Origin of the sequence: Sphingomonas sp. AP4-R1 (assembly GCF_013113735.1) — a bacterium.
Lineage (GTDB): Bacteria > Pseudomonadota > Alphaproteobacteria > Sphingomonadales > Sphingomonadaceae > Sphingomonas_I.
The window spans coordinates 3248724-3360735 of record NZ_CP053346.1; the positions used below are offsets into that span (position 1 = coordinate 3248724).

The window sequence follows — 112012 nt, forward strand, 5'->3', positions numbered from 1 at the left end:
CCTGAATGGCGATGCCGCGAGCAAGGCGCCCTTCAACTTCCTGACCGACGATCTCTATGGCGAGATCAATGCGGGCCATTTCCCCGTCTGGGACCTGATGGTCCAGACGATGACGGCGGAGGAACTGGGCCAGCTCAATTACAATCCGTTCGACGACACCAAGGAGTGGCTCGGCGTCCCCTTCCGCAAGATCGGCGAGATGACGCTCAACAAGGTGCCCGAGAATTTTTTCCGCTGGACCGAGCAGTCGGCCTTCGCGCCCGCCAATCTGGTGCCGGGCATCGAGGCGTCGCCGGATCGGATGCTGCAGGGGCGGCTCTTCTCCTATTCGGACACGCAGCGCTATCGCGTGGGCGCGAACGTGATGGACTTGCCGGTCAATCGGCCGCGCGTGGCGGTGGTGAACAATTATCAGGATGGCCAGCTGGATGCGGCCACGGGGCAGGTCGAGGTCAATTACTTCCCGTCGGTGACGACGAAGAAGGCGATCGATCCCAGCTTCGCGCCGACGCCCTACAAGATCGATGCGATCGTGCAGACCGCGCCCATCTCGAAGACCGAGCCGTTCGATCAGGCGGGCGCCTTCTATCGGTCGCTGAAGCCGGCGGACAAGGCCGACCTGATCAAGAATCTGGCAGGCGATCTGGGTGACGTCACCTCGCTGCGGACCCGCACGATCATGGTCAGCTATTTCGCGCAGGCCGATCAGGATCTCGGCAGCCGTCTGGCCAAGGCCGTGAACGTGCCGATGGCCGACGTGACCAAGGCGATCGACGACTACAAGGCGTCGGCCGACGCCCGGTATGCGGGCAAGTGATGCTCGGGCTGGTGATCGGGGCGGCGCTTGCCGGCGCGGCCCCGGCTCCCGCGACGGCGCTGCCGCCGCCCGAGCGCCGGCAGGAGCTGCTGTTCGAGGCGGCGAAGCTGGGCCGCACCGATCTGATCCCCCTGCTGGTCCAGAACGGCGCCGATGTGAACGCTTATGAGGCGCGCGGTTTCACCCCGCTGATTCTCGCCGCCTATAATGGGCAGGCGGCGGCGGTGGAGGCGCTGATCGCGGCGGGCGCGGATCCCTGCAAGCCCGACGCGAACCAGGGCAATACCGCGCAGATGGGCGTGGCCTTCAAGGGCGACGACGCCATCGCCGCCCGCCTTCTCAAGGCCAGCTGCGACGTCAACGTTCGCAACAAGGCCGGGCAGACCGCCCTCATGATGGCCGCCCTGTTCGGACGGACGCGGCAGATCGACATGCTGGTGAAGGCGGGCGCGGATCCTGCGATCGCCGATGCCTCCGGGCGCACCGCGTCGTCGGTGGCGGCCTCGCAGGGCAATACCGAGCTGGCGAGCCGCCTGAGCGCCGCACCAAGATAGGCGCGGGACAGTGGAGCACGACGCGTCCCCCCTGCGCGTCGGCCCCCGCACTCCACCCCCGCGCCGGGCCCTGCTCCCGCCTCAGGCGGTGAGCGGGGCCAACCTGCGGCGCCGGCGCAGCGCCGTGCCCGTCGCCAGAAAGCCCGTGATCATCATCGCCCACGTCGCCGGTTCGGGAGCGTCGCTCGTGCGCGTCGGACCATATGTGTAGGTGAGCGTGCCATCGAAGCTCGAATCGGCGCTGCCGAAAGCGTAGATATTGGCATAGGTTCGCGCCTGGATCGGATCGGTGCTCGTGAACAGGGCCAGTATTTCCGGATCCTCGATATGGCGCACGAACGTATCGACATAGGTCAGGCTGCAGAATGTGCCGCAGGGCATGGACGCCGTGCCCGAAACATCGATCGTGAAGTTGGCCGGGGTGGACATGTTCTGACGGTCGAACGCGAAGGTGATGTAGCCGGCGATATTGGGATGATCGGGTGACGCCCGAAACGACGCATGGACGTTAAAGACCAGATCGATCGAGAGCAGATCGTTGCCGCTGAAATGGTCGATCGGCTGGCCTGATTGCGACGACGAGACATGAACATCCTGTACGATCGTCGCGGCCAAGGCGGGACGGGCGCAGACCTGCGCGATCAGCAGGATCCCCGCCAATCGGATCAAACGGCTGACCATGCGGTGAAACGGTCGTGGCGAGCGGTTCATCCGCGATCCGCCTGTGCCGAAATGATCGCGATTGGACGCTCGTGCCATCAACTCTGCTCCCCGATTGGGCGTGGAGTATGGCGTCGCCGTCCACGCTGCGCGGGTATGTTCATGCCAACAGAGCAACCTGTTCGCTTGGCTGACAGCGCGATCGGCCGGGACGACAGCGCAAAGTGTCTCTTATCGGCGATTTCAGGAACGGATTGGCAAGGATGCGCGCGCCGGTTACGCTTCGTCGCAGGGCAGTTTGCGTGAGTCAGGTCGCGTATGAGCCAGCCGCCGTCCGACATCGTTCACCTGTCGCTGGATGGCGAGGATCCCCGCCATCAGACGGCGTTGCTCGGCGACGTGATGGGGCGCCAGCTGGCGGGCGGGGCCGTCACGGTCCATGCCGACCACCGGCCGAGCGCCGACTGGAAGGTGGCGATGCTGGCGCCGGGCGTGGCGCTGGCGCGGGGCCGCCAGGGGCATATCACCGCGACGCGGGACGCCGCGTATCTGGCCGATGGCGACGCCGATTTCTCGATCTTCTGGGTTCACAGGGGCGCGGTGCCGTTCGAGCAGAATGATCGCCGCGTCCGGCTGGGGCCGAGCGAGGCACTGCTGGTCGCGCACGGCCGGCCGGTTTCCAGCAGTTGGGGCGAGAGCGAGTTTTCGGTGTTGCGCCTGCCGCGTGACGCCTTGCCGGGATCGGGCCGTTACGATCGGGCGGGCGGGCTCACCATATCGCTCGATACGATGGCGGGGCGGCTGCTGACCTCCTATGCCGAGACGGTCTGGACGATGCTGCAGGCGGCGCCGGTGCCCGCCTTCGTCGAGCGGCATCTGGCCGAGCTGGCCGGCGCCGCGATCGAGGAATCGGCCGGGCGTGATGCGGGTCCGCCGGGCGAGGGGCTGCGGGCGGCGCGGCTGGCGCGGATGCGCGAGATCGTCCGGCAGCATGCGGGCAATGCCGCGCTCGGCATGGCGGAGGTGGCCCGGCAGATCGGCCTGTCCGAGCGCGCCGGCTATCAGCTGTTCGAAGACGGGCAGGAGAGTTTCAGCGAACTGCTCTACGCGACGCGCCTCGATCGCGCGCGGGAGCTGCTGGCGGATGGCTATGCGGGGCGGATCCTCGATCTGGCGCTGGAGGTCGGCTTTTCGGACCTGTCCCATTTCAATCGCCGCTTTCGCCGGCGTTTCGGTTTCACGCCGTCCGATGCGCGGCATCCTCGGGCGTCATAGCCCGAACGGCCACACCTCCTGCACCGTCTTACCCAGTATCTGGGCGCGATCCTCGGGCGGGAGCCAGTCGAGATGGTCGCGATAGAGCGCGACGATGTCGGCATAGCCGCGATAGGGCAGGGAGACGGGCCAGTCCGTCCCCCACATCAACCTCTTCGGGCCGAAGGCGGCGACGAGGCGCTTCAACGGGTCGGTCATGTCGGCATAAGGATAAGGCGCGCGCGACAGCGACCAGAGGTGCGAGATCTTCACGAAGACGCGCGGATAGCGCGCGAGCGCCAGCAGCAGGCGCAGATCGTCCGGACGATCAGGGCGGATGTCGGCCATATGATCGATCACCACCGTGAGATCGGGATTGGCCTCGATCAGCGAGTGAAGCTGGGGCAGGCGCGGTGCTTCGGTCAGCACCGTCATCGGCACCTTCAGCTCCGCGCAGCGACGCCACAGGGGCGGCATCAGCGGGCCCGTTATCCAGTCATAAGCGGGCGCCGCATAAGGGCTGATGCGGACGCCGTGAAAGCCCTGCTCGGTGACGAGGCGGGAGAGCGTGTCGGGCGCGGTCGGATCCTCCGGGTTCACGCGGCAGACGCCGAGGAATTTGCCCGGATGGCGCTTCAGCGCATCGGCCAGATAGCCATTGTCCCACTGATAATGAATCACCTGGATCAGCACGATGCGGGCGACATGGTTCGCGACCATCAGCTCCAGCAGCGTCTCGGCACTGGCGTCTTCGGCGGGGACCTTGCGCCCGGCCGCGAAGGGGAAGCGCGGATCGTGCTTCCAGACATGGACGTGAGAGTCGATCAGGAGAGGCGCGCAGGGCCGGGCGACAGCGGGCAGGGCGGTCAAGGCGAACGGGACCGCTGCCGCCTTCAGAAGATCGCGTCGATCGAGAGACACGTTCGCTCGCTCCCCAAACGAAAAGGGCGCCCCGTTGCCGAGGCGCCCATCGTGATCGTCGGATCTGCCGTCGCTCAGCGCGCGCCGGCCGGGGCCGCGCCGGTCTTGGGCGGCGGCGCGACCGTGATCAGGATGTCCTCGCCCGAACGGCCGGGGAAGCCCGTGAACATCGCGTCGATCAGGTTCGGCACCACGACCGGCAGGCTGTCCGTCGTCGAGCGCGCGCGGGCGCGACCCTCGAACAGCACCTTGCCGTCCTCGGCGCGGTTGATCCGCATCACGAGGTGGCTGACATAATAAGTGTAGCTGTTGACCTCGGGATAGCCGAACGGCGAACCCCAGAAGGGATCGCCCCAGCCATAGCCCCAGCCGCGGCCATAGAAACCACGACCGCCGAAGCCGCCATAGCCCCATCCACCGAAGCCGCCATAGCCACCGAAGCCGCCATAGCCGAGGCCCGGCGTGGTCACGACCTTCTCATGGCCATTGTCGATGCCGTAATCGAGATTGACGATCATGGTCGGCTTGCCGCTCTCGACCTGATGATAGCCCTGCTGGATCAGGCGCCCGGCGACGAGCTGCGCATAATGGCTGAATTCCAGGCCGCCCTGCATCTGCGGATCGGCCGCCTGGACCAGGAAGGTCTGGCCTTCCGGCGCAGGCATCATCTGGAAGCGCGAGACATCCGCGCGGAACGGCGTGGCGCAGCCGCCGAGCGCCAGAAGCGCGACCGGAGCGGCAAGGGCGAGAAGCGAACGGCGGATCGACATGGAAGTATCCTGACTTGGTCGGCGGGGCGTGAGCCCAACCGGCTGAACCGAGTTTGAACGTTTTACGAACATCGGAGTTGCTCCGTTCGTCGCCCGCCCCATCACAGGCGAAACGATATCCGGTGCCGGGCGGCAGGGAAATGCCAATGCGATGAACCGCTGCGGCCCCTGAAACGGGACAGGAGAAGAGGATGCCACGCTTCGCTCGCACCATGTTCGTGATCGCGTCGCTCTCGCCCGGCATTCCGGCCGTGGCGCAGGATGTGGCGGAGAGGACGCCGTGGGGCGTCGAATCCCGATTCCCGATCGAGCAGCGCGCGTTCGCGTTCCGCAATGATGGAGCAGAGCTCCGAGGCACGCTCTTCCTGCCACGCGGCGGTCGCAATCTGCCGGTCGTGATCGCCTTTCACGGGGCGGCCGCCCCGTCCGCAGATCATCCGCTCTACGGGCATCTCAAGGCGATGCTGCCGCCGCTGGGCGTGGCCGTGCTCGTCTTCGATCGCCGGGGCACGGGGCGTTCGACCGGGGACGATGCGCGCAAGAGCGATTTCGATCTGCTCGCCTCGGACGGTGTCGCCGCGTTCCGCGCGCTGGCGGCCGATCCGCGCTTCGATCCCCGGAGGATCGGCTTCTGGGGCCTGAGCCAGGGAGGCTGGCTGACCCTTCTGGCCGCGGCGAAGGAGCCGCGCGCGGCCTTCGCCGTCGCGGTGTCGGCGCCGATGGCGGGCGCCGACGTGCAGATGAACTATGCGGTCGGGAACGTGATGCGGATCAAGGGTTATCCGCAGGCGGAGATCGACCGGGCTCTCGCGGCGCGGCGCGGCGTCGATCGCTATGTGCGGGGGCAGGCGGATCGCGCATCTGCCGAGCGCCTGTATCGCGATGCCGAGAAGCAGCCCTGGTGGCGTGACAGCTACCTTGCCGGAAATCTCGACGATCCGACCTGGAAGGGACAGATGGCGGCCGATCCGCTCCGCGCGCTCGACGGATCGCGCATGCCGACTTTGATGGTCTTCGGGCAGGCCGATCCCTGGGTGCCGGTCGCGCCCGCACTGGCGGCGCTCGACGCGACGGCGGCGAAGCATCCCAACGTCACGCTCCGCGTGATCGACGGCGCGGATCATTCGATGATGCTGGGCGTGAGCCCGCAGGGGCAGATCGATCCGGCGAACTTCGGCAAGCTCGCGCCCGATGCACCCGCTTATTTCGGGCTGCTGGCGAGTTGGCTTACCGAACGCGGGATCGTGGCGGCGAAGCGCTGAGGGGAGGTCCGGCTCCGCAGGCGCTCTAGAGACCCATCGCCTCGTACGTTGCAGCCAGAGTGGGGGCCGCCAGCGCGCGCGCCTTCTCGGCGCCCTTGGCGAGCAGCCGATCCAGTTCGGCGGGATCGCCCTGCAATTCCTTCAGGCGCGCGGCGATCGGGGAGAGCTTAGCCACCGCCAGATCGGCCAGTGCCGGCTTGAAGCTGCCGAAGCCCTGTCCGCCGAACTGCGCCAGCACGCTCGCGACGTCCGTGCCCGCCAGCGCCGCATAGATATCGACGAGGTTCTTGGCCTCGGCGCGGCCTTCGAGGCCGGTCGCCTCGGACGGAAGCGGCTCGGGATCGGTCTTCGCCTTGCGCAGCTTGGCGGCGATCGTGTCGGCATCGTCGGTCAGGTTGATGCGCGCCATGTCGGACGGATCGGACTTGGACATCTTCGCGCTGCCGTCGCGCAGGCTCATGATCCGCGCCGCGTCGGGCGGGATCATCGGCTCGGGCAGGGTGAACAGCTCCACGCCATAATCGGTGTTGAACTTGGTCGCGATGTCGCGCGCCAGCTCCAGATGCTGCTTCTGGTCCTGGCCGACCGGCACGTGCGTCGCCTGATACAGCAGCACGTCCGCCGCCTGCAGCACCGGATAGGTATAGAGCGCGACGCTGGCGCCCTCGCGATTCTTGCCGGATTTGTCCTTGAACTGCGTCATCCGGTTCAGCCAGCCGACGCGCGCGGTGGCGTTCAGCAGCCATTGCAGCTGGGCATGTTCGGTCACGGCCCGCTGGCGGAACAGGATCGATCGGTCGGGATCGATGCCGCAGGCGATCAAGGCGGCCGCCATCTCGCGGATGCCCTGCGCGAAGGCCTTGGGCTCCTGATACTCGCTGATCGCGTGGAGATCGGCGAGGAAGAACAGGCATTCGCCGCCTTCCGCCTCCAGCCGATCCTGCATCACCACCCAGTTGCGGATGGCGCCGAGATAATTGCCGAGGTGGAGGTTGCCCGTAGGCTGGATGCCGGAGACTGTGCGCATGGTGGCGCGGCTGTCCACCAGCCGCCCGGTCCGGTCAAGCGTCCGACGAAATGTTTCGGGTTTAACCTTCCCTAAGGGATGTTCGCTTACGCCCGTTCATCTAGCCCATACACCTTGCGACAGGCGAATGATGAGCGGTCTTAAAAGCGCGATGTTGAATTACGAGGAGGTCGGCGAGCCGCACGAACGCCGCCGCGCCGCGCGCCACACGACCGTTTTCCAGGTCGCCAAGCTCTGCACCGCCCGCTCCGAGGAATTGTGCATCCTGCGCGATATTTCGGATACCGGCCTGCGCGCCGAAATCTATTGTCATGTCGAACCCGGCGAACCCGTCGTGCTGGAGATGCGGACGGGGCATCGCCTGAACGGCACCGTCGTCTGGAATCGCGAGCCTTCGATCGGCGTGCAGTTCGATGCGCCGATCTCGGTGCCCGAGGTTCTCGCCCATTGCTCGTTCGACGACCGGATCGGGCGGATGCGTCCGCCGCGTATCGACGTCACGATGCCGGGGCTGGTCCTGTCCGGGCGCCAGCTGATCGACGTGGAGATCTGCAACATCTCCCAGGCCGGCATGAAGATCACGACGGCCGAGCCGCTTCTGGCGGGATCGGACGTGACGGTGAGGCTCGCGGGGATCGGCCAGCGCGGCGCCAAGGTGCGCTGGTTCCGGGAGGGGCAGGCGGGCCTCCAGCTCTTGCAGGCGCTGACCTATGCCGAATTCGCCGCGTGGCGCGTGGAATGCCTCGCGGAAGCCGCGCGCGGCTGAACCGCCTTTATTTCCGGCGGCGCAGCAGCTGGGCCCTGAGCTCGGCCGGGCGGAAGGCGCCGAGCGCGATCGCGGCGCCGAAATAGACGATCCCGGCCGCCGCCATCAGTCCGCCGAGCCAGAGCGCGCGTTCCACCAGCGGGCCGGTCATGTGCGGCGTCGTCCAGTCGGACACCGCCACCAGCATCGCCGCCATCGCCACGGTCGCCAGCGTGAGCCGGATCAGCGCGCGCTTCAGCCGCTCGTCGATGCGGAAATGGCCGCGCCGGTGCAGCGTGGCATACAGCAGGCCCGCATTCACCCAGGCCGAAATGGCCGTGGAAAGCGCGAGGCCGACATGCTGGAGCGGCCAGATCAGGATCAGATTGCCGATCAGATTGGCGAGCATCGCCACCAGCGCGATCCGGACCGGAGTCCTCGTGTCGGTGCGCGCGTGGAAGCCCGGCACCAGCACCTTGATCAGGATGTAGGCGGGCAGCCCCAGCGAGAAGGCCGCGAGGGCATTGGCGCTGGCGAGCGTGTCGCCCGCGGTGAAGGCGCCGTGCTGGAGCAGGGCCTGGATGATCGGAAAGGCCGCCACCATCAGCGCCGCCGTCGCGGGCAGGGTGAGAACCAGCGAGAGTTCGATCGCCCGATTCTGGGTCGTATTGGCGCCACCTGCGTCACCGCCGGCGATCTGGCGCGAGAGGCCCGGCAGCATCGCCGTGCCCACGCCGATGCCGATCAGGCCGAGCGGCAGCTGGTTCAGGCGATCGGCGTAATAGAGATAGGAAACCGCGCCCTGCGGCAAGAAGCGCGCGGCCAGGCTCGTCGAGATCAGCAGGTTGAACTGGACCGCGCCCGCGCCGAGCGCGGCGGGCCAGATGATGTGGAGCAGCTGACGCACCTTCGGATTGATGCGCGGGCGGCGCAGGCGGAGCGAGGTGCCCGCCCGTGCGCAGGCCCACATCAGCCACGCGAGCTGCGCCACGCCCGAGACGGTGACCGAGATCGCCTGGGTATAGGCCGTCTCCAGCGGTGTCGCGCCCCGGAAGAAGACGAGACCCACGATCATGCAGATGTTCAGCAGGATCGGCGCTGCGGCATTCACCCAGAAGCGGTCGACCGAATTGAGGATGCCGCCCAGCAGCGAGACGAGGCTGATCAGCGCCAGATAGGGGAAGGTGATGCGCGTGAGCGAAACCGCCAGCGCGAACTTGTCCGGCCCGCCATCGGGGAAGCCCCCCGTCATCGCCCACACGATCGGCGCGGTCGCGGCCATCATCAGGATCGTGAAGACCAGCAGGATCGGGAACAGGATCGCCAGCACTTGCTCGGCGAAATCCAGCGCGGCGGGCAGCCCGCCATCCTCGCGCCCCACTTCGCGATTGAACATCGGCACGAAGGCCGAAGCGAAGGCGCCTTCCGCGAACAAGGCGCGGAACAGATTGGGCAGGCGCCACGCGATCAGGAACGCGTCGTTGGCGAAGCCCGCGCCCACGAACTGCGCCATCAGCATGTCGCGCACGAAGCCCGCGATGCGGCTGATGAGCGTGAGGCCGCCGATCGTGGCGGTGTTGCGGACGAGGCTCATGGGTGCGGCTTACCGAAAACGGGAGCGGCGTTCACCGCTCCGTTCGTCCTGAGCCTGTCGAAGGACGGGCTATCAGCGCTGCGCCCAGCCGCCCGCGCTTCGACTTCGCTCAGCACGAACGGGTGGGACAGGCAATTCACTTGGGCCCGAGACTTGGGGGCAGGGGGTCAGGCTTCGCCGGCCGGCTCCGCGCCGGCGAGCGCGGCGGCCTGTGCGGTCTGCTGCTGATACAGCGCGCCGAAATCGATGGGATCCAGCAGCAGCGGCGGGAAATTGCCGTCGCGGATCGTCTCGGCGACGATGCGGCGCGCGAACGGGAAGAGCAGGCGCGGCGCCTCGGCATAGAGGAACGGGTGCAGCATCTCTTCCGGCACGTTCTGCGCCGCGAACAGGCCGGCATAGACCAGCTCCAGCGCGAAGGCGGTGTTGCCGCCCGAAACCGCGCGAACCTCGATCTTCATCGAGACTTCGTGCACGTTCTCGGCGGGAGAGACGGTGCCGATGTTGAACTGCACGTCGATCTGCGGCTGCTCCTGCCACTGATAGACGGCCGGCGCGTTCGGATTCTCGAAAGAGAGATCCTTCACATATTGCGTGATAAGGCCGAGCTGCGGGCCGGCGTCGACGCCGTTCGCCTGCGGATCCACGTTGAAGCCGGTCTGCGCGAAATCTTCGGCCATCGCCACTTGCTTTCCTGTTCTGAAATGTCGGAAGGCGTCGTCTTCGAACGACGCGGCCGGGCGCTAGCAGCCCAGACGGAACAGGGCAATCTGGAACCGGCCGGGTGGTGTCATCGTATAGATGGCAGGAAATTTGAATATGACGCGACGTCGGCCTATGTTGGGTAACAGGCGTCGCGATTTCGGTGCTGGCAGGAGGCTGGGTGACCACGGTAATCGTTCTTGCAATGGTATTTGTTTTCGTCGCCCTGCGCCTCTGGAGCGTGCTGGGGCGGCGGACGGGCCATGAGCAGACCCTCACCAAGCCGCTGGAGCGCGTTCCCGCAGCGCGCCCGAGCGTGCCCCTCCCGCTGCCGGGCAAGGATCAGACGGTGGTGGCCGGACAGGAACTGTCCAGCGCGCCCGCCGCGAATGCGGGGCTGCGCGCCATCGCGTCCGCCGATCCGAAGTTCGATGTCGTCCACTTCGTGGATGGCGCGAAGGGCGCCTATCGCATGATCCTCGAAGCCTTCTGGCGCGGGGACGAGGAAGAGCTGCGCCAGCTGGTCGATGGCGAGGTGGCGGATGCGTTCACCTCCGCGATCGTCGAGCGCAAGGCGGCCGGCCATGTGCTGGATAACCGGCTCGTCACGATCGAGAACGCCCAGATCGAGGATGCGACCGTCGATGGGCAGACCGCCCATATCCGGATGCGGTTCGATGCCGATATCGCCGCCGTCACGCGCGATGCCGACGGTCATGTGATCGCCGGCTCGCTGACCGATGCCGTGCCGACGCACGATGTTTGGACGTTCAGCCGGGCGCTGCGCTCGCCCGATCCGAACTGGACGCTGACCGAGACCGACGAAGCCATCTGAGTCGCGGCCGACACCGCGTGCTCAGCATGAATTTCCGCAAGGTCGCCGCGCTGGCGATGCTGCTGGCGCTTGCCGCCTGCGCAGGATCGCCCAAGCCACGGCGGCCGGTCGCGCCCCCGGCGCGTCCGTCTCATCCCACCCGCCCGGCGACGCCGCCGGCCCGTCCGCAGCCGGCCGGCCCCCAGACGGCGGCCGAACTGGGCGTCGAGCGTGGCCCCGCCGTCGATACGCTCGGCCTCACGCCCGAAAATGCCCGCAGGGCGATGGCGGCGTTCCGCACGTCCTGCCCCGTGCTGGTGCGCCGCACCGACGGGAGCGGACTGACGCTGCCGCAGGACTGGCGCGACGCGTGCGACGACGCGATGGGACGGCTCGACGTGGATGGCCCGGCCTTCTTCGCGCAATGGTTCGAAACGGCGATCGTGGGCGACGGCAAGGCCTTCGCCACCGGCTATTACGAACCCGAGATCGCAGGTTCGCGCACGCACATTCCCGGTTACGACACGCCCGTCTATCGCCGCCCGCCCGATCTGGTGGATGTCGATCCGGGCACGGCCGGCACGGTGACGTCGGGCAAGAAGCAGCGCGGCCGCATCGTCGACGGCCGCTTTCAGCTCTATCATGATCGTGCCGCGATCGAGGGTGGCGCGCTCGCCGATCAGGGGCTGGAGATCGCCTGGGCGCGCGATCCGATCGAATTCTTCTTCCTGCAGATCCAGGGCTCCGGCCGCCTGATCCAGCCCGACGGCACGGTGATGCGGATCGGCTATGACGGGCAGAATGGCCGCGAATATGTCGGCATCGGCAAGGTGATGCGGGATCGCGGGCTGATCGGGCCGGGCACCGATTATGCCACATCGATGCAGGGCATGATGGGCTGGCTGCGCGGCCATCCCGGCGATGCGGACGATATCCTCAATACGAACAAGAGCTTCGTTTTCTTCAAGGAACTGATCGGGGCGGGGCCGCTCGGTGCGCTGGGCGTGCCGGTGACGGGCCGGGGCAGCGTGGCGGCCGATCCGAAGTTCATCCCGCTCGGCGCGCCGATCCTGCTCTCGCTCGACCGGCCCGAGGCGAGCGGTCTGTGGGTGGCGCAGGATACGGGCGGCGCGATCAAGGGCGCCAATCGGGTCGATACCTTCTGGGGCGCGGGCGTCGCGGCGCGGACGACGGCGGGCGGCATGTCCGGCCGGGGCAAGGCGTGGCTGCTGCTGCCGAAGGGCGCGATCACGCGGATGGCATTGCGCAAGGATGGCGTGCGGGGCGGCAGTGCGCGATCGCAGGCTGACCGCTGAGGAGCGCACCTTATGGTCGCGCGTGGCGGCGACCGTGCGCCCGCTCGGCAAGCGGGTGCGCCTTGAGGTAGATGCGCCGCTCCTGGCCGAGGAAATCGAGATCATCCGCGCCGCGCCCGCCCCGCGCGCATCCGCCCCGCACCCGGCGCAGCCCACCGCGCGGGCCGTGCCGGGCGAAACGCTCGACGGTGGCTGGGACAAGAGGCTCGCGCGCGGGCTGGTCGCGCCGGATCGCTCGATCGACCTGCACGGCCACAATCTGGCGGGCGCGCATGCGGCGCTGGATCAGGCGCTCGCCCGTGCGATCGCGGACGGCGCGCGCCTGCTGCTGATCGTCACCGGGCGCCCGCCCCGACGCGGCGATATCGAGCCCAAGCGCGGCCTGATCCGGGCGAGCATCGGCGATTGGCTCGCGCTCTCGCCGCATGCCGGGCGCATCGCGGCCGTCCGAAACGCCCATCCGCGCCACGGCGGGGCGGGGGCGCTCTACGTGGTGCTGCGGCGGAAAAGGTAGCGGAGCGTCGTCCGGTACGACTTCAGTTCGCCAGTGCCCGCCGGATGATCGTCGCGTAGATGTCCGCCAGCATATGCAGATCGGGAATGGCGACCGCCTCGTCCAATTTGTGCATCGTCGCGTTGAGCAGGCCGAATTCCACCGTCGGCGCGATCGTCGAGAGGAAGCGCGCGTCGGAGGTGCCCCCGCTGGTCGACAGCTCGGGCGCGAGGCCGGTCGCATCGCTGATCGCGTCGGCCACCAGCGTGGAGAGCGGGCCGGGCGCCGTCAGGAAGGCTTCGCCCGAGATGCGCGCGGTCAGCGTCGCTTCCGGCGCATGGCCGGCGACGATCTCGCGCACCTGCTCGATCAGATCCCCGCCGCGATACGTATCGTTGAAGCGGATGTTGAGTCGCGCGCGGGCATGGCCGGGGATCACGTTGGCCGCCGGATTGTCGGCCGCGATCTCGGTGATCTCCAGATTGGACGGCTGGAACCAGTCGGTGCCGGGATCGAGCGGCATGGCGGACAAAGCCGTCAGGACCGAGGCGAGGGCCGGGATCGGATTGCTGGCGAGGTGGGGGTAGGCGACATGGCCCTGCACGCCCGGCACCTCGATCCACATGTTCACCGAACCGCGCCGGCCGATCTTGATCGTGTCGCCCAGCCGCGCCGACGAGGTCGGTTCGCCGACCAGGATCATGTCCGGGCGGATGTCCTTTTCGGCCATCCATGCCATCAGCGCCTTGGTGCCGTAGGTGGCGGGGCCTTCCTCGTCGCCGGTGATGATCAGGCTGAGCGTGCCGTCGTCCGGCTGCCCGCGCGAGGCGGCGGCCACGAACGCGCCGATCGCGCCCTTCATGTCGACCGCGCCGCGCCCGTAGAGCAATTCGCCGCGCACCGTGGGGGTGAAGGCGTCGCTCTCCCAGCCTTCGCCCGGCGGCACCACATCCGTATGTCCGGCGAAGGCGAAGTGCCGCCCGCCGTTCCCGCGCGTGGCGAAGAGATTGGCGATCGGCCCGTCCGGCGCCTCGCCATGATGGAAACGATGCACCTCGAAGCCGATGCTCGTTAGCGCGTCCGCCAGCACGGCCTGCGTCCCGCCATCGGCGGGCGTCACGCTGTTGCAGGCGAGAAGCTGCGTGGTGAAGTCGAGGGGATCGATTTCGGGCATCAGGCGACCGGCTGCTCGAACCGCTCGATCACCCAGGGTTCGTCCTGCGCGGCGGCCAGCCAGTCCGCCATGAACGGGTGGGTCAGCACGGCCGTGCCATAGACGGCGGCGAAGCGGGGGATGGGGAGCGAATAGGTGATGAAGCGGGTGATGACCGGCGCGAACATGATGTCCGCCGCCGAGAATTGACCGAACAGAAAGGGGCCGCCCGCGCCCCAGCGCGAGCGCGCCTCGGCCCAGAGCGATACCACGCGCTCGATGTCGGCGGCGGCTTCGGGGCTGACGGGCGCCGCCGGAAAGGAACGGCGCACGTTCATGCTGTAATTGCGGCGCAGCGCCACGAAGCTGCTGTGCATCTCCGCCGCCATCGATCGCGCGCAGGCGCGGGGGGCGTCGTCCTTGGGCCAGAAAACGTCGCGGCCCACCTTGTCGGCGAGATAGTCGATGATGGCGAGGCTGTCCCACACCACCGCCTCGCCATCCCACAGGATCGGCACCTTGCCCGAGGAGGGGGCGAATTCGGCGCCCTCGCGGCGCTTGTCCCATTCGTCGTCGTAGAGCGGGACGACGATCTCCTCGAACGGCAGGCCCGATTGACGGACCGCGAGCCAGCCGCGCAGCGACCAGCTGGAATAAGCCTTGTTGCCGATGATGAGCTTGAGCATGGCCCGGCCTTTAGCGGGGCTTGGGGCGTTTAGTCGAGCCGGAGCGCAGCCGCGTCGACCGCGAGATCCGGGTTGCTCAACGGCGATGCTTGTCACCGCCCAGCAACGACGCCGTCGGCAGCAGCAGGATGATCGTGACGATCGCGGCGGTGAAGGGCTCGCGGATCGAGGCCAGCGCCAGCGCGAACACCAGCGCCACGATCGTGACGATCAATCCGCCCGTCATCAGCACGGCGGAGCGATCGGAGGCGCGCTTCGGGGCGGATTCGCGGTGGGAGGGCGACGTGGCCGGGGCAGGGGAATCGGCGCGGCCATCCTTCGGCGCCGCCGGCTTCATGCGGAAGTCGATATAGCTCATCGTGCCCCCCCCTCCGGCCGGAAGCCCGGCCGAATCCCGCACGGCCACAACGGGCCGTCCGCTCAATTTACGAGCGAAACGATGTCAATGTTGCGTCGGCGCGAAGAATTTTTGTGCGATGCAGCGCGAGCTGCTCTGCCCGTTTGCTCCGAGCGGCGATCGAGCCTGCCGAGATCGCAATCGAGAAGGCTGCGGCGGCGCAAGAGAAGGGGTTCTCGACAGGCTCGAACCGAACGGAGCGAGGGAGGTACTCAGGCCTTCATCGCGTCCAGAATCGCGGCGCGCAGCTCGGGAATGCCCCCGCCCTTTTCGCTAGAGGTGGTGAGGATCTCGGGATGCGCGGCGGCATGCTTGCGCGCCTCGGCCACCGTTGCAGCGGCGACGGTGGCCAGTTCGCTCGCCTTCACCTTGTCCGACTTGGTCAGGACGAGGCGATAGGAGACGGCGGCCTTGTCCAGCATCTCCATCATCTCGAGATCGACCTTCTTCAGGCCGTGGCGGCTGTCGACCAGCACCAGCGCACGCTTCAGCGTCGGCCGCCCGCGCAGGAAATCGTTCACCAGATAGCGCCATTTGCGGACGATGTCCTTGGGCGCCTCGGCGAAGCCATAGCCGGGCATGTCGACGAGGCGCATCACCGGGGGCTCGCCCACCTCGAAGAAGTTCAGCTCCTGCGTGCGGCCGGGCGTGTTCGAGGTGCGGGCGAGGCCGTTGCGATTCGTCAGCGCGTTCAGCAGCGAGGATTTGCCCACGTTGGAGCGGCCGGCGAAGGCCACCTCCGGCAGATCGGCTTCCGGCAGATGCTGGAGGCCCGGCGCGGACTTCAGGAACGAGATCGGGCCGGCGAACAGCTTGCGCGCCGTCTCGATCCGCTCCGCTTCGTCGATTTCGGGCAGGTCCCCGGTCACTTGCTGTTCGCCGGGGTCGCCAGACTGTCCCTCAGGCCGGGTGTACGCCGGTTGAGATATTGCTGTTGCGCGAGGCTGAGCAGATTGTTCGCGACATAATAAAGCTGCAGGCCGGCCGCGAGCGGCGCGAAGAACAGCATCATCATCCACGGCATGATCTGCATCACCTGCTGCTGCGCGGGATCGCCCGCCGGCGGGTTCATGCGGAACTGCAGCCACATCGTGACGCCCAGCAGGATCGCCAGCACGCCCAGGTGGAGGAAGCCCGGCGGATCGAACGGCAGATAGCCGAACAGGTTCACCGGCGTCAGCGGATCGGGCGCGGACAGATCGCGGATCCAGAGCGCGAACGGCTGGTGACGCATCTCGATCGAGAGCATCAGCACCTTATAGAGCGCGATGAAGATCGGCATCTGGATGAAGATGGGCAGGCAGCCGGCGAGCGGATTCACCTTCTCGGCCTGATACAGCTTCAGCATCTCCTGCTGCAGCGTCTGCTTGTCGTCCTTGTGACGCTCCTGCAGCGCCTTCATCTTCGGCTGCACCTTCCGCATCGAGGCCATCGACGCGAACTGGCGCTGGGCGACCGGGAATAGCAGCGCGCGAACGCAGCAGGTGAGCAGGATGATCGCGACGCCGAAATTGCCGACATGCGTGAACAGCCAGTCGAGCAGGTAGAAGATCGGCTTCTCGAACCAGACGAACCAGCCCCAGTCCACCGCGCGATCGAACTTGGCGACGCCCTGCGCCTGATAGGCATCCAGCACCGACACTTCCTTGGCGCCGGCGAAGAAGCGCTGCTCGCTGGTGGCGGAGGCGTTCGGCGCGACGGTCTGCGCGGGGGAGGCGACGTCGGCCTGGTAACGGCCGCCGTCACCGGCGCGGAAACCGGCATCGGCCGCGACATTCTGCGCGGGCACGAGCGCCGTCTGCCAATATTTGTCGCCGAAGCCGATCCAGCCGCCGGTGGTCTGGAAGCGCTGACCGGCGGCGCCGGCCTTGTCCAGATCCTTGAAGCTCACCGAATAATCGGTCGCGTTGTTGAACGTGCCGATCGGGCCGGTGTGCATCGTCCAGCTGGACGGATCCTTCGACACGCCGACGCGGCTGACGAGGCCGTAGGGGCGCAACGTCACCGGCTTGGGCGCGACATTCTCCACGCGCTGCGTGGCCGTGAACATGTAATTGGCGTCGATCGCGAAGCGGATCGCGAAGCGCTGGCCCTGGCCATTGTCCCACGTGAGCGTGACGGGCTTTTCGGGCGTCAGCGTCGTGCCGTCCGCCTTCCACACCGCATCGCCATTGGGCAGCGTCACATTGTCGCCGCTCCAGCCGAAGCTGGCGAAATAGGCGTCGGGCGTGCCGCCGGGCGAAAGCAGGCGGACGGGCGGGCTGTTCTTTGCGATCGTCTCGCGATGATCGAGCAGCACCAGATCGTCGATCCGGGCACCCTTGAGGTTGATCGAGCCCTCGACGCGCGGCGTCCTGATCGCCACGCGCGGCGTCTCGCGCATCACCACGGCGCGATCGCGCACGGCATTGCCGCTGTCGGGCATCGCCTCGGGCTTGGGCAGCGGCACCACCTTGCCGTCGACGATCTTGGTCGCCGGCGGATTCGAGGGCGGCAGGAAGCGTTCCGCTAGGAACGACCAGCCGATGAGGATGATCGCCGACAGGGCGATCGCCACGATCAGGTTGCGCTGATTTTGCACGTTTTTCTCAAGAACCTCGGATCAGGGGACCGGATCATGTCCGCAGCCGCCCCAGGGGTGGCAACGGCTCAAGCGTTTCACCGCCAGCCAGGTGCCGGCGAGCGCCCCATAGCGCGTCCAGGCCTCGATCGCATAGGCCGAGCATGACGGCGAATAACGACAGGTCGGCGGCAACAGGCGGGACGGGCCGATCTGCCAGAAGCGGGCGACCCAGATCAGCGGCCGCGCGATCATGACGCGATGTCGCGCCGAACCCGGCCGAGCGCCTTGCTGAGGTCGCGGACAAGATCGGCATGGTCGCGCGTCAGCGCGGCGGAGCGGCCGATCAGGATATGATCCGCACCGGCCACGCCCTCGCCCGGATACAGCGTGCGAGCGAGCGCACGAAAACGCCGCTTGATCCGGTTGCGGACCACGGCGTTGCCGATCTTCTTGGTGACGGTGAATCCCATGCCCAGCGCCGTATCGCCATCGCCACGCGGGCGGACGAGCAGGACGAAGGCAGGCATCGCGACGCGCTTCCCGCTGTTGGCGGCAAGGAATTCGGATCTGCGCCGAAGGCCCCTCAAGGGTGCCTCCGGCAGCGATTCGGGCGTGATGCTCAGGCGGAGAGCTTGGAGCGGCCGCGCGCGCGGCGGGCGGCCAGCACCTTGCGGCCGCCGGGCGTGGCGCTGCGGCTACGGAAACCGTGGCGACGCTTACGCACCAGGTTGCTCGGCTGGAAGGTCCGCTTCATCTCAATCAATCCCTCTGGCGTCGTGGCGCCGGAACAACCGGCCACCCGCAATGCAAAAGGCCGCCGGAACGAGCGGCGGCCGTAGGGCGCTGCCACTATGGGCAAGAGGGTGGAAAGTCAATCCGTTCCCAGCGCGCGCGCCTTGGCGATCCGCTGGCGGCGGAGCGCGCTCTGCCGGCGCATCGCCTGATCGCACATATGGCCCGCCTTCGGCCAGCGCCGCTTGAGCATCGCATAGCGTTTGCGGACCCAGGCCGAATTGCGGAGCAGGAGGACGAGGCCCGGGGCGAACAGGAAGATGCCGCCGGGCCCCGGCAGCACGCCGACAACCGGCGACAGCACGACCAGGAACCAGCCGAGGGCAAGCAGACAAAGCCGCATATGTTCGGACTTTGCTTTCATCGACCAGCGATATGGGGGCTGTGCCATGTCCTCTGCAAGTCGCGGGGAGGGCGGAAGGTTCCGTCGGCATGCGTTCCTCCGTTGTTCCGCCTTCAAAAGGCGCTATCACCGGCACGGGGCGGGGGGAGAAACGATCTTGGTCGCGCATGTGGCGACGGTGGCGTTCCTGGGGCTGGAAGCGCGCGCGGTCGAGGTGCAGGTGCAGGTGGCGCCGGGCGTGCCCGCCTTCGTCGTCGTGGGGCTTCCCGACAAGGCGGTGGGCGAAAGCCGCGAGCGCGTGCGCGCCGCGCTGCAGGCGATCGGCCTTGCGCTGCCGCCCAAGCGCATCACCGTGAATCTCTCGCCGGCCGATCTGCCCAAGGAGGGATCGCATTATGATCTGCCGATCGCGCTGGGGCTGCTCGGGGCGATGGGCGTGGTCGATGCGGAGACGCTCGCTGCCTATCTCGTCGTGGGCGAATTGGGGCTGGACGGGCGAATCGCCGCCTCGCCCGGCGTGCTGCTCGCCGCGATCCACGCGTCGGAGCGCTCCTTGGGGCTGATCTGCCCCGCTGCGCAGGGGCCGGAGGCCGCGTGGGCGGGATCGGTCGAAGTGGTCGCCGCGCCGGACGTGATGGCGTTGCTCGATCATCTGCGCGGCGTCGGCGCGCTCGCGGCGCCCAGGCCGGGGCCTGCCGAGGATGCGGCGTCCGGTCCCGATCTCCGTCAGGTGAAGGGGCAGGAGACGGCCAAGCGCGCGCTGGAGATCGCGGCGGCCGGCGCGCACAATCTGCTGTTCGTCGGGCCGCCGGGGGCGGGCAAGTCGTTGATGGCGGCCTGCCTGCCCGGCATCCTCCCGCCGCTCACGCCGGCCGAGGCGCTGGAAGTGTCGATGGTGGCGAGCGTCGCGGGCACGCTGGAGGGCGGCCGTCTGTCGCGCACGCGGCCCTTCCGCAGCCCGCATCATTCCGCCTCGATGGCCGCTCTGGTGGGCGGCGGGCTCAAGGTGAAGCCGGGCGAGGTGAGTCTCGCGCATCTGGGCGTGCTGTTCCTCGACGAACTGCCCGAATTCCAGCGCGTCGCGCTCGATTCGCTGCGCCAGCCACTGGAAAGCGGCCGCGTTTCGGTGGCGCGCGCGAACAATCACGTGAATTTTCCGGCGCGCGTGCAGCTGGTGGCGGCGATGAACCCCTGCCGCTGCGGCCATCTCGGCGATCCCGCGCAGGCCTGCTCGCGCGCGCCACGCTGCGCGGCCGATTATCAGGCGAAGGTGTCGGGGCCTCTGCTCGACCGGATCGATCTTCATGTCGAGGTGGCGGGCGTGAGCGCCGCCGATCTCGTGCTGCCGCCACCCGCAGAGGGATCGGCCGAAGTGCGCGCCCGCGTCGCGGCCGCCCGCGCGATCCAGACCGAGCGCTTCGCCGGCGAATCCGCGCACACCAACGCCGAGGCGGAAGGCCCGCTGCTCGATCGCATCGCAACGCCCGAAGAACCCGGCCGTAAACTTCTCGCCCAGGCGGCCGAGGCGATGCGGCTGTCGGCGCGCGGCTATCATCGCGTGCTCCGCGTCGCGCGCACCATTGCGGACCTCTCGGGCAGCGAGGGCGTTGGGCGCGTTCATATTGCCGAAGCGCTGAGCTATCGTCGCCAGCCGCCCCGTGCCTAAGGAAGAAGCCCCGTGAACGACCTGATCACTCCATTGCGCCGCTATGCCGATTTCCGCGGCCGATCCGATCGCGCCGAATTCTGGAGCTTCATGCTGTTTCTGGCGATCGGCTGGCTGGTCTTCGCCACGATCGATCAGATGCTGGGCTTCGGCCATCTCGATCGCAGCTGGCAGACCTACAATTGGGGCATGGCCGGCATGGCCGACTGGAATGGCGGATTCCTCTCGGTGATGTTCTGGCTGGGGATGCTGATCCCCACGATCGCGGTCGCGGTGCGGCGTCTGCACGACGCCAATCATGGCGGCGGCTGGCTGCTGCTGTTCTTCGTGCCGGTGATCGGCTGGCTGGTGCTGCTGATCTTCTACACGCAGGCGACCTGGCCCGTCGTGAACCAGTGGGGACCGCCCCGGACGCTTTGATGCAGTTGCGGAGCCGCTTTCGCTCGGCTAACCGCTCGTTTGCGTGCCCCTGTGGTGGAATTGGTAGACGCGTCCGACTCAAAATCGGATTCCGCAAGGAGTGCTGGTTCGAGCCCGGCCAGGGGCACCAATTCTAGACTTTGAATGAGCCTGTTACGTGTTGGGTCCGGAAGCGCAGCGGCTTCCCTCTCGGATGGCCAGGCTCTCATCCGGCGCAGGATCGATGAGCGGAACGACCGAGCCCGAGGCTCCCCCGAAACTTCCGGTGCCGGACGAGGTGGCCGATGCGATCCGCACCCTCATCCGCTGGTCCGGGGACGATCCCGAGCGCGAGGGCCTGCTCGATACGCCGGCCCGCGTGGCGCGCGCCTGGAAGGAATATTGCCAGGGCTATCTGGTCGATCCGGCCACGCATCTCCACCGCACCTTCGAGGAGGTGGGCGGCTATGACGAGATCGTGCTGCTGAAGCAGATCCCGTTCCAGTCGCATTGCGAGCATCACATGGCGCCGATCGTCGGCACCGCGTCGATCGCCTATCTGCCGACCGAGCGCGTCGTGGGCATCTCCAAGCTCGCCCGTGTGCTGCATGGCTTCGCCCAGCGCCTGCAGGTGCAGGAACGGCTGACCGCGCAGGTGGCCGACTGCATCTGGGAGCATCTCCACCCGCTCGGCGTGGCGGTGGTGATCGAGGCGCAGCATGGCTGCATGACCGGACGGGGCGTGCGCGTCCACGGCGTGGGCATGACGACCAGCCGCATGATGGGCGTCTTCAAGGATGACGAGAGAAGCCGCCGCGAAGTGCTTGCCCTGATGGGATATTGATCGGAAGGACGATCAGCTGGCTCCGATCGGACCAGTGCCCACCCGGAACCGCACCTCGCGCTCCTTGAAGTCCACCGCCACCCGCTCGAAGCCGCGCAACACGTCCATTCCCACCAGGATGGCCGGCTTGTCGTCGATGCCGAACAAAGCGAAGGTCCGCACGTCGGCATAGGCGATCGGCATGTCGCCGATCAGCAGACCGCCCAGGCGGATGCGCGGGATGCTGGAGGCCTCGGCCGGAAGCTCGGCGCCCGTGACGCCCACGATCGTCGTCATCCGTCCCGGACCGCCGATATGGCGCTTGGCCATGATCCGCTGGAGCGCGAGATTGCCGATCGTGTTCTCGGCGCCCGTATCGATGATCGCGTGGACCTTGATGCCGGCCACGCGCGCGTCCGTCAGGATCAGCTGGCCGAAGCGGCTGCGGCCGGTGACGACGATCACGCCATCCTCGCCCTCCATCGCCTCGCGCGCTGAGTTGGCGATGGTGATGCGGTTGTGGCGGAAGTCCATCAGCACGCGCTGGTCCTTCAGCGCATCGATGCCGAGGAAGCCGATCGAGCCCAGCGACCGTTCGGGCAGGACCGGGGCGGCGATGCCCTTGCGCTCGCGCTGGCCGATCCGGATCGAATCGAGCATCACGGTGGAGACGGGGAGCGGCCCGGCGATTCCATAGACCGTCACGGTCTTGCCCGTCGGCAGGGCCAGCCGCGTGGCGAGGCGATCGGAAACGACGCTGCGGTCCGCGCCGGTATCGATCGTGAAGCTGAACGGGCCGGTGCCGTTGACGTGGGTGGCGACCGTCATGCGATCGCCGCGATCCACGGAGGTGGCGAGCGTCTCTTCAGGCTCGGGCCCGCTGCCGAGGATGAAGGAGGGCATGACCGGCGTGATCACCGAGGCAAACCCCGCCAGCAGAAAGCCTAGCGCGTGCATGCCCATGACCGACCTCCCGGCCCGCTATGCTGCGGACACGGGCGGAGAGTGCGCCCGATCCGGGCCTTTCGCAAGGGGCGCGGGGTGGAGGAGCGGGCTGGTTCGGCGATGCGCCGAAAGGCGCATACCCAAAGCGCGCCTCAGTCCACCCAATCGAGCCCGATATCCTGATAGAGCGTGCGATCCTCCTCCCAGCGCGGATTGACCTTCACGTGCAGGAAAAGGTGGACCGGCTTGCCGAGGATCGAGGACAGTTCGGTGCGCGCGCGCTGGCCGATTTCCTTCAGGCGTGCGCCCTTGGCGCCCAGCACGATCGCCTTCTGCGTCTCGCGCGCGACGAGGATCTGCTGGTGGATCGCGACGGAGCCGTCCTTGCGATCCTCATATTTCTCGGTCTCGATCGCGCTGGCATAAGGCAGCTCGGCGTGGAGCTGGAGATAGAGCTGCTCGCGCGTCACTTCCGCCGCCAGCATCCGGTCGGTGGCGTCCGACACCTGATCCTCGGGGAAATGCCACGGGCCCTCGGGCATCCGCTTGGCGAGTTCGGCCTTCAGCTCGGGAATGCCGTCGCCGGTCATCGCCGAGACGAAATAGATCGCTTGCGGGTTAAGCATGGCCTGCAGCTCCGAGGCGAGCGTAAGGAGCGGTCCCTTGTCGGCCACGTCCACCTTGTTGAGGATCACGATCTTGGGCTCGGAATGCGCCGCGATCTGATCGACGAGCGTGCGGGCCTTGCTGTTGAACTTGGCCTTGGCGTCGATCACCAGCGCGATCAGGTCCGCGCCCTCGGTGCCGCCCCACGCGGCCGACACCATCGCGCGATCCAGCCGGCGCTGCGGATCGAAGATGCCGGGCGTGTCGACGAGCAATATCTGCGTCTCGCCCTCGATGGCGAGGCCCATCAGGCGCGCGCGCGTCGTCTGCGCCTTGGGGCTGACGATCGCGACCTTCTGGCCGACCAGCGCATTCACGAGCGTGGACTTGCCCGCATTCGGCGCACCCAGCACCGCGACGAGACCGCATTTCTGGCTCATCCGAGCATCCCCAATAATGTCTGGGCGGCTGCCGTCTCCGCCTCCTGTTTCGATGTTCCCTCGGCAGTGGCGCTGCCGCCGCCGCGTCCCGCGACCGTGACGGTCACGGTGAAGCTGGGCGCGTGATGCGGGCCGGAGCGGCCCTCGATCGTGTAGACGGGCGGCTTGCAGCGATGCGCCGCCGCCCATTCCTGCAGTTCGGACTTGGGATGCTTGGGCGCGCGCGCGACCGTCTCGACGCGCTCTTCCCAAACGCGGTGGACGAAGCGCTCCGCCACGGCGAGGCCGCCATCCAGATAGAGCGCGCCGATCAGCGCCTCCACCACATCGCCCACCACATTGTCGCTGCCCTGCGCGCCGTCGTCGCGCGCCTGCTTGCCGAGGATCAGCATGGCGGGCACGCCGATCTCGCGACCGATCGCGGCGCAGGTCTCGCCGCTGACGATCGCGTTGAAGCGCATCGAGAGATTGCCCTCGGGCTCGTTCGGATAGCGGCGATAGAGCCAGGCGGCGGCGATCAGCCCGAGGACGCGATCGCCGAGAAATTCGAGCCGCTCGTAATGATCCTGCGCGTGGCTGCCGTGGGTGAGCGCGCGGCGGAAGAGGGCGAGGTCGCCCGGCGTGTGATCCAGGCGCTCAGCGATCCAGGCGGCGAGGGGGTCCGTCATCGCCCGTGGGTGGGGGCGGGGAGGGAGACTGTCAAGGCGCCGGGGCGCGGCGGAGACGGGGTTTCGGGCGCGGGCGCGACACCCGCCGGACCCGCCGGTTCAGCGCTAGGGATCGAAAAAGAACCGATGTTCGCGGATTTTCCCGTCGGCGATCCGCGCCACCGGAGAGGTGACGCATCGCCTCTCCGGTTCGGGCCTATCCGTGCGGGGCTCTATCCCGATGGAAGCCTTTTCCGCCGATCAATGCACCGGCATCGGGCGGCTGGCCTGCGCCTTGCCGGTGCGGACGGCGGCGAAGGTGGCGGCGGGGATCGGCGGCGCCTTGTTGCTCCAGCTGGTGCGGACGAAGCTCAGGATCGCGCCCAGTTCGTCGTCCTTCAGCGAATCGCGGAAGGAGGGCATGCCGCCCCGGCCGTTCAGCACGGTCGCCGCGACGAGCTTCGGATCGCCGACCACGAACTTGTTCTTGGCGAGCGCGGGGAAGGCGCCGGGAATGCCCTCGCCGGCGGCCTGATGGCAGGCGGCGCAATTGCCCGCGAACAAGGCCTTGCCGTCGGGTGCGGCGAGCGCGGGGGCGGCGAGGCCACCGGAGAGGGTGGCGGCGAGGAAGGCGATACCGAGCTTCGTCATGATGGATCCTGCTGTTGGCGAACGATCAGGCGGCGGCGGAGGCGCGCTTGTGGAGGGCTTCGATCTGCATCCAGGCGCTCTCGATGCCGCCGGCCTGCCAGCCGCCGATGTAGGAGAGATGCTCGCCGGCGAGATAGACGCGGCCCTGCGGCTGCAGCAGCACGGGATAGTCGCGCGCACGCGCCTCGTCGCTCCACATGCCCCAGCCGCCCAGATTATATTGCACGCGGTGCCATGCGACCGAGAAAGCATTTTCGAAGCTCTCGGCATAGGCGGGAAACACTTTCTGGCCGAAATCCACGGCGAATTTCGCGCGATCGGCCGGTGACAGGGCGCTGACCTTCGCCGCATCCGCCATGAACTGATAATAACCCAGCAGCACGCCCTTCTGGCCGAGCCAGCCGGTGGAGGGCAGCGAGATGGATCCGATCTCGGCCTCGTCAGTGTAAACATGGCCGCCGTAGATCCAGTGATCCTCTTCCCAGAAGCGGCGCTTCATCTGCAGGCCGATCTTGCCGACCGGCGCATAGGCGCAGCCGTCCATCGCCGCCTTGAACGGCGCGGAGAAGCCGGTGTCGATCGACTTCAGCACCGAGAGCGGGATCGTACAGATGCAATAGTCGCCCTTGACGACGCTGCGCTGGCCCGATCCGTCGACCACCGACACCTCGACGCCCTTGGCGTTCTGGCGGATCTTCTCGACCACGGTGGAATAGCGGATCTTGGGGCCGACGCCGCCCTTCGTCACGAAGCCCATCGGCAGCATGTACATGCCGCCCTTGGGCTGAAACATCGTGCGCTGCTGGTCCCAGTCGGAGATGGAGGAGAGGACCTTCCACGCCTGCGAATGGAGCACGTCGCCCAGCCCGAAGATCGGTGCTTCCTCGCCCGGCGTAAGGCCTGCGCCCGGCTTCGTGATCCAGCCGCGCCCCTCGGCGCCCGCATAGGTGCGCGCCTCACCCTTCAGATAGCCTTCGGCCGAGAGATATTCGAGGAACTGCTCGCGATCGGCGGCGTCCATCTGCTTGTCGAGCGCGCCGCCCTGCACCAGCTTGGCGAAGATTTCGGCGGAATGGCCGCGCATGTCGGCCGCCACTTCGCGCTTGCGGACCGGCTTGTTCGCCAGGGGGCCGCTGCCCTTGGTGAAATACATGAAGCCATTGTCATTGTCGTTGTTGAACAGCTCCACCTCGACGCCGAACTCCTTCACGTAATGGAGTGTCGAGCGGTGGTGGAACGGGATCCGCCAAGGGCCGTGATTGATGTAGAAGCCGTCGTCGAACTGGCAGGTCTGGGTCTGGCCGCCCAGTTCGGTCAGCTGGAAGCCCTTGCGCGCCGTCTGCGAGCGGCCACCGGCGAAGGCGCGCGCCTCGATGATCGTCACGTCATAGCCGGCCTTGCCGAGTTCGTAGGCCGAGGTGAGGCCGGCGACGCCCGCGCCCAGGATCACCACCTTCTTGCCGGTGCCGCCGCCCTGCAGCGGGGGCGGAGCGGTGCGGGCCGAGGCTATGCCCATGCCGAACGCATCGAGGCCCATCAGCAGCAGAGACGTGCCGCCGACGGCGCTGAGCCCCTCCAGGAAGGCGCGGCGTGACATGGTCATGAAAGCAATCCTCTCGTCGGGAAGCCGGTTCGGAAAACCGGTGGGCGATGCGTGACGTGTGCCATTGATCGGCGGGCGCATCGCGCTGTCAAGCTGGGGAAAAAAGAAGGGGCGCCGGCGCATGGCCGACGCCCCGTTCCGGCATCAGAAATCGAAGGTTACGCGACCATAATAATAGCCGCCGTTGATGCCGTAGGGCGAATAGGTCAGCGGCTGATTGTAGACGACGCCGCCGCCGGCCGTTTCGCCGAACGCGGCGAGATAGGGCTCGGCTTCCGGATCCTTGTCGAACAGATTGTTCGCGCCCACCGCCAGCGTCAGCTTCGGCGTCAGCTTGTAGCCCACCTCCAGATCGGTGATCCCGGCGGCCTTGATCCGGGTCGGCGTATAGAGGCCGCCGCCATCGTTGTAGATCGCGCTGGTCTTCGAATAATAGGTTTCGCGCGCCGTGACGCTGAACTTGCCGAGGGTCCAGTTCACGCCGCCGATCAGCTTCAGCTTCGGCGTGGCATCGGTCAGATAGCTCTGCTGCGAGATGTCGAACACGGACTGGCCGAGTGCCCCGATCGGCGCCGGATTGGCGCCTTCGCTGCGCAGAGTCGTCTTGTTGTAGGCGCCCGACAGCGTGAAGCTGGCGCGACCGTAAGAGCCGAAGTCCGCATCGTAGCTGGCGACGATGTCCACGCCGCGCGTGCGCGTCGTCGGCCCGTTCACGAAGGCGACGATGCCCGAATTGGCGAAGGTTTCGAGCGTGTAGCCCGATGCCTGCGCCGCGCGGAACACGGCGTCGCCCACCGTCAGGCTGTTGATCTGCGAGCTGCCGACGATGCGGTTCTTCAGGCGGATCTGGAACGCGTCGACCGTGATGGTCAGGCGCGGGACGGGCCGGAAGACGAAGCCGCCGGAGAAGTTGGTCGAGGTTTCCGGCTTCAGATCGGGGATGCCGAGGATCTTCGCCGCGGGCGAATTGGCCGCCAGCTGCACGAAGGAGGAGTTCGGCGAGACGTTGACCTGCGTGTAGTAGGATTCGGCCAGGGTCGGCGCGCGGAAACCGGTGGCTGCCGTACCGCGGATCGCGATCATGTCGTTGAAGTCGTAGCGACCCGTGATCTTCCAGGTCGTCTTGTTGCCGAAGTCCGAATAATCCTCGTAGCGGACGGCCCCGTCCAGCTTCAGGCCTTCGACCGGCGTGAGCGCGAGATCGCCGTAGATCGCCCAGTTATGACGGCGATGGCCGCCGGATGCCGCCGGGCTGTAGCCGGGGAAGGATTGCGCCCCCGTCTTGTAGTAGGAGAAGGGATCGCCCTGCGAGATGGTGTAGCTGTTCAGGCGATATTCGGCGCCGGCCGCCAGCAATGCGATGTCGCCGAAGCTGTGCGTCACGTCGAAATTGGACGTCCATTCGAAATTCTCGAACTTGCCGTCGTAAAAGTCGGTCGGCGTCGAGCCCGTATCGATGAACAGGTCGCGATTGGCTGAATTCAGCGTGTAGACCTTGGCCTGATCGAGGCCGAAGGTGGTGCTGAGATCCCAATTCCAGCCGCCGACGCTGCCCTTGGCGCCGCCGGTCGCCGAATAATCGGTTTCCTTGAACGCTTCCTGCGGGCGGAAGCCGGTGCGCGAGAAGATGTAGCTCGGATTGGCGGCCAGCGTGGCGTTGTAGGTCGCGGCCGATACCGTGCCGGGGTCCACGCCGAGAACGGCGGTGCGGACGAGGCGGTTGGGCAGACGGACATTCTCATAGGCCTTGGCATCGCGATAGCCGACCGTGCCGAAACCGTAGAAGGAAAGATTGTCGGAGGCGTCGAAGCCGGCGTTGAACGATCCGACCGCGAAGTGCGAGCGGGCGTCACCCACGATCGGGTTCACGCGCGGGAAGTTCGGCATCGCCTGATAATCGGCGGCGAGGGCGCCCGTGCCGCCGACCGCGCCGGTCACCGGATCCAGCACGCGAATGTCCTGCTGGCCGCGCTGCGTGTAATTGTGGAAGCGATAGAAAGCGGTGAGGTTCAGATAGCCGCGATCATTGACGATGCCGTAGTTGATCGAGGTCGAGGCGGTCTCGCCGTCACTGTCATAGGTCTGGCCGCCGGTCGCGGAGATCGAGCCGCCTTCCTTCTTTTTCAGGATGATGTTGACCACGCCCGCGATCGCGTCCGAGCCATATTGGGCCGAGGCGCCGTCCGTCAGCACCTCGACATGGTCGATCGAGGCGGGGGTGATGAAATCCAGATCGGGCGCCGCACCGCCCTGGAAGGCGCTCGACAGGACCTGCAGGTTGGCGGTCCCGTGGCGGCGCTTGCCGTTGACGAGCACGAGCGTCTGGTTCGGGTTCAGGCCGCGCAGCGCGGCCGAGAGCGTAAGGTTGGCCGCATCGCCGCCGAAGGCCTGGGCGGTGAAGCTCGGCACGAGCTGGGTCAGCACCTGATTGAGGTTGGGCTGGCCGACATGGGTCATCGCATCGGCGCTGACGAGCTTGATCGGCGCGGCGCTTTCCGCCGCCGTGATGCCGATGGCGCGCGTGCCGGTGACGATAATCGCATCATCGGGCGCACCCTGATCCGGCGCGGGATCGGCGGCGAAGGCCGGCACGGCGCCGGCAAGAGCAATTGCGAGCGCGATCATCGAAGTCGATCGGGAAATAGACATGGAACATCCCCAGCATTGCCAAACCAATGCCGCTCAGCATCCTCCCTCTGTCACAGGCGGGGGCTCGCCCGATCTTGGCCCCTTGTGTCCAGGGCACAGAAAAGCACTCGCTGAATCCTCGATTTTCGAGGTTCAACGCTGAAATCCTGCGCTCGATGTTCCTGCTACGCGTCAAATCGGCCTATGCGGCCTTGGGAGCGCGATGTTTTGCTCCGGGGCTGATGCTTCAGTTTCGTGACGCACTTGGCAAGCGGGCAAGCATCATCAAGTGCCGCTTACTTAAACGTAAGCGGACAATAGTTGCGTTCGAGCAACAGTCAGGAAAGCTCCCGCGCACCTGTCCTGTGCGCGGGAAAACGTCGGTCAGCGGCCGCAGCGGCTCGCTGCGACGGACTTCAGGCACGCCCCATCGACGGGCGGGGCGGGAATGCGCGCGATTGCTGCGAGCGTGGGGGCGATATCGACCGTCTCGGCCGCCGCCGTCGGCTGGGCGCCGCGCACGCCCGGCCACCAGAAAAGGATCGGCACGCGGCGATCATAATCCCACACGCTGCCATGCCCGGCGACCGAATCTCCGAATTTCTTGGGCAGGCCGATGCTCGCTCGCTCCTGGAAAGCGATGAAAATGTCTCCGCTGCGCTCGGCATCGTAGCTTTCGCGATACCGCTGCAGGATCGTGAGCGAGCGAGGCTCGCCGCGCGGCATCGGCACCGCCTCGATCTCGGCGCGCGTATGCACGTCGCTCACTTCCGGGCGGGCCTTCAGCCACGGCACGGCGGCGGCGGTCACCGCGCTGGCGGTCGCGGCATCGAGGCCGGGGCGGAAATACAGCTCGTTCGCATCGGCCCCGATCAGCGGATCCCGATCCAGCGACAGCTTCTGGCGCAGCGCGGCATTCAGGCCGATGACGATGCTCCTGGCGTCGATGCGCTGCGCGGGCGTGCCATTCTCGGTTTCGCGCTCGGCGGCGTCGGTGGCGCCGTGATCGGCGGTCAGCGCCACGACATAGGGCACGTGCAGACTGTCGATCTTCGCCAGCAGGCGGCCGATCGCGGCATCGACGACCTGCTGCTGCACGCACATCTCGGCGCCGCCATTGCCGAAGCGGTGGCCCACATAATCCGTGGCCGAGAAGGACACCCCGAGCAGATCGGTGCCGGCGCCATGGCCCAGCTTCATGCCGTCGATCACCTTGCCGGCGAATTCCTCCACCAGCGGATCGAACAGGGTGCTGTTGCGGAGCTGGAGCTGGAAGGCGGGCGATGCCGGGAAATCCGCACCGTCGGTCACGCCCTGCACGAATTCCGGCGGGATCTGGCCCGATTCCGCGAAGGTGCCGAAGGTATGGGGCTTGGCGAGCGCGGTGCAGGAGGCGGGCGCCGCAGCCGGCCACAGAGCGGGCGGCGACTGCTTCCAGCGGGCCAGCACGTCGGCATTGAAGCTGCTCGACAGATCGGTGACGGCTGGCGTCGACGGGCCCGCGAATGACGAGGTGACGAAGCCGTCCCCGTCATTCCACCAATAAACGGCATCCGCCTTATGGCCCGCCAGCGCGATCGCCGCGCGATCCTTGCCGGAGATGGTGACGACGCGGTTGGCCGGGTTGGCCTCCTTCATCCAGTCGCCGAGCGTGGTCGCCTTGATGTTGAGCGCGCCGCGATCGGTGGCGCCGTCATGTCCGGCGATCGAAACGCAATAGACCGGCTTGCCGGTGGCGCGATCGATCCACTCATTGGCGACGATGCCGGTGCCGGACGGGTGGCGCCCGGTCAGCATCGTGGAGTGGCCGGGGCACGTCTCGGTCGCGGCGTGGCTCTGATAGCCCTGCGCGAAGGCGACGCCGCCATCCAGCCGCTTCAGGCCACCGGTATAGCTGCCCTTATACTTCTCCCACAGTTCGGCCGAGAACTGGTCGACCGCGATCATCACGATCAGCTTCGGTTTCTGCGGCGGCGGGGCGGCAGCGGCGATCGCGGGAGTGACGGCGGAGGCGAGGAGCGCGAGCAGGAATTTGGTCATCGTGCGCCCGTGGCGACGGAAGGTTGCGTTATGATGACTCCTGCGCCGATCCGGTTTCGATCCATCCGGCCAGCGCGTCGTTGGCCCGTGCGACGATGAGCGCCTTGCGCTCATTCTTGCGCGGATTGCCGGCCAGCGGCGGAAAAAGGCCGAAATTGACGTTCATCGGCTGGAACGTCTCCGCCTCCGCGCCACCCGTCACATGGCCCAGCAGCGCGCCCAGAGCGGTTTCGCCCGGCGGCGGGGCAAGCTCCGCACCCGCCAGCTCGGCCGCCGCGAAGCGCCCGGCCAGCAGCCCGATCGCGGCGCTTTCGACATAGCCTTCGCAGCCGGTGATCTGCCCGGCGAAGCGGATGTTCGGCCGTCCGCGCAGGCGCAGCGTGTGGTCCAGCAGCTTGGGGCTCTGGATGAAGGTGTTCCGATGCAGCCCGCCCAGCCGCGCGAACTCGGCATTCTGCAGGCCGGGGATCATCCGGAAGATCCGCACCTGCTCGGCATGTTTGAGCTTGGTCTGGAAGCCTACGATGTTCCAGAGCGTGCTCAGCGCATTGTCCTGCCGCAACTGGACGACGGCATAAGGCCAGCGCCCGGTGCGCGGATCGTCGAGCCCGACCGGCTTCATCGGGCCGTAGCGGAGCGTATCCGTGCCGCGATCGGCCATCACCTCGATCGGCATGCAGCCCTCGAAGTAAGGCGTGTTCTTCTCCCACTCGCGGAACTCGCCTTTCTCACCCGCGAGCAACGCCGCGTGGAAGGCGAGATATTCGTCCTTGTTCATCGGGCAGTTGATGTAATCGTGCCCGTCGCCCTTGTTCCAGCGCGACTGGAACCAGGCCGTCTCCATATCGATGCTCTCGCGATGCACGATCGGCGCGATCGCATCGAAGAAAGCGAGCGCGTCCTCGCCCGTCTCGGCGCGGATCGCCTCGGCCAGAGGGGCTGCGGTGAGCGGGCCGGTGGCGAGGATCGCCGGGCCTTCGGGCAGACTGTCCACCCGCTCGCGCACCAGCTCGATATTCGGATGCGCCTCGATCGCGGCGGTCACGCCTTCCGCGAAGCCGTCCCGATCCACCGCCAGCGCGGAGCCGGCGGGCACCTTGTGCGCGTCCGCCGTCTTCAGGATCAGCGATCCCAGCGCGCGCATCTCGGCATGGAGCAGGCCGACCGCGTTGTTGGCGGCGTCATCGGAGCGGAAACTGTTCGAACAGACGAGTTCGGCGAGCGAATCCGTATGGTGCGCGGGCGTGGCTTCGACGCCCCGCATTTCGGAGAGGCGGACCTTGTATCCGGCTTCGGCCAATTGCCAGGCGGCTTCGGAGCCGGCGAGCCCGCCGCCGACAATATGAATCTGGTGCGTCATGATGGGGGCGCCTAGAACAGGATCGGCGCCAAGCCAAACGAACGGAGCGGACGATGATGCTGACGGGTGGTCTCGCCTTCCTGATTTTCCTCATCGTCTTTCTCGTGCCGACGATGCTCAAGACCTTCGGCGTGAACCAGGAATATGAGCGCGGGGTGCTGTTCCGCCTCGGCCGGCTGGGCGAGCAGAAGGGGCCGGGCTGGTATTGGCTGATCCCGTGGATCGATCGCGTCCAGAAGGTGGATCTCCGCACCGTGACGCGCGCGCTGGACACGCAGGAGACGGTGACGCGCGACGGCGTGCCGGTGCGCGTGAATGCCGTTCTGTGGTTTCGCGCGCAGGATGCGACGCGCGTGATCACCACCGTCGACAATTGGCAGGGCGCGGTGATGCAGGCGGCCGAGACGGCGATGCGCGACGCGATCGGCCAGTCCGATCTCGATCAGCTGCTGAAGGAACGCGCGGTGATCAACGATCGCCTGCAGGAGATGCTGGCGCGCGCCTGCGGCCATTGGGGCGTGATCGTGGATTCGATCGAGATGAAGGATCTCGACATTCCCGAAGCGATGCAGCGGGCCATCGCACGCGAAGCGGAGGCCGTCCGCGAGAAGCGCGCGCGCATCATCAAGGCGGAAGGCGAGCGCGAGGCGGCCCAGACGCTGGCGGACGCCGCCAAGGTGGTGGGCTCGACGCCCGGCGCGCTGGAAATGCGGCGGCTTCAGGCGCTCACCGAGATCGGCGTGGAGCATAACAGCACGATCATCGCGATGATGCCGGTCGAACTGATCGAGGCGGCGAAGAAGATCGCGGAGAAATAGTGCCGGCCGATCGGTTGTCTGAAGATGAAGATCTTTACGATAGGCTATGAGAAGACGACGCAGGCGGAGCTGATCGCCGCGTTGCAGGCGGCCGGGGTGGAGCGCGTGATCGACGTGCGGGTTCTGCCGCTCTCGCGCCGGCCCGGTTTCTCCAAGACGGCGCTGGCGGGGGGACTGGCGGAGGCGGGGATCGGCTATGTCCATCTGCGCGCGCTGGGTACGCCTGCGGATGGGCGGGCGGCGGCGCGCAAAGGGCGCCATGCCGATCTGGAGCGCATCTATGCCGGGCAGCTGCAGCTGCCCGAGGCGATCGCGCAGGCGGCGATCATGCGCGGTCTGGCGGCGGAGAAACCCAGCGCGTTGCTGTGCTACGAGCGGGAGCCGGCGGGCTGCCACCGTTCGCTGCTGCTGGATGCCGTCGCGAGCGACGCGGAGGTGGTGGATTTGTTCGCCTGAGCGGCGCTTGCTGCAACAGGGTGAAATGTGCGCGCAAACCAGCCGATGGAGAGTTCGCAGGCCCGTCGTTACGGGTGCGGATGCGCGATGGGCCGGTCGCGCGTGACGGGTGGCAGCCCGTCGGCGATGGGTGGCTCCCCGGAACCCCGCTCGGCTTTCCCGGCGGAGGTGCCGCGCGTCAAGCCAGCTGGTCGATCAGCATCGAGGTGGGCGAGCTGGTCGAGGCCGTGCTGGTGCCCGTCGCGCCATAGGTCGAGCTGGAGCTGACCGACTTTTCGAGCGTCTGGAGGAAAGAGATCAACTGATCGATCGCCGATTTGGTGGAATCGGTGCTGGCGGTCGCATCCGTTGCGGTCGCATCCGTTGCGGTCGTGCCGGTGCCGTCGTCGATCGGCGGAGGGCCGCCGGCGCCGTGATGGTGCCCCATCTTGCTTGCCGCCTGCGCGAAGACCGATTTCAGCTCGGTCGCCTGATCGCTGGTCAGCTTGCCGTCGCTCACTTCCTGATCGATCAGCCCCTCCACCTTGGTCTTCATTGCGGATGGGCTGGTGCCGGCGGCCGGCGGGCCGCTGGACTTCATCGCGGCATCGATGTCGTCGAGCGCGCTGGAAAGCGCGCTCTGGTCGGTCGACTTCACCGAACCGGCCGACACGGCGGATTGCAGCGCCAGCTTCATCCGGTCGTTCGGCGACATCATCGCGGCCGTGGACATGCTTCCGGAAATGGAACTCATGATCCGTGCTCCTGGGCGGGATTGCCCGCCTCAGGGATGCGCCGAGATGGTTAGCGAGTGGTTAGCCATGTTTCGGCTCGTCGCGTTTCCGGAGGGAAATCGGCTGATGGTCGGGCCCGATCCGCACGACGATGTCGGCTTCGTCCGGCAAGGTCGCGAGCATGTGGCGCGTCAGCCGCTCATAATGATCGACGAAACGGGAGACGTCGGCGGCGTTCATCCCGCGTCCGGTGCGCTCACGCAGCTTCTGCTCCTGCAGTTCGCGCCACTCGCGCACCTGCTCGAAGCCGGGCGGGGCGAGCATGATCAGCAGATCGAGGCGCCCGAACAGCGCCGCATAAGGTCCGGCCAATGCCGTGTTGGAGAAGGTGCGCCAATGGGCATCCGCATCTTCGTTCCGCTCCAGCGCGTTGGCCGGTTCGGCCAGAGATCGGGCATCGACAGGTGAGGCTCCGGTGAACCAGCCTTCGATCAGCACGACATCGACCGGCGCTGTGACGACCGGCCATTCCGCGTGCGGCGCGCGATCGTCATGGCTCTTGTCGAAGCGCGGAATCGGCACCGGCGCATTTCCTGTCATCAGCGCAGAGATCGCGGCATTGCCGAGCCCGACGTCATGCGTGCCCGGCACGCCGCGCGTTGCGAAAAGGGGATGGATCTCGACCGCCAGCCGCTGGCGCTCCGCCTTGGTCAGATACAGATCGTCCAGAGAGATGGTCGCGGCGCTCAGTCCGTGCTCCGCTCGCAGCAGAAGTTCGAGGAACAGGCAGAGCGTCGACTTGCCCGTGCCCTGTGCGCCGTTGATGCCGATCAGGACGCCGCGGCCGAGTGCCTCCCGACGCGCTGCGATGGCCCTGGCGAGCGGCCGCCACCAGAGATTGACGGTCGCGGCATAATCTTCGGGCAGCCGCTCGGCCGCGATCAGCATTTCAACGTCGTCTGTCGTCACTTGAGCCTGCTTTCCCTGTTCCCGGCTTTGCCCTTTGCGCCGGCTCACCCTAGAATGGCAGAATGGCTGACGCATTCCCCATCTTGATGCTGATCGAACGCCCTTCGCAATGGCTGCTCGGCGGACTGGACGACCGCTACGACCTGCGCCACGCGCCGGGGCCGGGCATCACCGTGGCGATCACGGGCGGCGGCGAGGGGATCGACGCGACGACGATCGACGCCTGCCCGGACCTGAAGCTGATCGCGGTGTGCGCGGTGGGCTATGACAAGGTGGATGTGGCGCATGCCCATGCGCGCGGTATCGCCGTGACCAACACGCCGGACGTGCTGACCGACGATGTCGCCGATCTGGCGCTGGCGCTGATGCTGTCCGTGTCGCGCAAGGTGGCGCTGCACGATCATTATGTGCGCGAGGGGCGCTGGGTGCGCGAAGGCACGCCGCCGCTGACGCGCAAGCTGACCGGCCAGAAGATCGGCATCCTCGGCTATGGTCGGATCGGCCATGCGATTGCCGAGCGGGTGAAGCCGATCGCGGGCGAGATCGCTTATTATGCGCGCTCCGAAAAGCCGGACGCGGAATGGCGCTATATCGGCGATCCGGTCGCTCTTGCGGATTGGGCGGACATGCTGGTGGTCGCGGTCGCGGGTGGCAAGGGCACGGCGGGGCTGGTGAGCCGCGAGGTGATCGCGGCGCTCGGCCCCGAAGGCGTGCTGATCAACATCGCGCGCGGATCCGTGGTGGATGAGCCCGCGCTCGTCGATGCGCTCGTCTCCGGCCGGCTCGGCGGGGCGGGGCTCGACGTGTTCGCCGACGAACCGAACGTGCCGGAGGCGCTGCTGGGGCTGGAGAGCGTCGTTTTGCTCCCCCATCAGGGCAGCGCCACGCGCGAGACGCGCGCCGCGATGGCGCAGCTTGTGCTCGACAATGTCGAGGCGTTTGTCGCCGGCAAGCCGTTGCTCACGCCGGTTCCTGCCGCCTGACTTGACGTTTAGATTTGGCGGGCACTTATCCTCCCCCGCCAGGGGGAGGTGTCAGGCGTCAGCCTGACGGAGGGGGAGGAAGCGAGCGGGTCGCTATCCTCCCCCTCCGTCGCCTTCGGCGCCACCTCCCCCTGGCGGGGGAGGAATTGGCGTAGAGGCTCGACGACGATACAGCGGCTCCCGATATTCTCGGGCGAGCGGAGCATCGATGCCGGATCTGGACATGGGCCCGCTGAAGGGGCGCAGGCTCTTCGTCGGCACACCGCTTTATGACGGCAAATGCCATGCCGATTATGCGTTCGCCATCGCCCAGCTGACCGGCCTGTGCACCCGCTTCGGGATCGAGCTGCACTTCCTGTTCGTCACCAACGACGCGCTGATCACCAAGGCGCGCAACATCGCCGCCGATCGCTTCGTGCGGGGCGGGGGCGATCACCTGATCTTCATCGACGGCGATATCGGCTTCGATCCGCGCGACGTGCTGCACCTGATGGCGCTGCAGGTGCGCGAGCCCGATTATGACGTGATCGCCGCACCCTATCCCACCAAGCAACTGGCATGGGGCACGATCCTGAAGGCGGCCAAGACGGGCATGGCCGATGCCGATCCCGATGCCCTTGCGCGGATATCCAGCGCCGTGCTGGCCTATCCGCTGGACGGGCCCCGTTTTCCGCTGAACGAGCCCGTGGAGGTGACGCAGGCGGGCACCGGCTTCATGATGATCCGCGCCGAGACCTTCGCCCGCTATCGCGCCTTTCATCCCGCGCGCAAATTCGGCCCGCTGGACGACGAGGCCACACCCCCGATCCACGCTTATTTCGAGACCGAGATCGATACCAAGCAGGCCAATCTCGCCCGCGAGATCAAGGCCTTCGCCGCACGGAATCCGGACGCCACCGCCGCCGACATCCTCGCTTTCCTCGACAGCGACGAGGCGATGGGCAGCTATGGCGGGCGCCACATCTCCGAGGATTACGCCTTCTGCCGCCGCGTGCGCGAGGCCGGCATGGCCGTGTGGCTCTGCCCGTGGATGGAACTGAGCCACACGGGCAGCCACCGTTTCACCAGCCGGCTGGCCGATCTGGGGCAAATCGGGGCGGCATAGGGAAGGCCGGGCTACTCCTTCGTTTCGTCCGTCACGCCGGGTTTGTCCGGCACCTATCCTGCTGCGCGCGGCTTGGGTCGCTTTTCCCGCCACCGCTGGGTCCCGAAATAGGTTCGGAGTGACGGGTACGTGCTTGAACGAGACGCTTCCCAAGCAGGTTCAGCATGTCGGATGAGTAGCGGATCCGTTTCTCTCTCGCTCTCTCGCTCTCTCGCTCTCTCGCTCAGGCGGCGATGCTGCCTGACGCGAGGCCGCCCGCGCCCGGCGGCAGCATCGATCCCGTTTCGATATAACGCTGGTGCCACGACAGCGCCTCGCCGGGCAGCGAAGGGGCGTGGAGGCCGTAGGAGCCCTTGAGCGCACGCGCATAATAATCGCGCAGCGCATCGCGGTAGATCGGGTGCGCGCAGCGTTCGATGATCAGTTCGGCGCGCTTGCGGGGGGAAAGGCCGCGCAGATCGGCCAGCCCCTGTTCGGTCACCAGCACCGCCACATCCTGCGTGATATGATCGACATGCGCTGCCTGCGGCACGATCGCGGAAATGGCGCCGCCCTTGGCGGTCGAAGGCGTCATGAAGATCGAGACATAGGCGTTGCGCGCGAAATCGCCCGATCCGCCGATGCCGTTCTGGATGCGCGATCCCATCACGCAGGTGGAATTGATGTTGCCGTAGATGTCGGCCTCGATCAGCCCGTTCATCGCGATGCAGCCGAGGCGACGGATCAGCTCGGGATGGTTGCTGATCTCCTGTGGGCGCAGGATCATCCGGTCCCGATAGTGGGCCATCTGCGCATTGATCCGCTCGGCCGCTTCGGGGCTGAGCGAGAATGCGGTGGCGGACGCCATGGTCAGCTTGCCGCTGTCCAGCAGATCCAGCATCCCGTCCTGGATCACCTCGGTATAGGACGTCAGCTTCTCGAACGGTCCGTCGACCAGTCCGGCCAGCACCGCATTGGCGATATTGCCCACGCCCGACTGGAGCGGGAGCAGGGAGGCGGGCATGCGGCCGACCTTCACCTCATGCGCGAGGAACTCCAGCAGATGGCCGGCGATCGCCTTCGCCGAGGCGTCGGGCGGGGAGAAGGGGGCGTTGCGATCGGGCGCGTCCGTCTCGACGATGGCGAGGATCTTGTCGGGATCGCAGCGGAAGCTGTCCTGCCCGATCCGGTCGCTGGGGCGGATCAGCGGGATCGGCACGCGGTGCGGCGGCAGGGCCGTGCCGTAATAGATGTCGTGCATCCCTTCCAAGGCGGGGTTCTGCCAGCGATTGACCTCCAGGATCACGCCCTTGGCGCGATCCAGCCACGTCTTGTTGTTGCCAACCGAGGAGGAGGGGATCAGACTGCCGTCGGCGCGGATGCCGACGATCTCGATCACGGCGATGTCGAGTTCGCCCAGGAAGCCCTGCCACGCCATCGGCGCCACCTGGCTCAGATGCATGTCGAGATAGTCGATCTCGCCCTTGTTGATCCGCTCGCGCGCGATGGGATCGGAATTATAGGGCAGGCGCAGCTCGATGCCGTCCACCTTGGCGAGCGCGCCGTCCAGCTCCGGTCCGGTGGAGGCGCCGGTCCAGATCTTGATCCGCATCGGGCGGCCGGCGTCATGCTCGGCGTTGATGCGGTCGGCCAGCGCCAGCGGCACGGCCTTGGGATAGCCCGAGCCGGTGAACCCGCTCATGCCCACGGTCATGCCGTTCCGGATCAGCGCGGCGGCCTCGGCTGCGGTGGCGATCTTGGCCCGCAAGGCCGGGGCTGCGATTCGATCGGACATGAGCAACGTCTCCTAGTGATCCTCGGCCATGTCTGCCGGAGTGGCGAGCCTTCTCCGCTCGTGCATAATCCCGCACAATAGGGATTATTCGCACCTCAATTGTGCGATAGGCGTGCAGATGAGCGACCTCTACCTCAACCTTCAGACCTTCGCGCGCGTGGCGGAGCGGCTCAGCTTCACCGGCGTGGCGGACGAAACCCATATCAGCCACACGACCGTCGCGCGACGCATCGATCAACTGGAGGAGCATTTCGGCGCGCGGCTGATCAACCGCTCTACGCGCCGCCTTTCGCTGACGCCGGAGGGCGAACGGCTGCTGGAGCATGCGCGGCGCGTGGTGGCGGAGATTACCCATGTCGAGGCGGATCTGGCCGGCATCCGCACGGTGCGCGGCGTGGTCCGCGTCGGCGTGACGACCGCGCTGGGCCTGCATTACGCCGAGCGGCTTCATGTACTCGCCGCGCGGCACCCGGAATTGTGCGTCGAATTCGCGGTGGCGGACTGGCAGGACAGTTTGATCGAGAGCGGCGTGGATCTCGCGTTGCTGGTGGGCGATCCCGCGCCCGAGGCGCTCGGCATGGAGAGGCTGGGGCTCGTGCACCGCAGTCTGGTCGCCTCGCCCGCTTATCTCGCGCGGCGCGGCGTGCCGGCGGCGGTGAGCGATCTGCTGGATCATGCCTGCATCACCTATGGCTACGGCACGATGCCGACCATCTGGGACATAAGCGGCGAAGGCTGGCGCGCGCGCGGCCCCTTCCGCGCGAACAGCAGCGAGGCCGTGTTGCGCGCGGCGCTCAGCGGCCTCGGCATCGCGCTGCTGCCGGATATTCAGGTGGCGGCCGGGATCGCCGCGTCGCAACTCGTGCCCGTGCTGCCCGATGCCGATATCAGTCCGCTGCGCCTCTCGATCGGCCACCGCTTCACCGGCGCGCCGCTGCCGCAGCGCGTGCAGGCGGTGCTGGATTTCCTGATCGGGCAATTCCCGGAGGGGTGAAAGCGGGGGAGGCGGGCGTCGATCGCGGGCCGAACGTTACCTGAAAGTCACGCCCGCGAAGCGGATCGCGGCACGTCACCCACGGGCCATCGATATGCCTCCGTAACGTCATCGTTCCGCAACGGTCGGAGTTCATCGAGCGCCCAGACGCCGCATCGGCGCGAAAAAAGGGCTCCCTCACATGATCAGATCGACCGCGCTGGCGAGTGTCGCATTGGCTGCTTTGGTTTCGTTCGCATCGACCGCGGCGCAGGCCGAAGCCGGCGCGGCTGCGGACGCCGCGGCCCCGGATGCCCCGGCCGCAGACGCAGGTGATGCCGCCGGCCAGGGCGACGAGATCACCGTGCTCGGCTTCGGCCGCGCCCGCCAGGTGCAGGAAGTGACCAAACTCGACATCGAGCGGCTGGTGCCGGGCGCGAGCCCGCTCAAGGCGATCTCCAAGCTGCCGGGCGTCAATTTCCAGGCGGCCGATCCGTTCGGCAATTATGAATGGGCGGTCCGCATCTCGCTGCGCGGCTTCAACCAGAACCAGCTCGGCTTCACGCTGGACGACGTGCCGCTGGGCGACATGAGCTATGGCAACGTCAACGGCCTGCACATCAGCCGCGCGATCATTTCCGAGAATGTCGGCCGTACGGCGGTGTCGCAGGGCGCGGGCGCGCTGGATACGGCCTCGACCAGCAATCTGGGCGGCACGATCCAGTTCTATTCGGATGCCCCCAAGGACAAGACCGACATCTCGGTCGCCGGCACTTATGGCGCGGACGATATGGCGCGCGCCTATGTCCGGCTGGATTCGGGCGACATGACCGGCAATGGGCTGAAGGGCTATCTTAGCTACGCTTTCTATCGCACCGACAAGTGGAAGGGTGCGGGCGCCCAGCGCCAGCATCAGGCCAATGCCAAGCTGGTGCAGGATCTGGGCGATCTCGGCAGCATCTCGGCCTTCCTGAATTTCTCGGATCGCCGCGAGACCGACTATCAGGATCTCAGCCTCGACATCATTGCGCCGCGCGGCCTGCGGAACGACAATTTCACGAAGACGAGCGATTATGCGACGGCTATCGCGCTCGCCAAGGCCTATCAGAACCAGGTCTCGATCGCGGCCGGCACCGGCCGGGTGTGGGCGGGCGCGGCGACGAGCCTGCCGGCCGGCGTGACGATCGACGATCAGTATTTCGACGCGGGCGGCCTGCGTCGCGACTATCTCGGCGGCGTGACGTTCGACGCGCATCTGACGCCCGAATTCACGCTGAAGACGACCGGCTATTATCACACCAACAAGGGCCAGGGATCGTGGATCACGCCCTATTCGCCCACGCCGGCCGGCGCGTTCAACGAGGATGGCAGCGTCATCACGGCGCCCAGCCCGCTCGGCTTCCGCACGACGGAATATTCGATCCATCGCGGCGGCGTGTTGAGCAGCGGCACGTGGGAACATGGGATCAACACGTTCGTGATCGGCGGCTGGTATGAGAGCAACAGCTTCCGCCAGGCGCGTCGTTTCTACGGCATGACGGACAGCGCCCAGCCCAATCGCGACACGCTTTCGTTCCAGAAGAATGCCTATCTCACGCAGTGGGACGGCAAGTACGATACCGAGACGGCGCAGTATAATGTCAGCGACACGATCAAGCTGCTCGACGACACGCTCGTCCTGAACGGCGGCTGGAAGGGCGTCTATGTCGTCAACCGCGCGGACATGACGGTGGCGGGCGGGCTCGCCTCTGGCCGGATCAGCGCCAAGGACATGTTCCAGCCGCAGGCGGGCGTCGTGTATCACGCGACCTCCTCGACCGAGCTGTTCGCGGATTATACCGAGAATATGCGCGCCTTCGTCGGTTCGGCGACGACCGGACCCTTCTCGACGACGCAGGTGGGCTTCAACGCGATCCGCGGCCAGCTGAAGCCGGAGCGCTCCAAGACCTATGAAGGCGGCGTGCGCTTCCGCCATGGTCCGCTGCAGGCGTCGGCCGTCGGCTATTATGTCGATTTCACCAATCGCCTGCTCGCCTTCCAGAACGGCGCCGGCATCATCGGCAATCCGTCGACGCTGAACAATGTGGGCGGCGTCCACACCTATGGCGCGGAAGTCACGGCCAATTATCGCATCCTGCCGCCGCTCTCGCTGTTCGCGAGCTATTCGTACAACAATTCCAAATATGCGGACGACGTCGTCTCGGCCACCGGCGCGGTGCTCGTCGCGACCGACGGCAAGACGGCCGTGGACAGCCCCAAGCACATGCTGAAGGGCGAGGTCGTCTATGACGACGGCCAGATCATGGCGCGGGTCGGCGCGGACTATATGACCAAGCGCTACTTCACCTATCTGAACGACCAGTCGGTGCCCGATCGCGTTCTGGTGGATGCCTCGGTCGGCTACACCTTCCGCGGCACCGGCGCGCTGAACGGCGTCGGCATCAGCGTCAACGTCACGAACCTCACCGACAAGAAGTATGTCTCGACGATCGGCTCGAACGGCTTCACCGCCTCGGGCGATAACCAGACGTTGCTGGCTGGCGCACCCCGCCAGTGGTTCGTGACGCTGAAGAAGGGCTTCTGACGGTTTAGCCGGGGCAAATGTCCGTACCCCGTGAAGGCTGCCGTCGCGGCCTTCACAGGGTACGGCCCCCACTGGCATGCGAAGGTGGGGCGGGCCGTGCCTTGAGAGGGGAGGCGGCAGATCGCTCAAATCCCGCCCAAAATGGCCGCGTATTAACTGTCCGATAACTATACGGCCGTCCGCATCCCCGACATTATGGTTAACGCTTGGAAAAGCGGCCATAGGGGAAATGACGGTGATCAAGTGGTGTGCGCTCGGATTGGGAGCTTTGGCGGCGGGCGTGGCGACGCCGGCTGAGGCTGTACGCGATACGGCTTATTATTCGTCGCTGACCGTGTTCGGTGACAGTCTGGTGGATGCCGGCAATCTGTATTTGTCCAACGGCGGCACGCGGCCCGATCCGGCATTGGGCTATTATCAGAACCGTTTCACCAACGGCTATGACTATACGGATCTGCTCTCGCTCGATCTGTTCGGCACCGCGACCAAGCCGTCGCTGCAGGGCGGCAACAATTTCGCTTATGGCGGCGGGCGCATCGTCGATACGGGCGACGTCATTCCCGACATGGCGAAGCAGATCGACACGTTCGAGGCGACGGGCCGCACGGTCGATCCCAACGGGCTCTACGTCGTCAATTTCGGCGCCAATGACGTGTTCGGCGCGAAGGGCGTGTTCGGTCCGGTCGGCGCGATCGGGGACTATCCCACCGTCAGCGCCTATCTGCAGGCGGCGGCCGAGCAATATGTCGCCGGCGTGCAGCGGCTGAACGATCTCGGCGTCCGCAACATCCTGATGACCGATTTCCCGCTGTTCGGCGATCCGTACACGATCGAGGCCAATAGCTATCTGAACGCGGCGCTCGCCAATCTGTCGCTGGATCCGGACACGACCTTCATGTTCTACAGCCTCAGCGACTTCAATCGCCGCGTGCTGACCAATCCGGCGTCCTTCGGCCTGCCGCAGATGAACACCACCGTCAGCTGCATCCAGGCCAGTGCGCAGGCCACGAACTGCGAAGGCTATTTCTCGTTCGACGGCATCCACCCGATCGCGGCGGTGCAGGCGGCGGGCTATGCCGATATCAACCGGCTGTTCGGCCTGAACGCGGCGCAGGCGGTGCCGGAGCCGATGAGCTGGGTGATGATGGTGGCGGGCTTCGGCGCGATCGGCGCGACGATGCGCTATCGCCGTCGCCGTACGACGATCACCTACGCCTGATCGTCCGGTTCCGGGCTCTCCGGGGCCCGGAACCCGCATCATGAAGGGCAGGGTAGGTCCTGCGGCGACGGGCCTGACCGATCGCCGCATGACCTTGGAAGAAAAGGGGAGCGGGGCGTTACGCCGTCTGTCGGCGCGGCCTCCGCGCGCGGCGCAGCGCCGTGCCGGTCAGTCCCAGGCCCACGATCATCATGCCCCACGTCGCCGGCTCGGGCACGGCTCCGGTCGGATCGGCCTGGACGATCGAGATGTTTCGAAAGCCGATATATTCATTCGCGAAGGTGATCCGGCTGATCTCTGCCGTGTCGTAGCTGAAGCCCATGAAGCCAGGCTGCACCTGATAGCCGTTCCGCTCCATCACGATACGGTCGAGCAGGTTTCCGCTCGCATCGAAGGCGGAAATGATCGCGTCGGACGAGGACGCATATTCGGTCGAACTGATCTCCGCCAGAAAACCGGACAGCGGCGTGGCGAAGGTCAATGTCACCGTGCCACGGCCGACGTTGAGGCCGATCATGGACGTCCCGCTCCAGAGGCTGTCGGGGGCGAAACCATAGTCACCCGTATAGCCGAAGAGCGAATTGCCCGAGGTGGATGTGGCGGTGATACCAGGACCGAACGAGATCGGGCCCTTCATGCCCGTGGGCTCGTCGCCTGCGATTACCGGAATATCGACCGCTACCCCATCGTCCAGCGACGAGATGATCGTAGCCGTCGCAGGTGAAAACGACGTCAGGGCTATGGCGCCTGCGACCCATGCTGCGCGAATCTTCATGATCTTCGATTCCCCACCGAACCTTGGATGGGATGTCGTTAACCAGTTCTGGCGCGTGCGGAAAGCGATGCAGGCCAGGAATTGGCTTGAAAGCTGCATCGATAATCCTGTGCCAAGACGCGCGGCTCGTTCGCGTCGACCTTCAGATCGTTCGTAAAGTCGTTTCATCCGTCGAAGGGGGGGGCGGCGGTATCGAAGGAAAAGTCGGCGCCTGTCGCGATGGCCCACTCCACCACCAACAAAAAGGGGGCCTTTCGGCCCCCTTTCCGTTTCAGCTCTTGAAGCGCTTGGACGATCAATCGTCGTCGCGGTTCAGGAAGGCCGGTGCGAACGGGGCCGGAGCCTCGTCGCCGCCTTCGCTGCGCTCACGGCGCGGGCCGCGATCACCGCCTTCGCGACGGGGGCCGCGGTCACCACCACGGCCGCCACGATCGCCGCCTTCACGGCGACGGTCGCCGCGCGGACGGTCACCGCGGTCGCCACGGTCGCCGCGATCACCACCCTCGCGCGGCTCGCGGGCCGGGCGGGTGTCTTCCAGCTCGGCGCCGGTTTCCTGATCGACGACGCGCATCGACAGACGGACCTTGCCGCGGCCGTCGATCTCGAGGACCTTGACCTTCACGTCCTGGCCTTCGCTCAGGACGTCGGACACCTTGGCGACGCGCTCGTTCTTGATCTCGGAGATGTGAACGAGGCCGTCCTTGCCGGGCATGAACGTGACGAAGGCACCGAAGTCCACCATCGAGGCGACCTTGCCGGTGTAGACCTTGCCGACCTCGGCCTCCATCGTGATGCCCTCGATCCACTTGCGGGCGGCCGCAATCTTCTCGGGGTCGGACGACGAGATCTTGACCGTGCCGTCATCCTCGATGTCGACCTTGGCGCCGGTGGTGGCCACGATCTCGCGGATCACCTTGCCGCCCGTGCCGATCACGTCGCGGATCTTGTCCTTGGGCACCGTCATCGTCTCGATGCGCGGCGCGTGAGCCGACAGTTCGCCCACCGAGGTGAGCGCCTTGGCCATCTCGCCCAGGATGTGCGCGCGGCCTTCCTTGGCCTGCTCGAGAGCGACGCGCATGATCTCTTCGGTGATGCCCGCGACCTTGATGTCCATCTGCATCGTGGTGATGCCTTCGGACGTGCCGGCCACCTTGAAATCCATGTCGCCGAGGTGATCCTCGTCGCCCAGGATGTCGGACAGGATCGCGAAATCCTTGCCTTCCAGGATCAGGCCCATCGCGATGCCCGAAACCGGGCGCTTCAGCGGCACGCCGGCATCCATCATCGACAGCGAGCCGCCGCAGACGGTGGCCATCGAAGAAGAGCCGTTGCTCTCCGTGATGTCCGACAGGACGCGGATCGTGTAGGGGAATTCCTCCGCCGTCGGCAGGACCGGGTGGAGGGCGCGCCACGCCAGCTTGCCGTGGCCGACTTCGCGGCGGCCCGGCGCGCCGAAGCGGCCGACTTCACCGACCGAATAGGGCGGGAAGTTGTAGTGGAGCATGAAGCGCTCGTACGACAGGCCGGAGAGGCCGTCGATCATCTGCTCGGCGTCCTTGGTGCCCAGCGTGGTGGAGCAGATGGACTGCGTCTCGCCGCGCGTGAACAGGGCCGAACCGTGGGCGCGCGGCAGGAAGTGCACCATCGCCTCGATCGGACGGATCTGCGTGGTGGTGCGGCCGTCGATGCGCGAGCCGTTCTTCAGGATGGCGCCGCGGACGATCTCGGCTTCCAGCTTCTTCATCAGCTTGCCGGCGGCCATCTGGTCCTGCGGCGTGGCGTCGGCGAACGCGGCCTTCGCCTTGGCGCGGGCATCGTTCAGCAGGTTCGAGCGCTTGGACTTGTCCGTCACCTTGTAGGCGGCGGTGATGTCCTTGCCGACGAGCTTCTTCAGCTTGTCCTTGGCGGCCGAGAGATCGGCCTGCTCGGCCATTTCCCAGGGCTCCTTCGCGGCCTTCTCGGCCAGATCGATGATGCCGTTGACGGCTTCGCGGCACGCCTTGTGCGCGAACTGGACGGCGCCGAGCATGATCTCTTCCGAAAGCTCCTTGGCTTCGGATTCCACCATCATCACGGCATTGCCGGTGGCGGCGACGACGAGGTCGAGATCGCTCGTCTTGGTGACTTCGGCCGACGGGTTCAGCACATATTCGCCGTCGATATAGCCGACGCGCGCGGCGCCGATCGGGCCCATGAAGGGCACGCCCGAAATGGTGAGCGCGGCGGACGCGGCGACCATCGCGAGGATGTCCGGCTCATTCTCGCCATCATAGCTCAGAACCTGGGCGATGACGTTGATCTCGTTGTAGAAACCCTCGGGGAAGAGGGGGCGGATCGGGCGGTCGATGAGGCGGGAGACGAGCGTCTCCTTCTCGGTCGCGCCGCGCTCGCGCTTGAAGAAGCCGCCGGGGATGCGGCCGGCCGCGCTATACTTTTCCTGATAGTGGACGGTGAGCGGGAAGAAATCCTGCCCTTCCTTGACGGACTTGGCGGCGGTCACCGCGCAGAGCACCACCGTCTCGCCGAGCGTCGCGAGCACCGCGCCGTTGGCCTGGCGGGCAACGCGGCCCGTTTCCAGGGTGAGGGTCTTGCCGCCCCACTGGATTTCCGTCTTCTTGATATCGAACATGTCGTTTCCTTCACTCCGGCACGCCCTATGCGGCCGGGGCCTATGGCGACCCCCCGGGATGTCGGCGGGGTCTGTCGGGCTGCCGGCCCGTGCGGTTCGGGACTATGCTGCCCCTTGGACGTCGGGCCTTATTGCCCTGGTCCCGGTTTTCATGCCCGTCATCCCGGCAAAGGCCGGGATCTGTCGAGGGACGGGCACCCCTGTCTCGCGAAACCCCGGCCTGGCCGGGACGACGCGGATATGAGAAGGGGCGACCTTTCGGCCGCCCCTTGCGTCACTTGCGAAGGCCGAGCTTAGCGATGAGAGCGCTATAGCGGTTGGCGTCCTTCTTCTTCAGGTAATCGAGCAGGCTGCGACGGTTGTTCACCATCATCAGCAGACCGCGACGCGAATGATTGTCCTTCGCGTGGGTCTTGAAATGCTCGGTCAGGTTGGTGATGCGCTCGGTGAGGATCGCGATCTGGACCTCGGGGGATCCGGTATCGCCCTCGACCTGGGCGTTGTCCTTGATGATTTCGGCCTTGCGGGCTGCGGTGATCGTCATGGTCATTCACTCCGACATCAGGTTGAACCCGCGCACCACCTTGATGTCCTGATCCATTTCCACGAGCGCTATGGGCGTAATGCCCTCGACCGCGAGATGGAGACCCGGTGATGCTGCGGTCCCGACGAGCCTGCGTCCCTGACGGAGCGCCACGGCCTGATCGGGGGAGACGGCGAGGACCGGGATGTCGTCCAGTCCGGCCGTCAGCGGCAGGAGCAGCTCCTGCAGCGACGCCCCTCTAGCGGACTCGTCCAATTTGTCCAGCGATATCGCCTGCTGGAGGGTGAAGGGCCCGGCCTTGGTGCGGCGGAGCATCGTGACATGGCCGACCGTGCCCAGCGCCAGCGCGATATCGCGCGCGAGGCTGCGGATATAGGTGCCCTTGGAGACGGAGGCGGAGAGGGTGATGCTGTCCAGTTCCTCCCTGCGCGCAGCGTGGGGAGGGGAGCCATCTGCGATGGGGAGGATCTGAAGCGCGTGGATCGTCACCGCCCGCTTGGCGAGTTCCACCTCCTCGCCCGCCCGCGCCAGCGCATAGGCCCGCTTCCCGTCCACCTTCAGCGCCGAATAAGCGGGGGGCACCTGCTCGATCGGGCCGGTGAAGCGTGGCAGGATCGCCTCGATCTCTGCCAGCGTCGGCCGCACGTCGCTTTCCGCAACGCTCTCGCCCTCGGCATCCAGCGTCGAGGTCTGCGCGCCGAAGCGGATCGTGAAATCATAGACCTTGTCGCTGTCGAGCATCCGCCCGGCGAGCTTGGTCGCCTCGCCGATCGCGATCGGCAGCACGCCGGTCGCCAGCGGATCGAGCGTGCCGCCATGGCCGACGCGCGCCTTGGGATGCCCCGCCACGCGCAGCGCGCGCTTCACGGCGGAGACGCCCTGCGTCGAGCCCAACTCCAGCGGCTTGTCGAGGATCAGCCAGCCGTGGAGCGGTGTCTTGATCGCGCTCACGGGCGCGCCTCGGGCAGAGAGGGAAGGGGTGTCACGGCAGCGAACGGCGGAAGAGAAGAAAGCAAACGCATCATGGCGCGGGCTTATGCGTCAGCCGTGCCCGTCACTCCAGTGGCCTGCCATTCGCGCTTCAGGATCGAGAAGACGCACGTGTCGCGCACATAGCCCGTCCAGGTCGCGCGTTCCTCGCGCAGCACGCCTTCCAGCACGCCGCCGATCTTGGCGATGGCCGCGCAGGACCGCTCATTGCGCGTGTCGGCGCGCAGCTCCACCCGGCGGATCCCGCAGGCGAAGGCATGATCGATCATCAGCCGCTTGAGTCGCCCGTTGAAGCCGGTGCCGCGCGCGGAGGGGCGCAGATAGGTGTTGCCGATCTCCACCGTCTGGTTGGCGAGCATCGTCAGGATATAGCCGCTCATGCCGACCAGCCGATCGCCGTCATGCACCGCGAAGATGATCCGGTCGGTCCGCGCCAGCAGGATATCGAACGCCGCGTCGAACGCGTCCGGCCCGAAATTGACCGGATAGATGGCCCAGATGTCCGGATCCTCGGCGCAGGCCGCGCCCAGCGCGGCGCGATGCGCCTCCGAGAGGCGGATGAGGCGGAGCGAGCCCTCGGACGGAGGACTCTCCAGCACCGCGCTCAATACATCCAGCTCCCCCACTGCGCCGTGACCTTCCAGTCGCCGGTCGGCGTGGGCTGAAGCGCGTAGAGCGTGCCCCAGTGATAGACGCGCACCGCGACGAACGCGATGTCGTTGCTCCGCTTCACGCCGGACAGCACGAACTGCGCGGTGCAGCCGACCGAGGCGTCCTTGCCCGGCCACCAGCGCGCATGGACGTTGCGCGGGATCCAGCTGTCCTTGACCAGCGCGACATGCGTGGCGACGGCGGCTTCGGACAGAGCGAAGGCCTGACCATCGATCACCGAGCGCTGGTCGCGCGGCAGCATGTCGCGGCGCACGGGCGGCTCGGGAATGTCGGCGCGGCGCTCGGCGGCCACGTCGTCGCGCAGCTCCTTCTGCGTCGGCATGGCGGGCGGGCGGAACGGCGTCGGCGGATACCATTCGAGCGCATAATAGCGCTCCAGCCGCCCACGCCGGGCGACACGATACTGGACGAGCGGGCTACCGTAGGTGATCCGCTCCACGCAGAGCGGCTTGCCGTCGGACGCCAGGAGGCTCAGAACGGAGCGGACGATCTTGCCGTCCGTATCCAGTTCGCCCGATTTGGCGCCTCCGCACGCCGTCAGCGCGAAGGCGAGCGACAGGATCCCGGCCCGTTTCGAGGCGTTTGCGAAATGCGAGAAGCGCATTTCGAGGCGGTGCCGCGATGCGCCGTCAGGCGCACTCTCAAACGTCTTCTTCATCCAGGTCCCGCCTCACCGTCGGAGAGTTAAGCAGCGCATCGATCCGTGCGCCTTCGTCAAAGCTTTCGTCGAGTTCGAAGCGGAGTTTCGCCGCATATTTGAGGTTCACGGCCTTGGCGATCTCGCTCTGGAGATAGGCCGTGTTGGTGCGAAGCGCCTTGAGCACGATCTCCTCCTCGCGGCCGAGCATCGGCTTCACGAAGACCATCGCATGGCGCAGATCGGGGGACATCCGCACTTCGGTGACGGAAACGGGGTGCTTGGCGAGCACGTCATCATGCACGTCGCCGCGCATCAGAATATCGGCCAGCTTGTGGCGCACCTGCTCGCCCACGCGCAGCAGGCGCACGGAGCGACCTTCGGTGGTCTGGTTCGTACGCATCCCACCCTCCCTAGAGGCCGCCGCTTCCCTTGGCGAGAGGGCGTTATCGCCATTTGCAATGCGATACGAAAGGGGAAGGTGCGCGGTTCCGCGACAATCCCGGCCAGTGCCCATTTCGCCGCACGGGATCGGTTTCGCCAGGAACAAGCCCACCCCTCAAAGGGTTCTTAACCATGCGACACCGGCCAGACGAGACCGGCGCTTCGTGGAGAGAATTTCCAGGAGGATAGAATGGGTTACGAGCGTAACGATCGCCGCTACGGCGGCGGCTATGGTGATGACCGCAATCGCGATTTCGGCAGCGATTCCGGCCGCTCCTACGGCTCTTCCTACGGTCGCGGCGGCGCGCCCCGCAGCGACTATAACGATTATCGCGGCAACCGTTTCGGTGACCGAAGCGATTATGGGCGGAGCGATTATGGTCGCGAGCCGCGCGGCTATGATTATCAGGACCGTGGATTCTTCGATCGCGCCGGCGACGAGGTCCGTTCGTGGTTCGGCGATGAAGAGGCTGAGCGCCGCCGCCGCGCCGACGAGCGCCTCGATGCGCGCTATGAGGGCCGCGCCGATCCGCGCTACCGCGATGGCGGCCGCTTCGCGCCTTACGGTTCCGGCTATGCCGGCCCGACCTTCGGCTCCGGTTACGGCCCCGATGTCGGCGGCGGTTACAGCCCCAGCGACTATGGCGCGGGACGCGGCGCCGGTGCGACCGGCAATTGGGGCCTCGGCGCGGGCAATGATCGCAACGATTGGGCGCGCGATCCCGGCTATCATTCGTGGCGCGAGCGCCAGATCGGCGAGTTCGATCAGGATTATGCCGAATATCGGCTCGAGCATCAGCAGAAGTTCGACAATGAATTTCACAGCTGGCGCCAGACCCGTCAGGGCCAGCGCGGCCTGCTCGCCCAGGTGCAGGAGCATCAGGAGGTGGTCGGCTCGGACGGCCAGCATGTCGGCACCGTCGATCATGTCCGTGGCGATCGCATCAAGCTGACCAAAAGCGATCAGGATGCGCGCGGCCATCACCACTCGATCCCGTCTTCGTGGCTCGTGTCGGTCGATGACAAGATCACGATCAGCAAGACGGCCGATCAGGCGAAGGCGCACTGGCGTGACGAGGATCGCAACAGCGGCGATCTGTTCGGGCGCGACGACGATCGCAGCACCCGGCTCAACCGGAGCTTTTCGGGCACTTACTGAGGCCCGGTGATCCGGCAGGAGAGGAGGGGCCCGGCCGTTTGGCCGGGCCCCTTTTTCATGTCCCGTTCACGGATCCGGCGGGAAAGCTGGAATTTCAGCGGACGAGGAAAAGGATGCTGGATTCCGCGACGTCGTAAATTATCGTGTCCGGGATTTATTCCAGAATTGAAAAATAGCGCGCGATTTCGCAGTCCATGGAAGGTTCAGGCCCCGTTCGTGTGTGCGGGGTGACAGGGAGGAAGAATATGGTCGTCATGAAGGCCGTCAGGTTCGCTTTGATCGCAACGGGGGCGCTGGCCTCTTTCTCCGTCGCCGCCGCGCCGGCCGACGTCATCACGGCCCGCCAGCAGGGCTACAAGCAGATCGGCCGCGCCTTCAAGGCGATCGGGGACAGCCTGAAGGCCACGCCGGACGTGGCCCTGATCCGCACCAACGCCGCCGTGATCGCGCAGCAGGCGCCCAAGATCACGAGCTGGTTTCCCGCCGGCACCGGCAAGGAAGCGGGCGTGAAGACCGGCGCCCTCCCGGCCATCTGGTCGCAGCGCGCCGAATTCGATGCCGATGCCAAGAAGTTCGCCGATGCCGCCAAAGCGTTCAACGGCGTCGCCGCCAAGGGCAATGTCGACGAGATCAAGACGGCCGCAGGCGCGCTCGGCCAGACCTGCAAGGGCTGCCACACCACCTTCCGCGAGCGCGATTCGTGAGCCTCATCCCTGAGGCGGGCGCCCGCGTCCGCCTTTGGGACTGGCCGGTCCGCATCTGCCACTGGTCGTTCGTGATCCTGCTTCCCGTCCAGTGGTGGACAATGAAGAAGGGCATGATCGACTGGCACATGCGCCTCGGTCTCGTGATGCTGGCGCTGGTGCTGTTCCGCATAGTGTGGGGTTTCATCGGGCCGGAGACGGCGCGCTTCAGCCGCTTCGTGAAGGGGCCGGGGCCGATCCTCGCCTATCTGCGCGGGAAAGCGGAGCCGGTCGTCGGTCACAATCCGGTCGGCGCGCTCAGCGTGATCGCCTTGCTGGGGCTGCTCGCCGCGCAGGTGGGCGTGGGCCTGTTCACACAGGACGTCGATGGCTTCGCCTCGGGCCCGCTCGCCATCTGGATATCCTATGATGCGGCGGACAAGGCGCGCCATTGGCACGGGCTGATCTTCAACCTGCTGCTCGCTTTCGTCGCGCTGCATCTGCTGGCGATCCTGTTCTACACCTTCGTGAAGCGCGACAATCTCGTGCGGCCGATGGTGACCGGCTATCGCCGCTTCGCCGAGGCGGTGACCCCGCCGCGCTTTGCGCCGCTGTGGCGGCTGGCGCTGGCGATCGTTGTTGCGGCGGGCATCGCCTGGTGGGTCAGCAAGGGCGCGCCGATCCCCGGCGTGAAGCCCCCACCGCCCAGCGATCCGTTCGCGCTGGCGCTGCAGGCGTTCCGGCGGGCGTGAGGGAGGTTTGAGCGGATTGCTCTCAACCCGTTCGTGCTGAGCGAAGTCGAAGCACGGGCTACACGCGACACCGTTTGCAGCACGTCCTTCGACTTCGCTCAGCACGAACGGGGAATGCGAGCGGTGTGACGTGGCGTGGAGCTTGACGCGCACGCGCCGTCAGGCCAAAGCGCGCCATCCCTTGGGGAGTAGCCGCCCGACGATACGGGGCGCACGTCAACAGACTTGGGCTCGGAGCGAACCGCTCCTTGAACATGGCGTGCGCGGCAATTGCTTGGCGAGACCATGGATCGGTAGGCGCTCGGGCCGGGCGCAGGCCGGTTCATGCGCGTCTCCGGCCCTTGGGGAAATTCCATGCCAAGCCTGATCCTGCCGCTCGTCCTGCTCATCGGTTCGGCCGTCATCATCTATCTGTCGTGCGAGTTTTTCGTGAACGGCGTCGAGTGGGTCGGCCGCAAGCTCGCGGTCGGCACGCAGGCGACGGGCACGGTGCTGGCGGCGTTCGGCACGGCGCTGCCGGAAAGCGTGGTGACGCTGGTGGCGGTGGCCTTCGGCGCCAGCGCGGCCTCCAAGGAGCTAGGCATTGGCGCGGCGCTCGGTGGCCCGCTCGCGCTCTCCACGATCGCTTATGCGACGGTGGGCGTCGTGCTGCTCGCCACCCGCCAGCGTTTTCCGCACACCGCCGAAGTACGCGCCGATTTCAAGGGTTTGCGCGACGATCAGGCCTGGTTTCTCGTCCTGTTCGCGCTGAAGGTCGCGCTGGGCCTCGTCCTCTTCTCGTTCAAGGCGTGGACCGGCCTGCTCTTCCTCGCCGCCTACGGCGTCTATGTGCTGCGCGAGATGCGCGGCGAGAGCAGCATCGCGGAAGAGGAGGAGATGGAGCCGCTCCGCCTCCAGCCCAAGGCGGCGGAGCCGCGCACGTCGCTGGCGCTTCTCCAGACCGGGCTGGCGCTGGTCGTGATCTTCCTCGCCTCGCGGACCTTCGTGGCGCAACTTGGGGTAATCGGCCCGGCTTTGGGGCTGCATCCGCAGCTGGTCGCGCTGCTGCTCAGCCCGATCGCGACCGAACTGCCCGAGACGATGAACGCGATCATCTGGGTGCGGCAGGGCAAATATCGCCTCGCGCTGGCCAACATCTCCGGCGCGATGATGATCCAGGCGACGATCCCCACCGCCTTCGGCCTGTTCTTCACGCCCTGGCTGCTGGGCCACGAACTGCTGATCTCGGCGGGCGTGACGGCGGCGGCGATCCTGACGATGCTGGTGACCTTCTCGCGCGGCGTGATCTCGCGGCGCCTGCTGGCGGCGATGGGGCTGTTCTACGTGGCCTTCGTGGGGATCCTGGTGGCGGTCACGTTCGCCTAGGTTTCCTCACCCCCGATCCCCGTTCGTCCTGAGCGTAGTCGAAGGACGTGCTTCAAACGGTGTCGCGCGCAGCCCGTGCTTCGACTTCGCTCAGCACGAACGGGTTTGGGAAGGGCGGGGGCGGTTCGCCCGCTCACAGCCGTCATCCCGGATCAAGTCCGGGGTGACGTTTCGATTACCGGTCGATCGAGCCCGTGAACGTATCGCACTGCGCCGGATCGCCCGAATCCAGCCCGCGCTTCAGCCAGGCCATGCGTTCGGCCGAGGTGCCGTGGGTGAAGCTGTCGGGCATCGGCGTGCGGCCGGCCTCGCGCTGGAGCGTATCGTCGCCGATCGCCTGCGCGGCGCGCATCCCTTCCTCCACGTCGCCCGGCTCGATCCGGTCGCGATTGTTCGCGGCCCACACGCCCGCATAGCAATCGGCCTGCAGTTCCATCTTCACCTGCAGCGCGTTGCCGCCCGCCTCGTTCGTCTGCTGCTGCCCGGCACGCACCTTGTCGGCGATGCCGGTGAGGTTCTGGACGTGATGGCCCACTTCGTGGGCGATCACATAGGCTTGGGCGAAATCGCCGCCCGCCTTGAAGCGATTGGCGAGTTCATCGAAAAATTCGGTGTCGAGATACACTTTGCGATCGGTCGGGCAGTAGAAGGGGCCCATCGCCGATTGCGCGGCGCCGCAGCCGGAGACGCCGCTGCGGCTGTAGAAGCTCAGGACCGTCGGCGAATAGCGGGCGCCCTGCGCCTGGAAGAGCTTGGCCCACGTATCCTCGGTGCTGGCCAGCACGCGGCAGGAGAAGCGGTGCGCGGGATCGGCCGCGCAGACCTGGGCCGCGCTCTTCTGCTCGATCCGCGCCTGCTGGGGCGCACCGCCGCCGCCGCCGAGCAGCGACAGCGGGTTCATGCCGAGCAGCATCATGCCGACGACGAGGACGAGGATGCCGCCAATGCCGAAGCGGCTGCCGATCAGCCCGAAGAGCAGGCCAAGGCCGCCACCTCCGCCTCCGCCGAAGCCCAGTCCGCCGCCACCTCCGCCACTCTGCTGCTCGACATTGTCGCTGTCCCGGTAATCGTCGAGCCGCATCGCCACATCCTGACCTGATCGTTACGCCACAAATGCGCCGGTCGGTGTTGCGGTTGCAAGTGTTGCGCTTCTCCCGCCCCTGCGCATCGTCTAAAACCTGAGTCTATGGCCGAAGCAGACCCCGCCGCCCGCTTGCTCCCCCTGCCGGACCAGGTGGCGCTCGTTCTCCAGGGCGGGGGCGCGCTGGGCTCGTTCCAGGTCGGCGTGTTCGAGGCGCTGGAGGAGCGCGGCATCGCGCCCAACTGGCTGGCCGGCATTTCCATCGGTGCGGTCAATGCGGCGCTGATCGCGGGCAATCCGCCGGGCAAGCGCATGGCCGCGCTGGAGGCCTTCTGGGAGGAAACCTCCTCCAGCCTGCCCAGCTTCCCCCTGATGACCGGCGACAACAGCCGCGAATGGCTGCACGAATGGTCCGCCGCCGTCGTCGCCACGACGGGCGTACCCGGCATGTTCGGCCCGCGCTGGCTCTCACCCTTCCTCGCGATGAACGGATCGTGCGAGGCGCTGAGCTTCTATGACACCGCGCCCCTGAAGAACACGTTGGACAAACTGGTCGACTGGGATCTGCTGAACGCGGGGCCGGTGCGGCTGTCGGTGGGGGCGGTCGAGATCGAGAGCGGCAATTTCTGCTTCTTCGACACGACCCGCGAGCGGATCGACGCGCGCCACATCATGGCATCCGGCGCGCTGCCGCCGGGCCTGCCGCCGGTGGAGATCGACGGCAAATATTGGTGGGACGGGGGCCTCGTCTCGAACACTCCGCTCACCCACATCCTGGACAATCAGGAGGAGGACATGCTCGTCTTCCAGGTGGATCTGTTCTCGGCCTCCAATCCGTCGCGCCCGCGCACGATCAGCGATGTCGTCGCCCGCGCGAAGGAGATCCAGTTTTCCAGCCGCACCCGGCAGGTATCGGACATGATTCTGAAGCTGCGCCGCGAGCGTGAGGCGATCCGCAACGTGCTGAAGAAATTGCCGCCCGCGATGAAGGACGATCCCGACGTGGCGAAGCTGGATGCGCTCGCCAACGAGCGCGCGCTGAGCCTCGTCCAGCTCATCTACCGCGCCAATGCGTGGGAAGGCGGTGCGCGCGATTATGAATTCTCCGCGCGCACGATGCGCGAGCATTGGGCGGCCGGCCGCGTCGCCGTGACCGAGACGATGACGAAATCCTCGGTGCTGGCCCGCAACATCCTCGACGGGAAGACGGCGGCCTTCGATCTGGTGCCGCGCTAGGCTGGATAAACTGGCCCCCCACCCGGTACTGTCATCCCGGACTTGATCCGGAATCCCGCTTTCTTCCTTCTCGCCACAAAGAAAAGCGGGCCCCCGGATCAAGTCCGGGGTGACGGTGGAAAAGCTTCTCTCAAATAAATCCGCTTTCCCGCGACGGATCGCGCCGTCCGCCCCGTTCAACGGCCATCGATCACCGCAAAATGGGATGGATCATGAACCCGTTGAACGTGCGTTTTCTCGTGGCCGGCCTGCTCCTGCTGCCCGTGGCCCTGACCGCCCAGACCGCGCCCCTGGCCGCCGGCATGAGTCTCGCCGATTTCCAGTCGGCCGGACGTAGCCGCATGATGGCGCTGGACGTGGATGGCGATGGCAAGATCAGCGCGAAGGAATTCGCCGCGCGGCCGGGGGCCGCGAAGGCGAAGGGGCGCATGGCCAAGTTCGCGGATCGCATGTTCGATCGGCTGGATACCAACAAGGACGGCGCGCTCGACAAGGGCGAGATCGATGCGATGCTCGCGACGCGTTTCCAGCGTATGGATACGGACAAGGACGGCATCCTTTCCGCCGCCGAGCGCGAGGCCGCGCGCGAACGGCTGAGTGGGATGATGGCGCGGCAGTGATGGCGGGCTGGGGTCCCTGTGGACACGATGGCGCTGGAGACGATGACTCTTGGGTGAGATCGAGCGCGCATCCGATCGCGGCGACGATCCCGATGCCGATCTCGTCCGCAGGATCGGGCAGGGGGACGGGCAGGCCGCCGGCACGCTCGTCGCGCGCAAGCTGCCGCGCCTCAAGGCACTGGGCGCGCGCCTGCTCGGCGATCCGCAGGAGGCCGAGGATATCGCGCAGGAGGTGTTCCTGCGCGTCTGGCGCCATGCCGCCGGCTGGACACCCGGTGCCGCGCGCTTCGACACCTGGATGCACCGCGTGGCGCTCAACCTTTGCTACGATCGGCTGCGCCGCCGCCGCGAGGCGCCCCTACCCGAAGGCTGGGACGCGCCCGACGATCGCGCCGGCCCCGATGCGGGGATCGAGACGGCGGGCGAGCAGGATCGGATCGCAGCCGCGCTCGCCGCTCTGCCGGATCGCCAGCGCGAGGCGATCGTGCTGACTTACTATCAGGAGCTGCGCAATGCGGAGGCGGCCGCGCTGATGGGCATTCATGTCGAGGCGCTGGAAAGCCTGCTCTCGCGCGGGCGGCGGGCGCTCAGGGCGCGATTGACCGAAGCCGGGCCGAATGGAGACAGGCGATGAGCGATATGGACCGCACCCGCTTCGAGGCGATCGTGGCCGCCTACGGCGCCGATCCTCGCCGCTGGCCCGAAGTCGAGCGCGCCGCCGCCGAGGCGTTCGGGCGGAGCGATGCCGCGGCCGCGCGCCTGCTGGACGAGGAATGGGCGTTCGATGCGCTCCTGCTGAGCCACATGGTCGCTCCGCCATCCGCCGCGCTGGCCGCGAGCATCGTCGCGCTGCATCCGCGCGCCCGTGTCTGGACCCGCGCGCGGATCGGCTGGTCCGCCTTGCTGCTCGCGCTGACGGGGGCGGCGGGCGTGGCGGCGGGATCGGCCGCCACGGCGGCGGCGCTGACGATCGCGACGCCCGCGATCGACGCGCGCGAGACCGGCACGGCCTTCGGCGATCTGGCAGAGGCGGAGATCGGGCGATGAGCCGCACCGTCAAAATCCTGCTGATCGTCTCGCTGGTGCTGAACATCTTTCTGGTCGGTGCGATAGTGGGCGGTGTGTGGCGCTGGACGCATGGCTATGGCACGCGCCCCGGCTGGCGCGTCCAGGCGGCCGACGCGCTCGAGCCGGGGCAGCGGCGCCAGTTCCGCGCGGCGATGCGCCAGACCGCGCTCGCCTCGCGCGGGCTGGTGATCGAGGGGCGGCAGGCGCGCGCGGAGGCGGCGAAGCTCTATGTGCAGCCGAATTTCGATGGCGCGGCGGTGTCCGCCCAATTGGATCGCGCACGACGGGCCGATGTGGAATTGCGGACACGACTGGAGCGCCGTGTGGTGGATTTCTCGGCGAGCCTCCCGCTGGCGGAGCGCGAAAAGCTGGCCGCCGCGCTGCGGCAGGGGCCGCTGAGGCAGCCACTGGCTCCGAAGAAGAAGTAGCGCGCCACCGCCGTCGGTTCAGGGTGACGATCAGAAAAAGAAAAGGGCCGCGACGGATTGTTCCGCGTCGTGCGTTGAACCCGGTCAGTAGCTTGGAGTGACATCATGGCGCCTTCGCCCTCGCCAGCCTCGATCGCGCTGAACCGCTTCGGCCTCGGCGCCCGGCCCGATGACGTGCCGCCCGGCGATCCGAAGCGCTGGCTGCTCGACCAGTTCGATCGCTACGATCCGCGTCCGCCCGCCTTCGCCGCGCTCCCCGACGGCACGCAGCTGGCGGCGGAGTATTTCGCCGATCAGATGGCGCTGGCCGAAGCGCGCAAGCAGGCGAAGGCGGCCGCGAACGATCCCAAACAGGATGCCGCCACTCTGGCCGCGCGCAAGGACGTGAATGCCGGGGTGCGCGAGGCCTATCGTGCCGCCACCAACGCCCGCATGGCCAGTGCGCTCGCGACCGAGACCCCTTTCGTCGAGCGGCTCGTCCATTTCTGGGCCAACCATTTCGCGCTTTCCGCCGACAAGCCGCAGGTGACGATCTTCGCCGGCGCCTATGAGATGGAGGCGATCCGCCCGCATGTGCTGGGCAGGTTCGAAGATATGCTGCTCGCGGTCGAGCGGCATCCGGCGATGCTCTATTATCTGGATCAATTCCGTTCGGTCGGGCCCGACAGCCGGGCCGGGCTGCGCGCGGCCCAGTTGCGGCCGGATCGTCCGCTCGGCCTGAACGAGAATCTCGCGCGGGAGATCATGGAACTGCACACGCTCGGCGTCCGCACCGGCTATGCCCAGGCCGACGTCACCGAATTCGCGCGCGCGCTCACCGGCTGGTCGATCGGCGGCAAGGGCCCCGGCGCGGGACCCGGCGGCGACAAGGATGATGGCGCGCTCGGCCGCTTCCAGTTCCGTCCCAATATCCACGAGCCCGGCACGCGCACGATCCTCGGCAAAGCCTATTCCGAGGAAGGCGAGGGACAGGCGAAAGCGGTGCTGCATCGGCTCGCCACCTCGCCCGCCACCGCGAAGCACGTCTCCACCAAGCTCGCGCGCCATTTCGTGGCGGACGATCCGCCGCCCGCTCTCGTCGATCGCATGACGGCGGCCTTCCTGAAGCATGACGGCGATCTCACCGCGGTCTATCGCGTGCTGATCGCGGCCCCCGAAAGCTGGGCGGCGGTGCCCACCAAGTTCAAGAGCCCGTGGGAGTGGACTGTCTCGTCGATGCGCGGGCTCGGTCGGCGCGATCTGGGCCAGACCGACATCGCGCCGATGCAGAACCAGCTCGGCCAGCCCGTGTGGCGGCCGGGGTCACCGGCGGGTTATGACGATATCGCCGCCACCTGGGCCTCGCCCGACGCGCTGATGCGCCGCGTCGAACTGGCGCAGCGCTTCGCGTCCACGGCGGGCGACCGGATCGATGCGCGCGCACTGGCCCCGAAGCTGATGCCCGCCGCCGTCTCGCCCGCCACCACCACGGCACTGGCACAGGCCGAGAGCGGCGCGACCGCGCTGGCCCTGCTGCTCGTCAGCCCCGAATTCCAGAGGAGGTGAGCATGAGCGACCACCACCATCTTCCCCGGCGTGATCTCCTGAAGTTCGCGGCGCTCGGCGGCGCGATGCTCGTTGCGCCGCGCATGGCGCTGGCGGCGGTGGAGACGGACAGCCGCTTCGTCTTCATCATCCAGCGCGGCGCCGCCGACGGGCTCAATATCGTGATCCCCTATGCCGATCCCGATTATGCGAAGCTGCGCGGCGCGCTGGCGATCGATCCCGCACGCGCGACCAAGCTGGACGGCCAGTTCGCGCTCCATCCCGCGCTCGTGCAGGCGGCGGCGATGTATGGGCAGAAGCAGGCGATCTTCGTCCACGCCACCGCCTCGCCCTATCGCGATCGTTCGCATTTCGACGGGCAGAATGTGCTCGAGACGGGCGGCACCGCGCCTTATGCGGTCCGCGACGGCTGGCTCAACCGGCTCGTCGGCCTGCTGCCCAAGGCGCGCGACGAGGCGATCGCCTTCGCGCCGACCGTGCCGCCGGCGCTGCGGGGCCCCGCCGAGGTCGCCTCCTACGCCCCATCCGCATTGCCGCAGCCGACCGACGATCTGCTGCTGCGTGTCGGCCGCCTCTATCAGGCCGATCCCCAGCTTCATCCGCTGTGGGAGGCGGCGCGCGAGGCGCGCGGCATGGCGGCGGACGAAAATGCGGGACGCGCGCCCGCTGATCTGGGCAAGCTCGCCGCCTCCTTCCTGTCCCGTCCGGATGGCCCGCGTATCGCCATGCTGGAGACGGGCGGCTGGGATACGCATACCGGACAGGATTTCCGCCTGACCGCGCAATTGAAGGCGCTGGATCAGATGCTGGCGGCCTTGCGCGACGGGCTCGGCGATACGTGGAGCAAGACGGTGGTGGTCGTCGCCACCGAATTCGGCCGCACCGCCGCCGCCAACGGCACAGGCGGCACCGATCACGGCACGGGCTCGGCCGCGATGCTGTTCGGCGGTGGCCTGAAGGGCGGGCGCGTGATCGCGGACTGGCCGGGGCTCGCGCAGGCGCAGCTCTACCAGCAGCGCGACCTGAACGCGACGACGGGGCTGGACAGCGTGATCGCCGGGCTGGCGGCGGAGGCGTTCGGCATCGAGCCGGACCGCGTCCGTCGTACCCTGTTCGCGCAGGCTCCCGCATCACGTCCGCTGGAGGGATTGCTGCAGCGGGCGTGAAGCGACCGCCGCCTTAAAGCGGCCTGACGCGGAACAGCTTGGTGAAGATCGGTTCGTCCCGCTCGTTCTTGGCGAGATTGAAGCGGCCGTCCTGGGTGCCGAGCGCCGGGGCGTCCTCCGCCGCAATCTCCTCGAACTGGTAGATGTCGCTGCGGAACTGCTCCTTCACGCGGGTCACGAAATCTTCCGTCACCCAGATTTCGCCAGGCGTGACGTGCGGTTCCAGCCTCGCCGCCGTCCGCAAGGCCATGCCCGATACGTTGCGGTTCTGATCGCTGCCGTCGATCATCACATAACCGGCTTCCCCGCCGAACCGGAACGTGCCCTTGAATTCAGAATTGGCGATGCGTTCCTCGATCGCGCGCGCGGCCGTGATCACGGATACGGGATTGGTATCGATCAACAGGATGGAATCCCCCTGATGGACATCGGGGTGATCGATGTTGTGAAAATATTCGCGCGCCGAAGCGTCCAGCAATTCCTTGAATTTACGGGATTTCGGCACGTCCTTCATGATCTCCGAATAGCCTTTGAGATCGCCTTTCAGGACGTAGGAGACGGATCGCTCGTCACGCCAGCGCCGGCCCGCGCCGATCACGTTGAGATCGTTGAGCCCGTTGAAATATCGGGTCGAGCGCGTGCCGATCAGATCGTCCAATATGGGGTGGATCAGATAGAGGTCCGCATCCGGCAGGACATGGATCTCGTCCAGCGCGACGCTGCCCAGCGGCAGGAAATCCTGGATCCGCTCGTAGGTCTGCTCGTCGTTCCGGATCACGCCGAGCAATCCGATCTTGTACAGCGCGCAGAAGACATGATCGGTGTGCAGTTCGCCCCGCGCTTCATACTTCTTCTCGTAGAGCTGGGCATATTCGGCGGAAATCCGGGCCAGTTCGGCGGCGGACAGCGTGTTGCTCCGGATGAGTCCGATCAGGATATCCGGATCGAAGCCTGCAAGGTGGGGCTCCATTTCCGCCATGAACCCGCGCGCGATCTCCCGCGACGCGGTTCGCACGGCCTGCCGGAGCGAGCGCGCATTGCGGTCGCGCGGTTCGAGCGCCGATATGTGGCGGCCGACCAGGACGATGTCGCGCGGGCGGCGCAGCGTATGCCGTATCCAGAAATCGAGAAAGTCCTCCTGATCTCCCGTCTTGGGATGGAAGACGCTGATACAATCCTTGCCGAGGAACTTGTCGATCGGCGTCGTCCCGCCGGGCAGGAGATTGGGTTTCTTTTCCGCCAGAATATTCTTCTCGATGATCTGCTTCAGATCATGATCGCTATAGTTCATCTGGAGGGATCGGCTCGTCAGCTGGATCCCGAACGAGCTTTTGGTGATGCTGCGCTGCTTCACCTCGCTCCTGATCGACGCATAGACGCGGATGTGGCTGTTATGTTCGTTGATTTCGCGGGAGGCGAGGGCGATGCCGAGCTGCGCGAGATACCAATATATCTCCTTGGCCTCGCCGTAGAGATTGGTTCCGACATCCATATGCTGGGCCCGCAGCATATCCTCATAATATTCGTCTATATTATCGATGAATATGGAAATATTATGAGATATGTTTCTCATGCTGAGCTTGAGCTTGTCATTGTAGCATGCGACGATTTTTATGTAGTCGGCGTAGGAGGCGGAAAGAAGCGGATCGAATATATCGCAGATGCTGGTCAGCTCCTTCTCCGCGAAGATCCGCTCCAGCACGGGCGGGAGGCCCTCCGGGTGCCATTTTTCGTGTTTGAGGACACCGATCGCGATGGCGATCGTCCACAGGCCTTTCCAATAGGCCGGATTGTCCCGTGTATCCGAATATTCCTTCGATGCGGGCGGACTGGGCGATCCGGCTGGCTTGTCGAGCAGTGATTGTCCGGATGGAAGGATCGTGATCGAAGGATCCGTGATGGAAAGACGTTTCGCCTTGAGAAGCAAGGTTTTCCCGAATCCCTTCGGGGCGACCACGATCATCGTGGTGCTATTGCTCTCCAGAAATGCCTTGATGCTCTTGGTCGGGTGGAGAAGATTGGTTTGGAAAACCGAAATCTGGGACGCCTTCATCTCATTGGCGTCGATCACCCAAGGATCCACCGATGATCTCCCGACTCGCTGAATGCGGGGAAATCTATCGATCTTCCAGGAAAGATCTAGGAAGGGACGGGCGATAAGTGTCCGATGAGGATGGTTATTGCGAGTTGCGGGTTATCTTCCGAAGAAATGCCGATATTCAGCGCGGCATCGATGCGAAGATCGTGCCGATGCCGCGCGCTCGTCAGATCCGTCCGGTCAGAAGAAGTATCAGCAGCACGATGATCAGGATCGTGCCGAGGCCGACCGGGGCAAATCCCCAATTGGCATTGTAGGCGCCTGCACGCGGGAAAGATCCGCCCAACCAGAGGATCAGAAGAATAACGAGAATAAGCGTCAGCATGGCCTCTCCCGAGGGAGATATGGCCAGAATTGGCATCTCCCATTCGTTTATTCATGACGCCCGCGCACGCCGGAAGTTCCGGGTGCGTATGTTTCCATTCCTCGGGTGTGATCGCGGGCATGCGGCCGTGCGACGCGCGCGGGCCTCTGGAGGGGAGGCTTTGGCGCGACTTTCGCGCGGACCGGCCCGGCGCTCCGCCCTTGCCCTCGGACGCATCCCGCCCACATAGGGGCGGTTCATTTCGGTGGTGATGGAGACGATTTTGGCGACCTTGGGCATGAGCGCGGCGGATCGGGCGGAGGTCGAGGCCTTCCAGCGCGACGTGATCGAGCCGTCGATGACGTCGCTCGTCATCCTCGATTTCTGGGCGGAATGGTGCGGCCCCTGCAAGCAGCTCACCCCCACGCTGGAGAAGGTCGCGGCGGCCTATGCGGGCAAGGGCGTGATCCTCGCCAAGGTGAATGTCGACGAGAACAAGTTCATCGCGTCCCAATTCCGCGTAAAGTCGATCCCGACCGTCTATGCGATCTTCCAGGGACAGCCGGTGGCGGACCTGACCAATGCGCGCTCGGAAAGCCAGATCGGCCAGATCCTCGATCAGATCCTTCGCCAGATCCCGGTTCAGGGCGCGGAGGATCAGCTGCACCAGGATGTCGCCCCGCTGATCGCGATGGGCGAGCAGGTGCTGGAGGCGGGCGAGGTGGAGCGCGCCGTCTCGATCTTCACCCAGCTGCTCGACATGGCACCCGAGGATCCCGCCGTCGTGGCGGGCCTCGCGCGTGCGCTGGTCGCGGCGGGCCGTGTCGATGAGGCGACCGCCGCGCTGGATACGTTGCCGGCCGACAAGGCCAAGGATGCGGGCGTTCTCCGCGCCCGCGCCGCGATCGCGCTGGCGGCCGCGACCGGCCCGGTGGGCGAGGTCGAGGCTTTGCGCGCCAAGGTCGCCGCCAATGCCGAGGATCAGGAGGCGCGTTACGAACTGGCTGGGGCGCTGATGGGCGCGGGCGATCGCGATGGCGCGGCGGACCTTCTGCTCGGCTCGATCGAGCTGGATCGCGACTGGAACGAGGCCGCCGCCCGCAAGCGGCTGCTGACGTTGTTCGAGGCGACCGGCCTTGAAGATCCGTGGGTGTCGCAGCAGCGCCGCCGCCTCTCGGCCGTCCTGTTCGGATGACCACGCGCACCGGCACGCGGCTGTCCATCTTCCCGCTGCCGGGCGCGCTGCTGCTGCCGCGCGCCTATCTCCCGCTGCATATCTTCGAGCCGCGCTATCGGGCGATGGTGAGCGATGCGCTCGCGCGCGACCGGCGCATCGCGATGATCCAGCCCTTGCCGATGCAGGCGCCCGATCTGGAGGCGCCCGCTCTGTTCGATGTCGGCTGCGTCGGCCGCATCGCGCAGGTGGAGGCGATGGAGGACGGGCGCTTCAATCTGGTGCTGGAAGGCGTCACCCGCTTTCGCACCGTGCGCGAGATGGACGTCACCACGCCGTTCCGCCAGATCGAGGCGGAGACGTTCACGGGCGATTTCGAGGATCCCGATCCGCTGCCCAGCGTCGTCCGCGCGGATGTGGAGCGCGAGGCACGCCGCTTCGCCGACGCGCATGGCTATGAGATCGAATGGGACGACGTCGGCCGGCTGGACGACGAGGCGCTGGTGAGCGGCATTTCGCAGGTCGCGCCGTTCGATATCGCGGCGAAGCAGGCGTTGCTGGAAGCCCCGACGCTGGCCGATCGCGCCGATATGCTGGTCGATTTCCTCCGTTTCTTCGGTCTGGACGCGGGCGACGAGCCTACTTTGCAGTAGGGCGGAACTCTCTCCACCGTTCGTCCTGAGCGAAGTCGAAGGACGTGCTTCACGCGGTGCCATTTGTAGCACGTCCTTCGACTTCGCTCAGGACGAACGGTGTCTTTGGTGGAGGGTAAGGCTTACCCTTCCGTCGAAAGCACGAAATCCCGGAGCGCCCTCGCATCGTGCAGGGCATTGTGCGGCACCGCGCTGTTGCGCGCGGTCGAGAAGCCTGGCGTCCGCAGGAAACGGAAGCGGAGGTGGGAGATGTCGACAATCTCCGTGTCGCCCACCAGCAGCAGGCGACAGAACAGGGCGATATCCTCGGGCCAGTCGGCGATGATCTCGGGATCGGGGTCGGAGGCGAGGTATGCGGCGATATCGTGCGCGGCGGCCTCGCGGTCGAGCTGGTTGTAGAGCGTGGTCGGCACGCTCTTCAGATACGGCACCACATGGCGCGCGACCCATTCGGTCGGCTCGTGATCGTGCGGGATCACGACATAATAATCATTGTCGCCATGCTCGGCGGCGAGGCCCAGGCTCAGCAGCGGGCCGCCGAAGCCGTCGAACTCGGTATCGAGGAAATAGCGCATATCGCGGGCTTACTCCGTTTGTCCTGAGCCTGTCGAAGGACTGTTCTTCTTCGTCCCGAAGAAAGCAGGACAGTGCCCTTCGACTGCCTGCCTGCGGCAGTCGCTCAGGACAGGCCCCGACAGGCTCAGCACGAACGGGAAGGGGGCGGAGGTTGTCAGCCCGCCTTGGCGCGGGGCGGGTGGGCGACTTCGGGGTGATCGCCGTCCAGTGCCTCGTCCAGCATCCGGGCGAGGCGGAGGCCGCCCTTCAGCACCTGGGCGCGCATCACCGGGATCAACGTCTGGATCTTGGCCTCGTCCAGCTTGCCGCTGGCCTTGGTACCGGGCGGTAGCGCGCAGACATCGCCCACGGCCGACGGATAGACGACATCCTTCGCCACCTCCCAGCTCTGATGCATCCAGTCCTCGATCGAGCCTTGCGCCAGCGTCTTGCGCTCCTCCACCGTGGTGCCGGAGAGCAGGCCGGCGGGGCCGCCCGGCGGGGTGGAGATGGCGCGATCGGCCAGCAGTCCGTCCCAGATGGCATGAAGATTGGTGCGGCCGCCGATCGCGCCGTAGCTCGCCTTCGTGCCGTTGCCGCCCGCATCGTCATGCGCGTCGGCGGCGTGGAGCGGCTGGTGGATGTCGCCTACGAAATGGACAAGGAAAGCCAGCGCCATCAGGCGATCGCGCGCGGGCAGCTTGCGATCGGCCAGCATCCGCTGCGCGCGCGCGATCTGGGCCGAGGCGCAATTGCCGTTCGCGCAGTTCGCCTTGAAATCAAACGGCTTGCAGACGTCGAAATCCTGGAAGTGCCAGCTATAGGCGTAGGAGAAACGGTCCCCCAGCGTCTTAATGCAATCCGGCCAGACCGAGGCTTCCTCGATCGTCCGCATCGGGCAGGTCGGCGTTTCGAGGATCTTCTGCTGGCGCAGCAGCCCGGCGATGGCGGCGCGGGTCCGCGGCTGCACCTGGGACAGCGCGATCGCGCCCACCGTCTGGTGGCCATATTCCCAGAAGGCGGCGGCGGGCGAGGCGCCGAGGGCGGACAGCCCGGCGAGGAGCAGCAGAAAGCGGCGGATCATCCGATCTATCCCCAAATCAATCTTCGTCGTCATAGATGGCGACTCGGGGCGCTTCGCCCGATCGCAGGATGCCGCGATACATGCCCGGCGTGTTGAACGCCCAGCCCCCCGTGCCGTCCGGTCCGACGGTGATGACGCCGCCCTTGCCCCCCATGGCGCCGATCTCGGCGATCACCGATCCGGCGGCATCCACCGGCCCGAGCTTGCCGAAGCGGACCAGCGCGGCGATCTCGTGCGCGGCCACGGCGCGGATGAAGATCTCGCCCGATCCGGTGCAGGAGGTGGCGCAGGCGCGATCGTCGGCATAGGTGCCCGCACCGATCAGCGGGCTGTCGCCGATCCGGCCCCAGCGCTTGGCGGTCAGGCCGCCGGTGGAGGTGGCGGCGGCGACATGGCCCTGCGCGTCCACCGCGACAGCGCCGACCGTGCCATATTTCATCGCGCTGTCGAAACCGCCGCCGGCCTTGATCTCGTCGAGTTGGCGACGACGCTCGGCCAGCGCGAAATAGTCCGGTTCGACCTGCTCCAGCCCCTTGTCGCGGCTGAATTCGTCCGCGCCCGCGCCCGACAGCAGCACATGGCGGCCATCTTCCATCACCTTGCGGGCGAGCGAGACGGGGTTGCGCGTGGTGGTGACCGAACTGATCGCGCCGGCGGCGCGGCTGGTGCCGTCCATGATCGCGGCGTCCAGTTCGTTGGCGCCGTCCCACGAGAAGACCGCGCCGCGCCCGGCGTTGAAATGGGGATCGTCCTCCATCACCCGCACCGCGGCCTCGACCGCATCCAGCGCGGAGCCGCCGGCGTCGAGCGCGGCGCCGCCCGCCTTCAGCGCGGCCTCCAGCCCGGCGCGACCGCCTTCATCCTCCGCCTCGGGCAGTACGCCGCGCCGCATCGATCCGGATCCACCGTGGATCACCAGCGTCCATTCGCTCATGTCAGGCCTCTTTGTGTCGAAACGTCGGCGGTTTGGGTCGCAGGCCGATCAACGGCCGGATGAAGGCGACGCGTCGCCCGACGAGATAGAAGATCCAGCAGCCGATCATCGTGGTCGCGACCAGGATCAGGAGGCGGGGCAGGTTGGGCACATCGCTCCCCAGCAGCAGCCAGCCGACCACGATGATGATCGTCTGGTGGATGATATAGAAGGGGAAGACCGCCTCGGCCAGCATCGCGCGGGGGCCCACGTCGCGGTCCCAATAATGGTCGGCGATGCCGATCAGGGCGAGGATCGCGCTCCAGCCCTGCACGACGCGCGCGGCCTGATAGAGCGATCGCATCCCCGCCGTGATCGGCCGCGTCATCGGATAATCCCACGCGATCAGCACCTCGATCACGGTGGCGATCAGCGCGACGGCGGCGATCCACGGCCAGCCCTTGCGGATCGTGCCCCAGAAGCTCTGCGACCGATAGAGAAGGTAACCGAACAGGAAGGCCGGGAAGTGGCGGATATGCGCCACCCAGTCGCCGAGGAAATTGTGATTGTCCTCGGCCGATGCCAGCCAGTGGAGCCGCACGAAGATGGCGATGGCGGCGGGGATCAGCAGGAGCAAAGGCCCCGTCAGGATACGCTCGACGATCGATCGCAGGCTCGTCCGCAGCCCGGCCGGCAACGTCCGCAGGCAGGCGAGCAGCAGCGTATAGACCAGCAGGTAGAAGACGAACCACAGATGCTGCCACGCGGGCAAAGGCATGCCCCGGAACATCGCGAACCGATAATAATCGTGCAGGTAGAAATAGGAGAAATCGGCGGTGTAGCCGCGCTGCGTGGTCAACTGGATCCAGGGCTGGATCGGCGTGATGACGATCACGCCGAAGATCAGGGGCACGCCGAGCCGCACCACCCGGTTCTTCACGAAGGGCGGCAGCTTCGTGCGCGTCAGCATCGCCGCACTGGCGAAACCGGATACGGTGAACAGCAATGTCAGCCGCCACGCGTTGATCGCCACCATCGGCAGCACCGCCCAGGGGACCGTCTTGTCGGCGGTGACGTGCCATTCCCACGGCACGAAATACATGCCGATATGATAGAGGATCAGCAGCTGGAACGCGCCGATGCGGAGCCAGTCCATGCCGAAATGGCGGCCGGGGCGCGGCACGGGAGCGGACGGCGCGGGGGCACCGGGGTAGGTGGGGGCGGAAGCAGGCACGTCGGCTCTCCCTGTTGCCCTGTTGCGCCGTCGTCAACCGCCTGCGCGACAGAACGGTGAGTCGGGGGGTGCTTCCCTCGCTGCAGATGCGCTATAGGCCTGCGCGAACAGCCCTGTGAGACCCATTTCCGATGTCCGTTCGCCCCTGGCGCGATATTGCGCGCCGCCAATCCCGTCAGATCATGGTCGGCAAGGTGCCCGTCGGCGGCGATGCCCCGATCTCGGTGCAGACCATGACCAACACGCCGACCGAAGATGCCGCGGCGACGATCGACCAGATCCGCCGCTGCGAGGAAGCGGGCGCGGACATCATCCGCGTCTCCTGCCCGGACGAGGCCTCGACGGCGGCGCTGCCGCTGATCACGCGCGCCGCCAAGGTGCCGATCGTGGCGGACATCCACTTCCATTATAAGCGTGCACTGGAAGCGGCCGATGCGGGCGCCGCCTGCCTCCGCATCAATCCCGGCAATATCGGATCGAGCGAGCGCGTGGCCGAAGTGGTGCGCGCCGCCAAGGCCAATGGCTGCGCGATCCGCATCGGCGTGAACGCGGGCAGCCTCGAGAAGGACCTGCTGGAGAAATATGGCGAGCCGTGCCCCGAGGCCCTCGTCGAAAGCGCGCTCGATCATATCAAGCTGCTGCAGGATCAGGATTTCCACGAATATAAGGTGGCGGTGAAGGCGTCGGACGTGTTCCTCGCCGTCTCCGCCTACATGCAGCTGGCCGATGCGGTGGATTGCCCGCTGCATCTGGGCATCACTGAGGCGGGCGGCCTGATCGGCGGCACGGTGAAGTCGGCGATCGGCATGGGCAATCTGCTCTGGGCCGGCATCGGCGACACGATCCGCGTGAGCCTTTCGGCCGAGCCCGAGGAAGAGGTACGCGTCGGCTTCGAGATTCTGAAGGCGCTCGGCCTGCGCCAGCGCGGCGTGCGCGTCGTCTCGTGCCCCAGCTGCGCGCGGCAGGGCTTCGACGTGATCCGGACGGTCGAGAAGCTGGAGAACCGGCTGCAGCATATCCGCGTGCCGCTGAGCCTTTCGGTGCTGGGCTGCGTGGTGAATGGCCCCGGCGAGGCGCGCGAGACCGACATCGGCCTCACCGGCGGCGGTAATGGCAAGCACATGGTCTATCTGTCGGGCGTCACCGATCATACGATCCAGGATGCCGACATGATCGATCATATCGTGAAGCTGGTCGAGGCGAAGGCCGCCGAGATCGAGGCGGCCGAGGCGGTGGCGGAAGCGGCGGAGTAACGGCCGACGCGTGATCGCCCGCCTCCTGTGAGAGGAGGATGCGATGCGGACCAAGACATGTCTCATGGCGGTGGCGCTGGTGACGGCGCTGCCGGCATCCGCGCAGATCATGGGGGGCATGCCGCGCAACCGGACGGCCATGCCGTCCGCGACGTGGAGCCCAACCCCGAATGTCCGCGACGATATTTCCGCAGGGCGGGAGTCCGGCCAGCTGTCCAGGCGTCAGGCGAAGGCATTGCGGCGGGAGGCGACCGGGCTCGACGCGATCGAGGCGCGTGCGCCTGCTTTGTCCGATGCCGAGCGTGCCCAGTTCGAGGCGGCCCGACAGGTGATGCGCGAACGGGTGACGACCGAGCGAACCACCAAGAAATAGGGGCCTGATCGGGCCCACAAAAAAGCCACCTCGGAACAGTTCCGAGATGGCTTTTCTTGTTGGAGGAAGGCGGGCTTAGAAGGTCACCGCGCTCTTCACGCCGAGAACGACGACATCCTTCATGTCCGAATAGCCGCCCGGATCGACGATATACTGGACGTTCGGACGCAGCACGAGCCACGGCTTCAGGTGAAGGCCGTAATAGAGTTCGGCCGCATATTCGGCGTTCGGCTTTTCCGAGCCTGGCGACGCGAGCACCTCCGCCTGCGCGGCGCGGGCGTTCACGTTCGTGCGGGCGACGGCGAACCCGATATCGTCGGCGGCACGGCCCGGAATCGCGCCGGTCAGGACCAGGCCGACAGCGGTCTGATTGTCGGTGCGCTGCGTGCCGCGATCGGTCTGCGTCATGTTGAAGAAGATGCTCAGGCCCTTGACCGTCTTGGTCTCGCCCTTGGCATCGACGGTCGCGGTGCCGGTCAGTTGCTGCTGGATCTCGACATAGCCGCCATAGCGCGAGTCTTTCCGCAACGGATTGGTGCCCGTCACGGCGAAGGGCTGGCGATCGACGCCGAGCAGCAGATCGTTCGCGTCAGAGCTGTTATACCAGCCGCCGACGCGATAGCTGCCGGGCAGGCCCTTCGCGCCGAGATGCGGGGTCCAGCCCGCTTCGCCGGTGGCGAGAACGCCGGTGGCGCCGTGGAAATAGCCGAAGATGAACTTGTTGTTCAGGTTGCGCGGATTGTTCTCGTACGCACCGGCCATCGCATACCAGGTCGGCGTCTTGTAGCGCAGGCGCGCGCCCCACTGCGCGATCGGCCAGTTATACCAGTAATCGCCGGCAAGGTTGCCCGCGGGCGCGCCGCAGAAGCTGAGGTTCATGAAATCGCAGGAGAAGCTGTTGAAGTCGGCGCCCTGGGTCATGCGGCCGGCCTTGATGTCGAAGCCGCCGCCCAGATCCTGCTGATACCACAGCTCCGTCAGGCGCCAGGTCTGGCCGCGACCATAGACTTCCTGCACCTGCTGCAGCGTGCCGAGGCCGGCGCGCGACGGATCGGCGAGATTGTGGCCGCGACGGAAGGTGATCGACGCCTGCAGCGTGCCGCCCTTCAGGCCGAACAATTTATCCGTATCGACGGTGGCGCCGAACGTGAACTGGCCGGTCTCGGTTGCGTCCTTGCGCTGGCCGCCGGACACGTTCGCGCCGAACTCGCTAACGTAGGCGCCGGTGAGATCGATGCCCGCGTCGCGCGCCTTGGTGCGGAGGCCGCCCCATTCGCCGGTGAGGGTGGACGGGGTCTTCGGCGCTTCCTGCGTTTCGGCGGCGGCGTTGGCCGGGTTGGCGTCGGGCGTCGTGTCGCTGGTCTGTGCGATCGCGGGCATGGCGGTGGCGAGCAGTCCCGCGGTCAGCGCGGTCTTGAAGGTGGACAAGTGCATGTATTCTTTAACCTTTGGCGGGATTGCTGAGCCCGAAGATGCCGATGATGACATAGCAGACGACAGGAATGACAAGCGCGGCGGCGATGCCCGTGGCATCGGCGATACCGCCGCTGACGAGCGGCAGGATCGCGCCGCCGACGATGGCCATGCAGAGCAGGCCGGATGCTTCCGGCGTGCGATCGCCCTGGCCCTCCAGCGCGAGGCTGAAGATCGTGGGGAACATGATCGAGTTGAACAGGCCGACCGCGAGCAGCGACCAGCCGGCCAGCGGGCCGTGCGTGAAGATCGATGTCAGGACGAGCAGCACCGTCGCGCCGCAGAAGGTGGCGAGCAGCTTGCCCGGCTCGATCCGCTGGAGCAGCGCCGCGCCGATGAAGCGGCCGATCATCGCGCCGCCCCAGTAGAGCGAAAGGCGCTCGCCGGCCGCGCGGGCATCGAGGCCCATCACGTCCTGCTGGCCCAGATAATTGACCATCAGGCTGCCGATCGAGACTTCGGCGCCGACGTAACAGAAGAGCGCGACCACGCCGAACAGGATGCGCTTCTGGCCGAGCAGGCTAAGGCTGTCGAGGAAGCCGACCGCATCGGGGCGCTCGTTGGCGACCGCATTGCGGCGCAGCCAGAAGACCAATGCGATGATCGCCAGCACGATCGCGATGCCGACATAGACGTGGGCGATGACCGCGCTTTCCTGCACGCGATAGGCGGGCAGGGCCGAGGCGGAGAGCGTCGCGGGATCGACCGCGCCGACGGTGCCCGCCAGAATGAGGTTGGAGCCGACATAGGGCCAGACGGTCGTGCCGAGCGAATTGAACGCCTGCGCGAAGGTCAGCCGGCTGCTCGACGTGCGCTCGTCGCCTAGCGAGGCGATGAACGGGTTCGCCGCCACCTGCAGGATCGTGATGCCCGCCGCCAGCACGAACAGCGCGCCGAGGAAGCTCATATAGATGCCGGACGAGGCAGCGGGCCAGAAGAGCAGGGCGCCCAGCGCCGTCACCACCAGGCCGACGACGATGCCCTTCAGATAGCCGATGCGCGTGATCAGCGTGCCGGCCGGGATCGAGACGATGAAGTAAGCGGTGAAGAAGGCGAACTGCGTCAGCATCACCTCGAGGTAGGTGAGCGAGTAGAGTCCCTTCAGTTTCGGGATCAGGATATCGTTGAGGCTCGTGGCGCCGCCCCATATGAAAAACAGCGCGATCACGAGGATCGTAAGGGAGCGCGAACCGGCTTTCGCGCCCTCCCGGGAATAGGTCATGGAGGCTAACCTTTTTAGAGCGGTTGCATAACAAGCAGCAACAAATGCGGTTCCGTAACGCGGGCGGCCAATGTGGGATTTCCGAGACAAACGTCGTTGCAAAATAGGGATTTGCGATTGAGCTTTAAGCAATTGGGAGCGCTACCAATCGTCGCGGCCTGTATCGGAATAGCAATATTCACGACCATGGATGCCGTTATGAAGGGGCTCGCTCTGGTGATCGGAGCCTATTGCGCGATGCTGTGGCGTACGGTCGCGGCGCTGCCGCTGACCGGCCTGTTGCTGGCGCGGGGCGGGGCGTCGTGGCCGACGCTCGCGGTGCTGATGCTGCATGTCCAGCGCGGCGCCGTGACGGCCGTTTCGGCGATCGGCTATTTTTATGGGCTCACCCGTCTGCCGATGGCGGAGGGCATCGCCTTGTCCTTCATCTCGCCGCTGGTGGCGCTCTATTGTTCGGCGGTGCTGCTGGGCGAGCGGATCGGGCGTCGACAGATCATCGCCTCGCTGCTCGGCGTGGCGGGCGTCGCGGTCCTGATCGCGGGGCGGCTGACGGGGCAGGTGGATCGCGGCGCGATCGGCGGCGGTGTGGCGATCCTCGGCGCGGCGGCCATCTATGGCTATGGGCTCACCCTGCTGCGGCGACAGGCGCAGGCGGCGAGCGCGGTGGAGATCACCTTCTTCCAGAATGCCACCACGCTGATGTGGCTGTTGCCGCTGGCGCCGTGGCTTGCGCCTTTGCCCGCGCTGTCGCACTGGCCGATGATCATCCTGGGGGCGGTGCTGGCGCAGATGTCGGTGTTCCTGCTCGCCTGGGCCTATGCCAGAGCGGAGGCGAAGACGTTGATCCCGGTGGAATATTCGGCGTTTGTCTGGTCCGCGATCCTGGGGGCGCTGTTTTTCGGCGAGACGCTGACCGTGACGGTGCTGGCGGGCGCGGCGTTGATCGTGGCGGGATGCGTGGTCGCGGCCTTGTCCCGCCGGCCGGAGCCGATGGCGGCGGAGGTGTCGCTGTGAGCGCTATGGTCCGTCCCGCCGTGCCGGGCGATGTGCCCGATATCCTCCGGCTGATCCGCCACCTCGCCACCTATGAGCGTCAGCCGGATGCGGTGGAGGCGACGGAAGCCTCGCTGCACGCCACCTTCTTTGCGGAGGGCGCGCAGGTCTTCGCGCATGTCGCGGAGGCGGGCGGGGCGATCGTGGGGGTCGCCGTGTGGTTCCTCAATTATTCGACCTGGACGGGGCGACCCGGCATTTACCTGGAGGATCTCGTCGTCGATGAGGCGGCGCGCGGCACGGGCGCGGGCAAGGCCTTGTTCCGGGCGCTGGCGCGGGAGGCGGTGACGCGCGGTTGCGCGCGGATCGATTGGGCGGTTCTGGACTGGAATGAGAGCGCGATGAATTTCTACCGGACGATCGGCGGCAGGCCGCAATCGGGATGGCAGCCCTGGCGCCTGGACGAGGCCGGCATCAAGGCGCTGGCGGCATGAGCGACGCTTTGCTGACCCGCATCGTCGCGGCGCTGGAGCGGATGTCGCCCCCGCCGCCGGCCTCGGCCGATCCGCTGGCTGCGCCCGCTTATGTGTGGCGCGACGGCGCTCTGGTGGCCGCGCGCGAATTTTCGCCGCTGCCGCTGGCGCTGCTCGAAGGCATCGATCCGCAGAAGGCGCAACTGACCGACAATCTCCGCCGGCTGGCGGGCGGGTTGCCCGCGCATGACGTGTTGCTGTGGGGCGCGCGCGGCACGGGCAAGTCGGCTTTGGTGAAGGCAGCCGTTGGCCAGATTCAGGCCGAGCAGGGCAAGCTCGCCTTGATCGAGGTGGCGGGCGATACGCTGGATGCGCTGCCGCCTCTGTTCGATCGGATCGCGGGCGTCGATCGCGCCTTCGCCATCTTCATCGACGATCTGGGTTTTGCCGATGGCGACGGCGGCCCGCGCCGTCTGCGCTCGCTGCTGGAGGGCGGCGCCGAGGCGCGCCCGGCCAATGCGCGCCTGCTGGTGACGGCCAATCGCCGCCACATCGTCGAGCGGCACATGAGCGAGCAGACCGACGTCATCAATCCGCGCGACGTGGCGGACGACAAGCTGGCGCTGGCCGATCGCTTCGGCCTCAGCCTCGGCTTCCATGTTGTCGATCAGCCGACCTACGTGGCGATGGTGGCGGGTTATGCGAAGGCGCACGGCTTGACCTTCGATCCGCAGGAGGCGATCGCCTGGGCGACGACGCGCGGCCACCGCTCCGGCCGCGTCGCGTGGCAATATGTGGTCGAACTGGCCGGGCGGCAGGGGACGGTGCTCTAAGCTGGTGCTCCTGCGAACGCAGGAGCCCAGAGCTTCAGGCGTTGTGTCCGCGTCTCTGGACTCCCGCGTTCGCGGGAGTGCGGTCTTTCTGAGCAGCTAAGCTACAGCTTGGGGCCGCACAGGAAAAACTGAATGGCGGCCGGCCTCTGCGTGGGCCAGATGAGCCGCAACATGTCGAACAAGACCCTGACCCATCTCGAGCGTCTCGAGGCCGAGAGCATCCACATCCTGCGCGAAGTCGTCGCCGAGGCCGAGAAGCCGGTGATGCTCTATTCGGTGGGCAAGGACAGCGCGGTGATGCTCCACCTTGCGCGCAAGGCCTTTTACCCGAGCCCGCCGCCTTTCCCGCTGCTGCATGTCGATACGACGTGGAAGTTCAAGGCGATGTACGAGCTGCGCGACCGGATGGCGCGCGAGAGCGGCATGGAACTGCTCGTCTATCAGAATCCCGAGGCCAGGGAGCGGGGGATCAACCCGTTCGATCATGGCGCGCTCCACACCGACATGTGGAAGACGGAAGGGCTGAAGCAGGCGCTGGACCTGTACGGCTTCGACGCGGCCTTTGGCGGCGCCCGGCGCGATGAGGAGAAGAGCAGGGCCAAGGAGCGCATCTTCTCGTTCCGTTCGGCCAATCATCGCTGGGATCCGAAGAACCAGCGGCCGGAATTGTGGAACCTCTACAATGCCAAGAAGGCGAAGGGGGAAAGCATCCGCGTCTTCCCCATCTCCAACTGGACCGAACTGGACATCTGGCAATATATCCAGCTGAACGACGTGCCGATCGTGCCGCTCTATTTCGCGCAGAAGCGCCCGACCGTGGAGCGTGACGGAATGCTGCTGATGGTGGATGACGATCGCTTTCCGCTGGAGCCCGGCGAAGTGCCGGTCGATCGATCGATCCGCTTCCGCACGCTCGGCTGCTATCCGCTGACGGGGGCTGTGGAGAGCGAGGCGGCGACCCTGTCCGAAGTGATCCAGGAAATGCTGCTCACCACCACCTCCGAACGACAGGGCCGCGCGATCGACAAGGATGCGGGCGGGGCCGGCATGGAGAAGAAGAAGCAGGAGGGGTATTTCTGATGGCCCTTTCGCCCAACGCTTTCTCCCCGTTCGTGCTGAGCGAAGTCGAAGCACGGGCTTCGGGCATGTCGCTTGCAGCACGTCCTTCGACTTCAGCCCAAGGGGCTGAAGTTCATCCTGAGCGCCTGCCTTGGCAGGCAGTCGAAGGGCTCAGGACGAACGGGCGTTTTGCGAGCGAGCCTCGCGAGGAACAGGCGTGACCGATCCCATCTACAAAACCGATGCCCTCATCGCCGAGGATATCGACGCCTATCTGGCGCAGCATCAGCACAAGACGTTGCTGCGCTTCATCACCTGCGGCTCGGTGGATGATGGAAAATCCACGCTTATCGGGCGCTTGCTGTACGATTCGAAGATGATCTTCGAAGATCAGCTGGCGGCGCTCGAGGCGGATTCCAAGCGTGTCGGCACGCAGGGACAGGAGATCGATTTCGCTCTGCTGGTGGACGGTCTCGCCGCCGAGCGCGAGCAGGGCATCACGATCGACGTCGCCTATCGCTTCTTCGCGACCGAGAAGCGCAAGTTCATCGTCGCCGATACGCCCGGCCACGAACAATATACGCGCAACATGGTGACGGGCGCGTCCACCGCCGATCTCGCCGTGATCCTCGTCGATGCGCGCAAGGGTGTGCTGACGCAGACGCGGCGCCATTCCTATCTGGCGCAGTTGATCGGCATCCGGAATATCGTGCTGGCGGTGAACAAGATGGATCTGGTCGATTATGACCAGTCCGTGTTCGATCGCATCCGGCTCGCCTATCGCGCCTTCGCCAGCGAGATCGGCATCACCGATTTCACCGCCATCCCGATTTCGGGTTTCAAGGGCGACAATATCGCGTCGCTCTCCGAGAAGACCCCCTGGTATCGCGGCAAGACCCTGATCGAGCATCTGGAGACGGTGCCGGTCGATCAGACCGCCGATCAGGCGAAGCCTTTCCGGATGCCGGTGCAGTGGGTGAACCGGCCCAATCTCGATTTCCGTGGCTTTTCCGGCCTGATCGCGACGGGTTCGGTGAAGCCGGGCGATGCCGTGCGCGTGCTGCCTTCTGGCAAGACCTCCAGCATCGCGCGCATCGTCACGCTGGGCGGCGACCTAGACGAAGCGGTGGCGGGCCAGTCGGTCACGCTGACGCTCGCTGACGAGGTGGATTGCTCGCGCGGCGACGTGATCGCCATCGCCGACAATCCCCCGCAGGCCGCCGACCAGTTCGAGACGACGATCGTGTGGATGGCGGACGAGGCGATGCTGCCCGGCCGCTCCTATTGGCTCAAGTCCGCCACGCAGACCGTGAGCGCGACGATCCAGGCGCCGAAATATCAGGTCAACGTCAATACGTTGGAGCATCTTGCTGCCAAGACTCTGGAACTGAACGCGATCGGCGTTGCGAACATCGCGACCGATCGGCCGCTGGTGTTCGAGCCTTATGCCGACAATCGCACGCTCGGCGGATTCATTCTGATCGACAAGATCACGAACGCCACCGTGGCGGCGGGGATGATCCATTTCTCGCTGCGGCGGGCGCAGAATGTCCACTGGCAGGCGCAGGATATCAGCCGCGAGGCGCATGCCGCGCTCAAGAACCAGACCCCCGCCGTGCTGTGGTTCACCGGGCTTTCGGGCGCGGGCAAGTCGACGATCGCCAATCTGGTCGAGAAGAAGCTGGCGCGGATGAACCGCCACACCTTCCTGCTGGACGGGGACAATGTGCGCCACGGCCTGAACAAGGATCTGGGCTTCACCGATGCCGATCGCGTGGAGAATATCCGTCGCGTGGGCGAGGTGGCCAAGCTGATGACCGATGCGGGCCTGATCGTGATCACCGCCTTCATCTCGCCCTTCCGCGCCGAGCGGGAACTGGTGCGCCAGATGATGAAGCCGGGCGAGTTCATCGAGGTGCATGTCGACACGCCATTGGCCGAGGCCGAGGCGCGCGACGTGAAGGGCCTCTATGCGAAGGCGCGCGCGGGCGATCTGAAGAATTTCACCGGCATCGACAGCCCCTATGAGGCGCCGGATGCTCCCGAAATCCGCATCGACACCACCGCGCTCACGCCCGAAGAGGCGGCGGACCTGATCGTGGCGAAGCTGATCCCGTGAACGCCCCTGTTCTGACCGACACCGAACTGGCCGCAGGCATCGCGGCGACGGCGGGCGAACTGCTCGTCTCGCTCCAGCGATCGGGCCTGTTCGCGGGCAAGGCGCTGGGGCAGGCGGGCGATCTCGTCGCCAACCGCTTCATCATGGAGGCGCTGCGGACGCAGCGGCCCGAGGATGCGATCCTCTCCGAAGAGGAACTGAATGACACCGCGCGCTGCACGCAGAGCCGCGTGTGGATCGTCGATCCGCTCGACGGCACGCGCGAATATGGCGAGGGCCGCGCCGACTGGGCGGTGCATATCGCGCTGGCGGTGGACGGCCGGGCCGAGGCGGGCGCGGTGGCGCTGCCGGGGCTGGGTCTGGTGCTGCGGTCGGATCGGGTGGCGATGCCCGCAGCGTCGGGCGGCCCGCTGCGGATGCTGGTGAGCCGCACGCGTCCCGCTGCCGAGGCGGTGGCGGTGGCCGAAGCCCTGGGCGCCGAACTGGTGCCGATGGGCTCGGCCGGCGCCAAGGCGATGGCGGTGGTGCGCGGCGAGGCGGAAATCTATCTCCACACCGGCGGCCAATATGAGTGGGACAATTGCGCGCCGGTGGCGGTGGCGGCGGCGGCGGGGCTGCATGTGAGCCGGGTGGACGGTCGCCCGCTCACCTACAATCACCCCAATCCCTATCTGCCCGATCTGCTGATCTGTCGGCCGGAACTGGCGGGTGAGGTGCTGCGGCTGGCGGCCGCTTACGGGGGTTAAGTTCAACAGGGAAACCCAAAAACCCGTTCGTGCTGAGCCCTTCGACTGCCTGCCAAGGCAGGCGCTCAGGATAAACTTCAGCCCTTTGGGCTGAAGTCGAAGCACGTGCTGCAAAAAACACCGCCCGAAGCACGTGCTTCGACTTCGCTCAGCACGAACGGAGTAAGGGACGGGTACTCAGGCCGCTTCCGGCGCCTCTACCCCCTTCATCAACGTCCCCAAATTCCCCTCGATCCAGTCGGCCAGTCCCTCGACCAGAGCCGCCGCCTCCTCGCCCAGTGGGGTCAGGCTATATTCCACGTGGGGCGGCACCACCGGATAGCTGACGCGCAGCACCAGACCGTCACCTTCCAACTGCTGCAGCGTCTGCGCGAGCATCCGTTCGCTCACCCCGTTCACCCGCCGCCGCAGCTCGCTGAACCGCAGCGTGCCTTGCCGCAACGCGATCAGGGCGAGCATCCCCCAGGTGCTGGTGATATGCTTCAGGATCGCGCGCGACGGGCAGCGCGTGTCGAACAGATCGCCGCGCGCGATCCGGTCGGCCAGGCGGGACGAGGTGCGCTCCAGCATTTTGACACTAACCTTATTGTGCGTACTTACGATGAGTAAGTTAGGCGACTATCTGGCCTTTCGCAATCAGTGCGGAGGACCAGAATGTACGCTGTTACCGGAGCATCGGGCCAACTTGGCCGTCTCGTCATCGAGGAACTGCTGGGCCGGGTGGCGCCCGAGCGGATCGTAGCGCTGGTGCGCGATCCGGCGCGCGTGGCCGATTTCGCCGAGCGCGGCGTGATCGTGCGCGCGTTCGATTATGCCGATCCGGCCACGCTCGCGCCCGCGCTGCAGGGCGTGCAGCGGCTGCTGCTGATCTCGTCGAGCGAAGTCGGCCAGCGCGAGGCGCAGCATCAGGCCGTGGTCGACGCGGCCAAGGCGGCGGCCGTCTCGGCCATCGCCTATACGAGCATCCTGCGCGCCGACACGAACCCGTTCGGCCTCGCCGTCGAGCATCGCGCGACCGAGGCGGCGATCAAGGCGAGCGGCCTGCGCTACGCGTTGCTGCGGAACGGCTGGTACACCGAGAATTACACGATGAACGCCAGGCCCGCAGTCGAGCATGGCGCCGTGATCGGCAGCACGGGCGAGGGGCGCATCTCGGCGGCCGCCCGCGCGGATTATGCGGCGGCGGCGGCGGCGGTGTTGGTGAATGTCGATATCGTCGATCAGGTCTATGAACTGGCGGGCGACCAGAGCTTCACGCTGGGCGAATATGCGGCGGCTTTGGCGGCCGCGAGCGGCAAGCCGGTCGCTTATGTCCACATGAGCGAGCAGGTGTTCCGCGAGACGCTGGAAGGAATGGGCCTGCCCAGTCCGCTCGCCGCGATGCTGGCGGACAGCAGCGCCAAGGCGGCGGACGGTCCTCTGTTCGATGACAGCCACACGCTGAGCGGGCTGATCGGGCGGCCTACGACGCCGCTGGCGGACGTGGTGGCCAAGGCTCTGGCCTGACCATCCCCTGATCCGTTCGTGCTGAGCTTGTCCAAGCACGGGCTTCAACTGCTGTCGCGTGAAGCCCGTCCTTCGACTTCGCTCAGGACGAACGGGGATTAGGGGCTCGGAGCAAACGGGAGGTAGAGGGATCAGTGAAGCGTGGTCGCGGGCGCCGGTTCACTCTCCACAGCCCGCCCGTGCATCGCCGCATCCAGCGCCGCCTCGTCCAGCGCGCCTTCCCAGCGGGACACCACCACCGTCGCCACGGCATTGCCGATGAAGTTGGTGAGGCTGCGGCACTCGCTCATGAAGCGATCGACGCCGAGGATCAGCGCCATGCCCGCCACCGGCACCGACGGCACGATCGAGAGCGTCGCCGCCAGCGTGATGAACCCCGCGCCCGTCACACCCGCCGCTCCCTTGGACGAGAGCATCGCCACGCTCAGCAGCAGCAATTGCTGGCCCAGCGTCAGATGCACGTTGCAGGCCTGCGCGATGAACAGCGACGCCAGCGTCATATAGATGTTCGTGCCGTCGAGATTGAACGAGTAACCGGTCGGCACGACCAGACCGACCACCGACTTGGGGCAGCCGGCCCGCTCCATCTTCTGGATCAAGGCGGGCAGGGCGCTTTCGGACGAGGAGGTGCCCAGCACCAGCAGCAATTCCGCCTTCAGATAGGCGATCAGCCGCAGGATCGAGAAGCCGCAGAGGCGCGCGACGACGCCCAGTACCACCAGCACGAACAGCAGCGACGTGAGATAGAAGGTGCCGACCAGCATCGCGAGATTGGCGAGCGTGCCCACGCCATATTTGCCGATCGTGAAGGCCATCGCGCCGAACGCGCCGACGGGCGCCGCCTTCATCAGGATCGAGACGACCTTGAACACCGCGATCGAGAGATCCTCCAGCGCCGTCGTCAGCCGTTCGCCGCGCTCGCCGATCAACGCGAGGCCGATGCCGAAGATGACCGAGACGAACAGGGTCTGGAGGATATTGCCTTCGGTCAGCGCCGACAGGAACGTCTCCGGGATCACGCCGAGCAGGAAGCCGGTGAGCGTCGTCTCATGCGCCTTGGCAGCGAATTCGCTGACCTTGGAGGCATCGAGCGTCGCCGGATCGATGTTGAGCCCCGCACCGGGCCGGATCACGTTCGCCACGATCAGGCCGACGAACAAGGCCAGCGTGGAGAAGAACAGGAAGTAGGCGAAGGCCTTGCCCGCGACGCGGCCGACCGAGGCCAGATCGCGCATGCCGGCGATGCCCGTCACGATCGTGAGGAAGATCACGGGCGCGATGATCATCTTCACCAGCTTGATGAAGGCATCGCCCAGCGGCTTCAGCGCCTCGCCGGTGGCGGGCGCGAAATGGCCGACCAGCACGCCCGCGACGATCGCGACCAGCACCTGGAAATAGAGGTGCTTGTACCAGGCATGCGGAACGGCAGGCGGCGGGCTCGCGTCGGTGACTTTCAGCATCAAGGTCTCGGGAGTCGTGGAAGAAGCGGGTTCAAGCCTTCTCCATCGGCTTCCATGAGCCGTCGCGCAACTCTTGCCGGTTTCGCCCGCTCTGCAGGCAGATCGTGCCGGTTTCGCTCAGTGGATCGGGAGGCGCTCGGCCGAGACGGCATGAGGCGGCTCGCCCGAGGACAGCCGCCAGGCGAGCAGCCAGATGGCTAGGCCGCCCAGCGCCAGCGCGCAGCCGACATAGCCCGTCGAGGTCCAGCCCAGCCCCGCGCGGATCGCCATTCCGCCGAACAGCGGGCCGATCGCGTTGGCGGTGTTGAAGGCCGAATGGTGGAGCGAGGCGGCCAGCGCCTGCGCGTCGCCCGCCACGTCCATCAGCCGGGTCTGCAGCACGACGCCATAGGCGCCGCCGAAGCCGATCGCGAAAACCGCGACGAGCAGGCTCGGCAGGTGCGGCGCGGCGGCGGGCCACAGCAGCAAGGTCACGGCCGACCACAGCAGCAACACGGCGGCGGAGGGCATCAGGTGCCGATCGGCGAAGCGCGGCACGATCGCGGTGCCGGCCGTCATGCCCACGCCGAAGACGACGAGCGCCACCGGGATCATCGCAGGCGACACCTTGGTCACCGCCAGCATCGTATCGGCCAGATAGGTGTAGACGGCGAACAGGCCGCCAAAGCCCACCGCGCCGGTGGCAAGCGTCAGCCACACCTGCGGGCGGCGCAGCGCACCCAGTTCGCGCAGCGGGCTGGCCGCGCCATCCGCCTTTTCCTGCGGGGCATAGAGGCCGACGAGCGCCGCCGTCGTCAGGCTCAGCGCGGCGACCAGCGCGAAACCCCAGCGCCAGCCGACGACCTGGCCGAGGATGTTGGCGAGCGGCACGCCGATCACGGTGGCGATCGTCAGCCCGAGCATCACCCGGCTGACGGCGGCCACGCGTTTGTTGGCCGGTACGAGCGAGGCGGCCATCAGCGCCGAGATGCCGAAATAGGCGCCGTGCGGCAGGCCGCTCAGGAAGCGGAACAGCAGCATCCAGTGATAGGTCGGCGCGATCCCGGACAGCGCATTGGCGACGCCGAAGAACAGCATCAGGCCGATCAGCAGCGAACGGCGCGACATCTTCGCCGCCAGCACCGCGATGGTCGGCGCGCCGACCACGACGCCCAGCGCATAGGCGCTGATAACGTTGCCAGCCGTGGGCGCATCGATGCCCAGATCGCGGGCGAAATACGGCAGCAGGCTCATCGTCGCGAATTCGGTCGTCCCGATGGCGAAGCCGCCGACGGCAAGCGCGAGATGAACGAGCGCGGGATGGACGACGCGCAGGGGCGGGGACTGATCGATTTGCATTGCGGTGCAACATCGCTCCCATGGTGCCTCGAAACAAGGGTGATAGCGGCCTTATCTCGATGGGAGCGGTAGAAATTGCCGGGCCGGACTGAGATTTACCGTCCTCCGTTTGCACTGAGCCTGTCGAAGCCTGTCCTGAGCGCCTGCCTTGGCAGGCAGTCGAAGGGTGCCGTTCTCCCTTCTGTGTGCGGGACACAAGAAGGACGGTGCTTTGACAGGCTCGGCGCGAACGGTTTTTTGAAGGGTGGCCAAGGACAGCCCGCCGCTTATTGCGGGCGCTGCTGCCCAGGCCGGAAGGCGCCGCGCGGCGGAATGGGCGCGAAGAGCTTGCGGATGCCGATCCGCACCGCGCGGCCCAGCGGATCCAGATAAGCCGGCTGATAGCGTACCGGCGTATCGCCGTTCGCATCGCGCACCATCTGGCGCTCGTTGAACAGGTTGGTCACGCTGACGGTGACGCGCATGTTGCGCGCCCAGCCCTTGCCGATGAATTGCGGCATCTGCCCCAGATCCGCGAACAGCCGCAGATCGAAGGTGGTGAGATCGGAGAAGCGCAGGTCGCCCACCGCGCTCGCCGCCGTCGCCTTCGCCGTGGTGGCGCTCTGCCAGTTGGCCGAGAGGCGCAGGCCGAGGCCGCCGTTCGAATAGCCGGCTTGCCCCTCCAGTTCGTGGCGGGGCTGGCCGCCGCCCGACCCGGTCGCGTCACCCGCCAGCCGATCGAGCACGGGCAGGCCCGGCCGGATCAGCACCTCATCCTGGAAATGCCAGGTATGGTAGAGCGCGAACTGGAGGCGGCCGCCCGCCTGTCCGCCGCCGCGCGGTCCACCGAAGCCGCCGAAGCCTCGGCCGCCACCGCCGGGCCCGCCGCCGCCTGGCCCACCGGGGCCGCCACCGCCGCCCGGTCCGCCACCACCCGGTCCGGCGCCACCACCGCCACCCACGCCGCGTTCGGCAGCTGTGGAACTCTGGCCGCTATTGCTGGTCGCGGCGCGCTCGCTCGGCGGGGCGCCACCCTCGGGCGGCGGGCCGCCTTCGGGGGGACGGCCGCCGGGACCGCCCGGACCGCCGGGCCCACCCGGAAACGGGAAGCCCCGCTCGGCCGCCAGCTTGCGGAAGGCCGCGATCTGGCCGGCGGTGGGCTTGAGCGGGATCGAGATGTTGAAGCCCCAGCGCAGGCTTTCCGTATCCTCACGGCTGAAGTTCACGGGCCGCGTGTCGACGCGGGTGAGATCGCCGTCCGCATCGCGGATGAAGCGATCGGGGAAGGCCGCCTCGATCGCCGCCGTCGGCTCGGGCAGCGAATTGATCGCGTTGCGGATGCGGCTCTTCACATAATTGGCGGTGATCGAAAGATCGGTCTTGGGCAGAGGCTTCCAGGTGCCGCCGATCTTCATCACATGGCGGTTGTCGGCCAGCAGATTGGGGTTGCCGCCGGTGACGGAGGTGACGTCCACCGACTGGCCGAGCCGATAATCGAACACGCGCGCGGCCGGCGTCACCACCGTGGGATTGCCGAGCTGGGCCACGGTCGGCGCACCTTCGTCATCGGTGATCGAGAAGATCAGCGTGAGCGGCGTGCGTGGCGACCAGTTGACGCCATAGCCGTAGGTCCGGAGCGTGCCGAAATCGCTATATTGATTGACCGCGACATTGACGTTGGCGGTCAGGTTGCCGAGCGGGGTCAGCACGCCCGCGCGGCGGCTGGCGATCGGCAGATCGATGCTGAGCTGGCCATTGCCGCCGGTGCGCGAGAGCGAACTGGATTGCGAAATCCCCGCGCGCAGCGAACTGGCATCGATCGCCTGCACCGTGCCGCCCGCCTTGATCGTCGTCCCGATCGGTCCGGCCGGCAGCCGCGCGACAGTGCCGCGCGAAACGATCTGGAAATCGCCGCTGTTGGTGATCGAGCGCGCCCGGTTGACGAGCAGCCCGCCCACCAGCGGATCGAGATCGCCATAGGGATTGAGCGTGGCGTCGTTCGCCGTCAGCCGCGCCTGGATGGCGGTGGTGTCGAGCCCGGTCTCGGTGCGCGTCTTGCTGTCGCCATGGTCGTAATTGCCGGTCGCGGTCCAGCGCCACGCGCTGGAGAATTGCCCGTTCGCGCCCGCGCCGAGATGGCCGGTCCAGCCATTGGTCCGCTGCGAAAGCGGATCGCTGCCGAGATAGCGATCGACCTGCACCGCCGAGGCGAAGGGGGAATAAGGATTGCCGGCGGGCAAGGAGAGCGAGGTGGAGGGCAGGCCGTTCAGCGCCTTGCTGCGCGTGACGGTGAGCAGTCCGTTGGCCGTCGCCGAAATGCCGCCGAAGGCGCGCGCATAGACCGAGTTGATCGTGAGCGTCTCCGTCTCGGGCCGCAGCGTGCGATAGGGCGAGATATCGGTGTTGGTCTGGTTGTTCGCGCCCGGCACGAAGGCGGAGAGGGCCGGCGCCGCATTGGCGGCGGAGGCGGGGACGCCCGCGATCGTCACCGGCGTGCCCACCAGCGCGCTCAGACGCGGATCGATCTCGCCGCCGCGCCCCGCGACGATATTGCCCTGCTGCGAATAGGGCGTGCCCGCCGCCGTCGAGATCAGGTCGCGATCGCTTTCCAGCAGGCGCGCGCTGGCCTGCAGCCGGGCGTTCAGATTGAAGCGATTGTCGCCGCGTATCTTGATCGTGCCGCCTTCCAGCGTGCCGCTCTCGCCGCCGCCATCGGTAGAGGTGGTGCCGTCCGCCACCACCGTCTTGGCGTCGAAGCGGCGGCGCAGCACGAAATTCACCACCTTCTGGTCCGAACCGAAGCCGTATTTGAGCGCCACTTCCTCCGGCATGATCTCGATCCGCAGGATCGCCTCGGTCGGGATGTCGCGGATCTCGGAGAAACTGGAGATGCGCTTGCCGTTCAACAGCACGGCGGGCGAGCCGCCGCCACGGCCCTGATTGCTGCCCGTCTGCGGCGCCAGTTCGCTCAGGATATCCGAGATGGAGTTCACGCCATAGGCGCGCACGTCCGCCGGGTTGAGGATCTGTTCGGCCGGAATATCGCCCACCACCGATCCGGGCGGTTTCTGGCCGTTGACGATGATCGCCTCTTCCTCGTCCACCGGGGCGGCCTCGCTTCTGGCCGGAGAAGGCGCGGGCGCCTCCTGCTGGGCCAGCACGGGGGCGGGCGAAAGGGCAGCCATGCTTGCAAAAGCCGGGCCAGCGAGGCGGAGCGTGCGAATCATAAGATGATTGCTAGCGCCTTATCCTCGCCCCTTATGTCAGCCCGGCAACAAAGGCCGGATTGATCCCCAACCCCTTGCGTCCCATATCCGGTATCAAGGCCGCTGGAGTCCATGCGGCATCGGAGTCTCCATGAACGAAACCTTCCCCGTCCTGCCGCTGCGCGATATCGTCGTCTTCCCGCAGATGATCGTGCCCCTGTTCGTCGGCCGCGACAAATCGGTGGCCGCGCTGGAAACGGCGATGTCGGCGGACAAGTCGATCTTCCTCGTCGCCCAGCTGGATCCCGCCAATGACGATCCGGATGCGAGCGCGCTGTATGAGATCGGCGTCGTCGCCACGGTGCTGCAGCTGCTCAAGCTGCCGGACGGCACGGTGCGCGTGCTGGTGGAGGGGCAGCGTCGCGGCAAGCTTTCGGAGTTGCGGACCGAGGGGGGGCATCTCATCGGCGATATCTCTCCCGTCGCGGAAGGCGACGAGAATGACGATACCGAGACCAAGGGCCTCATCCGCTCGGTGATCGAGCAGTTCGAGCGCTATGCGAAGCTCAACAAGAAGATCTCCGACGATCTGCCGAGCCAGCTGGCCGAGATCGAGGAGCCGGGCCGCCTGGCCGATGCGGTGGCGGGCAATATCGCGGTGAAGGTCTCCGAGAAGCAGGCGATGCTGATGGAGTCCAATCCCGCCCGTCGTCTCGAAATGGCGTTCGCCTTCATGGAAGGCGAGTTGGGCGTTCTTCAGGTGGAGAAGAAAATCCGCAGCCGCGTAAAGCGGCAGATGGAGAAGAGCCAGCGCGAATATTATCTGAACGAGCAGCTGAAGGCGATCCAGCGCGAACTCGGCACGAGCGAGGGCGACGAGGGCGGCGACGAGATTGCCGAACTCACGCAGAAGATCGCCAGCACGAAGCTGTCCAAGGAAGCGCGCACGAAGGCGACGGCCGAGCTGAAGAAGCTCCGCACGATGGCGCCGATGAGTGCCGAGGCGACGGTCGTCCGCAACTATCTGGATGTTCTGCTCGGCCTGCCCTGGGGCAAGAAGAGCAAGGTGAAGAAGGATATACCGGCCGCGCAGGCGGTGCTGGATGCCGATCATCATGGGCTTGAGAAGGTCAAGGACCGGATCGTCGAATATCTGGCCGTGCAGGCGCGCACCAACAAGCTGAAGGGGCCGATCCTGTGCCTCGTCGGCCCGCCGGGCGTGGGCAAGACCAGCCTCGGCCGCTCGATCGCGAAGGCGACGGGCCGCGAATTCGTGCGCCAGTCGCTGGGCGGCGTGCGGGACGAGGCCGAGATCCGGGGCCACCGCCGCACCTATATCGGCTCGCTGCCGGGCAAGATCGTGTCGAACCTGAAGAAGGCCGGCACTTCCAACCCGCTGTTCCTGCTGGATGAGATCGACAAGCTCGGCCAGGATTTCCGGGGCGATCCCGCCTCGGCGCTGCTGGAGGTTCTCGATCCGGAGCAGAACGGCAAGTTCCAGGATCATTACCTCGAGATCGACATCGATCTTTCGGACGTGATGTTCGTGACGACGGCCAACTCGCTGAACCTGCCCCAGCCTTTGCTGGATCGCATGGAGATCATCCGGCTGGAGGGCTACACCGAGGATGAGAAGCTGGAGATCGCCAAGGCGCATCTCCTGCCCAAGCAGATCGAGGCGCACGGCCTGAAGGCCGATGAGTTCGAACTCACCGACGAGGGCCTGCGCGATCTGATCCGCTATTATACCCGCGAGGCGGGCGTCCGCACTCTGGAGCGCGAGATCGCCAAGGTGGCGCGCAAGGCGCTCCGCCGCATCCTGGAGGGCAAGGACGCCAAGGTCGTCGTGACACCCGACAATCTGGGTGAATTCTCCGGCGTGCGGAAGCATCGCTTCGGCGTTTCGGAGGAGGAGGACCAGATCGGCGCCGTGACGGGCCTGGCCTGGACCGAGGTCGGCGGCGAATTGCTGACGATTGAGGCGGTGACCGTTCCCGGCAAGGGACTGGTCAAGACGACCGGCAAGCTGGGCGAAGTGATGAACGAAAGCGTCCAGGCGGCATGGTCGTTCGTGAAGGCGCGCGCGCCGATCTATGGAATCAAGCCGTCCATTTTCACGCGGAAAGACGTGCATATTCACCTGCCGGAAGGTGCCGTGCCCAAGGATGGACCGTCCGCCGGCATCGGGATGGTGACGACTCTCGTCTCCACCCTGACCGGAATTCCTGTGCGCCGCGACGTAGCGATGACGGGAGAAGTGACGCTTCGCGGCCGCGTTTTGCCGATCGGCGGGCTCAAGGAAAAGCTTTTGGCTGCCTTGCGCGGCGGGATCACGACAGTCCTGATTCCTCAGGAAAATGAAAAGGATCTTGCCGATATTCCGGCGAATATTCGCGAAAATCTGCAGATTGTTCCGGTTAACCATGTGGACGAGGTTTTGTCGCGTGCGCTCGTCCGCCCGGTCGTAGCAATCGAATGGACTGAAGCAGATGAATTGGCGACGGAACCCGGCGCCAATCCGGCATCATCCGATCGCGGCGGAAGTTTTGCTCGACATTGATCCTAATTTTTGACGGATAGCTTTGTTTTTCTTTTGACAGATATGGGGGGCTGGGCGTTTATTCCTCTACCGACCAAGAAGATTGGGGGTAGAGGATGAACAAGCAGGAACTTATCGTCGCGGTCTCGGAAGAGACCGGCTTCAATCGTGGTGATACCGGTCGCGTCGTGGAAGCGATGCTTAGCAAGATCGGGCAAACCTTGGTGGGCGGAAGTGAAGTCCGCCTCGTTGGGTTTGGAACGTTTTCGGTAACACACCGGAAACCTTCCACGGGTCGAAATCCTCGCACGGGCGAGCCGATGGATATTGCATCGACGAGCCAGCCGAAGTTTCGCGCCGGGAAGGTTCTCAAGGAACTGGTGAACTAGGACGATCGGCGGAACGATCATTCCGAATGCGTCACAGAGTAAGGCGTCAAAAAGCGATTTCAGGGGTGGGTCGCCAGAAGGGCGCTGAACGAGGGCGCTGGGAAAACGCCGATCCATTCGACACTGGGATCGCGCCAGGCGGGCTATCGGCCCGTTTTGCGCGATCCTTGCTCAAGAGACTCTTCACGGTTTGGCGAGGTGCCGAACTCCCGGCGATAGAGCGGTCTGGCCGGGCTTTGATCCACAGCTTTTTCGTCTCCGTCGCAAGAAGTCGGGCTGGGGCCGGCTTCTGGGGCTGGACAGCGCCCCGGCGAGCCACTAATCGCCGCGACCTGGCGTGGCCCTCCCGGCCTTTTCGGGGGCGCATAGCTCAGCGGTAGAGCACACCCTTCACACGGGTGGGGTCGCAGGTTCAATCCCTGCTGCGCCCACCACGCCTTCTTGAAATCTCTGGATAATTTCCCCGCTAAGGGGCCGATTCAGGGCTGATTTCCGCATTGGCGGCGCGCGCTTGGAAGCCCGTCTTCGTAGGCTTTTATGGTGTTCGGGGCCGAAGCCTCGCCCACGCGCGACGCTGCTGCGCTTGGATCTTGCGATCGCGTGTCGCGGGGGGAGCCGTCCGCCGCTCCGCTCGTTCTCCTTCCGACAAGGAGACGAGATGATGGCCAAGCCCCCTGAAGCACCGCACCATTCCGACATCGATGGCGTCCACGAGGATGCGGAGACGAGCGAGGCGACGCGCAAGCCTCACCCGAACCCCGGCGGCGCGCTGAATCAGGCCGACGAGGAGAGCAAGGGCAGGCCGGACGGCGGACGCCAGTCGAACGACTGAGCGCGAGGCGCAGGAAGCGAGACGCTGGCTCGCCGGCTTCGCGCTTCTGCGAAAGTGGCAGTCGGAATTTGAAACGTAGCGCTTGCGGCTCTGGGCTCCTGCGTTCGCAGGAGCACGGCGGAATAGTCGAGCCACGCCACCACGCATTCCGCGACTTCACCGCCGCCGGATGAGAAAAGGCCCAGCCTCGATCGCTCGGGACTGGGCCTTTGTCATGCCTGCGATGGGGTCGCGTCGCTCAGTCGCGGGCGATGCACATCGCGATGCCCATGCCGCCGCCGATGCAGAGCGTGGCGAGGCCCTTCTTGGCGTCGCGCTTCTCCATCTCGTAGAGCAAAGTCGTCAGCACGCGCGCGCCGCTGGCGCCGACCGGATGGCCGATCGCGATCGCGCCGCCATTGACGTTCACCTTGGCCGGATCCCAGCCCAGTTCCTGCCCGACCGCCAGCGCCTGGGCTGCGAACGCCTCGTTCGCCTCGATCAGGTCCACCTCGTCCAGCGTCCAGCCCGCCTTGGCCAACGCCTTCTTAGAGGCGGGGACGGGGCCGATGCCCATATAAGCGGGCTCGACGCCGGCCGTCGCCCAGGAGGCGATCCGGCCCAGCACCTTGGCGCCACGCTTGGCGGCGGCCTCGGCGGTCATCAGCACGATGGCGGCGGCGCCGTCATTGATGCCGCTCGAATTGCCGGCGGTGACGCTGCCATCCTTCTTGAAGGCGGGGCGGAGCCCGGCCATCATCTCGGTCGTGGCGCCGGCGCGGATATATTCGTCGTCCGCCACCACGATCTCGCCCTTGCGATTCTTGACCGTGACGGGCGCGATCTCGTCCGCGAAGCGGCCTTCGGCGCGGGCCTTCTCGGCCTTGTTCTGGCTGGCGGTGGCGAAGGCGTCCTGCGCCTCGCGCGTGATCTGGTAGCGCTCGGCCAGATTCTCGGCCGTCATGCCCATCGGATATTTCTCGAACGCGTCGGTCAGCGCATCGACCATCATCGTATCGACCAGCGTGAGCGGGCCCATCTTGGTGCCGCCGCGCATATGCTGGGCGTGCGGAGCCAGCGACATGCTTTCCTGGCCGCCCGCGACGATGATGTCCGCATCGCCCGCCGCGATGCCCTGCGCCGCCAGCGCCACCGCGCGCAGGCCGGAGCCGCAGATCTGGTTCACCGAATAAGCGGTCGCTTCCACCGGGATGCCGGCGCCGATCGCGGCCTGCCGTGCCGGGCCCTGGCCTTCGCCCGCCGCCAGAATCTGGCCGAGCACCACTTCGTCCACCTCGTCGGGCGAAACGCCGGCCTGTTCGAGTGCGGCGACGATCGCCGTGCGTCCCAGTTCATGCGCGGTCACGCTGGCGAAGGCGCCGTTGAAGCTTCCGACGGGCGTCCTCTTGGCGCCGGTAATCACGATCTCAGCCACGTTTCTATCCGTCATGGTTAAGGATGATCCTGAGCTAGCAGGGGCGCCGAACCTGCGAAAGCCATTCCAACAAGGGCTGCCATAACAATTCCTTGGCCCGCCCGCTGACGATCATGCCGACATGGCCGAGCCGCAGCGTGATTCGGTCGCCCACGCCGGCGGCGGATCCGTGGGGAACGATCCGGTCGCTGGTGGAAACGACCTCCAATACGGGGCAGGGCAGGGCGGAAAGGTCCATGATCCGGCCGCCGACCCGCCATGTTTTTTCGCCCGGCCGATCGCGCAGGAAGAAGTCTTCCATCAGTTCGCGCGCGGCGGCGAAGGTCATGGGCGGGCCGTCATTGGCCCAGTCCTCCACCGTGGCGAAGCTGGCGAGCGCTTTTCGATCGCCCACTTTCTGGCCGATCGATTCGAATTTCGCGAGCGTGCGCTTGGGATCTAGCCGCCAGAAAGCGGATTGCATGATTTCCATCGGCAGGAGGCCGATCTGCCCCGCAGGCTCCCGCGCCTGTTCCCACAATTCGGCCAGGCGCAGGCGCGAGGACGGCGGGAAACCGCCAAATCTCCACGGTGAGGCGATCAGCGCCAGCGCGCGCACCGGCATCAGGTGCGCGGCGGCGGCGGCGATCGTCCCGCCCAGGCAATAGCCGACCAGGATCGGCGGCTCGGGCAGGCGCGAGAGCAAAGGCACGAGCAGTTTTTCGACATGGCCGGCAATGTCCAGATCGCGCTCGCGGCTGGAGGGCGTGCCCCAGTCGACCAGCAGCGGCCGCAGGCCCTGCGCCTTGAGCCAGCGCAGCAACGAGCGGTCCCGATCGAGATCCAGGATTTCGGGCCCGTTGATCAGCGAGGGCACGAACACGATCGGCGTGCCGTGTCCGTCCCCGTGTCCGCCCCCATGTCCGCCATAGTCCCGCAGCGACGTACGGCCGCGCCGCGCGATCTTGCGCGCGCGCCGCATCGGCCGGCCGCGCGGGGCCTGCTGATAGGCGCGGACACCCCGCAACACTGCAGCAATTCTTGCAGCATCATCGCCGGCTTCGTCACGCAACAATTGCAAAAACAAGGGCAAAGGGCGCGGCCTGTGTTGCAGCGCGGCGAGCGAAGGTGCTAGGGATGCGGCAAAAGATGGAGATCGGTGGGCCATGGCAAAATCATCAAACACTTCGGGCCCTGTCGTCATCAAGAAATATGCGAACCGCAGACTCTATAATACGGAAAGCTCGAGTTACATCACGCTCGATTTCCTCGCGCAGATGACGCGCGACGGCCGCGAGTTCAAGGTGATCGACGCGAAGACCGAAGAGGACATCACCCACAACATCCTCACCCAGATCATCATGGAGGAGGAAACGCGCGGCCAGACGATGCTGCCGGTGGGCTTCCTGCGCGAGCTGATCTCGCTCTACGGCGATTCCATGCAGGCGATGGTGCCGCAATATCTGGAGGCCTCGATGGAGGCGTTCCGCAGCAACCAGGCCCAGTTCCGTCAGGCCATGCAGGGCGCGTTCGCGGGCGGCCCCTTCGCCGAGATCGCCAAGCGCAACATGGACATGATGGAAGCCGCGGCACAGGCGTTCAAGGTCAAGGGCGGCGGCAAGGGCGCTCCCGCCGCGGGCGCCGCGCCGGAAGCCGGCGAAGCGAAGGACGACCTCGCCACGCTCAAGGAGCAGATGGCCGCGCTGCAGGCCAAGCTCGACAAGATCGGGGAATAAGGGCGGTCAGCGTCGGACGTAGACCGACACGAAACGATCATCGACCCAGGCGTGTCCCGCCCACCGATAGGACCGAGCGAGACCTTCGCGCATGATCGCGAAGGTCTTCCGGTTGGGCGGGCGCACGTCGTTATCTCCGATCGTGATGACCAGGGGGCGGGCGGCAAGGACCCGCCTCGTTTCCGTCGCCGCGTCGACGCCGATTGCGCCATTCTCGTTCGCGGCGCTGAGATGATCCGGGAAGACGAACCGGCTGACGGTGCAGGCGCGGGTCAGATAATAGAGGATCGGCGGCCCATCGAACATCTGCATGCAGCCATGCGAGACGTCGGGCGGCACCAGCGCGGACAGATCGGCCATCTGGCGCTGTGAGCGAGCGGTGGTCGCGAAGTCCGGCCAATGGAGATTGCTGGCCGGAAGCCATGCCGCGATGCCGAGCAGCGCCGGCCCGGTCGGCCAGCGCCGGAAAATCGGCGCCGCAGCGGCCGTAAACGGCACGAACACGGGCAGCAGATAATGGGAATATAAGACGCCCAACGCGGAGAAGCCGGCGACAGCGACGGCGCACCACACGCCCATGAAGGCGAGCCAGCGTCTCGCTTCGCGGTCGGGAGAGCCACGTAGCACGTGCCACGCCGCTGCCGCCGCGCACACGGTCAACGGAACCAGTCGGACCAGCGCGACGCGCGCGCGCTGGTGTAGGTCTTCCACGGGGGTTTCGCCGCGCAGGAAGATCGAGGTGAAGTTCGCGAACCAGTATTCGTGCAGATGGCCGATCGCGGCATAAGCGGCGATGGCGGCGAAGGTGGGGGCGAGCGCTGTCAGCGCGAGCGCCGGTATCTCGATCAGGGCGGCACGCGGGCTGCGCCGCCATGCCTTCCATGCCGCGATCAGCCCGAAGAAAAACCCTTCGAAGACCACCGAATATTTGATCTGGATGGCGATGCCGACGAGCAGCATGGCCAGAAAGCCTCGCTCGCGGTCGCGCGGGCCGGCTGGGGCGATCAGCAGCACGGCGGCGCCTGCCATCGGCAGATTGTAGAAGATCGGTGATTGCCCGCCGCCGCCTTCCGCGACCTCGATCCAGAGAAGATAGAGAATGCCCGCAGCCGTCGCGCCTGTCAGACCTGCCACGCGGCGCGACAAGGCGAGAATGCAGAACGCCGTGCCGGCGGCGCACAACGTGGCGATCACCTGATAGGAGACGAGGCCGCCGCCGCCGAACAGCCGAGCGCCGGCATAGATCAGGAACAGGCCGATGGGCTTCCTGTCCCAAATGTCCACATAGGGCACTGCGCCGTGGAGCATTCGATCGCCGACGAGCAGGTAGAATTGCTCATCGATCTCATAGATCGGGTTACCGAACGAGGGCGCGCGGATCAGGAATGCCGCAAGGACGAGAAGCAGCGCGGACAAAAAGATCCGGACGGCCGGATCGGCCAGCCGTGAGGGTTCGCTCCGGTGCGGGTTCACTGGTCGGTCCTGATCAGCATCCGGTTGATCTCGGCCGGCGATTGGAGGGCCCGGCAATTCCCCGGCCGGGCGAAGATGCAGACAGGGGGCGACGGCCTCTTGCCCGCGAAACAGAGTGTCTTCCGGAACATTGTCGGGACAGAGGCGGGTTCGGGGGCGATGAGCCGGTTGAAGCCCGGCACCTCGCGCGCCAGCAAACCGATTTCTTTGGCTTCGTATACGTACATCGGAACAGCGCGATGGAGATATGTATATCCGCCTTGCGTCGTGAAATGCAGATCGAGTGTCGCGACGCCGCAAAGATGCGGGTCCGTCCGCAACGATGCGAACGGGGCCGGGTCGTTTCTCTGTCCCATCGAATATTTGGCCGGCCCTCCTGCGGCGGCGACCGATACGGACATCCCGATCCAGCCAGCCAGCGCGAGCCATGGCAGCGAGCGGCTCCATCGTGAACCGCGCGTCGCGGCGTGCTCTACAAGCACGGCGGTGCCAAGCGCGGCCAGCAGAATCAGGATCGTCGTCGTCAGGAGGATGAAGCTATATTCCTTGTGATCGACGGCCATGTGCACGGCGAGGTTGACGATTCCGACCCTGAACAGGATCGGGTATCGACGCGCGCCGACTGCAGCCAGAAATAGTATGGGCACCGTCGCCCATCCGAGGGAGGCGCCGATCGCGCGCGCATAAGCCCACGCTGGCGCAGTCCCATAAGTGACGGCGCGCCCCGCAACGATATTGAGCCGATAATATTCGATCGCCCAGTCGAAGGGCATGTGGCCGGAGCCGATGTCGATCCCCGCCCCGAGCAGCATCGCCACGATGCCGCCAAAAAGCAGCGGTGGCCAATCGCGGGGGCGATTCCACAGCGCAAGTGCTGCGAGCGTGGCTGCGGCGGGTAGATGCTGCACACGGAGGAGTATGGCCAATCCCAGCAGCAAGCCGCCGATGATGATCTGGCGAGATCCCCGATCGGTGCTGGTGAGCAGAACGACGGCCGGTAATAGCAATGCGATGCTGATCGCTTCGCTCAGAATATGCGGAGCCAGGTAGATGAATTCGCTCCACCCCGCGACGATGGCTGCTGCGATCAGGCCCCCACGCGGAGATTGGCGGGCTCCAAATCGCCATGCCGACCAGACGGTGCAGAGCGAGAGGGCCGCCAGCAGTACACGCGGCAGGACGATGTAAAGCTGGGAATCCGGCGCGATCAGATCGCCGAGCGCCATCGGTCCGGCCAGAATGAGGGGCGGCAGCAGGCTTCTGATATTGTCGCGATACTCCCATGTCACAGCGCCGTGGCCGAAGACGATTCGGTGAGCTTGCTCCAGATACTGGAAGAGCTCGTCGGGGCGATAAATATCGGCCGTCGGAATCATCAGGACCCGCGCGGCGAAACCTACGGCCAAGATCAGCGCGAGCCCTGCACCAAGATGATGCCGGTTCGCACCGCGCGGCCTGTGGGCGCCGCCTTGATGAACTGCCGTCATGTCCGGTGGAAACGATCTCATCGTAAAGCCTGTCGGGGGAAGGGCATCTTCCCTCATTGGCCTCGATTACCGGTCTGTGGTTAACGCGAGACTAGCGAAAGCAGCGCCGGCGATCCGCCGATTTCGGTTGCGCGGGGCATCGGTTCGCGGGATCGGCTGCGGTGAACGGCTGGAAGGGTGGATCGCCATGAACATCGTCGGGATCGTGGGTGCGGGGCAGATGGGGGCGGGCATCGCGCAGGTGGCGGCGCAGGCCGGGGTGACGGTGCTGCTGTCCGACGTCTCCGAAGAGGTGGCGGCCAAGGGCAAGGCGGGGATCGCCAAGCAGCTGGGCCGGCTGGTCGAGAAGGAAAAGATCACGGCCGAGGCGCGCGATGCGGCCGTGGGCCTGATCCGGCCGGTCGGCGCGCTGGATGCGATGGCCGACGCGGACATCATCATCGAGGCGGCGACCGAGCGCGAGCCGGTGAAACGCACGATCTTCGAGGCGATCGGCAAGGTGCTGGGGCCGGACGCGATCCTCGCCAGCAACACCTCGTCCATCTCGATCACGCGGCTGGCGCAGGCGGCGCCCGATCCCGAGCGCTTCATCGGCATGCATTTCTTCAATCCGGTGCCGCTGATGCCGCTGCTGGAGCTGATCCGCGGCCTCGGCACGGGCGATCGCGCGGTGGCGGTGGCCGAGGCGTTCGGCAAGAGGGTCGGCAAGACCACGATCGTCGCCGCCGACCGGCCCGGCTTCGTCGTCAATCGCATCCTGCTGCCCTTGATCAACGAGGCCTGTTTCGCGGCGGGCGAGGGGCTGGCCTCGATCCCCGATATCGATGCGGGGATGAAGCTGGGCGCCGGCCACCCGATGGGTCCGCTGACGTTGGCGGACCTGATCGGGCTGGATACCTGCCTCGAGATATTGCGCGTGTTCCAGGCGGATTTCGGTGATCCCAAATATCGCCCGGCGCCGATCCTGCTGAAGCTGGTCGAGGCGGGCTGGCTCGGCCGCAAGAGCAAGCGCGGCTTTTACGATTATTCGGGCGACACGCCGGTGCCGGTCGCGATCTGAGCAATCCTCCGTGCGCCTGCGAATGCAGGAGCCCAGAGCTTCAGGCGTGACGCTTGCGGCCCTGGGCTCGCGCGTTCGCGGGAGTACGGGACTGCAGACATCGCGTTTACAGCTCTGCCTTCGTTGCCCTGCTTCAGATTTCGTCTGAAGAATTTCGTGATTGCGAGCACGGCGGAGCAATCCAGCTCCGACAGTGGGACTGGATTGCTTCCCCCGACTCAAGGCTAGGGTCGCAATGACGATCGAATTTACCGCCCCAGCACGTTGTCCACGAGCGCGCCGAGCGTGGTGAATCCGGACAGGCGCATGCCCTTGTCGTCCGCCTTGGTGGCGGAAGGTGCGAGGGCGCGCTGGAAGCCGAGTTTGGCGGCTTCCTTGAGGCGCAGCGCCGCATGGCCCACCGGGCGTACCTCGCCCGACAGCGCGATCTCGCCGAACGCCACCGCATCGGAGGCGATGGGTCGCTCCGAAAGCGCCGAAACCAAAGCCGCCGCCACCGCCAGATCGGCGGCCGGATCCTGGATGCGATAGCCGCCCGCCACGTTCAGATAGACTTCGGCGGTGGAGAAACTGAGCCCGCAGCGCGCCTCCAGCACGGCGAGGATCATCGCCAGCCGCCCCGAATCCCAGCCGACCACCGCGCGGCGCGGCGTCGCCCCGCTGGCGAGGCGCACGACGAGCGCCTGTATCTCCACCAGCACGGGGCGCGTGCCCTCCATCGCGGGGAAGACGGTGGCGCCCGCCACGCCGTCGCTGCGCTCGGTGAGGAACAGGGCCGATGGGTTGGCGACTTCCTCCAGCCCCTTTTCGGCCATCGCGAACACGCCGATCTCGTCGGTGCCGCCGAAGCGGTTCTTCACCGCGCGCAGGATGCGATATTGGTGGCTGCGCTCGCCCTCGAACGCCAGCACCGTATCCACCATGTGCTCCAGCACGCGTGGCCCCGCGATCGCGCCGTCCTTCGTGACATGGCCCACCAGGATCAGCGCGGTGCCGCGCTCCTTCGCATAGCGGATCAGCTCCTGCGCCGAGGCGCGGACCTGCCCCACCGTGCCCGGCGCGCCCTCGATCAGATCGGAATGCATCGTCTGGATCGAATCGATCACGAGCAGAGCCGGCGGCGCGCCCGCATCCAGCGTGGTCAGGATATCGCGCACCGACGTCGCCGAGCCGAGCTGGACCGGCGCGTGGCCCAGCCCCATGCGCCGCGCGCGCAGCCGCACCTGATCGGCCGCCTCTTCGCCGGAGACATAGGCGACGCGCGCGCCGCCCACCGCCAGCTTCGCCGCCGCCTGCAGCAGCAGGGTGGATTTGCCGACGCCGGGATCGCCGCCGATCAATGTCGCCGATCCCGCGACCAGCCCGCCGCCGAGCGCGCGATCCAGCTCCGCCATCCCCAGCGACAGGCGGGGCGGGAGCGCGACATCCGCATCCAGCCCGGAGAGGAGGATCGCCCGCCCGCCCGAGCGCAGATCATGTTTGGCGGCGAACGGCGTCACCACCCCGCCGCCGACCTCCTCGACCAACGTGTTCCACTCGCCGCAGTCGACGCACTGGCCCTGCCAGCGCGATGTGGCCGAACCGCAGGCCTGGCAGACGTAACGACGGTTCGGCTTGGCCATGTGGGCTCCGGCGGGATGTTGAACGAAGCAAGAACATATCGATCCGGGCGCGTGCTGGCAACCGCGACAGATCCCGATCGTTCCGGGGTCGCCATCTTCGATGAAGCGCGTTAGGGTGGCGCGCATGGGCTTTCTGCGGACGCTCTTCTGGATCGCGATTACCGTCGTCGTCGTGGTCTTCGCGTTCCACAACTGGACGTCGGTGACGCTGGACCTTTACGGCGGCCTCAAGGCCGACGCGAAGCTGCCTGTGCTGTTGCTCTTCGCGTTCCTGCTCGGTTTCGTGCCACTCTACATCTATCATCGGGTGCAGCGCTGGCGCTATCAGCGCCGGATGACCGAACAGACACGCATCGCCACGCTGGCGCCCGCAGCACCGCCCGAACCCGCCCCGGCTCCGATCTCGACCCCGGCGGAGCCCGTCTGATGGGCAGCAAGATCTATGTCGCGCTGGACACGCCCGATCTGGGGAGCGCGCTGGCGATCGGCGCGCGCGTCCGCAATCATGTCGGCGGGCTGAAGCTGGGCCTCGAATTCTTCGTCGCCAATGGCGCGGCCGGCGTGCGCGAAGTGGCGGGGCTGGGCCTGCCGATCTTCCTCGATCTGAAGCTGCACGACATTCCCAATACGGTGGGGAGCGCGATCCAGGCGCTGCACCAGCTCGCCCCCGCCGTGCTGACGATCCACACCGCCGGCGGGCGTGCGATGATGGAAGACGCCAAGGCCGCCGCCCCGCCGGGGACGAAGGTGGTGGGCGTCACGGTGCTGACGAGTCTCGATCAGGGCGATCTCGCCTCGATCGGCGTGAACGGCGCGCCGCATGATCAGGTCGCGCGGCTCGCCGATCTGGCGGCCGAGGCGGGGCTCGACGGCATCGTCTGTTCGGGCGAGGAAGTGGCGGCCGCGCATGCGCGCTGGAAGCACGGCTTCTTCGTCGTGCCCGGCGTGCGCCCGGCCGGTGGGGACATGGGCGATCAGAAGCGCGTGATCACGCCGCGCGCCGCCGTGGATGCGGGCGCCTCGATTCTCGTGATCGGCCGGCCGATCACGCGGGCGGTCGATCCCGACGCCGCCGCACGGGCCATCGCCGCGACGCTCTGAGGGATCACGAAACTCTCTCTGCCTCGTCATGCTGAACGCGTTTCAGCATCCATGAACCGACCTGTCCGCCTGGAGCAACCGTCGGGTAATGGACCCTGAACCACGTTCAGGGTGACGACCGGGAGGGGTTCTCATTCCTGTTTCCACATCGCGCGCGATCACCCGCTTGACCGGGCGGCCCTCTCGCCCCTAAGGGGGCTGCCCAGTCGCCGGGCGAGCGTGGCGGTCGTAGCTCAATTGGTTAGAGCGCCGGTTTGTGGTACCGGAGGTTGCGGGTTCAATCCCCGTCGATCGCCCCAGCGGCCCCTTTTCTTCCGGCCGCGCACGCGGCCCTGTCGAAGCTCCCCCCTCATGATCTCTCTCTGGGATTATCCCGATTTCGACGCGCACGAGAGCGTCAGTTTCTTCCGTGACGAAGCCGCGGGCCTGACGGCGATCATCGCCGTCCACTCCACCCATCTGGGGCCGGCCGCAGGCGGCACGCGCTTGTGGCATTATGCCGACAAGGGCGACGCCGTGACGGACGCGCTGCGCCTGTCGCGCGGCATGAGCTTCAAGAATGCGATGGCCGGCCTGCCCCTCGGCGGCGGCAAGAGCGTGATTCTCGCCGATCCGGGCGTGGACAAGACTCCGGCCTTGCTGGCCGCCTTCGGTCGCGCGGTCGATTCGCTGGGCGGTCGCTACATCACGGCCGAGGATGTCGGCATGACCGATCAGGACATGCTCGCGATCCGACAGGAGACGCGCCACGTTTCCGGCCTGCCGGTGGGCGAGGCGGCGGCCGGCGGCAATCCGGGGCCGTTGACGGCACTCGGCGTCTATCTCGGGATCAAGGAGGCGATCGCGCGTGCGCTCGGCAAATCGAGCGCGGCGGGCGTGCATGTCGCGATCCAGGGCGTGGGCTCGGTCGGCGGCGGCGTGGCCCGCCTGCTCGCGGCCGACGGCGCACGGCTGACGCTGGCGGACGTGGATCAGGCCCGGGCCGGGGCGCTGGCGCGCGAACTGGGCGCGGATCTGGCGGCGGCCGACGACATTCTCGGGATCGAGGCCGATGTGCTCAGCCCGTGCGCCCTGGGCGCGATTCTGGACGAGGCCGGGATCGATCGCCTGCAGGTGCCGATCGTGGCGGGGGCCGCGAACAACCAGCTGAAGACGCCTGCCGACGGCGATCGGCTCACGGCGCGCGGCATTCTCTATGCGCCCGATTATGTGATCAACGCGGGCGGCATCATCAATGTCGCGCTGGAATATCTGGGGCAGGGCGACCGCGCCGAGGTGGAGGCGCGGATCGCGCAGATTCCGGAACGTCTGGAAGCGATCTGGGCCGAGGCCTCCCAAACGCGCGAGGCCGCCTCGGCGGTCGCGGACCGGATGGCGATGCGCCTGATCGGCCGCGGCTGATCTGCCTTAACCGTGCTCCTGCGGAAGCAGGAGTACGGACGAGTTCACCCTTCCGGCGGCGCGAAAGCCTGCTTCGGTTCCTGTCCCCGCCGCCCTTCGCGATAGGCGGTGTACACTCCGCTCGCGGTGATGAGCGCGGCGCCCGCCAGCGTCGTCGCCGATGCAGGCGAGGCGAAGATCGCCCAGCCGATCGCGGTCGCCCAGAGGATCTGCAGATAATCGAACGGCACGACGGCCGAGACAGGGGCGTAGCGCAGCGAACTCGTCATCGCGATCTGGGCGATGCCGCCGAACAGGCCTCCGCCGATGAGAAAGGCGAAGGTCGTCGCATCGTGGATATGGCCGAAGAAGGGCAGGAATGCCGCGCCGACCAAGGAGCAGAAGGTGGTGAACCAGAAGACGATCGCGGAGGTCGCCTCGGTCTTGCCGATCTGGCGCAGCGTGATCATCACCGCCGACTGGCCGAGTGCCGCCGTCAGAGCCATGGCGACCCCGACGGGGGAGAGGCCATTGCCTCCGCCCGGCTGGACCACCAGCAGCATGCCCGCAAAGCCCGTCACCACCGCCGCCCAGCGCCGCGCGCCGATCGCCTCGTGCAGCAGGACGGCCGAGAGAATCGTGGAGAAGACCGGCGCGGTATAGGTGATCGTCGTCGCCTCGCCCAAGGGCAGCAGCGAGAGCGCGCCGAAGGTGAAGAACATCGTGGTGAGGCCGATCGCCGATCGGGTGAGATGCGCGGCCGGGCGCCGCGTGCCGAGGCTGCGAATGCCGGGCCCGAACGCCGCCCACAGGAACACCAGCGGCAGCGCGCCCGCACTGCGATAGAAGAGCATCTCGATCGTGCCGGCGCCGCGCTGGCTCGCCGCTTTCAGGAAGGCGGCCATGATCGCGAAGCCCGTCGCGCTCACGATCCGCATGCCCATTCCCAGGATGGGGCGATCGGCGGGCGGGGCGACTTCCGGCATGTCCATCGCTTGGCCGCTTCATTCCTCCGGCGCAAGCCGGCGGACTGAGCGCAAGCGCCAGCTTTTCTCCGGGCAGCGCTTAGACTATCCCGATGCAAAGGCCCTCTTCGGACGCTTCATGCATCGCTTCGCCAATCCCGCCCGCTTCCTCGCCATCGCCCGTCCGCTGACCGCATGGTTCGGCTGGAGCGGCGCGGTGCTGATTGCGGTCGCGCTGATCGGCGGGCTCGTCATCACGCCCTCCGATTATCTGCAGGGGCAGACGGTGCGGATCATGTACGTCCATGTCCCCGCCGCGTGGCTCGGCATGGCGGGCTGGACAGGGATCGCCGGCGCCAGCTTCGCGCAACTGGTGTGGCGTCATCCGCTGAGCGCGGTCGCCGCGCGCGCTTGCGCGGTGCCGGGCGCGGTCTATGCGGCTGTGTGCCTCGCCAGCGGATCGATCTGGGGCCGGCCCACCTGGGGCACCTGGTGGGAGTGGGACGGCCGACTGACCTCGATGCTCGTCCTGTTCTTCCTCTATATCGGCTATATCGCGCTCGCCAATGCGGCGGGCAGGGATGCGGGCGGCCAGCGCATCACCGCCATCTATGGCCTCGTCGGCGCGGTGAACCTGCCGGTGATCCATTATTCGGTCCTGTGGTGGCGCACGCTCCATCAGGGGCAGAGCATTTCGCTGTCCGGATCGAGCATCGATCCCAGCCTGTTGTGGCCGCTTCCGCTGTCGGCGCTGGGCTTCACCCTGCTGTTTGGCGCGGTCGTGCTGATGCGGATGCGCGCGCTGCTGGCGGACGCGAAGGTCGAGGCGCGCATGAAAAGGCTGGCGACGGCATGAGGGGCGGGCGATGATTGGGGGCTGGCCCTTCGTGATCGCGGCTTATGCCGTCGCGATCCTGGCGACTGTGGGGCTCGTCGGCTGGTCGTGGCGGTCGCTGCGTCAGGCCGAGGCGCGCGCGGAGCGGCTGCGCGACCGGTGATGGCAACAGGAATGAAGGCCAAGCATCAGCGCCTGACGCTGACCCTGCTCGCAGTCGCGGCACTGATCGGTGCGGCGCTGCTCGCCATGTCCGCGCTCAAGGATCAGGCCGCCTATTTCTACACGCCGAGCGATGCGGCGCGCGATCATGTCGCGCCCGGCCGTGCCGTGCGTCTGGGCGGAATGGTCACCAAGGGCTCGATCAAGAAACTGCCCGACGGCGTGACGATCACCTTCCTCGTCACCGACAATGCGGCGACCGTGCCGGTGCGTTTCTCCGGCATCGTGCCGGCTCTGTTCAAGGAAGGATCGGGCGTGGTGGCGGACGGACGCTTCGATGCGAGCGGCCTGTTCGTGGCGGACCAGATCCTCGCCAAGCATGACGAGCGCTACATGCCGCCGCAGGTGGCGGGCGCGATGCACAAGAGCGGCAGCTTGGAAGCGGACGAGAAGGCCAAGGCGCGATGATCGCGGAGGCCGGCCTTGTCGCGCTGTGGCTGGGGGCGGCGCTCTGCGCGCTGCAACTGGTGCTGGTGGTCCTCGCACTTAAAACCCCGTTCGTGCTGAGCGAAGTCGAAGCACGGGAAGCAAGCGCGCCGCCTGCAGCACGTCCTTCGACTTCGCTCAGGACGAACGGGGAAGGGAACGAGGCGGGCGAGACGTGGCGCGCGCTTTCGTCCGCCATCCGTCCGGTCGCGGTCGCGCAGGGGCTGCTCACCTGTCTCGCCTTTGCGCTGCTGATCCTGCTGTTCGTGCGTGTCGATCTGTCGGTGCTGCTGGTCGCGCAGAACGATCATAGCGAGAAGCCCTTCCTCTATCGCTTCGCCGCCTCGTGGGGGAATCACGAGGGATCGATGCTGATGTGGGTGTCGATCCTGTCGATCGCGGGCGCGGCTGTGGCCGTGCTGGAGCGGCGGCTGAACGAGCGCACATTGGTCGCCACGCTGGGCGGGCAGGCGGCGATCGGCCTGGGCTTTTACGCCTTCCTGCTCTTCGCCTCGAACCCGTTCGCGCGGCTGACGCCGCCGGCGATGGAAGGGCAGGGGCTCAATCCCTTGCTGCAGGATCCCGGCCTCGCCTTCCATCCGCCGACGCTTTATCTCGGCTATGTCGGCCTTTCGGTCGCTTTCTCCTTCGCGATCGGCGCGCTGGTGACGCGCGATGTCGGCCCGGCCTTCGCCCGTGCGATGCGGCCGTGGGTTCTGGGCGCGTGGATCTTCCTGACGATCGGCATCACCGCCGGCAGCTATTGGGCCTATTACGAACTGGGCTGGGGCGGCTGGTGGTTCTGGGATCCGGTCGAGAATGCCTCGCTGATGCCGTGGCTGGCGGCGACGGCTCTGCTCCATTCGGTGACGGTTCTGGCGACGCGCGACGGGCTGCGCGCGTGGACGGTGATGCTGGGCGTCGTTGCCTTTTCCATGAGCATGGTCGGCACGTTCCTCGTCCGATCAGGCATCCTGACGAGCGTGCATGCGTTCGCGGTCGATCCGCGCCGGGGCAGTTTCCTGCTGGCCTTGCTGGCCCTCTATATCGGCGGCGCGCTGGCCCTGTTCGCGCTGCGCGTGGGCACGGTGCGCGAGGGATCGCGCTTCGATGCGCTGAGCCGCGAGGGCAGCCTCGTCCTCAACAATCTGCTGCTGACGGTGATCCTCGGCATCGTGCTGGTCGGCACGCTCTATCCGCTGATCCTCGAGGGCGTGACGGGCGAGAAGCTCTCGGTCGGCCCGCCTTATTTCAATAGCGCCGCAGGGCCGCTGGCGCTGATCCTCGGCGTGGTGATGGTGGCCGGGCCGCTGATGCGCTGGCGGCGGGAAGAGGTGAAGCCGTTGCTGCGGCGCCTCGCTCCCGCGGCGGCGCTCGTTCTGATCGCGCTGGTGGTGATCAAGGTGACGGCGCCCGCGATCGGCATCCTGCCCTTGCTCGGTCTCGGCTTGTCGTTCGGCATCATGCTGGGTTCGATCGAGCCGCTGATCGGGCGCAACCTGCGCCGCACGCCGCTCTTCACCTGGGGCATGGTGATCGCGCATTTCGGCATCGGCGTCGCGCTGGCGGGCATGGCCTGCGACAGCGCCTTCACCGCCGAACGGCTGGTGGCGGCGTCCGTGGGCGACAGGGTTCAGGTCGGCCCGTGGCAGGTGACGCTCAAGGCGGTGACGCCCGGCTTCGGCCCCAACTGGACCTCGATGGACGCCACGCTGGAAGCGGCGCGGGGCGGCGCTCCCGTCACATTGCTCCCGCAGGCGCGCTATTATTGGGCGCCGCCGACCGAGACGAGCGAGAGCGCGATCCTGACGGCGTGGAACGGCCAGCTTTATACGGTGCTGGGCAGCCAGGCCGAGGACGGGCGCTGGCAGCTGCGCTTGTGGTGGAAGCCGTTCGTCACATTGATCTGGGCCGGTGGCGGGCTGGTGGCGCTGGGCGGCGCGCTCGCCCTGATCGGCCGCGTGCTGCGCGAGCGGCGCTCGGCGAAGAACCGGGAGGCCACCGCATGAGCGCCGCGCCATCCCCCGCGCGGCGGCCGTGGCTGCTGTGGGTGCCGCTGATCGGCTTCATCCTGCTCGCGACGATCTTCATCATCGGCCTGCGCAAGCCCGACGATCCCACGATCACCTCGAAGATGATCGGCCGGCCGATGCCGGCCTTCGCGCTGCCGGCGGCCACCTCGGGCGTGGACGGGCTGACCAGCGCCGATCTCGCCACCGGCACGCCGCATCTCGTCAACATTTTCGCCAGCTGGTGCGTGCCCTGCGCGGGCGAAGCGCCGCAACTGGAGATCCTCGCCAAGAACAAGGTGCCGATCGTCGGCATCGCGATCCGTGACCGGCCGGACGACGTGGCGGGCTTCCTCGCGCGCTACGGCAATCCCTATGCGCGCATCGGCAGCGACACGACCAGCAAGGTGCAGATCGCGATCGGCTCGTCGGGCGTGCCGGAGACGTTCGTGGTGGACGGCAAGGGCGTGATCCGGATGCAGAAGATCGGGCCGATCATGCCCGAGGATCTGCCCGGCGTGCAGGCCGCGCTGGAGGCGGCACGATGAGCTTTTCCGTTCGATCCCATTCCGAACCCGTTCGCTTCGAGCGGAGATCGAGCTTGTCGAGATCGCAGTCGAGAAGGGTTGCGGGGCGTTCTCGACGATCGCTTCTCGACAAGCTCGAAGTGGCTCGAACCAACCGGATATGTGGCTGGGCGGCATTGGCCACAGTGTCGCTCGCCATCGTCACTCCCGTCTTCGCCGCCAGCACGATGCCCACCGCGCCGCTCGCCAACGTCCAGCTGCCCGATCCCGCGCAGGAGGCCAAGGCCAAGGCGCTGATGGAGACTTTGCGCTGCCTCGTCTGCCAGGGGCAGTCGATCGCGGACAGCAACGCCGATCTCGCGGCCGACATGCGCAGCCTCGTGCGCCAGCGCATCCAGGCGGGCGAGAGCCCGGAGGCGGTGCGCGCCTGGCTGATCGAGCGCTATGGCAATTGGGTATCGTACAAGCCCCAGCTGGGCGCCGACACTGCGATCCTGTGGCTGGCGCCGCTGGTGCTGCTGGCGATCGGCGGCGTGATTGCACTCGGCAGCCTGAAGAGGCGGCGGCGATGAACGGGTGGGTGATCCTGGCGCTGCTCGCGGCCTTGCTCGGCGCGGGCCTGTGGGTCGTGATCCGGCCGGCGCGGATGGTGAGCGAGCTGATCGCGGCCGCCGTGCTGGTCGCGCTGGCGGGCTATGCCTGGCAGGGCAGCCCGATGCTGGCGGGCAAGCCCACCGGCCCGCGCGACAATCGGCCCGCGCCCGCCAACCTGTTCGGAGACGAGCGCGGCAAGTGGCTGGAGCAGGTGGGTGTCGACGCGCAGGCGCTGGACGCGGCCGACGGCCTGATCCGCAGCGGCGATCCGGCCTATGCGATCGGCATATTGCGCGCTGCGCTGGAGCATCGGCCGAAGAGCGCGACGCTCTGGATCGGGCTGGGCAACGCCATTTCGCTCTATGCGGACGGGCTGGTGACGCCGCCCGCGCGCTATGCCTTCCAGCATGCGTCGCAGCTGGCACCGCAGAGCCCGGCGCCGGCTTACTTCCTCGGCCTGTCACTCGCGCAGTCGGGCGATCTGGACGGTGCCGAGCAGAGCTGGCGCGGGCTGCTGGCCAAAGCTCCGGCGGACGCCGCGTGGCGATCCGACGTGGAGCAGAAACTGGCCGCGATCGATCGGGCGCGAAGTCTCCGCTGAAGACGGCTTAACATAGAGCAAGTCATTGGCGTTACGTAATGATTTCGGAAGTGGGGCCTATTCAGACGGCCCAGTGCGCGCTACATCGAGCCGGTAATTCACCTCAGTCCGAGCGCCGCTCCATTGTCGATCCGCATAATGTGACCAACGCTCATCCACTTGGTGTCATCGGCCCGCTGGTCGATCGGCTGCGTCGTTCCGATACATTGTCCGAAACCGAGATTTCGGCGCTGGCGGGCGTGATCTCCGACGTGCGCGATTATGCGAACCGCGCCGTGGTGGCGCGGCCGCACGAGCATCTCGAAAAGAGCCAGCTGCTCATCTCGGGTCTGGTCGCCCGCCAGACCGAGCTGCCGAACGGCCGTCGCCAGATCCTGGCGATCCATGTGCCGGGCGATTTCCTCGATTTGCACGGCCTGCTGCTGAAGTCGCTCGACCATGAGGTGGTCACGCTCTCTCCGGCGCGTCTGGCCGAGGCGCCGCATCCCGTGCTGCGGGAGATGACGAGCGAGCATCCGCATCTCGCGCGCCTTTTGTGGTTCTCGACGATGGTGGATGCCGCCATTCACCGCGAATGGATCGCGTCGCTGGGGCGCACCGCCGCGGGCCGGATCGCGCACCTGTTCTGCGAACTGCAGATCCGGCTGGAAGTGGTCGGGCTTGCCGACACGCACGAATTCGCGCTGCCGCTGACGCAGATCGATCTGGCCGATGCGACCGCGCTGACGCCGGTTCACGTGAATCGGACGTTGCGCCATCTGCGCGAAGGCGGGATCGTCGATTTCCGATCGGGCCATGTGTCGATCGGGGATCTCAACGCGCTGCGCCGCATCGCGGGCTTTAACCCAGATTATCTTTATCTGGAGCAGGAGCCGCGCTGATTTCCGCGGAATGCGCGAAAGGGCGCATGGTCCGACCGTATTGGCGCGTTGCTTCCTTGCCGGGTCGAACGAGCAGGATCCCCTCCTGCGAAAGCGGGAGCCCGGGTTGCAGGCGCTGCATTCGCTACGTTGCGCTCCTGCGTCTGCGGGCGCGCGCGATCACGAACCGCCGCAAGACATGGTGATTGTCACGTATTTGTCATAAATTGGACCCAGAGCGGTCGTCACGGGCCGATATCCCATCCGCCCCGGTTGCCGCCGCAGCCGCCATTTTTCAGGAGACGCCATGCTGCCGACGCGCCTGTGTTCGCTCGCCGCTCTGTTGCTGGCGACGATGCTGTGCGCGGCCGCGAGCGCCGTGACCATCGCGGGCGCCGGCGCCACCTTTCCCGCGCCGGCTTATGCGAAATGGGCCGAGGCCTATCGCGCGGAAAGCGGCGTGAGCCTCAATTATCAGGCGATCGGATCGGGTGGCGGCATCAAGCAGGTGAAGGCGCGCACGGTGGCGTTCGGCGCGACCGACAAGCCGCTGAAGCCGCACGAACTGGCCAAGGCCGGCCTCTATCAATTCCCGACTTTGACGGGCGGCATCGTGCCGATCATCAATCTGCCCGGCGCGCGGCCGGGGCAGATCCGGCTGAGCGCCGAGGTGTTGGCGGGCATTTATCTGGGTAATATCCGCCGCTGGAATGCGCCGCCGATCGCGTCGCTGAACCCGCGCCTGCATCTGCCCAACCTGCCGATCACCGTGGTCCACCGTTCGGACGGATCGGGCACCACCTTCCTGTTCACCTCCTATCTCGCGGCGCGCAGCAAGGACTGGTCGACGCAGGTGGGCGCGAGCGACGCGGTCGCCTGGCCCACCGGGCTCGGAGGCAAGGGCAATGACGGCGTCTCCGCCTTCGTGAAGCAGACGAAGGGCGCGATCGGCTATGTCGAATATGCTTATGCCAAGCAGAATGGATCGGTCGTCGTCTCGCTGCAGAATCGCGCGGGGCGCTTCGTGATGCCGACGGCCGCCACCTTCGCCTCGGCGGCGGCGAGCGCGAACTGGCTGCGCAGCCCCGGCAATTACGTGCTGCTGCTGGACGAGCCCGCCGTGGATGCGTGGCCGATCGTGGGCGCCACCTTCATCCTCGTGCCGCGCCGCCCGAGCGATCCGGATGGCGTGCGCGAGGCGTTGCGCTTCTTCGCCTGGGCCTATCGCAAGGGCGATGCGATGGCCAAGGCCATGGACTTCGTGCCGATCCCCACCGCCATCCAGACGCTGTTGATCCGCCAGTGGTCCCGCGTCGTGAGCGTGGACGGCAAGCCGGTGTTCGGGGCGCGCTGATGGCCAGTCTGTTCTCCACGGGTACGGTCACCGAGCGGCAGGGGGCGGGGGAAACCCTGTTCCGCTTCGCCTGCGCGGCGGCGGCGACTCTCCTCATGACGGCGCTCGCGGGCGTGGTCGTCAGCCTCGCCATCGGCGGCTGGCCGGCCTTCCGCGCCTTCGGTCCCGGCTTCCTGTTCACGGCAACCTGGAATCCGGTGACGGAGATCTATGGCGCGGCCGGGCCGATCGTGGGCACGATCGTGACCGCCGGAATCGCGTTGCTGTTCGCGCTGCCGCTGGCGCTGGGCGTGGCGATCTTCCTCGTGGAATTCTGTCCGGCGACGCTCGCGCCGCCCGTGGCGGTCGCGATCGAGCTGCTCGCGGGCATTCCCTCGATCGTCTACGGCATGTGGGGTCTGTTCGTGCTGGCACCGTGGTTTGCCGAGCATATCCAGTTGCCGATCGCGCTCTCCACCACGCCGGGCAGCTGGGCCGACGCCTTCTTCTCCGGCACGCCC

The 112012-nt window shown here is 66.7% G+C and carries 110 protein-coding genes, 3 tRNA genes and 1 riboswitch (2 of these 114 only partly in view); of the genes, 61 read left to right on the forward strand and 52 right to left on the reverse strand.

Going from position 1 to position 112012, the window contains the following annotated elements:
* Both HL653_RS15070 and HL653_RS15075 read left to right on the forward strand, forming a co-directional pair.
* Positions 1 to 817: the final stretch of a catalase gene (locus tag HL653_RS15070; protein WP_301337924.1), read on the forward strand. The gene continues 836 nt to the left of window position 1, outside the view; only the last 817 of its 1653 coding nucleotides appear in the window; the start codon falls outside the window, past its left edge; it ends in the stop codon at positions 815 to 817.
* Positions 817 to 1371: an ankyrin repeat domain-containing protein gene (locus tag HL653_RS15075; RefSeq protein ID WP_171747001.1), complete on the forward strand. Its 555-nt coding sequence runs from the start codon at positions 817 to 819 to the stop codon at positions 1369 to 1371. Before HL653_RS15070 ends, HL653_RS15075 begins: the two co-directional genes overlap by 1 nt.
* 81 nt (positions 1372 to 1452) lie before the next feature.
* Here the strand turns inward: HL653_RS15075 and HL653_RS24295 are convergent, their stop codons facing one another.
* Complete coding sequence (locus tag HL653_RS24295; protein WP_253716908.1) at positions 1453 to 2130, reverse strand: PEPxxWA-CTERM sorting domain-containing protein; 678 nt, start codon at positions 2128 to 2130, stop codon at positions 1453 to 1455.
* Positions 2131 to 2349: 219 nt separating this feature from the next.
* On the opposite strand from HL653_RS24295, the gene HL653_RS15085 reads away from it, so the two are divergent.
* Entirely contained in the window at positions 2350 to 3306 is a 957-nt protein-coding gene (locus tag HL653_RS15085; RefSeq protein ID WP_171745249.1) for a helix-turn-helix domain-containing protein, read from the forward strand.
* Here the strand turns inward: HL653_RS15085 and HL653_RS15090 are convergent.
* Positions 3301 to 4206 carry an amidohydrolase gene (locus HL653_RS15090; protein WP_216599873.1) on the reverse strand — a complete coding sequence of 302 codons (906 nt, stop codon included), beginning with the start codon at positions 4204 to 4206 and terminating at the stop codon, positions 3301 to 3303. The genes HL653_RS15085 and HL653_RS15090 overlap by 6 nt on opposite strands.
* A 74-nt stretch (positions 4207 to 4280) precedes the next feature.
* Positions 4281 to 4976, reverse strand: coding sequence for a DUF4136 domain-containing protein (locus tag HL653_RS15095; RefSeq protein ID WP_171745250.1), 696 nt, complete (start codon positions 4974 to 4976; stop codon positions 4281 to 4283).
* 191 nt (positions 4977 to 5167) lie between these two features.
* Here HL653_RS15095 and HL653_RS15100 point away from each other — a divergent pair, with 191 nt between their 5' ends.
* Positions 5168 to 6238 carry a S9 family peptidase gene (locus tag HL653_RS15100; protein WP_171745251.1) on the forward strand — a complete coding sequence of 357 codons (1071 nt, stop codon included), beginning with the start codon at positions 5168 to 5170 and terminating at the stop codon, positions 6236 to 6238.
* Positions 6239 to 6263: 25 nt separating this feature from the next.
* Here HL653_RS15100 and trpS read toward each other — a convergent pair whose 3' ends face one another.
* The gene (trpS, locus tag HL653_RS15105; RefSeq protein WP_171745252.1) at positions 6264 to 7265 is read right to left on the reverse strand and encodes a tryptophan--tRNA ligase; all 1002 of its coding nucleotides are present in this window, start codon (positions 7263 to 7265) and stop codon (positions 6264 to 6266) included.
* Positions 7266 to 7392: 127 nt separating this feature from the next.
* On the opposite strand from trpS, the gene HL653_RS15110 reads away from it, so the two are divergent.
* On the forward strand, positions 7393 to 8031 hold the full coding sequence (locus HL653_RS15110) for a PilZ domain-containing protein (protein WP_171745253.1): 639 nt from the start codon (positions 7393 to 7395) through the stop codon (positions 8029 to 8031).
* 7 nt (positions 8032 to 8038) lie between these two features.
* Here HL653_RS15110 and murJ read toward each other — a convergent pair whose 3' ends face one another.
* A complete protein-coding gene (gene murJ, locus HL653_RS15115; protein ID WP_171745254.1) occupies positions 8039 to 9604 on the reverse strand; it encodes a murein biosynthesis integral membrane protein MurJ in 1566 nt (521 codons plus the stop codon).
* Between the two features lie 167 nt (positions 9605 to 9771).
* Positions 9772 to 10284, reverse strand: coding sequence for a protein-export chaperone SecB (gene secB / locus HL653_RS15120; RefSeq protein WP_171745255.1), 513 nt, complete (start codon positions 10282 to 10284; stop codon positions 9772 to 9774).
* Between the two features lie 203 nt (positions 10285 to 10487).
* Between secB and HL653_RS15125 the strand changes: the two genes are divergently transcribed.
* From HL653_RS15125 to HL653_RS15135, 3 genes are read left to right on the forward strand one after another with little or no spacing between them, the layout of a single operon-like run.
* Positions 10488 to 11141 (forward strand): Tim44/TimA family putative adaptor protein, encoded by a 654-nt coding sequence (locus HL653_RS15125; RefSeq protein ID WP_171745256.1) that lies wholly within the window; start codon positions 10488 to 10490, stop codon positions 11139 to 11141.
* A gap of 26 nt (positions 11142 to 11167) precedes the next feature.
* Positions 11168 to 12436, forward strand: coding sequence for a murein transglycosylase A (locus HL653_RS15130; RefSeq protein WP_171745257.1), 1269 nt, complete (start codon positions 11168 to 11170; stop codon positions 12434 to 12436).
* Positions 12411 to 12950 (forward strand): Smr/MutS family protein, encoded by a 540-nt coding sequence (locus HL653_RS15135; RefSeq protein ID WP_171745258.1) that lies wholly within the window; start codon positions 12411 to 12413, stop codon positions 12948 to 12950. The genes HL653_RS15130 and HL653_RS15135 overlap by 26 nt, the downstream gene beginning before the upstream one ends.
* Before the next feature lie 22 nt (positions 12951 to 12972).
* Here HL653_RS15135 and dapE read toward each other — a convergent pair whose 3' ends face one another.
* The 9 genes from dapE to HL653_RS15180 all read right to left on the reverse strand — a co-directional run bounded on the left by dapE (position 12973) and on the right by HL653_RS15180 (position 18911).
* Positions 12973 to 14103 carry a succinyl-diaminopimelate desuccinylase gene (gene dapE / locus HL653_RS15140; protein ID WP_171745259.1) on the reverse strand — a complete coding sequence of 377 codons (1131 nt, stop codon included), beginning with the start codon at positions 14101 to 14103 and terminating at the stop codon, positions 12973 to 12975.
* Positions 14103 to 14768, reverse strand: coding sequence for a glutathione S-transferase family protein (locus tag HL653_RS15145; protein WP_171745260.1), 666 nt, complete (start codon positions 14766 to 14768; stop codon positions 14103 to 14105). The genes dapE and HL653_RS15145 overlap by 1 nt, the downstream gene beginning before the upstream one ends.
* A gap of 76 nt (positions 14769 to 14844) precedes the next feature.
* Positions 14845 to 15126, reverse strand: coding sequence for a hypothetical protein (locus tag HL653_RS15150; RefSeq protein ID WP_171745261.1), 282 nt, complete (start codon positions 15124 to 15126; stop codon positions 14845 to 14847).
* Positions 15127 to 15377: 251 nt separating this feature from the next.
* Positions 15378 to 16034 (reverse strand): ribosome biogenesis GTP-binding protein YihA/YsxC, encoded by a 657-nt coding sequence (gene yihA, locus HL653_RS15155; protein ID WP_253716910.1) that lies wholly within the window; start codon positions 16032 to 16034, stop codon positions 15378 to 15380.
* On the reverse strand, positions 16031 to 17746 hold the full coding sequence (gene yidC, locus HL653_RS15160; protein WP_171745262.1) for a membrane protein insertase YidC: 1716 nt from the start codon (positions 17744 to 17746) through the stop codon (positions 16031 to 16033). Before yidC ends, yihA begins: the two co-directional genes overlap by 4 nt.
* A gap of 21 nt (positions 17747 to 17767) precedes the next feature.
* Positions 17768 to 17980, reverse strand: coding sequence for a membrane protein insertion efficiency factor YidD (gene yidD, locus HL653_RS15165; RefSeq protein WP_171745263.1), 213 nt, complete (start codon positions 17978 to 17980; stop codon positions 17768 to 17770).
* On the reverse strand, positions 17977 to 18255 hold the full coding sequence (rnpA, locus tag HL653_RS15170) for a ribonuclease P protein component (protein ID WP_253716913.1): 279 nt from the start codon (positions 18253 to 18255) through the stop codon (positions 17977 to 17979). Before rnpA ends, yidD begins: the two co-directional genes overlap by 4 nt.
* Positions 18256 to 18347: 92 nt before the next feature.
* Positions 18348 to 18482, reverse strand: coding sequence for a 50S ribosomal protein L34 (gene rpmH / locus HL653_RS15175; RefSeq protein ID WP_171747005.1), 135 nt, complete (start codon positions 18480 to 18482; stop codon positions 18348 to 18350).
* Positions 18483 to 18599: 117 nt separating this feature from the next.
* Positions 18600 to 18911, reverse strand: a complete 312-nt coding sequence (locus tag HL653_RS15180) for a PGPGW domain-containing protein (protein ID WP_253716915.1) — start codon at positions 18909 to 18911, stop codon at positions 18600 to 18602.
* A gap of 109 nt (positions 18912 to 19020) precedes the next feature.
* Here HL653_RS15180 and HL653_RS15185 point away from each other — a divergent pair, with 109 nt between their 5' ends.
* From HL653_RS15185 to folE, 4 genes are all read left to right on the forward strand, one after another.
* Positions 19021 to 20529 (forward strand): YifB family Mg chelatase-like AAA ATPase, encoded by a 1509-nt coding sequence (locus HL653_RS15185; RefSeq protein ID WP_171745265.1) that lies wholly within the window; start codon positions 19021 to 19023, stop codon positions 20527 to 20529.
* Between the two features lie 12 nt (positions 20530 to 20541).
* Positions 20542 to 20949, forward strand: a complete 408-nt coding sequence (locus HL653_RS15190; protein ID WP_171745266.1) for a DUF805 domain-containing protein — start codon at positions 20542 to 20544, stop codon at positions 20947 to 20949.
* A 45-nt stretch (positions 20950 to 20994) separates the two neighbouring features.
* A tRNA-Leu gene (locus HL653_RS15195) sits at positions 20995 to 21079 on the forward strand.
* Positions 21080 to 21172: 93 nt separating this feature from the next.
* Entirely contained in the window at positions 21173 to 21772 is a 600-nt protein-coding gene (gene folE, locus HL653_RS15200; RefSeq protein ID WP_171745267.1) for a GTP cyclohydrolase I FolE, read from the forward strand.
* Between the two features lie 12 nt (positions 21773 to 21784).
* On the opposite strand, the gene HL653_RS15205 is transcribed toward folE, so the two are convergent.
* The 8 genes from HL653_RS15205 to trmFO all read right to left on the reverse strand — a co-directional run bounded on the left by HL653_RS15205 (position 21785) and on the right by trmFO (position 32671).
* A complete protein-coding gene (locus tag HL653_RS15205) occupies positions 21785 to 22714 on the reverse strand; it encodes an aspartyl protease family protein (RefSeq protein ID WP_171745268.1) in 930 nt (309 codons plus the stop codon).
* A 134-nt stretch (positions 22715 to 22848) separates the two neighbouring features.
* Positions 22849 to 23742 carry a GTPase Era gene (era, locus tag HL653_RS15210; RefSeq protein WP_171745269.1) on the reverse strand — a complete coding sequence of 298 codons (894 nt, stop codon included), beginning with the start codon at positions 23740 to 23742 and terminating at the stop codon, positions 22849 to 22851.
* Complete coding sequence (gene rnc, locus HL653_RS15215; protein WP_171745270.1) at positions 23739 to 24410, reverse strand: ribonuclease III; 672 nt, start codon at positions 24408 to 24410, stop codon at positions 23739 to 23741. Before rnc ends, era begins: the two co-directional genes overlap by 4 nt.
* A 240-nt stretch (positions 24411 to 24650) precedes the next feature.
* Positions 24651 to 25040 (reverse strand): cytochrome c, encoded by a 390-nt coding sequence (locus tag HL653_RS15220; RefSeq protein ID WP_171745271.1) that lies wholly within the window; start codon positions 25038 to 25040, stop codon positions 24651 to 24653.
* 25 nt (positions 25041 to 25065) lie between these two features.
* Positions 25066 to 26643 (reverse strand): flavin monoamine oxidase family protein, encoded by a 1578-nt coding sequence (locus tag HL653_RS15225; protein ID WP_171745272.1) that lies wholly within the window; start codon positions 26641 to 26643, stop codon positions 25066 to 25068.
* Positions 26644 to 26787: 144 nt separating this feature from the next.
* Entirely contained in the window at positions 26788 to 29292 is a 2505-nt protein-coding gene (locus HL653_RS15230; RefSeq protein WP_171745273.1) for a TonB-dependent siderophore receptor, read from the reverse strand.
* A gap of 363 nt (positions 29293 to 29655) precedes the next feature.
* Positions 29656 to 31311, reverse strand: coding sequence for an alkaline phosphatase family protein (locus tag HL653_RS15235; protein WP_171745274.1), 1656 nt, complete (start codon positions 31309 to 31311; stop codon positions 29656 to 29658).
* 28 nt (positions 31312 to 31339) lie between these two features.
* Entirely contained in the window at positions 31340 to 32671 is a 1332-nt protein-coding gene (gene trmFO, locus HL653_RS15240; RefSeq protein ID WP_171745275.1) for a methylenetetrahydrofolate--tRNA-(uracil(54)-C(5))-methyltransferase (FADH(2)-oxidizing) TrmFO, read from the reverse strand.
* 53 nt (positions 32672 to 32724) lie between these two features.
* On the opposite strand from trmFO, the gene HL653_RS15245 reads away from it, so the two are divergent.
* Positions 32725 to 33489 (forward strand): SPFH domain-containing protein, encoded by a 765-nt coding sequence (locus HL653_RS15245; protein ID WP_216599874.1) that lies wholly within the window; start codon positions 32725 to 32727, stop codon positions 33487 to 33489.
* 24 nt (positions 33490 to 33513) lie between these two features.
* Positions 33514 to 33945 carry a DUF488 family protein gene (locus HL653_RS15250; protein WP_171745276.1) on the forward strand — a complete coding sequence of 144 codons (432 nt, stop codon included), beginning with the start codon at positions 33514 to 33516 and terminating at the stop codon, positions 33943 to 33945.
* Between the two features lie 178 nt (positions 33946 to 34123).
* On the opposite strand, the gene HL653_RS15255 is transcribed toward HL653_RS15250, so the two are convergent.
* Together HL653_RS15255 and HL653_RS15260 are read right to left on the reverse strand one after the other, a co-directional pair.
* Positions 34124 to 34678: a hypothetical protein gene (locus tag HL653_RS15255; protein WP_171745277.1), complete on the reverse strand. Its 555-nt coding sequence runs from the start codon at positions 34676 to 34678 to the stop codon at positions 34124 to 34126.
* Positions 34679 to 34739: 61 nt separating this feature from the next.
* Positions 34740 to 35627 (reverse strand): kinase, encoded by an 888-nt coding sequence (locus HL653_RS15260; protein WP_253716917.1) that lies wholly within the window; start codon positions 35625 to 35627, stop codon positions 34740 to 34742.
* A 62-nt stretch (positions 35628 to 35689) separates the two neighbouring features.
* Between HL653_RS15260 and HL653_RS15265 the strand changes: the two genes are divergently transcribed.
* Entirely contained in the window at positions 35690 to 36610 is a 921-nt protein-coding gene (locus HL653_RS15265) for a 2-hydroxyacid dehydrogenase (RefSeq protein WP_171745278.1), read from the forward strand.
* Positions 36611 to 36818: 208 nt separating this feature from the next.
* The gene (locus tag HL653_RS15270; protein WP_171745279.1) at positions 36819 to 37715 is read left to right on the forward strand and encodes a hypothetical protein; all 897 of its coding nucleotides are present in this window, start codon (positions 36819 to 36821) and stop codon (positions 37713 to 37715) included.
* A 223-nt stretch (positions 37716 to 37938) separates the two neighbouring features.
* Here HL653_RS15270 and HL653_RS15275 read toward each other — a convergent pair whose 3' ends face one another.
* A complete protein-coding gene (locus HL653_RS15275; protein WP_171745280.1) occupies positions 37939 to 39489 on the reverse strand; it encodes an acetyl-CoA hydrolase/transferase family protein in 1551 nt (516 codons plus the stop codon).
* A gap of 118 nt (positions 39490 to 39607) precedes the next feature.
* Here HL653_RS15275 and HL653_RS15280 point away from each other — a divergent pair, with 118 nt between their 5' ends.
* The 3 genes from HL653_RS15280 (at position 39608) to HL653_RS24300 (ending at position 44265) form a co-directional block, all read left to right on the forward strand.
* The gene (locus HL653_RS15280) at positions 39608 to 40483 is read left to right on the forward strand and encodes a LysR family transcriptional regulator (protein ID WP_171745281.1); all 876 of its coding nucleotides are present in this window, start codon (positions 39608 to 39610) and stop codon (positions 40481 to 40483) included.
* A 181-nt stretch (positions 40484 to 40664) separates the two neighbouring features.
* Positions 40665 to 43046: a TonB-dependent receptor gene (locus HL653_RS15285; protein ID WP_171745282.1), complete on the forward strand. Its 2382-nt coding sequence runs from the start codon at positions 40665 to 40667 to the stop codon at positions 43044 to 43046.
* Positions 43047 to 43281: 235 nt separating this feature from the next.
* Entirely contained in the window at positions 43282 to 44265 is a 984-nt protein-coding gene (locus HL653_RS24300; protein ID WP_171745283.1) for an SGNH/GDSL hydrolase family protein, read from the forward strand.
* A 118-nt stretch (positions 44266 to 44383) separates the two neighbouring features.
* On the opposite strand, the gene HL653_RS15295 is transcribed toward HL653_RS24300, so the two are convergent.
* The 7 genes from HL653_RS15295 to rbfA form a co-directional block, all read right to left on the reverse strand.
* Positions 44384 to 45040 carry a PEPxxWA-CTERM sorting domain-containing protein gene (locus HL653_RS15295; protein ID WP_253716919.1) on the reverse strand — a complete coding sequence of 219 codons (657 nt, stop codon included), beginning with the start codon at positions 45038 to 45040 and terminating at the stop codon, positions 44384 to 44386.
* A gap of 295 nt (positions 45041 to 45335) precedes the next feature.
* Complete coding sequence (pnp, locus tag HL653_RS15300; protein WP_171745284.1) at positions 45336 to 47669, reverse strand: polyribonucleotide nucleotidyltransferase; 2334 nt, start codon at positions 47667 to 47669, stop codon at positions 45336 to 45338.
* Positions 47670 to 47943: 274 nt separating this feature from the next.
* Positions 47944 to 48213: a 30S ribosomal protein S15 gene (gene rpsO / locus HL653_RS15305; protein ID WP_171745285.1), complete on the reverse strand. Its 270-nt coding sequence runs from the start codon at positions 48211 to 48213 to the stop codon at positions 47944 to 47946.
* 6 nt (positions 48214 to 48219) lie between these two features.
* Positions 48220 to 49164: a tRNA pseudouridine(55) synthase TruB gene (gene truB / locus HL653_RS15310; RefSeq protein ID WP_253716921.1), complete on the reverse strand. Its 945-nt coding sequence runs from the start codon at positions 49162 to 49164 to the stop codon at positions 48220 to 48222.
* Between the two features lie 83 nt (positions 49165 to 49247).
* On the reverse strand, positions 49248 to 49802 hold the full coding sequence (locus HL653_RS24305; RefSeq protein WP_367613614.1) for a GNAT family N-acetyltransferase: 555 nt from the start codon (positions 49800 to 49802) through the stop codon (positions 49248 to 49250).
* A 5-nt stretch (positions 49803 to 49807) separates the two neighbouring features.
* On the reverse strand, positions 49808 to 50533 hold the full coding sequence (locus HL653_RS24310) for a hypothetical protein (protein WP_253716925.1): 726 nt from the start codon (positions 50531 to 50533) through the stop codon (positions 49808 to 49810).
* Positions 50517 to 50915 (reverse strand): 30S ribosome-binding factor RbfA, encoded by a 399-nt coding sequence (gene rbfA / locus HL653_RS15320; protein WP_171745288.1) that lies wholly within the window; start codon positions 50913 to 50915, stop codon positions 50517 to 50519. The genes HL653_RS24310 and rbfA overlap by 17 nt, the downstream gene beginning before the upstream one ends.
* 231 nt (positions 50916 to 51146) lie before the next feature.
* Between rbfA and HL653_RS15325 the strand changes: the two genes are divergently transcribed.
* The 4 genes from HL653_RS15325 to HL653_RS15340 all read left to right on the forward strand — a co-directional run bounded on the left by HL653_RS15325 (position 51147) and on the right by HL653_RS15340 (position 54915).
* Positions 51147 to 52115: a DUF2171 domain-containing protein gene (locus tag HL653_RS15325; protein ID WP_171745290.1), complete on the forward strand. Its 969-nt coding sequence runs from the start codon at positions 51147 to 51149 to the stop codon at positions 52113 to 52115.
* Between the two features lie 245 nt (positions 52116 to 52360).
* Positions 52361 to 52819 carry a cytochrome c gene (locus HL653_RS15330; RefSeq protein WP_171745291.1) on the forward strand — a complete coding sequence of 153 codons (459 nt, stop codon included), beginning with the start codon at positions 52361 to 52363 and terminating at the stop codon, positions 52817 to 52819.
* A complete protein-coding gene (locus HL653_RS15335; protein WP_216599875.1) occupies positions 52816 to 53550 on the forward strand; it encodes a cytochrome b/b6 domain-containing protein in 735 nt (244 codons plus the stop codon). The genes HL653_RS15330 and HL653_RS15335 overlap by 4 nt, the downstream gene beginning before the upstream one ends.
* A gap of 174 nt (positions 53551 to 53724) precedes the next feature.
* Positions 53725 to 53902, forward strand: a riboswitch (yybP-ykoY riboswitch).
* 2 nt (positions 53903 to 53904) lie between these two features.
* The gene (locus HL653_RS15340) at positions 53905 to 54915 is read left to right on the forward strand and encodes a sodium:calcium antiporter (protein WP_171745293.1); all 1011 of its coding nucleotides are present in this window, start codon (positions 53905 to 53907) and stop codon (positions 54913 to 54915) included.
* Between the two features lie 175 nt (positions 54916 to 55090).
* Here the strand turns inward: HL653_RS15340 and HL653_RS15345 are convergent, their stop codons facing one another.
* A complete protein-coding gene (locus HL653_RS15345; RefSeq protein WP_171745294.1) occupies positions 55091 to 55996 on the reverse strand; it encodes a neutral zinc metallopeptidase in 906 nt (301 codons plus the stop codon).
* Positions 55997 to 56101: 105 nt separating this feature from the next.
* On the opposite strand from HL653_RS15345, the gene HL653_RS15350 reads away from it, so the two are divergent.
* The 7 genes from HL653_RS15350 to HL653_RS15380 all read left to right on the forward strand — a co-directional run bounded on the left by HL653_RS15350 (position 56102) and on the right by HL653_RS15380 (position 62059).
* Positions 56102 to 57232, forward strand: coding sequence for a patatin-like phospholipase family protein (locus HL653_RS15350; protein WP_171745295.1), 1131 nt, complete (start codon positions 56102 to 56104; stop codon positions 57230 to 57232).
* 212 nt (positions 57233 to 57444) lie between these two features.
* Complete coding sequence (locus HL653_RS15355; RefSeq protein WP_171745296.1) at positions 57445 to 57852, forward strand: signal transduction protein; 408 nt, start codon at positions 57445 to 57447, stop codon at positions 57850 to 57852.
* A gap of 49 nt (positions 57853 to 57901) precedes the next feature.
* The gene (locus HL653_RS15360) at positions 57902 to 58486 is read left to right on the forward strand and encodes an RNA polymerase sigma factor (protein ID WP_253716927.1); all 585 of its coding nucleotides are present in this window, start codon (positions 57902 to 57904) and stop codon (positions 58484 to 58486) included.
* Positions 58483 to 58899 (forward strand): hypothetical protein, encoded by a 417-nt coding sequence (locus HL653_RS15365; protein WP_171745297.1) that lies wholly within the window; start codon positions 58483 to 58485, stop codon positions 58897 to 58899. The genes HL653_RS15360 and HL653_RS15365 overlap by 4 nt, the downstream gene beginning before the upstream one ends.
* A complete protein-coding gene (locus HL653_RS15370) occupies positions 58896 to 59348 on the forward strand; it encodes a periplasmic heavy metal sensor (RefSeq protein WP_171745298.1) in 453 nt (150 codons plus the stop codon). The genes HL653_RS15365 and HL653_RS15370 overlap by 4 nt, the downstream gene beginning before the upstream one ends.
* Before the next feature lie 105 nt (positions 59349 to 59453).
* On the forward strand, positions 59454 to 60893 hold the full coding sequence (locus tag HL653_RS15375) for a DUF1800 family protein (protein ID WP_171745299.1): 1440 nt from the start codon (positions 59454 to 59456) through the stop codon (positions 60891 to 60893).
* Between the two features lie 2 nt (positions 60894 to 60895).
* Positions 60896 to 62059: a DUF1501 domain-containing protein gene (locus HL653_RS15380; RefSeq protein ID WP_171745300.1), complete on the forward strand. Its 1164-nt coding sequence runs from the start codon at positions 60896 to 60898 to the stop codon at positions 62057 to 62059.
* A 13-nt stretch (positions 62060 to 62072) separates the two neighbouring features.
* Here the strand turns inward: HL653_RS15380 and HL653_RS15385 are convergent, their stop codons facing one another.
* A complete protein-coding gene (locus HL653_RS15385) occupies positions 62073 to 64130 on the reverse strand; it encodes an adenylate/guanylate cyclase domain-containing protein (protein WP_171745301.1) in 2058 nt (685 codons plus the stop codon).
* A 193-nt stretch (positions 64131 to 64323) separates the two neighbouring features.
* Entirely contained in the window at positions 64324 to 64482 is a 159-nt protein-coding gene (locus HL653_RS15390; RefSeq protein WP_171745302.1) for a DUF3309 family protein, read from the reverse strand.
* A 262-nt stretch (positions 64483 to 64744) separates the two neighbouring features.
* Here HL653_RS15390 and HL653_RS15395 point away from each other — a divergent pair, with 262 nt between their 5' ends.
* Both HL653_RS15395 and HL653_RS15400 read left to right on the forward strand, forming a co-directional pair.
* Positions 64745 to 65656, forward strand: a complete 912-nt coding sequence (locus HL653_RS15395) for a tetratricopeptide repeat protein (RefSeq protein ID WP_253716929.1) — start codon at positions 64745 to 64747, stop codon at positions 65654 to 65656.
* Positions 65653 to 66288 (forward strand): LON peptidase substrate-binding domain-containing protein, encoded by a 636-nt coding sequence (locus HL653_RS15400; protein WP_171745303.1) that lies wholly within the window; start codon positions 65653 to 65655, stop codon positions 66286 to 66288. The genes HL653_RS15395 and HL653_RS15400 overlap by 4 nt, the downstream gene beginning before the upstream one ends.
* 122 nt (positions 66289 to 66410) lie before the next feature.
* Here HL653_RS15400 and HL653_RS15405 read toward each other — a convergent pair whose 3' ends face one another.
* The 4 genes from HL653_RS15405 to HL653_RS15420 form a co-directional block, all read right to left on the reverse strand.
* A complete protein-coding gene (locus HL653_RS15405) occupies positions 66411 to 66863 on the reverse strand; it encodes a hypothetical protein (protein ID WP_171745304.1) in 453 nt (150 codons plus the stop codon).
* 155 nt (positions 66864 to 67018) lie between these two features.
* Positions 67019 to 67927: a S1/P1 nuclease gene (locus tag HL653_RS15410; RefSeq protein ID WP_171745305.1), complete on the reverse strand. Its 909-nt coding sequence runs from the start codon at positions 67925 to 67927 to the stop codon at positions 67019 to 67021.
* Between the two features lie 16 nt (positions 67928 to 67943).
* The gene (locus HL653_RS15415; protein ID WP_171745306.1) at positions 67944 to 68861 is read right to left on the reverse strand and encodes an isoaspartyl peptidase/L-asparaginase family protein; all 918 of its coding nucleotides are present in this window, start codon (positions 68859 to 68861) and stop codon (positions 67944 to 67946) included.
* 1 nt (position 68862) lies between these two features.
* Positions 68863 to 70074 (reverse strand): acyltransferase family protein, encoded by a 1212-nt coding sequence (locus tag HL653_RS15420; RefSeq protein WP_253716931.1) that lies wholly within the window; start codon positions 70072 to 70074, stop codon positions 68863 to 68865.
* Positions 70075 to 70205: 131 nt separating this feature from the next.
* Here HL653_RS15420 and ispG point away from each other — a divergent pair, with 131 nt between their 5' ends.
* The gene (gene ispG, locus HL653_RS15425; protein WP_171745307.1) at positions 70206 to 71327 is read left to right on the forward strand and encodes a flavodoxin-dependent (E)-4-hydroxy-3-methylbut-2-enyl-diphosphate synthase; all 1122 of its coding nucleotides are present in this window, start codon (positions 70206 to 70208) and stop codon (positions 71325 to 71327) included.
* A 43-nt stretch (positions 71328 to 71370) separates the two neighbouring features.
* On the forward strand, positions 71371 to 71700 hold the full coding sequence (locus HL653_RS15430) for a hypothetical protein (protein WP_171745308.1): 330 nt from the start codon (positions 71371 to 71373) through the stop codon (positions 71698 to 71700).
* A gap of 75 nt (positions 71701 to 71775) precedes the next feature.
* Here HL653_RS15430 and HL653_RS15435 read toward each other — a convergent pair whose 3' ends face one another.
* Both HL653_RS15435 and HL653_RS15440 read right to left on the reverse strand, forming a co-directional pair.
* Positions 71776 to 73128 (reverse strand): carbohydrate porin, encoded by a 1353-nt coding sequence (locus tag HL653_RS15435; RefSeq protein WP_171745309.1) that lies wholly within the window; start codon positions 73126 to 73128, stop codon positions 71776 to 71778.
* 13 nt (positions 73129 to 73141) lie between these two features.
* The gene (locus HL653_RS15440; RefSeq protein WP_171745310.1) at positions 73142 to 74395 is read right to left on the reverse strand and encodes a sugar MFS transporter; all 1254 of its coding nucleotides are present in this window, start codon (positions 74393 to 74395) and stop codon (positions 73142 to 73144) included.
* 198 nt (positions 74396 to 74593) lie between these two features.
* On the opposite strand from HL653_RS15440, the gene HL653_RS15445 reads away from it, so the two are divergent.
* From HL653_RS15445 to HL653_RS15470, 6 genes are all read left to right on the forward strand, one after another.
* On the forward strand, positions 74594 to 75409 hold the full coding sequence (locus HL653_RS15445; RefSeq protein WP_253716933.1) for a DMT family transporter: 816 nt from the start codon (positions 74594 to 74596) through the stop codon (positions 75407 to 75409).
* Between the two features lie 5 nt (positions 75410 to 75414).
* Entirely contained in the window at positions 75415 to 75882 is a 468-nt protein-coding gene (locus tag HL653_RS15450) for a GNAT family N-acetyltransferase (RefSeq protein WP_171747015.1), read from the forward strand.
* The gene (locus HL653_RS15455) at positions 75879 to 76694 is read left to right on the forward strand and encodes an ATP-binding protein (protein ID WP_171745312.1); all 816 of its coding nucleotides are present in this window, start codon (positions 75879 to 75881) and stop codon (positions 76692 to 76694) included. The genes HL653_RS15450 and HL653_RS15455 overlap by 4 nt, the downstream gene beginning before the upstream one ends.
* A 132-nt stretch (positions 76695 to 76826) precedes the next feature.
* On the forward strand, positions 76827 to 77774 hold the full coding sequence (cysD, locus tag HL653_RS15460; protein WP_253716935.1) for a sulfate adenylyltransferase subunit CysD: 948 nt from the start codon (positions 76827 to 76829) through the stop codon (positions 77772 to 77774).
* 196 nt (positions 77775 to 77970) lie between these two features.
* Positions 77971 to 79872: a sulfate adenylyltransferase subunit CysN gene (gene cysN, locus HL653_RS15465; protein ID WP_171745313.1), complete on the forward strand. Its 1902-nt coding sequence runs from the start codon at positions 77971 to 77973 to the stop codon at positions 79870 to 79872.
* Entirely contained in the window at positions 79869 to 80618 is a 750-nt protein-coding gene (locus HL653_RS15470) for a 3'(2'),5'-bisphosphate nucleotidase CysQ (RefSeq protein ID WP_253716937.1), read from the forward strand. Before cysN ends, HL653_RS15470 begins: the two co-directional genes overlap by 4 nt.
* A 177-nt stretch (positions 80619 to 80795) precedes the next feature.
* Here HL653_RS15470 and HL653_RS15475 read toward each other — a convergent pair whose 3' ends face one another.
* Entirely contained in the window at positions 80796 to 81188 is a 393-nt protein-coding gene (locus HL653_RS15475) for a helix-turn-helix domain-containing protein (protein ID WP_171745314.1), read from the reverse strand.
* 84 nt (positions 81189 to 81272) lie between these two features.
* On the opposite strand from HL653_RS15475, the gene HL653_RS15480 reads away from it, so the two are divergent.
* Positions 81273 to 82124 (forward strand): NAD(P)H-binding protein, encoded by an 852-nt coding sequence (locus HL653_RS15480; protein ID WP_171745315.1) that lies wholly within the window; start codon positions 81273 to 81275, stop codon positions 82122 to 82124.
* Between the two features lie 131 nt (positions 82125 to 82255).
* Here HL653_RS15480 and dctA read toward each other — a convergent pair whose 3' ends face one another.
* From dctA to HL653_RS24020, 3 genes are all read right to left on the reverse strand, one after another.
* The gene (gene dctA, locus HL653_RS15485; protein ID WP_171745316.1) at positions 82256 to 83584 is read right to left on the reverse strand and encodes a C4-dicarboxylate transporter DctA; all 1329 of its coding nucleotides are present in this window, start codon (positions 83582 to 83584) and stop codon (positions 82256 to 82258) included.
* 117 nt (positions 83585 to 83701) lie between these two features.
* Positions 83702 to 84922 (reverse strand): MFS transporter, encoded by a 1221-nt coding sequence (locus HL653_RS15490; RefSeq protein WP_171745317.1) that lies wholly within the window; start codon positions 84920 to 84922, stop codon positions 83702 to 83704.
* A gap of 266 nt (positions 84923 to 85188) precedes the next feature.
* Positions 85189 to 88086: a TonB-dependent receptor gene (locus tag HL653_RS24020; protein ID WP_216599876.1), complete on the reverse strand. Its 2898-nt coding sequence runs from the start codon at positions 88084 to 88086 to the stop codon at positions 85189 to 85191.
* Between the two features lie 172 nt (positions 88087 to 88258).
* Here HL653_RS24020 and lon point away from each other — a divergent pair, with 172 nt between their 5' ends.
* The 4 genes from lon (at position 88259) to HL653_RS15515 (ending at position 91867) form a co-directional block, all read left to right on the forward strand.
* Positions 88259 to 90667: an endopeptidase La gene (gene lon, locus HL653_RS15500; protein ID WP_171747018.1), complete on the forward strand. Its 2409-nt coding sequence runs from the start codon at positions 88259 to 88261 to the stop codon at positions 90665 to 90667.
* Between the two features lie 95 nt (positions 90668 to 90762).
* Positions 90763 to 91035 (forward strand): HU family DNA-binding protein, encoded by a 273-nt coding sequence (locus HL653_RS15505; protein ID WP_171745318.1) that lies wholly within the window; start codon positions 90763 to 90765, stop codon positions 91033 to 91035.
* Between the two features lie 359 nt (positions 91036 to 91394).
* Positions 91395 to 91469: transfer RNA gene (locus HL653_RS15510), tRNA-Val, on the forward strand.
* 224 nt (positions 91470 to 91693) lie between these two features.
* On the forward strand, positions 91694 to 91867 hold the full coding sequence (locus tag HL653_RS15515) for a hypothetical protein (RefSeq protein ID WP_171745319.1): 174 nt from the start codon (positions 91694 to 91696) through the stop codon (positions 91865 to 91867).
* Positions 91868 to 92105: 238 nt separating this feature from the next.
* Here the strand turns inward: HL653_RS15515 and HL653_RS15520 are convergent, their stop codons facing one another.
* Entirely contained in the window at positions 92106 to 93281 is a 1176-nt protein-coding gene (locus HL653_RS15520) for an acetyl-CoA C-acetyltransferase (protein ID WP_171745320.1), read from the reverse strand.
* 34 nt (positions 93282 to 93315) lie between these two features.
* On the reverse strand, positions 93316 to 94290 hold the full coding sequence (locus tag HL653_RS15525; protein ID WP_253716939.1) for an alpha/beta fold hydrolase: 975 nt from the start codon (positions 94288 to 94290) through the stop codon (positions 93316 to 93318).
* A gap of 136 nt (positions 94291 to 94426) precedes the next feature.
* Between HL653_RS15525 and phaR the strand changes: the two genes are divergently transcribed.
* Positions 94427 to 94996: a polyhydroxyalkanoate synthesis repressor PhaR gene (phaR, locus tag HL653_RS15530; protein ID WP_171745322.1), complete on the forward strand. Its 570-nt coding sequence runs from the start codon at positions 94427 to 94429 to the stop codon at positions 94994 to 94996.
* Positions 94997 to 95002: 6 nt separating this feature from the next.
* Here phaR and HL653_RS15535 read toward each other — a convergent pair whose 3' ends face one another.
* Positions 95003 to 96469, reverse strand: coding sequence for a glycosyltransferase family 39 protein (locus tag HL653_RS15535; protein ID WP_171745323.1), 1467 nt, complete (start codon positions 96467 to 96469; stop codon positions 95003 to 95005).
* A complete protein-coding gene (locus HL653_RS15540; RefSeq protein ID WP_171745324.1) occupies positions 96466 to 97956 on the reverse strand; it encodes a hypothetical protein in 1491 nt (496 codons plus the stop codon). The genes HL653_RS15535 and HL653_RS15540 overlap by 4 nt, the downstream gene beginning before the upstream one ends.
* Positions 97957 to 98143: 187 nt before the next feature.
* Here HL653_RS15540 and HL653_RS15545 point away from each other — a divergent pair, with 187 nt between their 5' ends.
* Positions 98144 to 99016, forward strand: coding sequence for a 3-hydroxyacyl-CoA dehydrogenase NAD-binding domain-containing protein (locus HL653_RS15545; RefSeq protein ID WP_171745325.1), 873 nt, complete (start codon positions 98144 to 98146; stop codon positions 99014 to 99016).
* A 248-nt stretch (positions 99017 to 99264) separates the two neighbouring features.
* Here HL653_RS15545 and radA read toward each other — a convergent pair whose 3' ends face one another.
* Entirely contained in the window at positions 99265 to 100638 is a 1374-nt protein-coding gene (gene radA / locus HL653_RS15550; RefSeq protein WP_171745326.1) for a DNA repair protein RadA, read from the reverse strand.
* Between the two features lie 124 nt (positions 100639 to 100762).
* Between radA and HL653_RS15555 the strand changes: the two genes are divergently transcribed.
* From HL653_RS15555 to HL653_RS15570, 4 genes are all read left to right on the forward strand, one after another.
* Positions 100763 to 101065 (forward strand): hypothetical protein, encoded by a 303-nt coding sequence (locus HL653_RS15555; RefSeq protein ID WP_171745327.1) that lies wholly within the window; start codon positions 100763 to 100765, stop codon positions 101063 to 101065.
* Positions 101065 to 101739, forward strand: a complete 675-nt coding sequence (pyrF, locus tag HL653_RS15560; RefSeq protein ID WP_171745328.1) for an orotidine-5'-phosphate decarboxylase — start codon at positions 101065 to 101067, stop codon at positions 101737 to 101739. Before HL653_RS15555 ends, pyrF begins: the two co-directional genes overlap by 1 nt.
* Positions 101740 to 101961: 222 nt before the next feature.
* Positions 101962 to 102038 (forward strand) — tRNA-His (locus tag HL653_RS15565).
* A gap of 52 nt (positions 102039 to 102090) precedes the next feature.
* On the forward strand, positions 102091 to 103140 hold the full coding sequence (locus HL653_RS15570) for a Glu/Leu/Phe/Val dehydrogenase (RefSeq protein WP_171745329.1): 1050 nt from the start codon (positions 102091 to 102093) through the stop codon (positions 103138 to 103140).
* A 44-nt stretch (positions 103141 to 103184) separates the two neighbouring features.
* Here the strand turns inward: HL653_RS15570 and HL653_RS15575 are convergent, their stop codons facing one another.
* Positions 103185 to 104111 (reverse strand): DMT family transporter, encoded by a 927-nt coding sequence (locus HL653_RS15575; protein WP_171745330.1) that lies wholly within the window; start codon positions 104109 to 104111, stop codon positions 103185 to 103187.
* Between the two features lie 112 nt (positions 104112 to 104223).
* On the opposite strand from HL653_RS15575, the gene ccmC reads away from it, so the two are divergent.
* The 10 genes from ccmC to pstC all read left to right on the forward strand — a co-directional run.
* Positions 104224 to 104940: a heme ABC transporter permease CcmC gene (ccmC, locus tag HL653_RS15580; RefSeq protein WP_171745331.1), complete on the forward strand. Its 717-nt coding sequence runs from the start codon at positions 104224 to 104226 to the stop codon at positions 104938 to 104940.
* Between the two features lie 10 nt (positions 104941 to 104950).
* The gene (gene ccmD, locus HL653_RS15585) at positions 104951 to 105082 is read left to right on the forward strand and encodes a heme exporter protein CcmD (RefSeq protein ID WP_253716941.1); all 132 of its coding nucleotides are present in this window, start codon (positions 104951 to 104953) and stop codon (positions 105080 to 105082) included.
* Positions 105083 to 105093: 11 nt separating this feature from the next.
* Positions 105094 to 105549, forward strand: a complete 456-nt coding sequence (gene ccmE / locus HL653_RS15590; RefSeq protein ID WP_171745332.1) for a cytochrome c maturation protein CcmE — start codon at positions 105094 to 105096, stop codon at positions 105547 to 105549.
* Complete coding sequence (locus HL653_RS15595; protein WP_171745333.1) at positions 105546 to 107576, forward strand: heme lyase CcmF/NrfE family subunit; 2031 nt, start codon at positions 105546 to 105548, stop codon at positions 107574 to 107576. The genes ccmE and HL653_RS15595 overlap by 4 nt, the downstream gene beginning before the upstream one ends.
* Positions 107573 to 108124: a DsbE family thiol:disulfide interchange protein gene (locus tag HL653_RS15600; protein ID WP_171745334.1), complete on the forward strand. Its 552-nt coding sequence runs from the start codon at positions 107573 to 107575 to the stop codon at positions 108122 to 108124. Before HL653_RS15595 ends, HL653_RS15600 begins: the two co-directional genes overlap by 4 nt.
* A 206-nt stretch (positions 108125 to 108330) precedes the next feature.
* Positions 108331 to 108675, forward strand: coding sequence for a cytochrome c-type biogenesis protein (locus HL653_RS15605; RefSeq protein ID WP_171747020.1), 345 nt, complete (start codon positions 108331 to 108333; stop codon positions 108673 to 108675).
* Complete coding sequence (locus tag HL653_RS15610) at positions 108672 to 109298, forward strand: cytochrome C biogenesis protein (RefSeq protein WP_171745335.1); 627 nt, start codon at positions 108672 to 108674, stop codon at positions 109296 to 109298. The genes HL653_RS15605 and HL653_RS15610 overlap by 4 nt, the downstream gene beginning before the upstream one ends.
* 140 nt (positions 109299 to 109438) lie before the next feature.
* Positions 109439 to 110179 carry a Crp/Fnr family transcriptional regulator gene (locus HL653_RS15615; RefSeq protein ID WP_253716943.1) on the forward strand — a complete coding sequence of 247 codons (741 nt, stop codon included), beginning with the start codon at positions 109439 to 109441 and terminating at the stop codon, positions 110177 to 110179.
* Between the two features lie 286 nt (positions 110180 to 110465).
* Positions 110466 to 111512 carry a phosphate ABC transporter substrate-binding protein PstS gene (gene pstS, locus HL653_RS15620; RefSeq protein WP_171745336.1) on the forward strand — a complete coding sequence of 349 codons (1047 nt, stop codon included), beginning with the start codon at positions 110466 to 110468 and terminating at the stop codon, positions 111510 to 111512.
* On the forward strand, positions 111512 to 112012 hold the 5' portion of the coding sequence (gene pstC, locus HL653_RS15625; RefSeq protein WP_171745337.1) for a phosphate ABC transporter permease subunit PstC. The gene runs 447 nt beyond the window's last position; 501 of the gene's 948 nt are visible here — the first part of the coding sequence; it begins with the start codon at positions 111512 to 111514; its stop codon lies beyond the right edge, outside the window. The genes pstS and pstC overlap by 1 nt, the downstream gene beginning before the upstream one ends.

What these genes read in the sequence shown, in the direction of transcription:
- HL653_RS15075 (WP_171747001.1), top strand. Translation starts at nt 817, where the DNA reads ATGCTCGGGCTGGTGATCGGGGCGGCGCTTGCCGGCGCGGCCCCGGCT.
- HL653_RS24295 (WP_253716908.1), bottom strand. Translation starts at nt 2,130, where the DNA reads ATGGCACGAGCGTCCAATCGCGATCATTTCGGCACAGGCGGATCGCGG.
- HL653_RS15085 (WP_171745249.1), top strand. Translation starts at nt 2,350, where the DNA reads ATGAGCCAGCCGCCGTCCGACATCGTTCACCTGTCGCTGGATGGCGAG.
- HL653_RS15095 (WP_171745250.1), bottom strand. Translation starts at nt 4,976, where the DNA reads ATGTCGATCCGCCGTTCGCTTCTCGCCCTTGCCGCTCCGGTCGCGCTT.
- HL653_RS15100 (WP_171745251.1), top strand. Translation starts at nt 5,168, where the DNA reads ATGCCACGCTTCGCTCGCACCATGTTCGTGATCGCGTCGCTCTCGCCC.
- trpS (WP_171745252.1), bottom strand. Translation starts at nt 7,265, where the DNA reads ATGCGCACAGTCTCCGGCATCCAGCCTACGGGCAACCTCCACCTCGGC.
- HL653_RS15110 (WP_171745253.1), top strand. Translation starts at nt 7,393, where the DNA reads ATGATGAGCGGTCTTAAAAGCGCGATGTTGAATTACGAGGAGGTCGGC.
- murJ (WP_171745254.1), bottom strand. Translation starts at nt 9,604, where the DNA reads ATGAGCCTCGTCCGCAACACCGCCACGATCGGCGGCCTCACGCTCATC.
- secB (WP_171745255.1), bottom strand. Translation starts at nt 10,284, where the DNA reads ATGGCCGAAGATTTCGCGCAGACCGGCTTCAACGTGGATCCGCAGGCG.
- HL653_RS15130 (WP_171745257.1), top strand. Translation starts at nt 11,168, where the DNA reads ATGAATTTCCGCAAGGTCGCCGCGCTGGCGATGCTGCTGGCGCTTGCC.
- dapE (WP_171745259.1), bottom strand. Translation starts at nt 14,103, where the DNA reads ATGCCCGAAATCGATCCCCTCGACTTCACCACGCAGCTTCTCGCCTGC.
- HL653_RS15145 (WP_171745260.1), bottom strand. Translation starts at nt 14,768, where the DNA reads ATGCTCAAGCTCATCATCGGCAACAAGGCTTATTCCAGCTGGTCGCTG.
- HL653_RS15150 (WP_171745261.1), bottom strand. Translation starts at nt 15,126, where the DNA reads ATGAGCTATATCGACTTCCGCATGAAGCCGGCGGCGCCGAAGGATGGC.
- yidD (WP_171745263.1), bottom strand. Translation starts at nt 17,980, where the DNA reads ATGATCGCGCGGCCGCTGATCTGGGTCGCCCGCTTCTGGCAGATCGGC.
- rnpA (WP_253716913.1), bottom strand. Translation starts at nt 18,255, where the DNA reads ATGCCTGCCTTCGTCCTGCTCGTCCGCCCGCGTGGCGATGGCGATACG.
- rpmH (WP_171747005.1), bottom strand. Translation starts at nt 18,482, where the DNA reads ATGAAGCGGACCTTCCAGCCGAGCAACCTGGTGCGTAAGCGTCGCCAC.
- HL653_RS15180 (WP_253716915.1), bottom strand. Translation starts at nt 18,911, where the DNA reads ATGGCACAGCCCCCATATCGCTGGTCGATGAAAGCAAAGTCCGAACAT.
- folE (WP_171745267.1), top strand. Translation starts at nt 21,173, where the DNA reads ATGAGCGGAACGACCGAGCCCGAGGCTCCCCCGAAACTTCCGGTGCCG.
- HL653_RS15205 (WP_171745268.1), bottom strand. Translation starts at nt 22,714, where the DNA reads ATGGGCATGCACGCGCTAGGCTTTCTGCTGGCGGGGTTTGCCTCGGTG.
- era (WP_171745269.1), bottom strand. Translation starts at nt 23,742, where the DNA reads ATGAGCCAGAAATGCGGTCTCGTCGCGGTGCTGGGTGCGCCGAATGCG.
- rnc (WP_171745270.1), bottom strand. Translation starts at nt 24,410, where the DNA reads ATGACGGACCCCCTCGCCGCCTGGATCGCTGAGCGCCTGGATCACACG.
- HL653_RS15220 (WP_171745271.1), bottom strand. Translation starts at nt 25,040, where the DNA reads ATGACGAAGCTCGGTATCGCCTTCCTCGCCGCCACCCTCTCCGGTGGC.
- HL653_RS15225 (WP_171745272.1), bottom strand. Translation starts at nt 26,643, where the DNA reads ATGACCATGTCACGCCGCGCCTTCCTGGAGGGGCTCAGCGCCGTCGGC.
- HL653_RS15230 (WP_171745273.1), bottom strand. Translation starts at nt 29,292, where the DNA reads ATGTCTATTTCCCGATCGACTTCGATGATCGCGCTCGCAATTGCTCTT.
- HL653_RS15235 (WP_171745274.1), bottom strand. Translation starts at nt 31,311, where the DNA reads ATGACCAAATTCCTGCTCGCGCTCCTCGCCTCCGCCGTCACTCCCGCG.
- trmFO (WP_171745275.1), bottom strand. Translation starts at nt 32,671, where the DNA reads ATGACGCACCAGATTCATATTGTCGGCGGCGGGCTCGCCGGCTCCGAA.
- HL653_RS15245 (WP_216599874.1), top strand. Translation starts at nt 32,725, where the DNA reads ATGATGCTGACGGGTGGTCTCGCCTTCCTGATTTTCCTCATCGTCTTT.
- HL653_RS15250 (WP_171745276.1), top strand. Translation starts at nt 33,514, where the DNA reads ATGAAGATCTTTACGATAGGCTATGAGAAGACGACGCAGGCGGAGCTG.
- HL653_RS15255 (WP_171745277.1), bottom strand. Translation starts at nt 34,678, where the DNA reads ATGAGTTCCATTTCCGGAAGCATGTCCACGGCCGCGATGATGTCGCCG.
- HL653_RS15265 (WP_171745278.1), top strand. Translation starts at nt 35,690, where the DNA reads ATGGCTGACGCATTCCCCATCTTGATGCTGATCGAACGCCCTTCGCAA.
- HL653_RS15270 (WP_171745279.1), top strand. Translation starts at nt 36,819, where the DNA reads ATGCCGGATCTGGACATGGGCCCGCTGAAGGGGCGCAGGCTCTTCGTC.
- HL653_RS15275 (WP_171745280.1), bottom strand. Translation starts at nt 39,489, where the DNA reads ATGTCCGATCGAATCGCAGCCCCGGCCTTGCGGGCCAAGATCGCCACC.
- HL653_RS15280 (WP_171745281.1), top strand. Translation starts at nt 39,608, where the DNA reads ATGAGCGACCTCTACCTCAACCTTCAGACCTTCGCGCGCGTGGCGGAG.
- HL653_RS15285 (WP_171745282.1), top strand. Translation starts at nt 40,665, where the DNA reads ATGATCAGATCGACCGCGCTGGCGAGTGTCGCATTGGCTGCTTTGGTT.
- HL653_RS15295 (WP_253716919.1), bottom strand. Translation starts at nt 45,040, where the DNA reads ATGAAGATTCGCGCAGCATGGGTCGCAGGCGCCATAGCCCTGACGTCG.
- pnp (WP_171745284.1), bottom strand. Translation starts at nt 47,669, where the DNA reads ATGTTCGATATCAAGAAGACGGAAATCCAGTGGGGCGGCAAGACCCTC.
- rpsO (WP_171745285.1), bottom strand. Translation starts at nt 48,213, where the DNA reads ATGACGATCACCGCAGCCCGCAAGGCCGAAATCATCAAGGACAACGCC.
- HL653_RS24310 (WP_253716925.1), bottom strand. Translation starts at nt 50,533, where the DNA reads ATGAAGAAGACGTTTGAGAGTGCGCCTGACGGCGCATCGCGGCACCGC.
- rbfA (WP_171745288.1), bottom strand. Translation starts at nt 50,915, where the DNA reads ATGCGTACGAACCAGACCACCGAAGGTCGCTCCGTGCGCCTGCTGCGC.
- HL653_RS15325 (WP_171745290.1), top strand. Translation starts at nt 51,147, where the DNA reads ATGGGTTACGAGCGTAACGATCGCCGCTACGGCGGCGGCTATGGTGAT.
- HL653_RS15330 (WP_171745291.1), top strand. Translation starts at nt 52,361, where the DNA reads ATGGTCGTCATGAAGGCCGTCAGGTTCGCTTTGATCGCAACGGGGGCG.
- HL653_RS15340 (WP_171745293.1), top strand. Translation starts at nt 53,905, where the DNA reads ATGCCAAGCCTGATCCTGCCGCTCGTCCTGCTCATCGGTTCGGCCGTC.
- HL653_RS15345 (WP_171745294.1), bottom strand. Translation starts at nt 55,996, where the DNA reads ATGCGGCTCGACGATTACCGGGACAGCGACAATGTCGAGCAGCAGAGT.
- HL653_RS15350 (WP_171745295.1), top strand. Translation starts at nt 56,102, where the DNA reads ATGGCCGAAGCAGACCCCGCCGCCCGCTTGCTCCCCCTGCCGGACCAG.
- HL653_RS15355 (WP_171745296.1), top strand. Translation starts at nt 57,445, where the DNA reads ATGAACCCGTTGAACGTGCGTTTTCTCGTGGCCGGCCTGCTCCTGCTG.
- HL653_RS15365 (WP_171745297.1), top strand. Translation starts at nt 58,483, where the DNA reads ATGAGCGATATGGACCGCACCCGCTTCGAGGCGATCGTGGCCGCCTAC.
- HL653_RS15370 (WP_171745298.1), top strand. Translation starts at nt 58,896, where the DNA reads ATGAGCCGCACCGTCAAAATCCTGCTGATCGTCTCGCTGGTGCTGAAC.
- HL653_RS15375 (WP_171745299.1), top strand. Translation starts at nt 59,454, where the DNA reads ATGGCGCCTTCGCCCTCGCCAGCCTCGATCGCGCTGAACCGCTTCGGC.
- HL653_RS15380 (WP_171745300.1), top strand. Translation starts at nt 60,896, where the DNA reads ATGAGCGACCACCACCATCTTCCCCGGCGTGATCTCCTGAAGTTCGCG.
- HL653_RS15390 (WP_171745302.1), bottom strand. Translation starts at nt 64,482, where the DNA reads ATGCTGACGCTTATTCTCGTTATTCTTCTGATCCTCTGGTTGGGCGGA.
- HL653_RS15400 (WP_171745303.1), top strand. Translation starts at nt 65,653, where the DNA reads ATGACCACGCGCACCGGCACGCGGCTGTCCATCTTCCCGCTGCCGGGC.
- HL653_RS15405 (WP_171745304.1), bottom strand. Translation starts at nt 66,863, where the DNA reads ATGCGCTATTTCCTCGATACCGAGTTCGACGGCTTCGGCGGCCCGCTG.
- HL653_RS15410 (WP_171745305.1), bottom strand. Translation starts at nt 67,927, where the DNA reads ATGATCCGCCGCTTTCTGCTGCTCCTCGCCGGGCTGTCCGCCCTCGGC.
- HL653_RS15415 (WP_171745306.1), bottom strand. Translation starts at nt 68,861, where the DNA reads ATGAGCGAATGGACGCTGGTGATCCACGGTGGATCCGGATCGATGCGG.
- ispG (WP_171745307.1), top strand. Translation starts at nt 70,206, where the DNA reads ATGTCCGTTCGCCCCTGGCGCGATATTGCGCGCCGCCAATCCCGTCAG.
- HL653_RS15430 (WP_171745308.1), top strand. Translation starts at nt 71,371, where the DNA reads ATGCGGACCAAGACATGTCTCATGGCGGTGGCGCTGGTGACGGCGCTG.
- HL653_RS15440 (WP_171745310.1), bottom strand. Translation starts at nt 74,395, where the DNA reads ATGACCTATTCCCGGGAGGGCGCGAAAGCCGGTTCGCGCTCCCTTACG.
- HL653_RS15445 (WP_253716933.1), top strand. Translation starts at nt 74,594, where the DNA reads ATGAAGGGGCTCGCTCTGGTGATCGGAGCCTATTGCGCGATGCTGTGG.
- HL653_RS15450 (WP_171747015.1), top strand. Translation starts at nt 75,415, where the DNA reads ATGGTCCGTCCCGCCGTGCCGGGCGATGTGCCCGATATCCTCCGGCTG.
- HL653_RS15455 (WP_171745312.1), top strand. Translation starts at nt 75,879, where the DNA reads ATGAGCGACGCTTTGCTGACCCGCATCGTCGCGGCGCTGGAGCGGATG.
- cysD (WP_253716935.1), top strand. Translation starts at nt 76,827, where the DNA reads ATGGCGGCCGGCCTCTGCGTGGGCCAGATGAGCCGCAACATGTCGAAC.
- HL653_RS15475 (WP_171745314.1), bottom strand. Translation starts at nt 81,188, where the DNA reads ATGCTGGAGCGCACCTCGTCCCGCCTGGCCGACCGGATCGCGCGCGGC.
- HL653_RS15480 (WP_171745315.1), top strand. Translation starts at nt 81,273, where the DNA reads ATGTACGCTGTTACCGGAGCATCGGGCCAACTTGGCCGTCTCGTCATC.
- dctA (WP_171745316.1), bottom strand. Translation starts at nt 83,584, where the DNA reads ATGCTGAAAGTCACCGACGCGAGCCCGCCGCCTGCCGTTCCGCATGCC.
- HL653_RS15490 (WP_171745317.1), bottom strand. Translation starts at nt 84,922, where the DNA reads ATGCAAATCGATCAGTCCCCGCCCCTGCGCGTCGTCCATCCCGCGCTC.
- HL653_RS24020 (WP_216599876.1), bottom strand. Translation starts at nt 88,086, where the DNA reads ATGGCTGCCCTTTCGCCCGCCCCCGTGCTGGCCCAGCAGGAGGCGCCC.
- lon (WP_171747018.1), top strand. Translation starts at nt 88,259, where the DNA reads ATGAACGAAACCTTCCCCGTCCTGCCGCTGCGCGATATCGTCGTCTTC.
- HL653_RS15505 (WP_171745318.1), top strand. Translation starts at nt 90,763, where the DNA reads ATGAACAAGCAGGAACTTATCGTCGCGGTCTCGGAAGAGACCGGCTTC.
- HL653_RS15515 (WP_171745319.1), top strand. Translation starts at nt 91,694, where the DNA reads ATGATGGCCAAGCCCCCTGAAGCACCGCACCATTCCGACATCGATGGC.
- phaR (WP_171745322.1), top strand. Translation starts at nt 94,427, where the DNA reads ATGGCAAAATCATCAAACACTTCGGGCCCTGTCGTCATCAAGAAATAT.
- HL653_RS15540 (WP_171745324.1), bottom strand. Translation starts at nt 97,956, where the DNA reads ATGACGGCAGTTCATCAAGGCGGCGCCCACAGGCCGCGCGGTGCGAAC.
- HL653_RS15545 (WP_171745325.1), top strand. Translation starts at nt 98,144, where the DNA reads ATGAACATCGTCGGGATCGTGGGTGCGGGGCAGATGGGGGCGGGCATC.
- radA (WP_171745326.1), bottom strand. Translation starts at nt 100,638, where the DNA reads ATGGCCAAGCCGAACCGTCGTTACGTCTGCCAGGCCTGCGGTTCGGCC.
- HL653_RS15555 (WP_171745327.1), top strand. Translation starts at nt 100,763, where the DNA reads ATGGGCTTTCTGCGGACGCTCTTCTGGATCGCGATTACCGTCGTCGTC.
- pyrF (WP_171745328.1), top strand. Translation starts at nt 101,065, where the DNA reads ATGGGCAGCAAGATCTATGTCGCGCTGGACACGCCCGATCTGGGGAGC.
- HL653_RS15570 (WP_171745329.1), top strand. Translation starts at nt 102,091, where the DNA reads ATGATCTCTCTCTGGGATTATCCCGATTTCGACGCGCACGAGAGCGTC.
- HL653_RS15575 (WP_171745330.1), bottom strand. Translation starts at nt 104,111, where the DNA reads ATGGACATGCCGGAAGTCGCCCCGCCCGCCGATCGCCCCATCCTGGGA.
- ccmC (WP_171745331.1), top strand. Translation starts at nt 104,224, where the DNA reads ATGCATCGCTTCGCCAATCCCGCCCGCTTCCTCGCCATCGCCCGTCCG.
- ccmD (WP_253716941.1), top strand. Translation starts at nt 104,951, where the DNA reads ATGATTGGGGGCTGGCCCTTCGTGATCGCGGCTTATGCCGTCGCGATC.
- ccmE (WP_171745332.1), top strand. Translation starts at nt 105,094, where the DNA reads ATGAAGGCCAAGCATCAGCGCCTGACGCTGACCCTGCTCGCAGTCGCG.
- HL653_RS15595 (WP_171745333.1), top strand. Translation starts at nt 105,546, where the DNA reads ATGATCGCGGAGGCCGGCCTTGTCGCGCTGTGGCTGGGGGCGGCGCTC.
- HL653_RS15600 (WP_171745334.1), top strand. Translation starts at nt 107,573, where the DNA reads ATGAGCGCCGCGCCATCCCCCGCGCGGCGGCCGTGGCTGCTGTGGGTG.
- HL653_RS15605 (WP_171747020.1), top strand. Translation starts at nt 108,331, where the DNA reads ATGCCCACCGCGCCGCTCGCCAACGTCCAGCTGCCCGATCCCGCGCAG.
- HL653_RS15610 (WP_171745335.1), top strand. Translation starts at nt 108,672, where the DNA reads ATGAACGGGTGGGTGATCCTGGCGCTGCTCGCGGCCTTGCTCGGCGCG.
- pstS (WP_171745336.1), top strand. Translation starts at nt 110,466, where the DNA reads ATGCTGCCGACGCGCCTGTGTTCGCTCGCCGCTCTGTTGCTGGCGACG.